This is a genomic window from Chitinophaga sp. YR627, from assembly GCF_900114995.1.
GTDB lineage: Bacteria > Bacteroidota > Bacteroidia > Chitinophagales > Chitinophagaceae > Chitinophaga.
In genome coordinates this window covers 1,326,443-1,441,785 of sequence record NZ_FOUX01000001.1, presented here as the reverse complement: position 1 = coordinate 1,441,785, position 115,343 = coordinate 1,326,443, and the positions used below count along the sequence as shown (strand labels likewise).

At 45.7% G+C, this 115,343-nt stretch carries 82 protein-coding genes (2 of these 82 running past the window's edge); 33 read left to right on the top strand and 49 right to left on the bottom strand.

The features are described 5' to 3' along the window. The 8 genes from BMZ72_RS05220 to BMZ72_RS36495 all read right to left on the bottom strand — a co-directional run. Nucleotides 1–563 carry the 5' portion of a helix-turn-helix domain-containing protein gene (locus BMZ72_RS05220; protein WP_089805932.1) on the bottom strand. It extends 298 nt beyond the left edge of the window, so 563 of the gene's 861 nt are visible here — the first part of the coding sequence; the start codon lies at nt 561–563; the stop codon falls past the left edge of the window. A gap of 257 nt (nt 564–820) precedes the next feature. Then, nucleotides 821–3,223, bottom strand: coding sequence for an ABC transporter permease (locus BMZ72_RS05215; RefSeq protein ID WP_089805930.1), 2,403 nt, complete (start codon nt 3,221–3,223; stop codon nt 821–823). Nucleotides 3,224–3,362: 139 nt separating this feature from the next. After that, nucleotides 3,363–4,232, bottom strand: a complete 870-nt coding sequence (locus tag BMZ72_RS05210; protein WP_089805927.1) for a DUF4249 domain-containing protein — start codon at nt 4,230–4,232, stop codon at nt 3,363–3,365. Nucleotides 4,233–4,234: 2 nt separating this feature from the next. Further along, entirely contained in the window at nt 4,235–6,859 is a 2,625-nt protein-coding gene (locus tag BMZ72_RS05205; protein WP_089807236.1) for a TonB-dependent receptor, read from the bottom strand. A 72-nt stretch (nt 6,860–6,931) separates the two neighbouring features. Then, nucleotides 6,932–7,876, bottom strand: a complete 945-nt coding sequence (locus BMZ72_RS05200) for a FecR family protein (RefSeq protein ID WP_089805925.1) — start codon at nt 7,874–7,876, stop codon at nt 6,932–6,934. A gap of 59 nt (nt 7,877–7,935) precedes the next feature. After that, nucleotides 7,936–8,502, bottom strand: a complete 567-nt coding sequence (locus tag BMZ72_RS05195) for an RNA polymerase sigma factor (protein ID WP_089807233.1) — start codon at nt 8,500–8,502, stop codon at nt 7,936–7,938. Between the two features lie 405 nt (nt 8,503–8,907). Further along, on the bottom strand, nt 8,908–9,195 hold the full coding sequence (locus BMZ72_RS05190; RefSeq protein ID WP_089805923.1) for a hypothetical protein: 288 nt from the start codon (nt 9,193–9,195) through the stop codon (nt 8,908–8,910). A 163-nt stretch (nt 9,196–9,358) separates the two neighbouring features. Continuing rightward, entirely contained in the window at nt 9,359–9,520 is a 162-nt protein-coding gene (locus BMZ72_RS36495) for a hypothetical protein (RefSeq protein ID WP_177222682.1), read from the bottom strand. Between the two features lie 177 nt (nt 9,521–9,697). Here BMZ72_RS36495 and BMZ72_RS05185 point away from each other — a divergent pair, with 177 nt between their 5' ends. Continuing rightward, nucleotides 9,698–10,552, top strand: a complete 855-nt coding sequence (locus BMZ72_RS05185) for a helix-turn-helix domain-containing protein (RefSeq protein WP_089805921.1) — start codon at nt 9,698–9,700, stop codon at nt 10,550–10,552. A 58-nt stretch (nt 10,553–10,610) separates the two neighbouring features. Next, entirely contained in the window at nt 10,611–12,953 is a 2,343-nt protein-coding gene (locus BMZ72_RS05180) for a S41 family peptidase (RefSeq protein WP_089805919.1), read from the top strand. Nucleotides 12,954–13,043: 90 nt separating this feature from the next. Here BMZ72_RS05180 and BMZ72_RS05175 read toward each other — a convergent pair whose 3' ends face one another. Next, entirely contained in the window at nt 13,044–13,655 is a 612-nt protein-coding gene (locus BMZ72_RS05175) for a hypothetical protein (RefSeq protein ID WP_143087607.1), read from the bottom strand. Between the two features lie 73 nt (nt 13,656–13,728). After that, on the bottom strand, nt 13,729–14,574 hold the full coding sequence (locus tag BMZ72_RS05170; RefSeq protein WP_089805915.1) for an AraC family transcriptional regulator: 846 nt from the start codon (nt 14,572–14,574) through the stop codon (nt 13,729–13,731). Nucleotides 14,575–14,714: 140 nt separating this feature from the next. On the opposite strand from BMZ72_RS05170, the gene BMZ72_RS05165 reads away from it, so the two are divergent. Further along, nucleotides 14,715–15,677: a phytanoyl-CoA dioxygenase family protein gene (locus BMZ72_RS05165; RefSeq protein ID WP_089805913.1), complete on the top strand. Its 963-nt coding sequence runs from the start codon at nt 14,715–14,717 to the stop codon at nt 15,675–15,677. A 45-nt stretch (nt 15,678–15,722) separates the two neighbouring features. On the opposite strand, the gene BMZ72_RS05160 is transcribed toward BMZ72_RS05165, so the two are convergent. From BMZ72_RS05160 to BMZ72_RS05145, 4 genes are all read right to left on the bottom strand, one after another. Beyond that, entirely contained in the window at nt 15,723–16,637 is a 915-nt protein-coding gene (locus tag BMZ72_RS05160; protein ID WP_089805911.1) for a helix-turn-helix domain-containing protein, read from the bottom strand. Nucleotides 16,638–16,656: 19 nt separating this feature from the next. Continuing rightward, nucleotides 16,657–17,403: an SDR family oxidoreductase gene (locus tag BMZ72_RS05155; RefSeq protein ID WP_089805909.1), complete on the bottom strand. Its 747-nt coding sequence runs from the start codon at nt 17,401–17,403 to the stop codon at nt 16,657–16,659. A gap of 132 nt (nt 17,404–17,535) precedes the next feature. After that, the gene (locus BMZ72_RS05150; protein WP_143087606.1) at nt 17,536–17,901 is read right to left on the bottom strand and encodes a hypothetical protein; all 366 of its coding nucleotides are present in this window, start codon (nt 17,899–17,901) and stop codon (nt 17,536–17,538) included. A 92-nt stretch (nt 17,902–17,993) separates the two neighbouring features. Further along, nucleotides 17,994–18,407, bottom strand: coding sequence for a DUF3592 domain-containing protein (locus BMZ72_RS05145; RefSeq protein ID WP_177222681.1), 414 nt, complete (start codon nt 18,405–18,407; stop codon nt 17,994–17,996). 389 nt (nt 18,408–18,796) lie between these two features. Between BMZ72_RS05145 and BMZ72_RS36275 the strand changes: the two genes are divergently transcribed. Both BMZ72_RS36275 and BMZ72_RS05140 read left to right on the top strand, forming a co-directional pair. Then, complete coding sequence (locus BMZ72_RS36275; RefSeq protein ID WP_143087605.1) at nt 18,797–19,117, top strand: hypothetical protein; 321 nt, start codon at nt 18,797–18,799, stop codon at nt 19,115–19,117. Nucleotides 19,118–19,206: 89 nt separating this feature from the next. Next, nucleotides 19,207–20,181: a helix-turn-helix domain-containing protein gene (locus BMZ72_RS05140; protein WP_177222680.1), complete on the top strand. Its 975-nt coding sequence runs from the start codon at nt 19,207–19,209 to the stop codon at nt 20,179–20,181. 101 nt (nt 20,182–20,282) lie between these two features. On the opposite strand, the gene BMZ72_RS05135 is transcribed toward BMZ72_RS05140, so the two are convergent. The 3 genes from BMZ72_RS05135 to BMZ72_RS05125 are packed head-to-tail and all read right to left on the bottom strand — an operon-like array spanning nt 20,283 to nt 28,395. Continuing rightward, nucleotides 20,283–23,813, bottom strand: a complete 3,531-nt coding sequence (locus BMZ72_RS05135; protein ID WP_089805901.1) for a DUF6443 domain-containing protein — start codon at nt 23,811–23,813, stop codon at nt 20,283–20,285. 19 nt (nt 23,814–23,832) lie between these two features. Continuing rightward, complete coding sequence (locus BMZ72_RS05130; RefSeq protein ID WP_089805899.1) at nt 23,833–27,009, bottom strand: hypothetical protein; 3,177 nt, start codon at nt 27,007–27,009, stop codon at nt 23,833–23,835. A 33-nt stretch (nt 27,010–27,042) separates the two neighbouring features. Further along, nucleotides 27,043–28,395, bottom strand: a complete 1,353-nt coding sequence (locus BMZ72_RS05125) for a hypothetical protein (RefSeq protein WP_089805897.1) — start codon at nt 28,393–28,395, stop codon at nt 27,043–27,045. Between the two features lie 263 nt (nt 28,396–28,658). Here BMZ72_RS05125 and BMZ72_RS05120 point away from each other — a divergent pair, with 263 nt between their 5' ends. Beyond that, a complete protein-coding gene (locus BMZ72_RS05120; RefSeq protein WP_089805895.1) occupies nt 28,659–30,986 on the top strand; it encodes a TonB-dependent receptor in 2,328 nt (775 codons plus the stop codon). Between the two features lies 1 nt (nt 30,987). Then, nucleotides 30,988–31,767 carry a DUF4249 domain-containing protein gene (locus BMZ72_RS05115; RefSeq protein ID WP_177222679.1) on the top strand — a complete coding sequence of 260 codons (780 nt, stop codon included), beginning with the start codon at nt 30,988–30,990 and terminating at the stop codon, nt 31,765–31,767. Between the two features lie 26 nt (nt 31,768–31,793). On the opposite strand, the gene BMZ72_RS05110 is transcribed toward BMZ72_RS05115, so the two are convergent. After that, nucleotides 31,794–32,465, bottom strand: coding sequence for a hypothetical protein (locus BMZ72_RS05110; RefSeq protein WP_089805892.1), 672 nt, complete (start codon nt 32,463–32,465; stop codon nt 31,794–31,796). Between the two features lie 175 nt (nt 32,466–32,640). Here BMZ72_RS05110 and BMZ72_RS05105 point away from each other — a divergent pair, with 175 nt between their 5' ends. Further along, nucleotides 32,641–33,090, top strand: coding sequence for a carboxypeptidase-like regulatory domain-containing protein (locus tag BMZ72_RS05105; protein ID WP_089805890.1), 450 nt, complete (start codon nt 32,641–32,643; stop codon nt 33,088–33,090). Between the two features lie 51 nt (nt 33,091–33,141). Here BMZ72_RS05105 and BMZ72_RS05100 read toward each other — a convergent pair whose 3' ends face one another. Together BMZ72_RS05100 and BMZ72_RS05095 are read right to left on the bottom strand one after the other, a co-directional pair. Further along, nucleotides 33,142–36,567 (bottom strand): T9SS type B sorting domain-containing protein, encoded by a 3,426-nt coding sequence (locus BMZ72_RS05100; RefSeq protein WP_089805888.1) that lies wholly within the window; start codon nt 36,565–36,567, stop codon nt 33,142–33,144. A 53-nt stretch (nt 36,568–36,620) separates the two neighbouring features. Next, nucleotides 36,621–38,390 (bottom strand): right-handed parallel beta-helix repeat-containing protein, encoded by a 1,770-nt coding sequence (locus tag BMZ72_RS05095; RefSeq protein ID WP_089805887.1) that lies wholly within the window; start codon nt 38,388–38,390, stop codon nt 36,621–36,623. Between the two features lie 164 nt (nt 38,391–38,554). Here BMZ72_RS05095 and BMZ72_RS36490 point away from each other — a divergent pair, with 164 nt between their 5' ends. Continuing rightward, nucleotides 38,555–38,698, top strand: a complete 144-nt coding sequence (locus BMZ72_RS36490) for a hypothetical protein (RefSeq protein WP_218155204.1) — start codon at nt 38,555–38,557, stop codon at nt 38,696–38,698. A 57-nt stretch (nt 38,699–38,755) separates the two neighbouring features. Here BMZ72_RS36490 and BMZ72_RS05090 read toward each other — a convergent pair whose 3' ends face one another. Next, nucleotides 38,756–40,312 carry a hypothetical protein gene (locus BMZ72_RS05090; protein WP_089805885.1) on the bottom strand — a complete coding sequence of 519 codons (1,557 nt, stop codon included), beginning with the start codon at nt 40,310–40,312 and terminating at the stop codon, nt 38,756–38,758. Nucleotides 40,313–40,815: 503 nt separating this feature from the next. Between BMZ72_RS05090 and BMZ72_RS05085 the strand changes: the two genes are divergently transcribed. The 3 genes from BMZ72_RS05085 (at nt 40,816) to BMZ72_RS05075 (ending at nt 47,770) form a co-directional block, all read left to right on the top strand. Further along, nucleotides 40,816–42,087: an epoxide hydrolase family protein gene (locus BMZ72_RS05085; protein ID WP_089805883.1), complete on the top strand. Its 1,272-nt coding sequence runs from the start codon at nt 40,816–40,818 to the stop codon at nt 42,085–42,087. A gap of 33 nt (nt 42,088–42,120) precedes the next feature. After that, a complete protein-coding gene (locus BMZ72_RS05080) occupies nt 42,121–42,543 on the top strand; it encodes an organic hydroperoxide resistance protein (protein ID WP_089805881.1) in 423 nt (140 codons plus the stop codon). Nucleotides 42,544–42,886: 343 nt separating this feature from the next. Then, nucleotides 42,887–47,770: a PKD domain-containing protein gene (locus BMZ72_RS05075; protein ID WP_255373112.1), complete on the top strand. Its 4,884-nt coding sequence runs from the start codon at nt 42,887–42,889 to the stop codon at nt 47,768–47,770. A 142-nt stretch (nt 47,771–47,912) separates the two neighbouring features. On the opposite strand, the gene BMZ72_RS05070 is transcribed toward BMZ72_RS05075, so the two are convergent. The 4 genes from BMZ72_RS05070 to BMZ72_RS05055 all read right to left on the bottom strand — a co-directional run bounded on the left by BMZ72_RS05070 (nt 47,913) and on the right by BMZ72_RS05055 (nt 56,995). Beyond that, a complete protein-coding gene (locus BMZ72_RS05070; protein ID WP_089805877.1) occupies nt 47,913–48,371 on the bottom strand; it encodes a TolB-like translocation protein in 459 nt (152 codons plus the stop codon). 64 nt (nt 48,372–48,435) lie between these two features. Next, entirely contained in the window at nt 48,436–52,953 is a 4,518-nt protein-coding gene (locus tag BMZ72_RS05065) for a ubiquitin carboxyl-terminal hydrolase (RefSeq protein WP_089805876.1), read from the bottom strand. A 189-nt stretch (nt 52,954–53,142) separates the two neighbouring features. After that, nucleotides 53,143–53,532: a hypothetical protein gene (locus BMZ72_RS05060; protein ID WP_143087604.1), complete on the bottom strand. Its 390-nt coding sequence runs from the start codon at nt 53,530–53,532 to the stop codon at nt 53,143–53,145. 34 nt (nt 53,533–53,566) lie between these two features. Further along, nucleotides 53,567–56,995: a ThuA domain-containing protein gene (locus BMZ72_RS05055; protein ID WP_089805872.1), complete on the bottom strand. Its 3,429-nt coding sequence runs from the start codon at nt 56,993–56,995 to the stop codon at nt 53,567–53,569. A 308-nt stretch (nt 56,996–57,303) separates the two neighbouring features. Between BMZ72_RS05055 and BMZ72_RS05050 the strand changes: the two genes are divergently transcribed. Further along, nucleotides 57,304–58,077, top strand: a complete 774-nt coding sequence (locus BMZ72_RS05050; RefSeq protein ID WP_089805870.1) for an NUDIX hydrolase — start codon at nt 57,304–57,306, stop codon at nt 58,075–58,077. Here the strand turns inward: BMZ72_RS05050 and BMZ72_RS05045 are convergent, their stop codons facing one another. The 3 genes from BMZ72_RS05045 to BMZ72_RS05035 form a co-directional block, all read right to left on the bottom strand. Then, nucleotides 58,078–60,264 (bottom strand): SGNH/GDSL hydrolase family protein, encoded by a 2,187-nt coding sequence (locus tag BMZ72_RS05045; protein ID WP_089805868.1) that lies wholly within the window; start codon nt 60,262–60,264, stop codon nt 58,078–58,080. A gap of 766 nt (nt 60,265–61,030) precedes the next feature. Then, on the bottom strand, nt 61,031–62,716 hold the full coding sequence (locus BMZ72_RS05040) for an RluA family pseudouridine synthase (RefSeq protein ID WP_089805866.1): 1,686 nt from the start codon (nt 62,714–62,716) through the stop codon (nt 61,031–61,033). Nucleotides 62,717–62,928: 212 nt separating this feature from the next. Further along, nucleotides 62,929–63,885 (bottom strand): RHS repeat domain-containing protein, encoded by a 957-nt coding sequence (locus BMZ72_RS05035; RefSeq protein WP_143087603.1) that lies wholly within the window; start codon nt 63,883–63,885, stop codon nt 62,929–62,931. 98 nt (nt 63,886–63,983) lie between these two features. On the opposite strand from BMZ72_RS05035, the gene BMZ72_RS05030 reads away from it, so the two are divergent. Next, the gene (locus BMZ72_RS05030) at nt 63,984–65,270 is read left to right on the top strand and encodes a polymer-forming cytoskeletal protein (RefSeq protein WP_089805862.1); all 1,287 of its coding nucleotides are present in this window, start codon (nt 63,984–63,986) and stop codon (nt 65,268–65,270) included. Nucleotides 65,271–65,530: 260 nt separating this feature from the next. After that, entirely contained in the window at nt 65,531–66,946 is a 1,416-nt protein-coding gene (locus BMZ72_RS05025; protein ID WP_089805859.1) for a PQQ-dependent sugar dehydrogenase, read from the top strand. A gap of 64 nt (nt 66,947–67,010) precedes the next feature. Here BMZ72_RS05025 and BMZ72_RS05020 read toward each other — a convergent pair whose 3' ends face one another. The 5 genes from BMZ72_RS05020 to BMZ72_RS05000 all read right to left on the bottom strand — a co-directional run bounded on the left by BMZ72_RS05020 (nt 67,011) and on the right by BMZ72_RS05000 (nt 70,943). Continuing rightward, complete coding sequence (locus BMZ72_RS05020) at nt 67,011–67,520, bottom strand: cupin domain-containing protein (RefSeq protein ID WP_089805857.1); 510 nt, start codon at nt 67,518–67,520, stop codon at nt 67,011–67,013. 92 nt (nt 67,521–67,612) lie between these two features. After that, nucleotides 67,613–68,374, bottom strand: a complete 762-nt coding sequence (gene pstB, locus BMZ72_RS05015) for a phosphate ABC transporter ATP-binding protein PstB (RefSeq protein WP_089805855.1) — start codon at nt 68,372–68,374, stop codon at nt 67,613–67,615. Further along, nucleotides 68,367–69,209, bottom strand: coding sequence for a phosphate ABC transporter permease PstA (gene pstA, locus BMZ72_RS05010; protein WP_089805853.1), 843 nt, complete (start codon nt 69,207–69,209; stop codon nt 68,367–68,369). The genes pstB and pstA overlap by 8 nt, the downstream gene beginning before the upstream one ends. Then, nucleotides 69,209–70,099 carry a phosphate ABC transporter permease subunit PstC gene (pstC, locus tag BMZ72_RS05005; RefSeq protein WP_089805851.1) on the bottom strand — a complete coding sequence of 297 codons (891 nt, stop codon included), beginning with the start codon at nt 70,097–70,099 and terminating at the stop codon, nt 69,209–69,211. The genes pstA and pstC overlap by 1 nt, the downstream gene beginning before the upstream one ends. A 10-nt stretch (nt 70,100–70,109) precedes the next feature. Continuing rightward, nucleotides 70,110–70,943 (bottom strand): substrate-binding domain-containing protein, encoded by an 834-nt coding sequence (locus tag BMZ72_RS05000; RefSeq protein WP_089805849.1) that lies wholly within the window; start codon nt 70,941–70,943, stop codon nt 70,110–70,112. Between the two features lie 196 nt (nt 70,944–71,139). Between BMZ72_RS05000 and BMZ72_RS04995 the strand changes: the two genes are divergently transcribed. The 4 genes from BMZ72_RS04995 to BMZ72_RS04980 all read left to right on the top strand — a co-directional run bounded on the left by BMZ72_RS04995 (nt 71,140) and on the right by BMZ72_RS04980 (nt 80,835). Continuing rightward, nucleotides 71,140–71,415 carry a hypothetical protein gene (locus BMZ72_RS04995; protein ID WP_089805847.1) on the top strand — a complete coding sequence of 92 codons (276 nt, stop codon included), beginning with the start codon at nt 71,140–71,142 and terminating at the stop codon, nt 71,413–71,415. 294 nt (nt 71,416–71,709) lie between these two features. Continuing rightward, nucleotides 71,710–76,578: a PKD domain-containing protein gene (locus BMZ72_RS04990; RefSeq protein ID WP_255373111.1), complete on the top strand. Its 4,869-nt coding sequence runs from the start codon at nt 71,710–71,712 to the stop codon at nt 76,576–76,578. Between the two features lie 187 nt (nt 76,579–76,765). Next, nucleotides 76,766–78,835 carry a CehA/McbA family metallohydrolase domain-containing protein gene (locus BMZ72_RS04985; RefSeq protein ID WP_089805845.1) on the top strand — a complete coding sequence of 690 codons (2,070 nt, stop codon included), beginning with the start codon at nt 76,766–76,768 and terminating at the stop codon, nt 78,833–78,835. 80 nt (nt 78,836–78,915) lie between these two features. Then, nucleotides 78,916–80,835: a TonB-dependent receptor plug domain-containing protein gene (locus BMZ72_RS04980; protein WP_089805844.1), complete on the top strand. Its 1,920-nt coding sequence runs from the start codon at nt 78,916–78,918 to the stop codon at nt 80,833–80,835. 150 nt (nt 80,836–80,985) lie between these two features. Here BMZ72_RS04980 and BMZ72_RS04975 read toward each other — a convergent pair whose 3' ends face one another. Further along, nucleotides 80,986–82,500 carry a DUF6377 domain-containing protein gene (locus BMZ72_RS04975; RefSeq protein WP_255373110.1) on the bottom strand — a complete coding sequence of 505 codons (1,515 nt, stop codon included), beginning with the start codon at nt 82,498–82,500 and terminating at the stop codon, nt 80,986–80,988. Between the two features lie 498 nt (nt 82,501–82,998). On the opposite strand from BMZ72_RS04975, the gene BMZ72_RS04970 reads away from it, so the two are divergent. After that, complete coding sequence (locus BMZ72_RS04970) at nt 82,999–85,989, top strand: SusC/RagA family TonB-linked outer membrane protein (RefSeq protein ID WP_089805839.1); 2,991 nt, start codon at nt 82,999–83,001, stop codon at nt 85,987–85,989. A 19-nt stretch (nt 85,990–86,008) separates the two neighbouring features. Beyond that, on the top strand, nt 86,009–87,745 hold the full coding sequence (locus tag BMZ72_RS04965) for a RagB/SusD family nutrient uptake outer membrane protein (RefSeq protein ID WP_089805837.1): 1,737 nt from the start codon (nt 86,009–86,011) through the stop codon (nt 87,743–87,745). Between the two features lie 144 nt (nt 87,746–87,889). Here the strand turns inward: BMZ72_RS04965 and BMZ72_RS04960 are convergent, their stop codons facing one another. The 5 genes from BMZ72_RS04960 to BMZ72_RS04940 form a co-directional block, all read right to left on the bottom strand. Continuing rightward, nucleotides 87,890–90,442, bottom strand: coding sequence for a PAS domain-containing sensor histidine kinase (locus tag BMZ72_RS04960; protein WP_218155203.1), 2,553 nt, complete (start codon nt 90,440–90,442; stop codon nt 87,890–87,892). A gap of 348 nt (nt 90,443–90,790) precedes the next feature. Continuing rightward, entirely contained in the window at nt 90,791–91,147 is a 357-nt protein-coding gene (locus tag BMZ72_RS04955) for a response regulator (RefSeq protein WP_089805834.1), read from the bottom strand. Further along, on the bottom strand, nt 91,144–94,968 hold the full coding sequence (locus BMZ72_RS04950; protein WP_255373109.1) for a CheR family methyltransferase: 3,825 nt from the start codon (nt 94,966–94,968) through the stop codon (nt 91,144–91,146). The genes BMZ72_RS04955 and BMZ72_RS04950 overlap by 4 nt, the downstream gene beginning before the upstream one ends. Nucleotides 94,969–95,022: 54 nt before the next feature. Continuing rightward, complete coding sequence (locus BMZ72_RS04945; RefSeq protein ID WP_089805829.1) at nt 95,023–96,066, bottom strand: chemotaxis protein CheB; 1,044 nt, start codon at nt 96,064–96,066, stop codon at nt 95,023–95,025. Nucleotides 96,067–96,207: 141 nt separating this feature from the next. Continuing rightward, on the bottom strand, nt 96,208–96,591 hold the full coding sequence (locus tag BMZ72_RS04940) for a response regulator transcription factor (protein ID WP_089805828.1): 384 nt from the start codon (nt 96,589–96,591) through the stop codon (nt 96,208–96,210). Nucleotides 96,592–97,366: 775 nt separating this feature from the next. Here BMZ72_RS04940 and BMZ72_RS04935 point away from each other — a divergent pair. After that, on the top strand, nt 97,367–98,131 hold the full coding sequence (locus tag BMZ72_RS04935) for an RHS repeat protein (protein WP_143087602.1): 765 nt from the start codon (nt 97,367–97,369) through the stop codon (nt 98,129–98,131). A gap of 121 nt (nt 98,132–98,252) precedes the next feature. After that, nucleotides 98,253–98,843 (top strand): hypothetical protein, encoded by a 591-nt coding sequence (locus BMZ72_RS04930; protein ID WP_089805824.1) that lies wholly within the window; start codon nt 98,253–98,255, stop codon nt 98,841–98,843. A gap of 6 nt (nt 98,844–98,849) precedes the next feature. On the opposite strand, the gene BMZ72_RS04925 is transcribed toward BMZ72_RS04930, so the two are convergent. From BMZ72_RS04925 to BMZ72_RS04910, 4 genes are read right to left on the bottom strand one after another with little or no spacing between them, the layout of a single operon-like run. Continuing rightward, the gene (locus BMZ72_RS04925; protein ID WP_089805822.1) at nt 98,850–99,245 is read right to left on the bottom strand and encodes a hypothetical protein; all 396 of its coding nucleotides are present in this window, start codon (nt 99,243–99,245) and stop codon (nt 98,850–98,852) included. Continuing rightward, a complete protein-coding gene (locus BMZ72_RS04920) occupies nt 99,229–99,978 on the bottom strand; it encodes a class I SAM-dependent methyltransferase (RefSeq protein WP_089805820.1) in 750 nt (249 codons plus the stop codon). The genes BMZ72_RS04925 and BMZ72_RS04920 overlap by 17 nt, the downstream gene beginning before the upstream one ends. After that, entirely contained in the window at nt 99,969–100,706 is a 738-nt protein-coding gene (locus tag BMZ72_RS04915; RefSeq protein WP_089805818.1) for a DUF2071 domain-containing protein, read from the bottom strand. The genes BMZ72_RS04920 and BMZ72_RS04915 overlap by 10 nt, the downstream gene beginning before the upstream one ends. An 8-nt stretch (nt 100,707–100,714) precedes the next feature. After that, nucleotides 100,715–101,092, bottom strand: coding sequence for a DoxX-like family protein (locus tag BMZ72_RS04910; RefSeq protein ID WP_089805816.1), 378 nt, complete (start codon nt 101,090–101,092; stop codon nt 100,715–100,717). Nucleotides 101,093–101,273: 181 nt separating this feature from the next. Between BMZ72_RS04910 and BMZ72_RS04905 the strand changes: the two genes are divergently transcribed. Then, nucleotides 101,274–101,729 carry a hypothetical protein gene (locus BMZ72_RS04905; RefSeq protein WP_089805814.1) on the top strand — a complete coding sequence of 152 codons (456 nt, stop codon included), beginning with the start codon at nt 101,274–101,276 and terminating at the stop codon, nt 101,727–101,729. Nucleotides 101,730–101,761: 32 nt separating this feature from the next. Here BMZ72_RS04905 and BMZ72_RS04900 read toward each other — a convergent pair whose 3' ends face one another. The 3 genes from BMZ72_RS04900 to BMZ72_RS04890 all read right to left on the bottom strand — a co-directional run bounded on the left by BMZ72_RS04900 (nt 101,762) and on the right by BMZ72_RS04890 (nt 103,986). Further along, nucleotides 101,762–102,223, bottom strand: coding sequence for a GNAT family N-acetyltransferase (locus tag BMZ72_RS04900; protein WP_089805812.1), 462 nt, complete (start codon nt 102,221–102,223; stop codon nt 101,762–101,764). A 58-nt stretch (nt 102,224–102,281) separates the two neighbouring features. Further along, nucleotides 102,282–103,055 carry a DUF72 domain-containing protein gene (locus BMZ72_RS04895; RefSeq protein ID WP_089805810.1) on the bottom strand — a complete coding sequence of 258 codons (774 nt, stop codon included), beginning with the start codon at nt 103,053–103,055 and terminating at the stop codon, nt 102,282–102,284. Nucleotides 103,056–103,119: 64 nt separating this feature from the next. Continuing rightward, on the bottom strand, nt 103,120–103,986 hold the full coding sequence (locus tag BMZ72_RS04890; protein ID WP_089805808.1) for a LysR family transcriptional regulator: 867 nt from the start codon (nt 103,984–103,986) through the stop codon (nt 103,120–103,122). An 84-nt stretch (nt 103,987–104,070) separates the two neighbouring features. On the opposite strand from BMZ72_RS04890, the gene BMZ72_RS04885 reads away from it, so the two are divergent. From BMZ72_RS04885 to BMZ72_RS04845, 9 genes are all read left to right on the top strand, one after another. Then, the gene (locus tag BMZ72_RS04885) at nt 104,071–105,276 is read left to right on the top strand and encodes an MFS transporter (protein ID WP_089805806.1); all 1,206 of its coding nucleotides are present in this window, start codon (nt 104,071–104,073) and stop codon (nt 105,274–105,276) included. Further along, on the top strand, nt 105,260–105,772 hold the full coding sequence (locus tag BMZ72_RS04880) for a GNAT family N-acetyltransferase (RefSeq protein WP_089805804.1): 513 nt from the start codon (nt 105,260–105,262) through the stop codon (nt 105,770–105,772). The genes BMZ72_RS04885 and BMZ72_RS04880 overlap by 17 nt, the downstream gene beginning before the upstream one ends. Before the next feature lie 119 nt (nt 105,773–105,891). After that, entirely contained in the window at nt 105,892–107,424 is a 1,533-nt protein-coding gene (locus BMZ72_RS04875; RefSeq protein ID WP_089805802.1) for a DEAD/DEAH box helicase, read from the top strand. A gap of 263 nt (nt 107,425–107,687) precedes the next feature. Next, on the top strand, nt 107,688–108,842 hold the full coding sequence (locus BMZ72_RS04870) for a zinc-dependent alcohol dehydrogenase (RefSeq protein WP_089805800.1): 1,155 nt from the start codon (nt 107,688–107,690) through the stop codon (nt 108,840–108,842). An 11-nt stretch (nt 108,843–108,853) separates the two neighbouring features. Further along, on the top strand, nt 108,854–109,345 hold the full coding sequence (locus BMZ72_RS04865) for a hypothetical protein (protein ID WP_089805799.1): 492 nt from the start codon (nt 108,854–108,856) through the stop codon (nt 109,343–109,345). Nucleotides 109,346–109,529: 184 nt separating this feature from the next. Next, nucleotides 109,530–110,285, top strand: coding sequence for a transporter (locus BMZ72_RS04860; RefSeq protein WP_089805797.1), 756 nt, complete (start codon nt 109,530–109,532; stop codon nt 110,283–110,285). Nucleotides 110,286–110,434: 149 nt separating this feature from the next. Next, on the top strand, nt 110,435–111,295 hold the full coding sequence (locus tag BMZ72_RS04855; RefSeq protein ID WP_089805793.1) for a DUF6265 family protein: 861 nt from the start codon (nt 110,435–110,437) through the stop codon (nt 111,293–111,295). Nucleotides 111,296–111,509: 214 nt separating this feature from the next. Continuing rightward, nucleotides 111,510–112,388: a 4,5-DOPA-extradiol-dioxygenase gene (gene ygiD, locus BMZ72_RS04850; protein WP_218155202.1), complete on the top strand. Its 879-nt coding sequence runs from the start codon at nt 111,510–111,512 to the stop codon at nt 112,386–112,388. Nucleotides 112,389–112,440: 52 nt separating this feature from the next. Beyond that, nucleotides 112,441–113,109, top strand: coding sequence for an alpha/beta hydrolase (locus BMZ72_RS04845; RefSeq protein WP_089807228.1), 669 nt, complete (start codon nt 112,441–112,443; stop codon nt 113,107–113,109). A gap of 47 nt (nt 113,110–113,156) precedes the next feature. Here BMZ72_RS04845 and egtB read toward each other — a convergent pair whose 3' ends face one another. The 3 genes in view from egtB to BMZ72_RS04830 are tightly spaced (at most 23 nt apart) and all read right to left on the bottom strand, a layout consistent with a single transcriptional unit that may run on beyond the window. After that, nucleotides 113,157–114,308 carry an ergothioneine biosynthesis protein EgtB gene (gene egtB, locus BMZ72_RS04840; RefSeq protein WP_089805791.1) on the bottom strand — a complete coding sequence of 384 codons (1,152 nt, stop codon included), beginning with the start codon at nt 114,306–114,308 and terminating at the stop codon, nt 113,157–113,159. Between the two features lie 23 nt (nt 114,309–114,331). After that, nucleotides 114,332–115,318, bottom strand: coding sequence for an L-histidine N(alpha)-methyltransferase (gene egtD, locus BMZ72_RS04835; protein WP_255373108.1), 987 nt, complete (start codon nt 115,316–115,318; stop codon nt 114,332–114,334). Between the two features lie 5 nt (nt 115,319–115,323). After that, nucleotides 115,324–115,343 carry the end of a zinc-binding alcohol dehydrogenase family protein gene (locus tag BMZ72_RS04830; RefSeq protein WP_089805787.1) on the bottom strand. It continues 955 nt past the right edge of the window, so the window shows 20 of its 975 coding nt (coding positions 956–975); the start codon falls outside the window, past its right edge; the stop codon is at nt 115,324–115,326.

Sequence of the window (115,343 nt, the reverse complement as noted above, 5' to 3'; positions counted from 1 at the left end):
ACCAGACGGGTAATATCAGGACGGACATTGTCCTTTACAAACAACAGTTGGTCAAAAAAATGCCGGTCATTAGCAGATAAACAGATCAGGAGTTCGATCAGCTTCATTCTGATAAGGCTGGCGGAAAGGCTGGGATGTTGACTAAAATAAAGTTGCAATGAAGACATATACCCTCTTAATAGCTCACTGGTATCACCGGCGAGCAACGGCAAACAGTTACCCTCTCCCTGTGTCTGAAGATTAAGCATGGTAACGAATCCGACAATGATATCATACTTTAGTTCAAATACAATCATGCTTAAGGGGTCAGCGCATGACTCATAGCGAAAGCAGGTGTCTTTCCTTACAAAAACAAATTGTTGCTTTTCTACATGATAAAGCGTATGCCCAAATTGTATGTCTAACTGACCTGCTTCAATAAAAAGAAGCAGATGATCTTTCGCTAAACAGCTTCCTTTATAAAAACGCTCAATACTCCAATGTTGGATACCGGGTCCTGTGAAAATTTCGACCCCATTGTATAGGTCCTGGTTGATGGTATAGATTGTGACTCTGCTTTGCATAACGGTTATTGATCATGAAGTGATACGCGTAGTATTCTCCATAACTATATTTCAAACCGTATACCACACCTTAATTTATTATTATTCAACGATATAGATAGCCACTAAAGATATAAAGCACCGATATATCGGGAATACGATATACTATCTCCCGAAATCACATGAATATGATTCATGAAAACAAAGACTGATTCCCGAAAAGAGACTGGTTGCATGTTCTATCCACCTGGTCGGCGGATAGACATGCACCATATCCATTAATCCGCTTTCAAGCTATTCACCGGGTCCATCATAGCTGCCCTGAGAGCTTGTGAACTCACCGTTAGCAAAGCGATAATAAGAGCCGCTATACCTCCCGCTACAAACACCTCCCAGTTAATATCTACCCGGTTCACGAAATTATTGAGCCAGTTATGCATAAAGTACCATACCAGCGGGGCTGCTATCACAAAAGCGATACCTATCAGCAGCATAAACTCTTTCGAGAAGAGATATACGATATGCGCCGGTGTTGCCCCTAATACTTTGCGGACACCTACTTCCTTTACCCGTTGTACAGCCATGAATGAAGCCAGACCGTATAATCCCAGGCAACTGAGGAAGATCGCGATACCTGCAAAGATCTCGTACAAATGCGCCAGCTGACGTTCTTCTCTGTAATATTCTGCTACTTTTTGATCCAGGAACTGGTATTCAAAGATCTGTTCCGGGAAGTTATCATTCCAGAGTTTTTCAATCGCTTTCATGGAAGCCTGTGCATCGGCCCCTGCTGCCAGTCTGATACCTGCGTTACTGAAACGTCGTTTGATATTACTCATGAATACAGGCGCCATTGCTTCTTTCAGTGTACCAGCGGTAAAATCCCTGACCACTCCTACAATGGGCCCCTTGATCCTTCCATCCCATACATCCATTTCCTTATTGAGCACATCTGCCGGTTTGAGCCCTAATTTCTGTACAAGCGTTTCATTCACGAGGAACTCCCGTACGGAGTCTGTGCGGGTGAGGTTACGACCTGCTACGAGTTTGATATCATATGTGCTGATAAAATTATAATCCACCCAGCGGGTAACAGAAGCGAACTTCACATCTTCTGCCTGATGATCAAATTTGAAGCCTGTCCACCAGTTACCATCACTTGAAGGCGCTGCATCCGAAAAACTCACTTCCTGTATACCTTTGATATGTTCCAGCTGATCCCTGAGATACGGGATCTTTGCGTTGCCTGCACTATCATTACGGAAAGGTACATTCACAATGGCTTCCCGGGTAAAACCCATGGATTGGCTGTGAAAGTAGTTCATCTGTTGCAGGATAATGAGCGTACCGATGATCAGCGCCTGTGTAATAATAAACTGGAATACCACCAGTCCCCTGCGCAGGGAAATACCTCCTGTCTTTCTGCCTGCCGCAATCCTGCTTTTTAGTGCATTGATCGGATTGAATGCTGCCACCACGATAGAAGGATAAAAGCCTGCCAGGAAGGTAACGACCAGGAAGATGGCAAGCAGCAACATATATACGTTTCCGGTTGTCAGCATACCTGCTCCCAGTGGCAGACTCATTACGCTGCTGATGAACGGTAGTATACCTAATGCCAATATCATCGCCAGTTGTAATGAAAGCAACACAAGAATGGCTGTTTCAGACAGAAACTGCGTCTGTAGCTGCCAGCGGTTACTGCCGAGTACTTTACGTACACCAATCTCACGAGCGCGATTCACAGCTTGTGCAGTGGCCAGATTGATGAAGTTCACACAGGCGATCAGCAGGATAAATGCGGCGATCATCCACAGCATCCTTATCCGTTCTGGTGGTACCACTCGACCGATATAGTTCCCTGTACGTTTATCTGAATGCACGCCAGCCAGCGATTGCAGCATGTGCGTAGCCTTGTTTTTCGGGTCTTTGTACTTCTTCGAAAAAGTGACCAGCCGCTCGTCGATCTTCGCCACATCCTGTCCTGGGCGCAACAACACATAACAGCTATGAATGTCGTCTATCGTTACCCAATCCTTTATCTCATTTATTTTCATCATGGCATAAGTCGCCACCATCTCAAATTGAAACTCCGTGTTTTTAGGCGGGTCTTCCAGTATGCCGGTCACAGTCAGATTAAACTGCTGATCCAGCCGGATAACCTTTCCCATCGCTTTATGCCAGTCGCCAAAATACTTCTCCGCAGTGGACCGTGCCAGCACGGTCGCATTGGGATCATTCAGGGCAGTGGCCTTATTGCCGGCTAACCATTTATAATCAAATATGTCAAAGAACGAAGGCTGCAGGAAGTATACCAGTGGTTTGAACTTCTGCTGAATATTGCCCTTCCCGTCTTCCAGCGTCACCAGTCGCTTGCCCATTTGCACAATACCAGTTACCTTTTCGAACTCTGTAAAGTCATTTGGCAATACAGTCGGTATGGGAAAAGGTACAGCCTGTGTATAGTTAGTATTACCCTCTTCCCCCGGCGATACCGTCAGCACTCTATAGATCCGGTCTTTCTTTGTATGGAAGGTATCAAAGCTTTGCTCGTACTGAATGATCACATAGATCACCAGACAAACCGTGATACCCAGGGTAAGACCGGTGATGTTAAGTAATGCATAGCGCTTGTTGCGCCAAAGACTACGGAAAGCGGTTTTGAGATAGTTTTTAAGCATAACTGGACTGGATTATTGGGTATGTATGCATCAAAAACGATACAAAAACGACAATCCACTCATTTTTAACCACTTACAAATACAGCTATTGAATCAAAATGGCCGCTTTTGGCATTGTCATGTCCGGAAGCGGACACATTCACTGCCGCAACTCATACTCCCGTTGCGCCACACCGCCAACAATACCAAATCCTTTTATAATGTTGTTATACACAATCACCTGCTCCGACAGACCATCATCATTTTTCTCGCGTGCCAGGTAAGCGCTGTTCAGATAATTATAGCTATCATAAGTAAGCGAACTAATTTCTACGATCAGACTTTTAAAATTGCTATACAAGTCTGCTTTTAACACAAACACCGGACTACGGCCATTAAACAACGCGTCTGTTGTATAGAATTCACTACGTGAGTCGTCTTCCAGTATAGGCAGACCAGGTTCACCTGTTTCAAAGTATTGCGGGAATTTCAAATGTACAGTATCTCCTATGCCATTTTCATAATCAACCAACTGGTACAATCTTATACGGTAATAGTTTTGTACAGCCGGATCATCGTGTAGCTGAACATTTATAGCGACCTTTTTCCCCCAGGCGTCAGTTTGCGTAACGGTCATCTTCAGTCCTTCAATAGCCACGGTATCAGGAACCTTGTCACTGCCGGAAATCTCTTCATATCCGCGAACAGCCGCCGACACCCGGTATGTCGCACCGGCTTTTGCGAGTGTCTTGCTGCGGTAATAGGTCCGCTCTGACTGAACGTAGGATGTCAGTGTTTCTTTAAAATTACCGTCTTCATAAAGATTAACAACAGCGTCTTTAATCTCCCGTGGCCCCTTGTCATTCAGGCGCGCAGATAAACTAACTCTGGCAATCATTACACTATCTTTATTCATCAGCAGGTTCAGCACCGGCTTATTGGATTCTTCCGGAATAGATACATTAAAAGATCTTTCGCAGGCACTAATGGTGAATACAAATAACAACAGCAACACGACTTTTATCTGCATACTTAAAATTTTAAACTATAAGAAAAGCTTGGTGTAAGTGGCAATAACACGAGGCCGTTAAGTGTGACTTTCGCATTATTATCCGAATAATTTTTCACGTAATAGAAGAATGGATTCATCCTGTTATATGCATTCAATGCACTGATATTCCAGGTCCGTACATTTCCGTTCTTCTTCTGTTTGATAAAATTGACGCCAAGATCAAGACGATGATAGGCGGCAATCCTAACATTATTCCGGTTATTGATATAGTCGACGGTCGGCGGCCAGTTATTCGGATCATTCGGCGACACCGGCCCGGTAGTTCCTTCATAACGCGCCACAGGAACCGTAAAAGGAGATGCTGACTGATAGGTCCAGCTACCAGAAAGCTCGATGTTCTTTCTCAGCTTGTAAATCGTCACCAGGTGGAAATCGTGCCGGCGGTCATATTTATAATAGAACGTATGACCATAATTGACACCTGGAATATTACGATCTGAGACAGCCCAGGTATATCCCAGCCAGCCGGTCAGCCGGCCTGTCTTCTTCTGCAGCAACACTTCCAGTCCGTAAGATCTGCCGGTACCGGAGGCAATCTGTTCCTGCCAGGTATCTCCTTTGCTGGTTGTTAGATATTCTGCACCGTCTTTATACTCTGCTACCTGACGCATTTTCTTGTAATAGACCTCCGCAGAAAATTCGTATCTGTTGCGGAACACATTACGGGCAAGTCCCAGCGCAAACTGGTCTGCCTGCTGTGGGGCGACCTTCTTTGTGGCAGGTACCCAGAGATCTGTAGGCAATGAAATAGAGTTGTTGGCCAACAGATGAATGTACTGTGTCATGCGCGTATAGGAGGCTTTTAAACCCCAGTCTCCCGGCAGCAGGAAGCGCATACTGGCGCGCGGCTGCAGAGAATGATAAAAGTGATCCTGCACACTGAATCCACTCAGGTGGAATCCCGCATTTAGTTTCAGACGAGATGTGATTTCCCAGTCATCTTCTGCATACAGGTCCATTTCACCGGCCGGAATATTACGGTTATTATTCACCGAATCCTGTGTTGTTTCATCCCCTTCCGTCTGCTTCATATGAATGATACCCGGTGTAAACCTGCGATACATATAAGCCGCTCCCATCTTTATAGCGTGTGCTGGCATGGGGCGATAATCTATGTCTGTCTTGATACCATAATCACGTATACCAGAATTTAACTTCAATGTATTGCTGCTGGCATCGGAATCGTATTTATTTTCTGTATGAATACCGGTACTGAATTTATAGCTACTGCCTATCAGCATGGTGTTAGCAAAAAGCTTCGGAGAAATAACATGCGTCCATCGTAAGGTGCCGGTGATGTTTCCCCATTGAATATTGAGATCTGATAAATCATAGTTATCTGTCGGGCCTTCAATATCATCCGAGTACCGGTCCCGGATCCTGAGTTTATCCTTCCCCATGTAAAAGCTCAGGTAAAGTTTGTCCCTTTCAGAAAACTGATGATGGATTTTTGCATTCAGGTCATAGAAAAAAAGGCTGAATTTCTGCAGATCTTCCTGTGAGCTTTTTACCAGCGGACTGGCAATCAGATCAGGGTAAGACCGGCGTCCGGATATCACATAGGATGTTTTCCCCTTTTTCAGTGGCCCTTCCAGCGTTAGTTGTGTAGACAGCAGCCCTACTGAAAACTCTCCATGGTGTTCATACAGATTACCATCTTTGGTGGAGATATCAACCACGGATGACAGTCTGCCGCCATAACGAGCCGGAAACGCCCCTTTATACAGTGTTACATCTTTAAGCACGCTGGTATTGAATGTCGAAAAGATACCCAGCAGGTGCATCGGATGATATAAGGGCGCCCCGTCCAGTAATATCAGGTTCTGATCAGGTGTTCCACCACGGATCAGCAGGGCGCTGGAACCTTCTGTTCCCTGTTTGACACCAGGCATCAGCTGTAAAGCTTTCAGCAGATCCGGTTCTCCCAACAGACGGGGCAGTGAACGTACCTGAGCAGCGGGCAGATTGATACTACTCATCTGTGACGATTCCTGTATCCGTATTGTGCGCGTTCCGCTTACCGTAACAGCTTCCAGTTGCCTGCTACCCGTGTGTAACTTAAAATTAATACGCGGATCACCATTCATACTGATAACAGTATCCAGCCGGCTATATCCGATATAGGATATCTGAAGACGTAATGAATCACCGGGTACGGTAATACTATAAAAACCATAGTTGTTTGTCGTTGTACCTCCCTGCAGCTGCGTCATTATAATTGAAACGCCGATCAGTTTTTCTCCGCTTACCGCATCTTCGATGAAACCGCTCAAAGTGTTAACACTGGCGGGCCGTGCGATGATAAGGATGTTGCCACCTTTCTGTTTATAATCCAGTGGCGTGCCTTTCAGGATATCCGTCAGGATTTTCTCCAGCGGTGTATCTATGTAAAGGTGTGCTTTCACCTGTATCCCTCTTACTCGTGTAAGCTCGTAGGATATGGGCGTCCGGCTTTGCTGTTCCAGCAGCTTCAGCGTAGCTTCCAGAGAACCTGCCGGGATATTGATGCTAAGTTTCTGACCGGCATTCTGTGCATTGACAGTCAGCCAGGCGAATAATAAATAAACAGTTATAAAATGACGCATAGTTACTTTTTGTAGGAACATAGGTTTCCCTGCCGCCATTGCAGCCGTTTGTTAAACAATATGTATCAGGTATTACTGTATGATCACCTTATTTCCGGTGAGTGTGTATGCCAGTCCGCTGATATCTTTCAACATCTCCAACACGTCTGCAGCAGTGTCTTGCCTGTTGATACGGAGCGTAAAGCGGTAGGACGCCACACTGGCCGCATTAAACGTCACCTGCAATCCGTAACGGTTTTCCAGGATACGGGCTATTTCCTGAAAAGATGCGTCACTGACGGACAGATTACCCTCGCGCCAGTCCTCCACGGGCTCTGCCGTCCGGGTAGCGGTATGGCTGGTCAGCAGGTAATGTAGTTGCTGTCCGCCTTTGAATATACCTAATACACCGGTACTATCAGTCACCTGTACGGCACCGGAGTTCACCATTACGGCTACGTCCGCCGACTGTGCATATTTCTTTACAGTGAAACCAGTTCCAAGCACTTTTGCCTGTACACCGCCTGGTATGTTCACTATAAAGGGATATTCCGTTTGTTCCTTTACGGAGAAAAAGGCCATTCCATCTTCCAGCTCCAGTTCGCGGTTCCGTTTACCGAAATCCTTTGGGTAACGAACAACAGTGCCGGGTTCCAGCCACATTTCGGATTGATCCGGCAATTGCAGTCTGACGATGCCTTTACCCGCGGCAGCCGTTACGACTTCATATTCCGGAGCTCTCCTGCTGTATAAAAACGATATAACGGCCAGTGCAGCAATGACTGCCGCCGCCTGCCACCAGATGCGTCGTACGGGCGGTTTTATCGTACGTACGTCTTCAGCAGCGATCGTTTCAAATATCTCAGCTTTCAGCGCATCTTTCATGGCTGTTTTTTCTGTGGTGTCGGCCCATACTTGCTCCTGTTGCGGGAAATCAGCATACCATTTTTCCAGCAATAATCTTTCTTCCGGTGTAAGGATACCAAGAGAATGCTTTTCTAGCAAGGAGTTAATAATATGCTGTCCAGGTTGTTTCATACAGTCAACGTTTAATAGACAATGCTCGAGATGAGTAAGTACTATGCGGGGTAAAAAAATTATTCCATATAAAAATTGCCAAGGGCCTTTCTGAGCTTCTTCAAGGCATTAGACAATTGGTTCTTAACCGTTTGCGGAGAAATAGCCCTTTTTTCGGCTATTTCTTCTATAGATAATCCATGATCACGGCTATCTATAAATACCTCCCGCATCTTGTCAGGCAAACGGGTCAGTTCACGGTGATAGCTGGCCTGTAAATCTGCTTCTGCCATATACTCACTGGTGGTATGCGTAATAACAGGCAAAGACTGGCCAGCCAGTTGTTGATATTTGTCCCTGGCGCTCTCCGCTTTCAGATAATTCAATACCTTAAAGCGTACCGCCGCCCGGAGGTAAGCAACTACGGATTCATAGATCTCTATCTGCGCCTTTTTCTGCCAGCAATACACGAAAACTTCCTGCACGATATCCTTAGCTGCTGCTTTATCATACAGATGCCAGTACGCAGTCTCAAAAAGGGTTTCCCAGTGACGTTCATATAACTCACCATAAGCGGATACATTGCCTTCCCTGACAAGTTGCCAGAGCTCATTTTCCGGAGTATGCTGAAAGTCGGATACAGGCATAATGATGTATAAAAATGGCGGTGAAGGTAGCAAAAATAAACAGAAGGCGTTCCTCTCCCTGTTTAAGGCGCTGTACTGTTTATTGCGATTGCGGATACAATAATAGCCCAATTATGCTAACTAAATTTGCTGATGTGCACAGGACGCAAAATCATGTGCATAGGACGCAAAAACGTGTGCACGGGAAAAGCGGAAAACGACGAAGAATGAACAGATATCTATTTGTGGTTTGTTCTCCATCATTCATCTTTCGTTCCGCGAATGAAGGATTAACGAAGGATAACAAACCTCAAATAAATATCAGACCGAATCATCGTAACATTAAAATGAGCAAACATAAGCGATTAGTAATAGTGATTTTTGGCGAAGTATAACGTGATCATTTCATCACCTTTCGCTTTTCTATCAACACCCCAGGAAGTCTTTAATAGCACTGTGATATACGCTACTGCCGGGACGACGTTTGTAGCTTGCCTTCAGCACAGGATCGTGCACAATGCTTTTTGCATATTTAATTGCTGCTGCAAATCTGGAGCGTTCAGTTTTCTGAGACGCCGAAGGTATTACATTGCTCATGTCCGGGTACTTACAGATAGAAGCAATACCTTTTCGTCTTTTGACGATGAATTGTTTGTCAGATGCGCCACTGGATAGTTTATAGCCAGTGAACAAGGGATTGTTTGTTTTTGCCATAGTGATAGTTTTTTGGGTAAAATTAGCGGAATTAGGGTTGCGGGTTTTACGTAAATTATAGGGGTTATTACAAGCTAATTATTTCACATTTACATGTGTACTAAAATTGAATAATTGTAGAATGCAGCGGCTTGAAAATCACAAAAAACTTATAGTACTTTATCTAAAGCTCATTCTGAGTTTTGATAGAAGCCTGATCATCCCGTTTCTTTTCCTGATCTTCTTTCTCTTTTTTCAACTCCCAATATTTATCAAAAGCCGTTTCAGATTTTTCTTTACATGAAAGCAGCAAACAAAGCGAAATAAAAATGTAAACGTTTTTCATACATGTGCGTCTTTATCCAAATCTAAGACTTGAATCTATTTAACAACAAAATAATGACAGGGGGAAAATCCTGTTTTTGTCTCCCTGTTTGAAAACCTCCTCCAATACACTACATTTGCCTCAGCAGCCAATACCTGCTACAAAAACAAACAATTCCACCATACCAACCTTTCCATTATGAAAGCTGCAGTTATCGATGTTCAGCACCCGCAGCTTGCCTGTCTGATAGAGTCTTTTATCTTCTTCTCGAAGACGGATGCAAGTCCGGTACAGTATACCACTTTCCCAAATACCAATCTATGTCTGGCTATTTACGCCGACAGTTCCATTCATTACACCAGACAAACAACATACAACGTATGCCAGCTCGATAGCGGACAATCTTACTATCAAAGCCGGCTTTACGGCTTCCATGATAAACCCTTCAGGGCCGAACTCAACGCGCCGCTGGACCAGGTATGTATACTATTCCGTCCGGGAGCATTGAAATCATTTACACGGATACCTTATGAAGAGCTGCTACAGACAGACAACGCCTTTGAACAGATCTTCTCCGCGTCAGAGAAATGGGTACTCGAAAAACTATTCGACGAACAGTTTTTCCGGCAAAGGGCGCTGATCCTGGAGGATTTCCTGTTAAAGAAACTATGCGCCTATTCCCGGGACCCCAGGGTGTCTATTGCGATGGAGCTTATGTTTAAGACAGATGATCATCCACACATAGATGCTATCGCCAAAAGCTGTCTTGTGGACCCATCTACACTTTACCGGCTGTTCAAAAAGGAGATCGGACAAAGTCCAAAGGCATTCCTTCAGACCGTGCGTTTCCGGAAAACTTTACAACAGCTATTACGCAACGAAAACAAGGGAAAGCTGACCAGCGTGGCACACGCCAATACCTACTACGATCAGGCACACTTTAACAAAGAGGTAAAACTGTTATCAGGCTTGCGCCCCGCTCAACTACGGACAATGGCCAGCCTTGAACAGGAAAAACTGGTATGGATCAGGGCCAGTCAGGGATTTGCATGATTTTTACAATTTCAGCGGATGCCGGCGCATTACTTTTAGCCAATAATTGTAATGTAACATGTCGTACACCGTAAATTTACGGGCACTGGGGGCCATCATGATAACAATAGCCAACCTATGCTCATTTAAAGTCCACGCACAAACCACGTCGGGAGAAAGCAATCAGCAACTTAACAGGATCGCCGCATTTGGCAAAGTATGGGGAGTCATCAATTACTTCCACCCACAAATGGGAAAAGGGCAGCTTAACAGCGATAGCCTGTTTCTGCAATATGTTCGTCCACTCACTGCAGATCCCTCTGCCGCTAATCTGGAAAAAAGTATTACGGATATACTGGCCGATCTGCATGATCCGCAAAGTGGTCTCATAACGACGGATATCCAGGAGAAAAAGATCAGCAGAAAATCTTACAGCCAACAACTACTACCAGGCGGTGCGCTTTATATCGCTTTACCACAGGATATTTTCAGTAGTCCTGTAAAGATGGATTCCATCCTCAGGAACAATACAGCAACTGATATCATCCTTGACTTACGCTGCGATACGATCAGTTATGAATCTGGTTTGCAGCAATACACCTCATATGTTCAACCGCTGATAGCAGGCATTATTGATACTACGATGATCCTGCCGACAGAACGCTCTTTCTTCTATAAAGGTTTAATGAGACAGGATTTCCAGCACAGCGTCAATCTCATGGCACCGGATAAAGACGGGAACATACCCGGTTACCAGGTGAATATGGGTTTCAGAAATGCCTCACAGGGCAGCTATATTCAAGCTGATCACAGTAAGAAGATATCGGGCAAACGTTACTGCTTTATCATCAACCAGTATGTCAATGTCAATATAGTCAATGCACTAATGGCACTAAGAAACCGGGACCTATGTTATCTGGTAGTAGAGGATAAACTGCCTGACTACGCATACGGGTCCTTCTATAAGATGCAACTCCCTGATGGGCTCACCGCAAAGATCAGGTGCTCGGAAATGATCTATGAAGATGGTACAACCGGCATCCAGCCAGATATTCTGAAGGTGGATCATAACGGGACTTTAATAAATGATGCGGCAAATCTGCTCAAATCATCCATCAAAAAAACTTCTCCAAAGCAGATTGAAAATACTGTTTATATCCGTACGCCTGCCACTATGCACAGCACTGCCGGCACACCGGATGCCAGTCTGCGACTACTGGGACTCTTCAATTTCTGGAATACGATACATTTCTTTAGTCCGAATAAACAACTGATTACTGTTGACTGGGAACAATCATTGCCCCACTTTATCAATATGTTCCTGCAGGCAAACGACGAAGAGAAATACTTCATGGCTTTGATGGAATTGACCGCTGCTATCAACGACGGCCATGCCATATTGTATAATACTAAGAGCGGACGCTCTCCCAAAGGCATCCTTGATGGTAATCTGCCTTTCGTCTGCGATGTGATCGATAGGAAAATTTACGTCACCAGTATCATGCCCGACACTACACAGCGACAAGCCCTGACAGGACTGCAATACGGAGATGAAGTTATAGCCATTGATAATATCCCGGTAGATTCAATTATCAGAAAATGGAAGTCGCTGCTGGTAGCCTCCAACGAATCGGGTTTCAACAGAGAACTATACGCTACCTGGTTTACAGCGGGTAGTATTGGCAGTACCGCTATCGTACGCGTGAGCAGGAATAAGGAATTGCACAACATTACACTTAAAAGGATCGATAGGAATGTTTACTACAATTTATGGGGACAGGTGCCTCGTGAAGCCACTACAACGATCACGAATGCGCCTTATTGTAAGATATTGCCGGGTAATATCGGTTACCTGCGACTGAACAGGGTTTACTCAAAAGACCTCGACAGTATCAGCTCCTTATTAAAACATTGCGAAAAAGTCATTATCGATGCACGTGGTTATCCGAAAGATGCCAGGATTGGTACCAATATTGCGGCCTACATTGCGACAAAAACAGATACAGCTGGTTATGAACTGTTCCCATATGTAACCAGTCCTGATCTATCGAAACGGCAAACTTTGATCGATTACGCCGTTATCGAACCAAACACGAATCCTCATCTGAAAAACAAACAATACTATCTGCTGGTAGATGAAGGGAATCAAAGTCAGGGGGAATGGAATCCAATCGCGATCCAGGGTGCTACAAAAGCGACGACAATTGGCAGGACAACAGCGGGAGCGAATGGTATGGCTGTCACGATCCCCTTACCGGGTGACTATATGACCTTCTATTCCGGTTTTGCAGAGTATTACCCGGACCATACACCTAATCAGCAACTGGGGGTTAAAATCGATGTAATCGTCAATAAAACGCTGAAGGGAGCGATTCGTGGTGAGGATGAAATATTGAATAAGGCACTGGAACTTTGTAAATAAAATAAAGCACTGTGAAAGAACTGAATCCATCATCAGGAATAACCTCAGTTCTTTCACAGTACATTCTCTTCATACAAGGTAGTAACTGTTTTAAGCCTTAAGAAGATTCTCCGCATCCTGCTCCAGCGCTTCTGTTTTATCTGCACGACGTATGAAGTATAATATTCTTATTGAAACGGTTGTATACACGCACACGGCGACCATAAATACGATAAACAACCAGCTAAAAAGCGGCGGGGTAAAAGCCTTTACGCTTGCCAGCGCATCAAAAGAGGTATATGATTGCGGAGGAACCGGATACTCGCCGGCAGGCCGGGCCGCCAGTTCACGTGATGCAAAAAACGCAGCTATGTGAATATAGGCAGCCTCTATCAGACTGTATGCGATTAAGGCAATAAACAGGATCAGCCATATCTTAATCCTCTTTCCGTAATGTTTCTTTTCCGGATATCCATATCCCCATATGAATAATGGGATGGTCAGGACCATTAACAGGCCTATTGAAGCGATGTCGATATCATTCCCTCCCTTTACAACTGCAACATTTTCCCAGATACAAACAGGAAACAACGCATAAAAGAAAACCGGTGGTTTTATGATGGGCGTAACCGCATAAAAACCTAATCCCACAAAAAGCACTCCCGCCAGTAGCTTTGAGTATAGGGATATTTTCTTTCGGAGAATATACGACGATGTATTCATGCTACGCAAGATATAATAAATATCAGCAATAACATTGCAGTCTTGCTCTCCGATAACGCCGCACATGTTCCCCTTACTGGTGCTGATGCATCCTTTTAAATACAGCCGGTGTCTGCCCTGCCAAAGTCTTAAACAGCTTGTTAAAATAAGACGTACTTTCAAACCCTACCTCATAACAAACCTCCGCCGCGCTCTTCCCCTGTAGTAAGAGGTTCTTCGCCTGACTGATACGATACTGATTCAAAAAGTCCGTAAACGTCATATTCGTCTGGCGTTTGAAATACCGGCAGAAAGCAGCAGTACTCAGATGCACTTTTTCCGCTACCACATTTACATCAGGGGCTTTATCGTAGTTTTCACTGACATAATCGTAAATAGTACCCATACGCACCTTATCATTCAACAGCCATTTAACGGTTGTATCGTCCTGATTAAGAACCTCTACCTCCTCGGAATGTGCAAGTATCTGAAAGATATCCAATACGCCCAATAACGAGCTAAAAGCATCTTTCTCCTGTAAGGCCCTAAGTCTGGTCACCACTGCTTCTTTCGTACTGCCATGAAAAGAAAGGCCTTTATAGGAACGCTCCATCAGCGCAGCAATGGCGGCAAATTCAGCTGTAGGATTGACCAGAGAAGGCAGAAAATCAGGCTTCAGTTGTAAAACAATCTGTTTGTAATCAACCTCCAGTCCGTAGTCAAAATTGAGATGAGGTACATTCGGTCCGATCAACACGAGGTCACTCGCCACATAACTGGAAATATGCTGGCCTACATGCCGGATACCACTCAACGCCTCCACATACACCAGCTCTATTTCCGGGTGAAAATGCCAGTAAAAGTGATGCCTTAAACTGGGTGAGAACAGCTTAAAGGAACGACCGGGTGCGATGATGATTTCCTCCAGTTTGATCTTCATATTGCTCCATTTTAGTCTGCAAGCGTATTCAATTTTATAAAAATAGTCAATACAGAGCAATTAGTAGTCATTCCGGAGAAATAGAGATCCGGAGATTATCGCCAATTTTGACTTATCAAATCAAGTAAAACACACGTTATATGGAAAATACATTAATCAGCGTCGCGGGCGAAAATAAAGCCCATAAGGAGATCCCCGGTAATCCTTCCGTCGCTACCAGCAGCAGACATCAACTCAACACCCGTGCAAATGGAGAACCGCTACGGGTACTCAGTGAAGAAGACTGGAAATTCTGGATAGAGAATGGGTATATCGTTATCAGACAGGCCGTACCAAAAGAACAGGTGCAGGTACTGGCAGATTTCCTCTGGGAATATGAAAATAAAGACCCGAAGGATCCTGAAACCTGGTACAAACCCACACTGCCCATGAAAATGACTGAACTCAATAACACCGGTATGGTGGAGATCTATAATCAGCAGTATCTCTGGGATAACCGGCAGTTTCCCAGGGTACATCAGGCTTTTGCTGATATCTGGGGTATGGAGGAATTATGGGTGACGATCGATCGGGCCAACCTGAATTTCCCTATCCGTCCGGGACACGAGTACAAAGGGTTTATTCACTGGGATTATGACCCGGAAACCAAACCACAGAATGTGCAGGGTGTATTGGCACTGGCGGATCAGACAGATGAAAATATGGGTGGATTTCAATGTATACCGGAGCTATTCCGGACCTATGATACCTGGAAACTGACCCAGCCGGAAGACCGCAATCATTTCAAACCGGATACTACCGGTTTTACACCGACCAAGGTAAAGATGGAAGCAGGTGATCTGCTGATCTTTAACAGTCTGCAGCCACACGGTATTCGTGTCAATAACAGTAAAGACAAAGTACGTATTGCGCAATACATCTCCATGATGCCGGCAGAACAGGATAATGAGGAGATGAGACAATGGAGGATCCGTTCCTGGCAGGAAAAGATGGTACCTGAAGGATATGCATTCCCCGGTGATCCTTTACACAGAGAGAAACAGCATCCTATCGCGCAATTAAGTGAACTGGGAGAAAAGCTACTCGGATTGAGAAAATGGTAGTATAAAAAAGAAGGACAGTTATTTCTGTAACTGTCCTTCTTTATATCAGTTAAATTTTGACCGGAATACCGAAGGAGATACCTGCGCCTTCGATTTAAACAGCTTATTGAATGAAGCAGGCTGTTCGAACCCAAGTTCGTACGCAATTTCGCTGATAGACAACTGTGTGGTAGAAAGCATTTCCTTCGCCTTATCTATCAGTTTATCCTGAATATGCTGCTGTGTACTCCTGCCTGTCAGCACCTTTAATAAGCTGCTCAGGTAATTAGGTGTCAGATGCAGTTCGTCAGCTATTTCCTGCACACTGGGGATCCCTTTATGGATCAGGTTCCCGGACTCAAAATAGTTGCTCAGCAAGGTCTCCAGTTTCGACAGGACCTGATGGCTTGAAATACGGCGTGTAATGAATTGCCGCTCATAGTACCGCTCCGTATAATTCAGTAATAATTCAATCTGCGTAATAATGATATTCTGACTAAATCTATCAATATTAGCCTGATACTCGCGCTGGATATTCCTGAATACTTCCACCATTGTCGCTTCTTCTTTCTCCGAGAGAAATAATGCCTCATTCACCGCATAACCAAAAAATTCGTATTTCTTTATTTTGGTAGCTAAAGGCGTATTCCAGAGAAAGTCAGGATGAACCAGCAGCAACCATCCGGAAGGATTGGCCGCTGCCTGGTGATCAATTTCAATATGCACAACCTGTTGAGGCGCTACCAGCGCCAGGATGCCCGCTTCAAAGTCATAAGCTTCCTGTCCGTAGTTAAACTTTTTCCCAACATGTCTTTTCAGTCCGATAGAATAATAGTGCTGTACCAGTCTGATCTCATCATATTCTACCGGATATTGTACCTGGCTATAATCTATTAAACTGACCAGCGGATGTTCAGGCTGGGGCAGGTTACTAAAGTGATGATATTCGCTGATGCTATTAAACTGAAGGTCTATCTTCATTCCCTGATGTTTTGATATCCTACCATTCCTGGTTAGTTGGCAAGATAAACAATTCCGATACATCTACGTGTGCCGGCGCCTCCAGGGCGTACATCATGCTATGGGCGATATCCTGCGGGGACAGGAAAGTCATCTGTTCTCTTAAACCATCCATTCCTTTCTTGTAACCTTCATCGGTGATCTGATCGTATAGACTGGTTTCTACAGCGCCCGGCTGAATACTGGTCACCCGGATATTGTGTTTCTTACCAATCTCCATACGCATGATATCTGAAAAAGCGGACACGAAATGTTTTGTACCACAATAAACCGCGAGGCCTTTGAAGAGTTTACGACCGGCAATAGAAGAAAGATTAATAATGTGCCCTGACGATTGTTTAATTAAAACAGGTAAAACAGCGGCTGTCACATGTAATACACCTTTGATATTAATGTCCACCATGGCTTCCCATTCATCCACTTTAAAGGTATCGATATCTGCCGTAGGCATGATACCTGCATTATTTACCAGAATGTCTATTCTGCCATAATGATCAATCAGCTGTTTTACGCCTGCAGCTACGCTGGATTTGTCGGCTACATTCATTTCCACCACCAGGGCTTCTCCGCCCGCCTGCTGAATCTCATTTGCGACAGCCTCCAGGACTTTTGTTCTCCGTGCAGCCAGACATACTTTTACGCCTTTAGCTGCAAATGTGATAGCTACTCCCTTTCCGATGCCGCTGGATGCGCCGGTAATAAGCGCTACTTTTCCGTTTAGTTCCATGTGATATTGTTTTTGTATCACAAAATTGGAACATGCACAGGGAATGGAATTTGCCAAATCTATGGTTTCATTTGCCAAATCTCAGATGTATATATTTGTCAGGAGAACCGGCTGCCCATATAGCTGTTATTTTCAGAAATACGCTTTCAAAAGGAAATAACCACACCCAACTACAATAAAGTTAACCGCAATGGACAGCAATATCAAGGGGAACCAAAATAGCGTCCAGTAGCGCAACCGTCTTATGTCCGGAATGTCCCCCGGCACATAAATAAACGCTGTTTTCTGTCCTATTTTCCAGGACCGGTGTGTAGAGCCGGTCATCCCCTGATAAGTGATTGTTTCCTTTTCATTAATGGTAATTTCAAAGAGCGGATAATAATAGAGACCATCGTCATCCTTGGTTTCTATAAATTTCACCACTGCCCCTTCCACTCGTTTTCCGTTCTTTACAAATGTTTTTACCTGGCGGAACGTCTTCAGCGCAAATGATAGCAAAAGGGCACCAACTATTATAAATATAAGACAGATAATCATGACAAGTAGTGTGGTTTGATATGGTTAATTGGTCAGCCGAATGGTGATGTATATCAAGTGGTGGTCTGACCCGAAAAATGACGTGCCGGATTCAATAAATAATACCCGCCGCCGATGATCAGTAGTGGCAACCCGATCACCATAGAAACAATAGACCAGCCAAAAAGGTCCTCATAGGTCATTCTTATGACTTCCGATGGCTGTGACCTATCATATAAGAATGCGGCGGTATCTCCCACCGTCCAGCTGGCAGGATTGCTGCCACTGTGATGATGATAGACAACGGCGCCATCGTTTTTTGTCTTAACGGTAAAAACAGGATAATATGCGTCATCACTCACTGTCATTGATGTAACAGTACCAGTCGCCCGTTCAGCATTTCTGACGAAGTCAATACGGGCCTTCAGTTTATATAGTGAAAAGCAAATTAATATAAGACCGGTAATAAAGAATATGGTGTAGCGCATCTGGTTCATTAACCTGGTTGAAATATTCGGTTTTCGAAATATAATTGAAATTTTGCAAAAATGCTAATTACCAGGTACCGGACTATTGCACCCTTTGCTCCCTTAATGACTGTTTCCCGGATAACAAACTGTATAAAGAAAAGGGAACACCAGATCATCTTTTAATATCACCTCATTATAAAATATTTTTTTTTATATGATATATAATAAACCCGGAAAGTAACTTTTCAGGGCCTGTTTGATCCTTCCAAAGCCTTTGTGACAATAAGATTTAAGTAGTGAACTTGTGAAAATTATTCGCAACAAAACTAAAAAAGCTTTTCTCCTCCTTTCTTCAACTTTGCATCCATCTGTTCAGAAAAAAAACAGATTTACAAAAACTAACAGATATGAGCAACCAACCATTGAGGTCCTCCAGGGCTAAAGAAGCCCTGCGCCAGGCCAGAAAGGCATTCAACCAGAACGAGTTACATGTACAACGCTGGTTCCGGTTAAAAATAACCCTTGGTTATGCCACAGTCGTCATACTGGCGGTTATTCTGATATTGTCAGCCGTAATCCTGTTGAATCACCATCGTTTTAACCACAGTACCGTTTTCTGGGCGGGAAGAACGCTATTCCGGGATGTTCCGGGAGTCGTGCTCACTGTATGGAAAATAACGCTGCATCCTCAGTTTGTAGCACTACTGGAGCCGGTGATAAAAAATTAATTAAAAACCCATGTTATATAACCATTAGAAGCGCAACTAAACGTTTAATCACCCAAAATGTTTGCATTGTGCATAGAAAACCGGGATTAATGGAGTTCAAGATCTCCGATCAACACAACCATTTGGTTAAAACTACCTATCATGCAGAGAATGACCCGAATGCGAAGATCAAAGGAGCCTCCCGTACCATCATAAAAGGGGACTTTGGGTCTTTCAGTATGGAAGTATTACAAGGGCAGTCATTTATCATCGGCTGGCTAAACGCAGCTATTACGACAGCAATTGATATTCTCCCCCATACGGATACGCCAATATTGTGCTGGTATACAACGCTTCGGGGTAATGTACCCTGTACATTGTCAGGAAAAGGCCTTGTGCCGCTTACGGAACTGTACCAGGGGCTCTATTATGTACCAGCCAATGGTACTAATGTGGCCAGCTTTCCGGTCGGCAAATATGAGGCAGTATATATATCCGTATCTACCGGCTTCTTTGAGAGTTTTTTCCAAAGAAACCCACAATTTCGCGAGATATATGAGCGCAAGTATAAACGCTCGGAAGAAGGCGCCGTACTACCCTACTTTGAACTCTCCATGAATGCGGCAAGCGTACTGGAACAGATCTTCACTCATCAGGAAACAGGAGACGACCTGGAATCTTTTCTGGATCTGAACATCAGAAAGTTATTCTATTATTATTTTAAAAAACTGGGGCAACCAGGAAACATCGACAGGATCAGTGAGATCAAGAAAGAAATTGACGACAACATCGGCGAGAATATAAAAATAAACACACTGGCCCAGCGTATTGCGTTTAAAGACAGAGGGCGGCTCAGTAGTGAATTCAAAGTAAAGTTTGGTGTGGATATTAAAACGTATATAGGGCGACAGATCTTACACCTGGCAGAACATGCACTGATCCATGAAAAAAGCAGAAAAATCGCAGACATCGCTTCCGATCTTGGATTCACCGGACAAGCCTATTTCACCACTTTCTTTAAAAAGTGGAACGGGGTTACGCCCAGCGAATTCAAAAAACAATCAAAGGAAAACGATATGATCTAACCTGTCATGTTTTGTTTTACAATAGCAAAGCGGTCCGCCTGAGGCGGACCGCTTTGCTATTGTAAAACCGATAATTATCTTAGCGACGACGCCAATTCCCATCAATACCGGTAAGGATTTCCCGCACTCCCCGTAAAAGGCGCTACCGAAATCCACCTACCCGTCTGCACATCATACATCCTGTTATGCTCATTATACCAGTCCAGTCCGGGACCGACTCTCATTTCCCGGTTATGCAGCTCATTCCCTTTATACCGATACCTGTTCTCCAGGTATGACGTACCTTTTAATGCCTTTGAACTGATTCCTTCCATCAACAGTCCCATGGGATAATAATGGGTATCTTCCAGCAAAGATCCTGGCTGATGACGAACCGCAAAATTGTCAAAGTATACATCTGCGGCGGATTCATTACTCAGATAGATATATAGAAAACCAGATCGCTCAGCGATCAACTGTGGCATGACCACATTGACCTGTGCATCGGGAACACCCTGTACCTGTCTGACGCCGCTATTGCTCTGTACCACTTTAAACTGATCATCAAATAACACAAATGACAGATAGGCTTTGGGCCATGTAGGAACATTCTGTGCAGGCTCCTGATTCAGCAGATTCTGATAATCCGTGCTGCTGAAGCTTGTCGCCAGAGGAGAATTCGGCCCGCTTGATATATGCGGCCCCTGCGACACGCCACCACTGCTGAACGCCTGTAACAAAGCAGATAGCATACTGGCGGCTGTATTACTGGAGGTATTGGCAACTGTACTCTTATAAAATGCTTTCGCGACAGCGGAAACCGTATCCCCTTTCATCACACGTAATACCAGCGAGGGACCAATCTTCGCACCATCTACCCCATTCAGTTTGGAGACGTATTCATTCGGGTCTGTGGTATTGTCGGTTGGATAGCCTGTAGGTAAAGGCGCTGCCGTATTATCGATGTTACTGAAGAGGACATTCTCCACACCACTCCTGGCAGACTCCATAGAAGCGAAGTAATCAGCAGTATCGCGGTTAGCACCCAATAAGGCACGCACATTACCCTGATAATCCTTTACAAAAGCTTCAAAGACGTATTTTACCGGTTGACCGGTCTTATAAATGGGGCGGATCCGTCCATCGGCGTGTGTCATCACCTGTATGGTATCGCGCTCCCATACGAAGCCATTTGCGTACTGGATCACTCTTGCGCTACCTTGTTGCGCACTGGTATCGAGGATGATCTTCGTGAGTAGTTCTCCCTCGGAATTGAACTGAAAATAGATCATGCCTTTTTTACAAAAGATAACGGAAGGTTTATTGTTCTGGTCGTAGATAATACTATCGATATCCTTGTTATTATCTTTTCCAAGATTTCCACCGGGATCATAGGTAAAGTCAGGCGTGTCATCATTCACTGATTCTCTGAAATCACCCAGTATGGTTTGCGGATTGTTAGTGTGGTCTGTGATATAGCGCAGGCGGTTACTATTTTCCAGATAACCGTACTCCAGACTATCAATTGTCTGTATCGCCATGCCATTCATGCCCCGCTGTTTCATAGACAGGATATTACCATTGATGTCATATGAAAGGCGGTTGAGCGAGAAGTCGGCTTTATCGGCAGTCCAGCTGGTACTACCGTCGTTCTGCTGATTAAAATCTCCCGCCAGCAGCCTGTTCATCCTATCATAGCTATAGCCATAAGCACGTGCGGTGCCATTGGCGCCACTCTTCCATTTTATACCGGCAACATTTCCATTGTAGTAGCTATTGGAGAAACCAGTCTCATAGGAAATCTCCTGACCAAACCAGTTATCGGTGCTATTAGGTGTATTGACAAATGGCTTATTGATACCTGTTAATTGTCCGCGCAGATCATATTCAAAGGTCTGCGTCTCAACCGGCGTACTACTGCCGCTGGCATACAACTTTTTAGTTTTCATTCTGCCCAGTTCATCGTACTCCATCTCAGCTACCGATAATCGCAATGCAGGATTGTCATTGAATTTTTTGGTGATAGAGTCCAGTCTGCCGGCTGCATCATAATGATAGATCGTGAGCAGTTGCGCCGCAGGAGTAGTCAGCTGATTGGGCTTGGTTTGTGTCAGGTACGTACAGACCAGTTTACCTTCCAGGTCATACATATAAGACGTGATATCCAGGCCATATCTGATATTATCGAATACCGTCTGACTTAAGCGGCCGCTGTTGTTATAAAAATAGCGATTGATCATCAGGCGTTTTAGTCCGGGTATGGTCAATGTCTTTACAGTCAGCAATCTCTGAGGAAGATTCGTATGATAAGGTGGAGGCGGTTCAAAATATATATTACTCCCTCCTTCTACTTTTAAGGGTTCTGTTCCGGAATAAAAAACGTTGTCCACGAACAGATAGTCGTCATATTTATCTTTGGTGATCATCGTATATTCCTTCGTCGTGTCTGCACCCGGATAAGGCTTCGAGGAATCATAAGGACTGGCATTGATCAGCTTTAACAGGGAATCCCGTGATGCCGAATTGACGATCAATCCGGTGGACATTAAACGCGGCTCCATATAATCATAATAGTAGAGCTGCCACATGTTCCTGCTTTTCAACACAGCCGATCGCGAGAGCGTCAGGCGATTACGGATATCATAAATCTTTTCCAGGGAATCAACACCGGGTTCCTTGGTAATGATCTTTCTTCCCCGGCCATCATAGCGGTAAATTGTACATAATTCACCTGCTATGGCATTCGTCAGCACCCAGTCAGCCTGGATAGCCTGTACTGCTTTGGGGTATAAGATCACCCGCAGCCGGCCTATATTATCATAGGTATAATAAGTACAGGCCCAGCCGTTATGTGCGGTCCCCGGTGATTCAAGCGCCTGTTGTTTACGCAGGATCACATGTCCTTCCATATCGGTGTATGCTACCTCCTGTGTACCATTTTCATCAATCGTCGTTTGCTTGTAGAGGGTTCCGGGCGCATATCGCTGGCTGGTGACGGGCAATATATCTGCTCCATTAAAACGCCAGATCTGTACGGAATCACTTGCTGTATTCGACTGATACAATTGTTGTGCGGGCTTGTTTCCCGCCTCTCTTGTATAGGCATTTCCCGGTCGATACGTCTTCTCCACCCTGCCCAAAGGAGATTGCTCATATGTTGTTTCGTGGAAGAAATAGCTTTCATTATTTACGCCGGGGTTGATGGCAGCATCATTGTAGAAAGTCTGCTGATCCTGGAAAGGATCGGACTTAAAACTACCGTCATTTGTATTACCTGTTTGCGACACATAAGGCAGATACTGAAAATGCGACCGGCCATCTGCTTCATACAATACCGGTGTAACGACATCTTTGCCGGCAGGGCTCTTTTGCTTTTCTACCAGCTGCAAACGTCGTCCCAGTCCATCCAGGTATTCGGTTGTTTGCCTGACATACCGGGAGGCGGTGAATGGAGACTTTACAACCGCCGGATCAGTAATGTGTATGTTTGGCTGCCAGGTACGGATATAACTGATCGTGGTACGCTGGTATGGCGGAGGTACCGGTAGTGTGACAGGTGTATAAGGGATAGCTGTAACCGGTACATTCTGGGCGATAGCGCTATGCCATGTACCCAATGCTAACAGTAATATGATAAATTGATATGTACGCATATAGAATGATGTGAAGGGGTTATTCTGTAATAGGTTTCATATACTGGTAATCCATCAGTCTGAGGACCGCGCGATCTCCGTTCTGTACCATTTTCAGCCGTCCGGCTTCATCATAGGAATAGTAAGTGATATTCCCACGGGCATCACACTCGCTTGTCATACCGGTATGCGGCTGATAGCTATATGACTTCATATCTGACCTCAACGGAAATATTCTTACATCATCTATGAAACCAGCAGAAGGGAAAACGATATTCTGTGGAAACTGTCCGGACAGCCAATGAATATGAAACGTCCATCCATTTACTGTTCTACCGCTTGTGGCAGGCTGAAACGGAATTTGCCTTGCAAAGGTAAAAGGTGTAGGACTCTTTGACCAATAGCTAAGTATAGCCGTAGGCAACACAATATTGCCGACACCGAATGTACCGGTTGACAGATCATAACAACGCTCGCCGACTGGTGCAGTAGAATCCACTACAGGCGTACCGGAATAGGACCAGCCACCCCGTTCATCTGTTTCAAAGGATGTATAGAGCACATTTTCTCTGCTTGAAACGGAAACCTCTGCAATCTTGTATAGTTGTTTATATCCGTACACATAACTCATTGGCACACCATCAATACCTCTTTTCTCTGTCACGTTATTGTTGCTGTCGTAAATATTGAACGTCGTGACCTGCTCATAACGGCTGTCTCTTACGAAACTGCCACTGATCCTGCTGGTAGTATAGGCTGACAATGGTATCGGCTCAGGTAAATTCAACTCATAGATCCTGTCAGGAACGGGGCGATCGTTCCGGTAGTTCGTCAATGTAGCACCGACAACATAGTCTACTCCGCCAATGGTACGGATCCGTATTCTTTCGATCGGCACCAGGACATTTAATCTGCCCAGGTTCCGGATGGCTAAAGCATCCCCGCCGGTTGTAGTAGTGGTATCGTAATCCCAGGAATAAATGATCCGCTCTTTGATGGTGTCTCCTTTGCTATCCGGGTAACTGATGCTATTAGGTAAGTTGTGGCGGATGCCACTAATTGTGTAGTCTGTCTGTTTGGTCAGACTTTGGCCTGACAGATAATCTATTTCTTTTGACTGCCGCAGATAAAAGCGGTCTGAAAAGCTGGTTGATAAGGATACATTGTAGTTGTTGTTATCCGTTGTATTCAATGCACAGTATTGCGCGTAGTTAGCGCGTACACCTGTGGTGAGGTATTTTTCATTCAACTCATTGTAAGTGTACCGATATTCTTTTATGAGTTCGTCGGTATTTTCTTTGAGCGCATATATTTTCTTATTGAGCAATGTACCAATATGCCAGGCCGTATTGACAGGCGTGACATACGGAGCAGTATTACTGCCGGTATGATTCTCCGGTAACAGATAACTACTTTCTGTTTTACCTTGTCTCCCTGCGACACTGGAATCAGACATCGTGATGTGGCTGTAAATAACAGGGAGACCATCTAAAGGACGAACACTTTCATCAAAAACAGTCGCCGACTGACCACAGGAAAGACAGGCCCCTGCACTATCCCTGTTGTATTGCATATTCGCGAGGTAGTAAGGAATATTGAGGAAGGCTACCTGTTGCAGACTATCGGCATATTGATACCTCCGGTAGCTGGACGGTGTACCTGTACTATCATTGGTAATAATGGTCTTTATGCGTACACCACCCACTGGATAAGGTACCGGAGTACCACCTGGCACTGTCAGGAAAGGAGAAAGCGTAGTGAGTGTATTGTAGTCATCCACCCTGACCTGATTAGGTTCATATTCAAATGCCGTACTACCACCTGTGGGGTGAATAATGGACTGTAGCATACCATAGCGGGCGGCGGTATCAGCGGCACGATTGCCATAGTTCGCCGCAGGTGTATTCCAACCTGGTATCAGGGAAGAGTACTCTATGTCAGGGAGCATGCCGGTATTGCCAGCAGCATTGTAGTATCCCCAGTGGTCCTGGTCATTAGAATACATCGCCGGAAATACTCCCTGTTCATGGTAATAATGGAACTGCCATAACTTATCCGCCTCAGCACCATTCCATTCCTGCACACCAGATAATTTCAGTCGTTTATTGGTATCGAAATACCCTTGCTGGAAGGAGTAATCTTTTATCTTTTTGTTATTCCCTGCAAAGATGGTCAATCCGGTGATAGAAGGGATGGCCGCTGTATCCTGTATTGTTTTGATGTCTTCGCGGGAGCTGTTGCTAATCCTGAATTTAACATAGCCCATATCGTAGATAATGGAGTCTGGTAAGAGGCAATTGATCTGGACAGTACGTGTATAAAGTGACTGGCCATTATCGGCGCTGCAGGTACCTGCTACCGGGGAGAATGCAACAACGGCTTTCTGTTGCTGTACGGAATAGCTATATTTTCTATATCTGAAAAGAATTGTTCTGTTTTGATTGGTCACTATTCTGGATAAATAGTAGGTAGCGATATCATCAAAAGCAGGTGTGTATCCGTAGGTGGAGGCGTCTGTCACAGTACTCTGCTCAAGTGTACCGAAATAGTAGTTATTATTCTGATTATCGAGGATCCTTATTTCATTGTTCAGGCGGAATACCCGGATATCGTTCTTCGGGACGGTCACTACGTTCATGAGCGTATCGTAGTAGTAAGCGCCGGACTGACCGGGGTAACTATATTGGTACTGGTCAAACTCCCCGTCTGCAGTACCAGTGATCAGTTGATTCAGCCAGGTGTTCTGCTGACTGGTGCTCATATGGCCCCGGAGGAAGGACTTCAGACTAGTCATGGAAGCGGAGCTGATACCACCATCAAAGAGACCTGCGGTTTTAAAATCGTGCAGACCATGCTGCTGAAAACTGATCATACCACCGTAATGCAATGACCAGCCATCCCCCACAGAGGAAGGCACTTCATTTACTTTCAGGCCACTCCTGTTGTAACGCAGTGTGATGGGTAATGCAAAGGAACCGATGTGCAGATCTGCGAGCGGAATACTCACATCTGCGACACCGGTGCTTTCTGACGCAGGGACGCGGGTGGCGTTATTGACAGCAACAGCGTCATGGGAACGAGGGATCAGGCGGGGAAGCGTATGCGGTTGCTGACGAGCCTGGGATGAAAGTGCTGTCAGCAGTAACAGCGATAGTGATAATAAGGTGATAAAACCGGACAGGCGGCCTGTTCCCGGCAGGGATTGATACAACAACATGTAGTGGAGTTATTTAGGTGATAACAATGAGGTTTACTTTGAGTAGCCGAAACGGATCTTCAGAGGTTCGGAGAATGGGGCTTGTTGTCTGGCGAGAAAATCATACAGCACTGTGATATTGCCTTTCAGTTTGGGGCTGGCCTTATAGGTATAGCGCATGCCCAGCAAAGCGCTTCTTTGCCAGCCATTCCAGTTTTTTAGTTGTGCTATATGGGAGAAAGCAGCGTAGTGATTCATTTCCAGGCCACCATTCAGGGAGAATGCGTTTTTGATCCGGTAGTCGGCAAATGAGCGGATACCCACGCCTTTACTGGAGATCGCGATCCTGTCCAGCGAGCCTAAACCGAGTTTATAGGCCAGTCCGATACCGGCGTTACCCTTCTCCGAAAACTTATACGCCGCCTGTAAGGCGATATCTCCCATCGTAGGATACCAGTTACTGGCCCTTTGAAACTGTATATTTCCCCCGAATTCCATCCGTTGGAGGAAGCGCCTGGTCTTCATCTGATTGGGCTTAAAATCGGGCATTTCTGCTGAATTATTAAGCACCGGGAATTTCTCCTTAAAAGCATTGAACTGGTCCCTGGCCTGGTTGACCTGCTCCGTGATGGCCTGTCTGGCGTCGGGATTATTGCCTATACGCTGTTGTATCAGTTGTTCCACCTGACTACGGGTTTGTAGTCCCTCGAGTGCCTGTTCTGCGTTGACGTCATTATTGGTACCGAATAGCTCCGACAGGACGGAGTGTTTCTGAAAAAACGCCCGGAAAGCGGATGATTTCCGCAGGAGCGCCATTGCCTTTTCCTGGGCTTTGTTCCTGTCCTGTAAGATGCTGGTATACTCCCTTACCTGTTCCTGGTAGTAATAAGCTTGTTTACCCAGGCTTTGCAGGTCTTTGGTAAACATCGTGTATTGTGCCAGCTGGTTTTTCAGGGCCCGCTGTCGTTCGTGGATGTAGGCGCTTATTTGTTCTGATTGTCCGATACTGCCCTGTAACTGTCCTACTTTCTGTTGCAGGTCAGCAGAAGCAGGCAGAAATTTCGCGGCTACCTGTAAGGTATCGAGATAGCTGTTATATTGCCGCCCGAGCTTTGCCTTTGCCGGCAGGTTAGCGGCAGCCAGGGATTTAAGTCGTTGCAGACTATCAATAGACCGGTCGAAAATACGGTGGGCTGCTACAGGGTCTGACTTATTGAGTTTTGCCCGCATCAACTGTTCACGGCTAATCAGCCAGTTTAAAGACTTTTGGGTCTTTTTCCGGATGAGGGAATTGACCTTTTGCGTCTTCTCTTCTAGTTGTGCGTAGTATCGACGCGGCATGATACTATCCTGTGCAAAGGAAGGGACTGTTATGATACATAACAGCGGGGTTAAAAATCTTTTCATAAAACGTGGTTCGTCTGATAATAGGTTCTGGTGCTAAAAACTAATGTGCTACAGTGTAGTGCCTGAAAACTGATGACCGATGATTATCTGAGTTATTGTGTTAACACAGGAAAGGTAAATAAAGTTCAAATAATTTTGAGCGCAGTGGACAAAGGAGATAAGAAAAAGTTTAAGGCATATTTAATTTTAACATAACATATACAACCTTAATGTTAAATTGTGCATGGCCAACTATCATATACCTACAAAACGGACCCTTTCTTATGCAGAAAAAATTTGCTGTACTGGCTTTATTCTTTTCCACAATAAGTAGTCTACAAGCCTTTGCCCAGCATAAGTATACAATAAGTGGTATTATACGTGATAAGACAACGGGGGAAACCCTGATAGGCGCATCTATACGTCTGCTGCCGCAATCCAGGTATAACAGCAGCAGTAATAACTTCGGGTTCTATGCGATTGTTGTTCCCGAAGGGTCCTACACATTAGTTGTCAGTTATACAGGATATCAGCCGGATACTATTGCGGTGGCATTAACGAATGACCTTACCCGAAATGTTTCGTTGATGCCTGTCAGCGGACAACTATCCGAAGTCGTGGTTACATCCGAAAGCGCGCATAATACGCTCGCAAAGGCACAGATGGGCTTACAGAAACTCAGCACAGCTGAAATGGCCAATGTACCTGTCTTTCTGGGAGAAAAAGATATTATTAAAACGATACAGTTGTTACCGGGTATTAAGTCTGCAGGTGAAGGAAGCGGTGGATTTTACGTACGGGGAGGTAATATTGATGAGAACCTCCTGTTACTGGACGATGCACCTGTGTATAATGCGACGCATCTAATGGGCTTCTTCTCTACCTTTAATTCCGACGCTATCAAAGACCTTACCCTGTATAAGGGCGCTATGCCAGCCGAATATGGCGGTCGTCTTTCTTCTGTCGTAGATATCAGAACGAAAGACGGGAATAACCAGCAATTCCACGGTAGTGGAGGCCTTGGTATTATCGCCTCGCGTCTCAATCTGGAAGGGCCTATTGTAAAAGATAAGGGATCCTTTATAGTCAGTGGCCGCCGTACCTATGCGGATGTGTTTCTGAGACTATCTGACAATAAGGATGTCAAGAAGTCGAGTCTTTATTTTTATGATATCAATGCAAAAGCTAACTATAACCTGAACGATCATAACAGGATTTACATCTCATATTATAACGGAAAGGACAATCTGAAATTGTCGGATCAACTGGCATTGTATTATGGGAATACGACAGGAACATTCCGCTGGAATCACAATTTCAATAGTCATCTGTTCTCCAATACGACCCTGCTTTACAGCGATTACAACAACAACATAGAGGTAGCAGATAACACGAGTAATATGAAAATCATTTCCAAGATCAGGGATCTTTCATTGAAAGAAGATCTGCAATATTTCATGTCTGGTAATGACAAACTGAACTTCGGTTTTACTACTACACATCATAATCTGAATCCCGGCATCCTTGATGCCAGCGAGTCTGCCAATTATAATTCAGAAACGCTCGATAAGAAATATGCACTTGAAAGTGCAGCTTATATCAACCATGAAAAAAGCATGGGCAAATGGAGCGTGAATTATGGTCTGCGACTGTCTGTGTTTAACGTATTCGGTCCGGGTACGTTTTATACTTATGGTGCGGCAGGAGATATTACTGATTCCACCAGATATACCAGCGGACAACTGGTAAGGACCTATATCAATCTGGAACCAAGGGCTGCTGCAAGTTACCAGCTGGATAGTGTCAGTTCTGTAAAATTTGCCTATGCCCGTAATACGCAGAACGTTCACCTGATCAGCAACTCAGCTACTACGAGTCCGACAGACCTTTGGATACTGAGCAGTCCGAATGTAAAACCGGAAATAGCGGATCAGTTATCTTTCGGCTATTACCGCAATCTCCGGAATGGCCGTTATGAGTTGTCGGGCGAAATATATTACAAACAACTGCAAAACCAGATTGATTTTAAGGATGGCGCAGCACTAACGATCAACAATAATGTCGAGTCGCAGCTGTTGTATGGTAAAGGCAGGGCTTATGGGCTGGAGCTTTTTGCAAAGAAGAAGTCCGGCCGCCTGACCGGATGGGTCAGTTACACCCTATCCCGCACGGAGCGACGGATAAACGCGATCAATAAAGGGGACTGGTATCCGGCGCATCAGGATCAGACACATAATCTGGCTATTGTATCCAGTTATCAGTTAAGCAGGAAAGTGGCCCTTTCTGCCAACTGGGTGTACAATACCGGTAGTGCAGTGACCTTTCCGAGTGGGAAATATGAAATCAACGGCCAGACGGTCTTTCTATATGCAGAGCGGAATGGCTATCGTATGCCAGCCTATCACCGTTTAGATGTAGGCGTCACTATAGATGGCAAAAAGGGAAAAGGCTGGAACAGCAGCTGGAACTTTTCTGTGTATAATGCCTACGGAAAAGAAAATCCATATATCATAGAATTCAAGAATGATCCGGCGAACCCGGCACGTACTATTGCCAGGCAGACGGCGCTTTTCCGCTGGGTACCTTCTATCACCTATAATTTCTCGTTTTAGTATGAAGACTATTTTTACATCCGGTCTGCTGATCACACTACTGGTTGGCTGTACCAAAAATATCGACGTACAACTCAGATCTGCACCTTCGCAGATTGTCATTCAGGGAAACATCACGAATGGCGGAGATCCCTATTATATCAGGATCAACCGGACCGTGCCATTTGATGCAGAGAATACTTATCCGCCGGTGTCGGGTGCGAGCGTCTATGTACTGGACAGCACGGATAATAAGGTATATCGGTTCTTCGAATCTGTTATTGACCAGGGCTTTTATATGTCCGCTTATCTCGTTGGACAGATCGGCCACACCTACAAACTATATGTAAATATCGATGGAGAGGAATACACGGCTACTTCCACGATGCCAGACCTGGTGCCGATGAAGGGTATCTCATTTACGCAAACCAAAATATTAGAGGAAACAAGAAACCTACCACAGGTGAATTTCCAGGACCCTGCTAACGTGAAGAATTACTATGTCTTTTCTTTACTGGTGAATGATGTACCTTACCAGGCATTTTATGCACTGGATGACAGACTGAGTGATGGAAATTTCGTCAGACACCAATTGTATATGGACAGTGCTTATATACAGAAGGAAGATATCGTAAAAATTGTTATGGCAAGTGTGGATAGGAATATCTATAACTATTTCAATGTACTGCAATCAAATGGAGGCTCTTCGGGCACTCCGGCCAATCCGCCATCTAATATATCGAATGGTGCACTGGGGTATTTTGGTGCGTCAAGTGTTGATGTGAAGTCGATACAGTTTTAAGGACAGGGCCCTGTAAGGATCGCCTGTCAGGACTTCGCTATCCTTTCAGCCAATACTTTATCCAGTGCTTCCTTCCGGGACCAGTCAAATTCCAGCGATGGGAGCATATATGCTTTTGCGTGCAGTTTAAACAGATACCATTCGAGATAGTTCTTCATGTCATATTGATAGTAATCCAGCCAGTACTTATAATTTTCAGGGATGGGTTTTGAAGGGCCAAACAAGTGATAATAACGAATTTCTCCACCGAAGTCCCATTTACTGATGTGTGGTTCTTCCGGTAAATTTAGTTCGTCATCATACCTGTCTATGATATACTGTATCCGTTCTTTGCTTTTACTCCACCATTCGAAAATATTGTCTTTATTCCAGTGCTGACTGCCGTCGATAAAATAAGCGCTAAATGGGTCTATTAACCCTGCAATCGTTGTTGCGATCAGTTCTTCTTTTGTCACAGGCTGTTTGAATATGATTTCCCGGTAATCTTCATCCCCTCCCACGTTATGGATGGCTTCAGGCTGGCCGGTGCCGCAGTTGTCGGTAAAGGTCGTGTAAATGGGTCCGGGAGTGTTTAACCAATGTATCTCCTGAAAACCACCACGTGCGAATGCATCCTCATGGCCGGTAAATGCGCTTAGCTCGTTCAAGTCAATGACAGGTTTGAATAGTACATTTTCTATTTCTGGCGAAGGTATCATCGATGTTATATAGTTTTTCCAGGTAGTGTTAGGGATCCATCAAACTTAAGCATAAAAAGGTACTTAAGGAATGATGTTTAAGATATGTTTTCTTTTTTATCATAATCAAAATACATTATTAGATATCTTTATGCGCAATATCAGCATTTACATATGCTATACCCAATACATCTAAATGAATAAAACAAAATATTATCTTCTTTTACTGGCAAGCCTGATAAGTGTTCAACTACATGCACAACATACAATCCGGGGTCATATAACGGATAGCACCGGAGAGCCCCTACCAGGTGCAGGCATACATATCAAAGGCACCCAGCGCGGTGTTGCTACAGATGAAAACGGAGCATTCGTCCTCCCGGTTCCAAATGGAGATACGACGCTCATCTTCTCATACCTGGGTTTTATATCGCAGGAGAGACGTGTCAATAATAAAACTGATAGTCTGCTGGTTGTTTTACTGCCAACCAGATACCATGTGGAGGAACGCATATTACCGATTATACCTCATGGACGGGAGCACAAACCTTTGGGATATCCGGTTACAAAGGAGATGTTGGAAAGAGTTACACCTCCGCATCAGACCACGGATTCAGCCATTGATAAACGGGTAAAAAAGAAGTAGTTTCAATATTAAACAAGAAAAAGCCCGGAGCTAATTACTCCGGGCTTTTTCTTAAGGGATCATCGTAATCGTTCCTTTTATTAACCTTGTCTCTCCCATACAGTCCGTATAGCTCACATAATACACATACGCCCCTGGTAATCTCTTTCCCTTATACTCCCCATTCCAGCCAATATTCGGATCAGTTGTAACGAATACCAGCTCTCCCCAGCGGTTAAACACCCTGAAGGTTTTAAGTGCTATCTTCTTACTGACAATACGGAACACATCATTCAAACCGTCTCCGTTTGGCGAAAATGCAGTAGGCATATAAATGTAGGTATCCTCGCAATAAGTGGCCCGGTCAATGACATTTATAAATATGGAATCTGCTACCATACAGGCGTCAGGGTTACTGGTTCCCTGAAGGTATATCCACGCAGATGCAGTAAGTGTTGCATCGGGATTGTATATCGTCGTGTTATTGAAGGTCACACCCGTTCCTGTCCAGGAGTAAGTCAGTGCATCAGTTGCCTGAAGTTGTATGACTTCTCCGGCGACAATTGTCTGCTGACTGGCGGTGATCTGTATTGTTGGATTCGCGACAGACAGATTCACCGTTACAATACTATCGCAGGTAGCAGTGCTCAGTGTATCTGAATAGGTACCTGCAACTGTGAGGATACTGCCATTAAAATTAAACTGGTCCCCCGGACAGATCGTATGATCGAATGTGCTATGTTTTAGCGGCAGTACAGACAGGTCGAGTATAATAATGCTGTCACAGGTAGCAGTAGGTAATGTATCGCGGTAGATACCTGGTGTCGTCAATAACCTACCATTAAAATCATACTGTGTATGCTCGCATATGCTGATACTGATTGTTTGTTCTTTTAGCGTAACAGACAGTACGAGTGTCGCAATACTATCACAGTTAGCAGTACGCAGTGTATCGCTGTAAATGCCTGCAGCGCCATAGAACTTTCCATTAAAGGGAAACTGCATGCCCGGACAGATGGACCTATATAAGGTATCCCGTTTCAGCGGAAGAACAGTAAGTCGTAAGAACACGATACTATCACATCCACTTACATTTTTCAGTGTGTCGGTATACTCCCCTGTGGTGTTATAGGTATGTGTACCGATCGTAATACTACTGCCGGGGCAGATACTCTCTATGCGTTCATATATATTCGCAGCTACAAGACGATAAGTACTATAGGATGTGTCCCTGCAACCATTAATATCTGTGATCCGCTCAATGTTATATGTACCGATATCAGCGGGCGTAACAGGATTGATATTCAGTGTATCACCGGTGAATACGGTCCCATTCGGAGCCGTCCATCTATAGGTATAAAACGGAGATGAACCGAAAGTTAACTGCTGACTGTTACAGGAGAAAGGCAGCACCCTGATAGGCGGTACTACGATCTGCGTAACGGTGATCTGTGCGGTAGACGCATTGCCACAGATATCATAGATCCTGACAGTATATGTTCCGGGTGTATTAACGGCAAAGAAGTTGCCGGGCTGCATAGGTGCAACGGTTGGTCCGGCAACGATCTCGTATTCATATGGCGGTACGCCTTTCGTACTGTCGGCAATGATCTCCAGGAAGGCGTTTTGCTTACATGATATGTAGTTATGCGCAATGATCGTAGGCGTCTGATAACCTTCTATCACGACACTGTCTGTTATCTGCTGACAAGGTACCGGAATACTGTTTACCGGCCTGTTGGAGGCAAAATAGGGCGAGTAAACAAAGTTTACTTCATAGGTTCCCGATGCCAGGTTCATAACCGAATCATGTATCGGAATATCAAAGTCCTGCGACTGATAATATTTAAATGTTTCGACATTGGTGGTAATATTCCGGATACGCATGTAACCGTCAGCAGCCGTGATCGTATAGTGCAATTCGTTTCTGCCGAGACATCCTTTTTTATAAGTGAAGTCATGGTGGAAGTCCGTTACCTGGGTGGGTAATATGGTGAAACTATCAAACACTTCTGATCCACAGCTATCTATGACTTTGAACTGGTAAGTACCTGCTGACAGGTTATTGATACCAAACGCATAGTTATGGGTGCCGACACCCGTTATCTCTAATGTATCCGGATAGTAATAAGCACTTTCGTATGCATAACCTGGCTTCGTACTTCCCATTCTTGATGGTCCGGATAAGAGCACCAACTGGGGTTGTCGTCTGAAATACTCAACACTGACAGACAGCGCGGCCGTGGAGTCCAGGCATCCGTCTCTGTACAGTTGTTTGCCAATGACGGCAGGCGCCGGAGGATTGGCCTGAGCGGGTACATAGAGTTGCTCAGAAAATGTATGTCCGCAGCTATCGTGAATAACGATGTTATACGTCTTATCCGTGATCAGATCTTTTGTAAAGAAACCGCTTGCCTGGAAATAACCGTTATTGGCGCGGTAGCCTGGTAAGGTATCTGCATCAACCACAGTATTTGTTAATACATCTGTAACGTAGTATCTCACCGGTGGTTTCATACTGGTGAACACTCTATCGGGTACATCACAGCCCCGGTTATTCATATCATAGTTAACAGTGGTTTTAAAGATACAGTCCGAAAAGTGTGAGGTAAATACAGGACAAAAAACAAATGACTTAGCATAATAGGTAGGGGTAGCAACGGTGAAGCCACAATTGTCTGTAATACTTATCTGTAAAGCGTTACCATAGGTAAAATTGGGAATGAGTTGTTCCAGGGTAAAAAAGTTACAACAGTTGGCGGTATCTATCCGGGTGGGCGAAGTGGTCGTAAAAGTACCTGCAGTCGTGACGAATGTCAGCGTAAGCGGGAAACGGTATAAGTCCGCGCGCATATACATGGTTACCATTGCAGAATCGCAACCGACCATATTGATCTGCGGCGGGATCTGAAAAGTCAGATTGCTGGGCGGCGGATCAGCTAGTGTGACGACGATCGTGCGGAAACCTCCACAGGCATCGCTTAGCCGCAAAGTATAATTACCGGCAGGTAGATTACTGAATGTATCAGATGCCTGTGGCGGCGTAGTAACCGGAGATGGCGCCAGAAGCTGCCAGGTATAAGGACCGTTGCCTGTCCCGGCGATCCTGTTTCCGATAATTTGTCCGGTACTGCTACCAATACAATACGGCGGGCTTTTAATCGGATTCATATCTGGTTGCAGATAGTTCCCTCCGATGGTAACGGTCCCGGTGGTACTGTTCGATGCTGCGTCAGTAACGGTCACCGTATAGGTGCCGGGTGGTAGAGAGTTGAATACATGAAGTGTCTGTTCCGGTTGTGTTACGGGGCCTCCTGTTATACTATACAGCATTGGCAGTGCTGTTGCAGATGCATCAACGGTAATACTTCCGTTATTTGAACAGGTACTGGGAGTACTCGTTATTGCATTGATCTGCAACTGTGCAAATGAGATAAGTGGAAACAGTGTAAGGCCCAGCAAAACCAGTAGGTATAGGTGCTGATTAACGCGGGTCATAATGACCCAAAGTATATATAATTATAATATAATAAAAATATAGTCTGTTATCATTATTTCCGCTGAAGTCTGTTACCAGACACGGATACACCGGAACAGTCAACAAATTTCAATACACTGTCTATTGACGATGCATTGTAAACTATGTTACCTGTGATCTTTATGTTGCTGGTACTCTTTGCTTCCAGCAAACGGTTGTCATGTAACCAGAAAGTATTGCCCGATACTTTTATGTTACTGTGCACGGCGGTGTTACCACTGACTGTATTTTCCGGGTGAACACTGATAACTGGCTCTCCGCAATGGTGAAATTCGTTTTTACGGATGGTCAGGTCTTTCACCATACCCGATTCAAACCAGCCGGAAGCATCATCATTGATAAAAATGCCGCTCATACGGGTGTTTTCAAAGCGGTTGTTCTCAATCAATATTTTACGCCGGGTGGTGGTCAGGATACCACGGGTAGGTATCCGGTTGATAGTGGTATGATGTATCCAGACTTCAGGCGTTGCGCTGACGTTTTCTACTGCATCACCAGGTTTCACATCGGAAGATATGGGTCCGGACAGGGTAAGAAGGAACTCTTTGTCATTGATCTTTTCTACTGCCTGTACCTGATTATCCTGTATCTCCAGCAGACTTTCCCGGCCGATGAATGCTATACTGTCATTGGCCGCAAATGCATCAAAACCAAATGTCTGTCCGTGGGCGAATTGTACCTTTATTTTATTACCATGCTGAATGTCAGTGATCTGTAGATGAATACCATGTACATTGATCGCGTCATCATTCGCGGCAGAAAGGTAGGCATTGGCTACCTCGATTTTTCCGCTACAACCTGCAAAGTGCAGGATATCGGCCCAGGCAGCACAGGTACGGCCTGATTGCGCATCAGGTTTCACCACTACCCTGTTCATACGGATATTCTCACAATACTGGCTGACTACGCCCATACCGTGCATAAAATAGAGTCTGATGTTATCGAGTTGAATGTTTTTGCTGTATTGCATAAAAAAGGCGGCACAATCGCGTGTGACGTCACGGTTCTGATAAACGAGTCCTTTTTTAAATCCTGCTTCTTTCTTAAAGTAGATCCGGACTGCCCTGTCTTTCAGTTGTACAAAACGAAGCGCTTCCATCGGCATATTCATACGGGACAGGTCGTCAATCAGCGGGTTTAGTACCTGCCAGTAACCATCCGGCTGATATTGCCAGCCATCTCCTATCCAGGTGATGATACTATCGCTGATGCTGTATTTTGAATCGGGATGAATCAGCGCATCTGCATAACCTTCTCCGACATTGGTGATCTGTAATTCGGATACTGTCGGACGATTATAATCAAAGCTCAATCCGGAAATATTAATATGATCACAATGGTTGACGAAGGTCTCTATCATCTTTCCGTGGAGGATCACTTTTGCGCCGGTACCCTCCACCTGCACATAGCGGCAGCTATCGAAGAGTAAGGCAATCGCCTTGGGCTCATAGGGCCTGTCATTCGTATTGGAAATATGTAATTGTCTTTTCTCAATATGGTCGCTGTAGAAATGATAGTTGCCCGGTGCAAACCTGATCTTTACGGGAGATTGCTGCGTACCATGCGCTTTGATGACCATAGACTGATCAAATGCGCCACCTGCGAGTACTTCTACCGTTGTACCGGGACCGAGTGTTTCCAGGCGTTTAAAACTCTTCCAGGCCTGTGTACTGGCAGTACCCTTGTTCTCATCATTTCCGGTCTCAGGATTGATATAATAAATGCGCTGGCAGTAGCTGCTCAGACTGAAGAGCAGCATTGTAATGGAGATCAGTTTTTTCATACGGGCCACTAAGTTAAGTATTCTGCTGAGTATTACAGCCTTTGTCGTTTGATAAGTTGATAAGCTTCGCTCTTAAATTTTGTATCTTTTACGGCACAAATAGCTCGTTCTTACTCCCTATTCTTTACAACAACCAGGAAGAGCAATCCCGTCTGATCTATTTTGTGATGAAAATATCTCAGGGTAATACGGGTATATACACATGGAAGAAATTCCCGGGAAGCATCAACAGGGAAAAGGTCCGTGAATCAATGGAAATCATTTATGATATCGGGACCATCATTCCCAACTGGGGATGGGTAGGGTGAATATGATATGGGGGAGATATAGTGAGGTGAGTGGATCATCCGCTCACCTCATTATATTTAGTAAATCCTTATTGGCTCTACAGAAAAACTCACGATACCGGTTGTCACTTCATAGGTATTGTAAGCTGGTATTACAATAGGAATAGCTCCTGGCAGTGTGATAGTAGTCAATCCTGTAATAACCGGCGAGCGGAAATCCAGTACGCCTTCGAACAACTCTTCAGAACCAAGCGTGGTTTTAGAGGTATAGGTTTCTGTATGGGTGGTCGTCTGACTTGCACCGAACTTACCTCCTATCTTCACCTTCTCACCCGTGTTAACATTGATCTCAAAGTTATTACTGTAGGTGGTAGTGTGTGTTACAGTTCTTGTGACCTCTTCTGAGGGATCAAATTCTGAGACCACGAATTTCCATACATTGCCATATATTTCCAGGTCCCAGGGTAAGATCTCTATGTTGGGATGATATTCAACGGGCGTCACGCTTTGTATAATATAAAATTGCACGGTACCAAACAGGATGATGTCGTACTTCTCCGCGTGAAACAGTTCTTCTCCACGGACCGTAAAGGCCTTTTTCAATTCCTGTCCTACTGCGTTCTTTGAATTAACAAAGATGCTGATTCTGATCTCGAGGTTACCATCTGTCCATACAGGCTCGTCTCTTCCATGTAAGCCCAGTGTCGTTGTCGGGTCATTTGCATGATCACTTACCAGATTGTAATGTTCCGGTTTCAGGAATTTGAATGAGGTAATAAATTCGCTGTAACGGTTTGTAAACTTTCCTGTATCCACACCCGGTTTAATACCATAATAAACGAAATCTCTTTGCCATTCCGCACCAGATGAGTAGGCCTGTAAATTGATAGGGTCTACTGCAAGCGTTACCCTTCCTGCGTCTGCCGGAGACTTTTTATGTACGCCATCAAAGGCTTCATCTGCAAAGCTGAAAGAATAGTTGCTATTCCTATAATAGCTGGCAGCTTGCTGACGTGCCTGCGGGTCAGCAAAATAATTAGGCGCGTCATTCACCACTACGCGCTCATTGGTTTTCACTACCAGCACGGGGAAGCCAGGAATATACTTTACCGGCACTTTTTGTTCATTCCCTTTGCCATCATAAAAACTCATGTCCGCATTAGCCTGTTGTTTAAGGGCGACCAGTGGTATGTCTGTACCTGTGTTCCAGTTGTCAGCAGAAAAGCCATTCGGTAATGCTGGCATGAAGATCGTCAGCAAGGGCAGCTTCTCACAGGCCGTCTCAAATGCCTCGGGATCATCTGCATATTCCGCTAAGATCTCCCGGATGGTGTGTCCATCGATCCGGGTGTCTTTCACCGCCTGGAACAGAATATCATAATCCCGGTCAAATTGTTTGGTGGCCTCTGCTTTGATAAAATTACGCAGGGCCGGTTCTGCCTGAACTGCTTTGGCCAGTGTCTTTGCAAAAGCAACTCTGTAAGCATCATCAGGGTCAACACGAAGCGCAGGTACTGCTGCGATCTGCTCCGGCGTAGTCTCCTTTTTACAGGCGTTAAAAGGCAAAATGGAACAAAGGGTCAATAGGAAAGTAGCTTGTACTTTCAGTAATTGAGGGTTTACACGCATGTTCATAGAAAGGGTTTTTTAGTGTCTCATATGGGTTAAAAAAAGCTGCGCTAATATAGAAAAATATCATCAATGATATTTACTCATAATAGCAACAGCTATGAACGCAATACTGTACGCACATTCGCATGATACACTCTGTAAACAACAGGGCTGTCGCAATGATAGTTGACGGTCCTACCCGCCTAAAAGAATCACAATTGATATTTAATAGTTCTCTTAAAAAATACTTAACTTACTGTAAGTATTCAACTTACGTCGTATAACACTCTCCTTTCCAGATTTAATGGGGTACTGAGCACCTGACTACATTTAATAAACATACCGGATAACAACCGGTTTTAATCATCTTCCGAAAAAACGACACCTCGTTTGGAGGTCGGATAATTACGCATAGCCACAGGTCATTTTCGCTGGATCTTTCTTAATGATCAACAACTAACCAGTTACACAAGTGTATGATAATTACTTGTTGTGGAATAAGCATTTATGATCATAAAAAACAGACCATGAAAAAGAAAAATCAACTGACCATTGGTGGGATCTTCGCTACCGCCATGCTGTTATTTTCAGTGCCAGGTATTGCCCAGGACACCCAAAAGGGTACTGCCGCCATCCGTCCGTTTCAAGTTAGTTTTCCGGATGCTGATCTGGCTGATCTCCGGCGACGTATTCAGGCTACCCGCTGGCCGGAGCAGGAAACAGTTGCTGATGCGACACAGGGTGTGCAACTGGGCACCATGCGCCAGTTAGCTGCTTACTGGGCAAAAGATTATAACTGGCGTAAAATAGAAGCGAAACTGAACGCGCTTCCGCAATTCATTACAAACATTGACGGTGTAGATATACATTTTATACATGTACGTTCGAAAGTTAAAAATGCACTTCCGGTTATCATTACACATGGATGGCCGGGTTCTGTATTAGAGCAGCTCAAAGTGATTGCACCACTTACCGACCCTGCTGCCTATGGCGGTAAAGAGGAGGACGCTTTTGATGTGGTCATTCCTTCACTGCCGGGTCATGGCTTCTCCGGTAAACCAACCGGCACCGGTTGGGATCCTGTTCGGATTGCACATGCCTGGATCACACTGATGAAACGCCTGGGGTATAACAAATATGTGGCGCAGGGAGGTGACTGGGGTGATGCGGTAACGGAACAAATGGCACTTATAGCACCGCCTGAATTACTGGGTATTCATGTCAACATGCCGGCGACAGTTCCTGCTGATATTGCCAAAGCGCTGAAATTTGGTGATCCTAAACCTGCAGGCCTCTCTGAGGATGAGTCGCATGCCTATGATCAACTCAGTTTCTTTTATGCGCACGGACTGGGTTATGCGATCGAAATGAGCAATCGTCCGCAGACACTTTACGGACTGGAAGATTCACCTGTCGGACTTGCGGCCTGGATGCTGGATCATGATGCTGCCAGTCACGCGCTGATCGCCCGTGTTTTTGACGGTCAGCCGGAAGGATTGACCAAAGATGATATCCTTGATAATATCACCTTATACTGGCTGACTAAAACCGCTATTTCCTCCGCCCGTTTATATTGGGAGAATAAGCTGGTCTTCTTTGATCCGAAAGGGGTCAAAATACCGGCAGCCGTCAGCATATTCCCTGATGAGATCTATGCTGCACCACGCAGCTGGACAGAGAAAGCATACAGCAATCTGAAACACTTCAATAAACTACCCAAAGGCGGTCACTTTGCCGCATGGGAGCAACCCGCATCGCTGACAGCAGAATTGCGGGAATCATTCAGGTCATTGCGCTAATTCTTCTATTTAATCACCATAAGATCACTAACAATGGCAGCAACAAAAAAAGTACTCTACACTGCGAAAGTGCATACGGCAGGTGGACGCGCCAATGGGCTGGCACGCAGCGACGACGGACACCTGGAAGTCCGGCTCTCTACTCCCGGCACCGGTAGTACCGGTACTAATCCTGAGCAACTGTTTGCAGCCGGCTGGTCGGCATGCTTTGAAGGCGCTATGGATATCGTAGCGAATAAAATGAAGATCACACTGCCACCTGACGCTGCAATTGATGCCGAGGTTGATCTCTGTCTGACAGGTGCTGACTTCTCCATCCAGGCCCGTCTGAATGTTCATTTACCTGGTTTAAGCCAGGAAACAGCCCGGCAGCTTGTTGACTTATCACATCACGCCTGCCCCTATTCTAAAGCCATTAAGGGGAATGTGGACGTTACAACGACCATTACGGTGTAGGTCTAATACTTTATCATCACATCAGCAGAAATCATCCACCGGAAGTATCAGAGATATCTTTGATACTTCCTTTTTTTGTATTCTTCCGGCACTGGATATCAGGCAAAAGACAAACATTATTTACCGAAACACAAAAAAATATTGATTAGGACATCTAACAATCAATTAGCATATAATATTTAAACTATCTCTTTGACACACATATTCAATCAACTGACAGAGACAACATGCTCTACTGTTAGACACACCGCGCCAGACCAAACGTAACTCACTCATACTGTAACACTTGTGTGCTATAATTGGGATTTGGAATTTCGTTACTTTCATATCCGAACCATATACTATGTCCTTCAAAACCATGACCATGTCAGGCAATGCCCTCGCATTTGCGCTGCTTTGGAGTGCCATGTCCTTAACCAATTCTGTCCATGCTCAACTAAAGGCGGATTTCACTCCAGGCAAAACAAGTGACTGCGAAAGTCTGATAACCACATTTACTGATAAGTCAACCGGCAATCCGATCTCCTGGCAATGGGATTTTGGCAATGGCTTTACCTCCAACGAGCAAGGTCCGAGCGCAGCCTATACCTCTCCGGGTATTTACAAGGTGATGCTTACCGTAAAAGATGCCGCAGGCAATTCCAGTAACATTACCAAAACGGTTACGGTATGGGAGAAACCCAAACCGGATTTTACCGCCAGTCCTGCTACCGGTTGTATGCCACTCGAGGTAAAGTTTGCGGATAGATCCGATCCTGTAGATGGTAAGATTACTACCTATACCTGGGATTTCGGGGATGGGGCTATCGGTAATGGCAGTAATCCTGTGCATGTCTATAATAATGCATTATCTCCCACTGTCACGCTGACTGTCACCAATAGCAATGGCTGTACCGCTTCCAAACGGATCAGTAAGATCGTAGATGTCTCCGCAGCGCTGAAAGCCGATTTCAAAGTATCTGATAAATTCCTTTGTACAGCGCCCGGTGTACTGACCATTGACAATACCAGTACCGGACCGGGCAATCTTACCTACAAATGGGATTTCGGGGATGGGGCCACCGCGACAGGGAATAACCCTGGTTCGCATCAATACATGAAGAAAGGCGTTTATCGTATTAAGCTCACCGTTACCAGTGATAAAGGATGTATTGACACCAAAACATCTGAAGATATTAATGTAGCCAATTTCCAAACAGATTTCCAGGTGCCTGCAAAAATCTGTGAAAACAGTTCCGCCACCCTGAGCGCCAGTAATACGCCTGTTGCTGATAACATCAGCTGGAGTGTTGATAAAGGCAGCATCATCGGCAATGGTACTACGGCTCAGTATACGCCTGATAGCGCCGGTACTGTGAAGGTGACGATGACAGCTGAATATGGGAAATGTAAAGAAACTATCAGCAAAGTACTGACCATCATTGCCGCACCAAAGCCTGCATTTACAAGTGAGATAAAGCCTATCTGTGATGCGCCTGTTACCGTGAAACTGACAAACAAATCGGAAGGCGCCAATAGCTGGCACTGGGACTTTGGTAACGGAGCAACATCTGCACAGCAACATCCTTCTCCTGTATATAATACCTTAGGTTCTTTTGATATTAAGCTCACTGCCAGCAGTAGCACGGGTTGTGTATCCTCGGTACAACAGACCGTCAATCTGGCTAAAACGGAAGTGTTTACATATGCCAGCAAGCCGGAAGGTTGTGTAGGCTTAACGACCCGTTTCAGCGCCTATATCAGCATCGGTGACAGTATTATCAGCTATGCCTGGGACCTGGCAGATGGTACTCAATCAACAGAAGCAACGCCCACACATACCTATGACAATGAAGGCACTTATCCTGTAACGCTGACCTATCTGTCAAAGAATGGCTGTAAAGGAACTGTCAGCCTCTATTCCATTAATTCCATCAAGGTATATATAAAGCCCAAACCTGATTTCTCCTCTCCGGAAGCACCGGAGATCTGCGGTAACAATACCGTGCATTTTAAGGGTACAACGGACGTGGGTAATGGATGGTCCTGGGACTTTGGAGATAATACCGCTCCTGGTTCGTCTCAGAATACCACCCATAGTTATAAAAAACCGGGAACCTATTCTGTTACGCTGACGGTATCCAACCACAGTTGTACTGAAAAAATAACAAAACCGGCGTATATCACCGCTGTCAATCCGTTCCCCCGTTTCGTGATGCAGTCGGTGGATTGTAACAACCGCACAGAAGGCCGTTTTGAAGATAAATCTATTGGTGATGTTACCAGCTGGAAATGGAGCTGGGGAGATGGAAAGGAAGAAACTTACACGACGAAAACAAGCCTCTTAAAACACGACTTTAAAACAACCGGTACCTATAAAGTGAAGCTTACCGTATCCAACGGCAGCTGTACCAGTTCTGACTCGATGAACGTTACCGTATACGCACCATCACCTATTACCATCACTACAGATAAAACAACGCTATGTGGCAGTGATACCCTGAATGCCAGCGTAACTTCCATCAACAAAAACATCTATGGTTTAAATGTATGGTCTTATGTATGGACGTCTTCAGATGGTACGCCTGCTTACTGGAACAGTGCCGATTATCAGCGCACGGCATTTAGTCATCTGCAACCCGGCGCTGATACCATCCGTTTTGTAGCGTATAATGTACAGGGATGCCCTGATACCAGTAATAAAGTGGTGGTGAAAGTACACGGACCAGTAGCTAAGTTCCTGGTTCCCAGTGTTCCTGAATGCCGGGGTGCAACACTTGCTTTTACTGACAAAACAGATGTTTCAAAGGGCAAGCCAATCACTACCTGGTCATGGAGTTTTGGTGATGGTACAGCGCCAAAAGTATTTACTGCACCTCCTTTTAAATATACCTACGACAAATCGGGTATTTACTATCCGAAGTTGACGGTCACCGATCAGGATGGTTGTACGAGTACGGCCGCCGGTCCTTCCTTACAGGTGAATGGTCCGAATGCTGACTTCACACCCAGCGCATCACTGATACCTCCGGGTGGCAATGTGCAGTTTTTTAATAATACAACGGAGACAGGCGGTACGGCTACCTATCACTGGGATTTCGGAGATCAGGCTACTTCTGCGGAATTCAGTCCGGTTAAGAACTATCCTGATAAAGGCAGATATACCGTTAAACTGCTCGTAAAGGACAATAACGGTTGTACAGACAGCGCACAGAAACAGATCAAGGTATCCAGTGTCGGTGCGGGCTTTACCGTGACAACTGCCTTTGTGAATAACAGTGGCTGTCCACCGGTGATTGCGCGGTTTACCAATACTTCTACCAATTATGTTGATTCCTACTGGGACTTTGGCGATGGCAGTTTCTCTACCATCAGTAATCCTTCGCATACCTATACTTATGCCGGCAGGTATAAGGTCAAACTACGGGCTATCGGTGAGGCGGGCAATGAAGATGACTATGAACAGGAAGTAGAAGTAAAAGGCCCCTACGGGACTATTACCACCTCCTCGCTGGGCGGTTGTCTGACGAAAGATATTGAGTTCAAAGTAACCGCTGTTGCCGCCGTTAATTTTGCATGGGACTTTACAGATGGTATCGTTAATGAAACAACAGATTCTACCATTAAACACACCTTTAAGAATCCCGGTATTTATAAGCCGCGTCTGATCCTGTCGGATCAGGCAGGATGTAAAGGTACTGCCTTCCTGAAGGACCCTATTGTCATAGACAAATTATCCGTGGAAATGACGCCATCGCAGCAGTTTGTATGTGATGAAGGATGGGTCAGCTTTACACCGGTATTTAATAGTTTCTCTATTGACGAACTGAAAAAAGAAGCGAAATATACATGGACCTATGATGCGGGTATTGTAGCAGAAAATGATACGACTGCTACGCCACGTTTCTACCTGAATAAAACCGGGGAATATAACTTTACGCTGAGCACCACAACGGCTTATGGTTGTACGCAGACGGTCAGCAAAAAGATCGCCGTTCATCCTAAACCAGCAATAAGCATTACCGGTCCGGAAAAGGCCTGTGTGGATGTTCCGGTAAGTTTTGGCGGCCATGTAACGACTCCCCAGGATATGACCTGGAACTGGAGCTTTGGTAACGGTAGTATCGGTAATGTTCAGCAACCTGCCGAACAGACCTATCATCAATCCGGTCTTTCGGATGTACAGCTGATTGCTACTACGAAGGATGGTTGTATTGATACGGCTCACCACAGCATCAATATCGTACCTAAACCAGTGGTTACGACCAATGCCGGAAACAATATCCTGTGTCTGGGCAGCAATACCACGATCAGTGCAACTGGTGGCGTTACTTATCAGTGGTCGCCCGCAGCGCAACTGAGTGATTCCAATACAGCGGCTCCCCTTGCGAGTCCGACTGTCAGTACGACTTACCAGGTAACTGTCACAGATGCCAATGGCTGCGTTAATACGGGCGATGTAAGCATTCGTGTGGTACAGCCTTTCGATATGCGTGCGATGCCCGATACGGCTATTTGTCTGGGACAATCGCTGGCATTAAGAGTAGAGGGTGCGGATAGTTATGAGTGGAAAGGACAGGGACTGGATAATACGCACAGTGCATCTCCCAATGTCTCTATCACGGCTCCCGGTAATTATTCCTTCCAGGTAAGCGGTCATGATCTGGCAGGCTGCTTTACACGTGATACATCTGTAGCAGTGACCGTACATGCACCGCCCACTATTGATGCAGGTCCTGATCAGACGGTAATGGCAGGCAAGCCGGTTAAACTGGGCAGAAGTGGTAGTCCGGATATCGTAAAATGGAACTGGACGCCGGCGCAGTACCTGAACTGTGCTACCTGTGCGACACCGGAAGCCATGCCGAATCTTTCTACAACCTATGTCGTAGAAGTGGAAAATAAATACGGTTGTAAGGCGACGGATGATGTATTGGTAAAAGTGACCTGTAATCAGGATGCTATCTTCCTCCCGAATGCCTTTTCACCCAACAGGGATGGCAAAAATGAATGGTTCTATCCCAAAGGACGGGGTGTGAAGGAAGTCGTGAGTATGCGTGTATTTGACAGATGGGGTAGTCTGGTGTTTGAAAGAATGCATTTCCAGATCAATACTGCTACCTCCGGATGGGATGGCACGTGGAAGAATGAAGTAGCGCCGATCGGGACTTATGTATATTCTATTGAGACGATCTGCGAAGAAGGCGGCACCTTTATGTTTAACGGTACGGTGACGATCGTTAGATAAATGTACTGGCTTTCAATATAAAAAAGCAGCAGAAGGATATTATTCCCTGCTGCTTTTACTTTTTTACTGTCTAAATTTGTCTATCACTTTAGCGTCTACCCAGTAGATGTCCTGTCTGCTGGTATAGAATAAATACTTTCCATCAGCGCGGACCTGCATTCATCGGCACTGACCAGCGATCGCCTTTCTTCTTTACATACCAGATATCATAGTCTTTCTTTTTGCTGCTACTATCCAGTGGGCGATCCGAGATAAAGAAGAGTTTACTTTCATCAGGTGACAACATCGGGTCGTTATAACTGTATACCTTATCGGACAGTATTGTTATGGGTGTTATCCATTGTCCGCTAACCAGTTTCGTATATCTTATTTCGGCTTTACCATTGCTGTCAACAGCAAAATAACACTCCTCTCCATTCGCTGAAAATATGGATCCGAATTCATGTTGATCGGGCAATGAGATAAAGTCAGGTGCAAATTTGGCCGGGGCCGTACCAGGCGGCTGTTGTCCCAGGTATTTGCCGGATCGCTTTATTGGTTGTTGCGCAAAGGCAAGAATCTGGGATAATATTGTGAGTGTTAACAGTAGTGATCTTAGCATGTTTTTAACTTTAAAAACAGATTGATGCTGATTAGAAAATGTATCTCCGGTTACTTTATTCTATCTACATGAAGAAATATTCCTGTTGCTCATTAGTATCAGAAACAACTCCTGTAACCGGTGTCTCTTTTTTGTCTTCTTCTTCTTCTTCCATGTGGGCGTCCTGGCTTACAACAGGCTGTATATCCCGGGGAGGCGCCATATGCGTACGAAAATAGGTATAGATATATGCGTTATTAATGTCATGCGTGAATGTTCCTTCTTTGTCAGATTCTCCTAATGTTGAATGTTCAACCTGGGCATCTTCTGCTTTCAGCCAGCTGTCGCCTTGTTTTTTATGCATCCAGTAATGCCCTCCACCGCGGGTATCACCCTGATGATAGACAAATCCCTGCAGTTCATAGAAATGCTCCATTCTTGTCCCCCCATCATCGGAGATCTGGCTAAATTTCAATGGCATCTCAAATGGTCTGCTAATTTTCTGCAGATCATTTCCGAAACGATTTAATGCGATTGTCAATACAGCTGGCAGACGTTTGAATATTACCACTTCTTCCATCTTTGTTACACTATGCCATTGATCATTCATGACAGCCCATTCCATGCCGGGCTGGAATGAATACTGACGTTTCGGATATTGCAGCCAGTCGGAAAGCCCCTGTGCATTGTCAACTGGTACGTATAGTATATTTTCAGGCGCCTGGTCTGTCGTTTTTTCATTATCTACCCACTGCACAACACCTGGATCTATAGGCCAATCATAAGAATGATCAGGAGGTATCTCAGTGATGGTGCGTTTGTAGCTACTCAGGACTTTAAACGTTTCGTCATATTGTTTCCTGTCACCCACCAGCAGCGGTTCAATTTCATCCATCAGTTTACCAAGCAGCTCAGTAGCATCTTCTTGCCCACCCATTGTCTGGACCCGGTTCAATGCAAATAAATACAAGCGTAACTCTCTGACATCTACTCTTCTGATCCTCTCTGGTTTACCGATTTTATTTATAAAATCCCGTACATCGAAATCCAGTGCCAGAGTCTGATAAGCGGGTAGGGTCAAGAGCTGACATAATGAATTCAGGAAACAATCATTCCCCCTGTTAGGTATTCCTCCAAAGAGCGCAAGCTCCCGGGGAGTATCTTTCAGATCTTCCTCATAAACATCACCAGAAAAATTCCTGTCATGCTTTGTGCGTACCTTATGCGTCGTGCCGGTATTACCTGCAAGTTCCACGAACAAGTTATAATTACTCCTGATATTTACCTGTTTCTTCCCCTTATCCGTTGACTCGTCCTCCATCATTGCATTCACATATACCCCCATCTGCTCCAACAGACCTTGTAACAAAACCGTTGTCAATTCGGATTTTAATCTTAGAAATTCCTCCATCACCATATGACGGTCTATCAGTAGAGGGTCTATCAGCACTTCAAAGGTTTCATCTATTTTATCCAAAGAAGATTTTTGTACATATTTTCCCAGGACCTCTCTGGCCTCCTTTGAGGCCTCATTCCCCATACCCTCGCCTCTGGTATTGAGTGCATTTATTTTTTCCTCTTTGAGGATCATCCGTACGTCCTGAATATGTTCCAGGAGCTTATTATCGTGCTCCTCACGGATTGAATAGATATCCGACCATATCTGATAAAGCGCAGTCGTGATATATGCTTCTCTTGCCTGATAGACTTCAAACATTTCCGTGGAGATATCCATTCTTTTCTTTTTGCCAGCTATTACTTTATCTATGTTTATCATCAGCTGGTTCATAAATATCTGGGCGTTTTCCGGAATCACTCCTAGTTTCCTTACTTGCTGCACTTCAGCAAAACGTGCCTCGAGGTAATCAACCTGCATTTTGGGGTATAAAGTTATGTCTTCCCGGATCCTGGCCATCCCATTAGATATCTGAAGATATCTCAGGTCAAAGAGATTCAGATTGGAGGGATCGTTATTAAAATACCCTTTATTGCCCGCAAACGCGTTACCGACAGATTTGGCATTCTCTTTCGGAGATACGACGAGCATAACTGGTACGTGATCACTAAAAGCGAACCAGGCATCTGACATTTCCCGGTTATCGCTTTCCATATAAAACGGTATACCGGTAACTGGGTCTATGATCCCGGTCTGATAGGTTTTGGATGAAGACTTATCAACGATAAAGTAATCTGCGCTTTGCAGTCCCAGGCTATTTTCATTCGTACCAGTCATTGAGCGCACATCTTTCATCTTTTCCTTACTAAGTGTATCCTTAAAATTATACGGCTCGTCTGTTAAGGGATGTACCATGTTCCTGATCTCGTTCATTTTTCCCGTTACATAAGGCTCTTCTTCTTCCTCTTTCTTTTTCTCTGTCGCTGTATCTTTCTTTACGTCCATCTCAGGTTTTGCATTAGTTACCACTCCAGTTTCATTATCTGTCTTTGCCACTGTCTCAGGCTGCATCTCAGTGTCTACATTAGTTAATTCACCACTTTGCATCTCAGTCTTTGAATCTGTTCCTGTACCCGGTTTCATGCCCACCTTTCTGGTCGTTTCAACCCTACCGGATTTACCCACATTCCTGCCGACTGTCAGCCCCGGCCGTTTATTGAGCTCCGATCTCTCCATTTTGAAGCCATTTTCATCCTGGTAGTTATTACCCTCATATTGCAATGTAGGCGGACTCGTGATCAATGCTTCCTCTGCGATGTAATAATCACCACCAATAACCAATTGTGCATTGTTACCAGCGGCCTGGTCCCTCAGTGCTGGTATGGATTCGCTCAGTTGATTCACATAAATCTCTCTTCTGTCAAACTCGTCGCCATGCGGACTTGTATGAACCATTCCAAACCACACGTCCTTCCCGGCGGGCGCGTTATTTCCTTCCGACATGCCCATGATAATATCAGTGCCTTCTTCCTCCTTTTTTTCTGTTTTTAGCGCGAATTTGTGTACGACAATAGGTCTGAACATGTAATATCCACCCAGCCCGGGATTTTTAGTCCATACTATGTCCTCCCCGTCCTCCACCGGAACAATTTCCGTTCCACTGACGATCATGGCTCCTTTATATTCAAATACGCCGCTATTAAAAGCAACAGGATAATACTCTATCTGTCCATTGCGCAGGTAGTCGGTCTTTGGACCTAATCGCGTATACGCCTCAGAGTGATCCCAGCGATCCGCTACGCTATACCGATCCTTTTTCTCCACCAGGTATTCAGGTATCCGATCTTTCTTTTCCGCGAACATGTTATGTACACTGACCGCATCTATAAGGAGTGGTACGCTTATCGAAATAGACTGGAGACGTGGCCCTTTTTCTACCTGTATGCCGCTGCCTTTAGGTTCTTCTTTTGTCTTCCCTTCCAGCTTTTGCTTCATTGTATCAACCCCTTCGCCTACTTCGTTGAAGCCCATAATGAGGGAGGGATGCTGTTTTAACAGACTTCTGGAATGCGCCAGTATGTAATGTTTTTTCAGGGAACCGGCAATCTCTTCGATGATAGTATATTTTCCTCCATAATACTTGTTAGACTTACCGACCCTTTCCAATATATACTTCAGGTTACCGATAGCATCCATCAGGAGACTGACCTCCGTAATATTGGTGAAAAGTGGCAGTTTTCCAGTATACCTGGCGAGTACATTCAGAAATTCTTCGATCATCCCGGAAGTACGATCATACATTATATATTCTTTCATGTCCCTTACGCCACCGTTTGGTGCGAATTCCCTTATTTTAGCTATTATTTCTTTCTCACTAAGGTTTTTGCCCTCCCCAAAATGGTTCAGGTTCCAGGCGACAAATTTCAGCGGTTCATCCGGACCGATAGGTTTTACTTCCTGCTCAACAGTTGTAAGGTCTTTTACCTGCGCATCATTTTCTTTCACTTCTTCCAGCGCCTCATATGCTTCTTTCTCCTTAAGATCCCTCATCACCTTGTCTTTTTTCTTTGGCCGTTTTACGTCCCTTACAGGTGATGCTTCCCGTTTACGCTTCTTGCTTCGTGTCCTGGGTTTGGCATTCTTCTGGTCGGTAAGCACCCCAAGCAGCATTTTCAGTTCATTGAAAACTTTACCATCTACGTCCATGGCATTCATCGCTTTTTGCACAGCGGCAATCACATTATCGATCGGAACATATTTAGGGGGCTTCCCTCCGATACTAATGGTCATTCTACCATTAGCGGGACGCCTCACTCTGGGAGGCTTGATAACTTTTATCAACTCATCATGCTCCATCGATATCACGACATCGTTTTTCCTGCCTCTGCCGGGTGCTGTAATCAGTAGCTTTTTAAGCTGAACCACCGGGCCAGCGGCCATTGCGGTGTTACCTGACCTGAGTTGGAATGGCTGTACGCCGGGAAATGCAGCGGGTTCGTTGTTATTGTCTGCCGGCAAGGAGAATTTAGCAGGAATAGCGGCATCCTCTGCCAGTTCTTCCATACCTGCTTCTTCCCCTTGTTTATCTTCCGACATTTTTTGAATAGCAGGTACTGCCGGTCTCGAAACGGCCGGATTATTCGAATGATGTGCCACTGCACGGTCCTTGTTATGGACAGTCTTTTCGCTACTATGTTCGAGGGGCATAAGGTTTTATGGACAATTTTATTAATGCTAATTTACCAAAAAACGGGCTTATTACCGTAAGTATCAGGCAACTGATAATATAGTCCTTATAGTCAGAAAGGCTATCTTCTTCGTTGATCTTTCGTTCATAAACGAAGGACTAACGAAGAAGATAGCCTTTCTGACTACTTTCTACTACTAAGATACGGCTTATTTAGCCACCTTTACCCTGTCTGCCAGGGCATCAAACATTCCTAACAAACCACCAGTGGCATGGTCTTCGTCTTTCTTCTTCAGATTCATATAAACATCGTAGCCGCTTGCATTAAAATAAACGGTTACCTCTTCACCAGCCAGGGCAACGGAATCTAATTTAGAGATCTGATTGCCGGTGGTATCCAGTACGACTCCGGCCAGTTTTCCTTCTTTATCTTCCAGGTGCAGCACCATTTTTGCATCGCCCTGTGGTGTTCCTTTCACCAGTACGTTCCATTTACCAAGAAAATAATCAGCACCACTTTTAGATTGTGCATTGACGCATGCCGACATTGTGATGAACAATGTGCTTAGCAGAAAAATTGATTTTACAGTCTTCATCATATGGAAATTTAGGTTTAATAAGGGTGAACGGTATTTAATCAGCCATTCTGAAAGTAGTATTCAGCACAATCATCAGGGATGATCCGGGCGCGGCGTCCTTGTTTTTGAATACCAGATAGATATCATGGAAACCATCTGTAGGTGTAACGGACAACTGTGTTGGCTTGCCACCGAACATAGCGCCTCCCGGTGCATCACCAATAAACGGTGTCTGTCCGAGTAATTTCCCATCCGGTGTATCTATATGCAATTCAATAATACCTCCGGCTGCATTGATCTGCGCCTTTGGCGCCATCGCCATGAAATCTATCGCGGTGATACCTGTCAGGTCGATGTGATTTAAACCGATATAACTACCTGATTGCACCGGGATAATAAAGCTGTTGCCGCTAAAGCTCATCTTCGTTGCATCCTTTACGATATCGTATTTTGTGGGATTGATACTTGGATTGCGTAAGGCGATGGAATCTACGGAGGTAATGCCGGGCAGACCATTGCTGCCTTTGTCTGTATAGGTCGCATTAAAGACAAACAGACCAGTGCCCTTCTCTCCTGCCGGCAGCTTTGCTGCGTAAGTGCCTGTTACCGGTAATGATTTAACAGCGGGTTTTGGTTTGGACAGATCGAGAATGTATCTGATCATTTCAGCGGCATCATCTGCGGACAACTGCGGATGCGCCGGCATCGCTACATCTCCCCATACACCTTTGCCACCTGAGAGGGTCTTTTTTACGAGTTTTTCGAGGATACCGGTATTTCCCTGGTATTTCTTCGAAACCGCGAAATATGCCGGTCCTATGGACTTTTTATAATCAGTATGACAGGCCCTGCAATCACTGGCATTGAGCAGCTTCAGTCCTTTTGTATTTACAGTCGCAACCGGAGCCGCTTTATGGCCCGTCGGAGGTGCAGGATTGTCCTGTCCGGGCATCACATAATCAATGTTGACTGCTATATCCGCAGGTTTGATCTTTCCGCCGGATAAAGAGCCGTCTTCCTTGTCCTTTACATCGACTTTATAGGCATATGTCTTATCAACTGTAAAGAAACTTTTATTATTGCTACCAAAATCGATCCTGACATCAGGCGCTTCGTTACCTGCTGTCAGTTCGATGGATTGCACCGATGTGCCGCCTTTCCCGTCTGATACGGTCAGACTGGCCTTATAAAGGCCCGCTTTGGCAAAAGTGATCGCTGCATCCTGTCCGGTGATGGTCTTCGCATATCCGTTCTTTGAAGTGACCTTCCATACATACTTCAGGGTATCGCCATCCGGATCACTGGTACCTGCGGCAGAAAGATTCACCGTTAAAGGAATAGCGCCACCTGCTTTATCAGTTGACATACGGATCATCGGTTGTCTGTTACCACTGTTGTATTCAATACGGATCAACCTCGCATCATCATTCGCAGAAAACCAGCCAGAACCGTACTCCAGCATATACAGGTCGCCGTTGCCGGCAAATTCCATATCCATCGGATTGCTGAATTTGTAGCTGGGCATTACTCTTTCCATTGATACATAGCTCCCTTCCTTATCGAGTGTTACGGCCATGATCCAACCCCTCATCCATTCGTAGATCAGCAGTTTGCCGTCATAATAGTTTGGGAAAGCACGTTGTGCCTTTTTGAAATCATCGCTATAGAAAACAGGTCCCGCCATGGCGCTCCTGCCACCGCTTCCCAGTAGTGGGAACTCTTTCGATACCCCATAAGGATACCAGATGAAGGCTTTTTGTGCAGGCGGTAACTCATTAAGACCTGTATTATTGGGAGAATTATTGATCGGTTTTGAAGGATCAAATTTGCCACCCACCTGCTCATTTGTAAAATCGACTTTTGGATAGGCGATGTTATCTCCGACAAAATAGGGCCATCCGAAGTTACCCGGTTTTCTTGCCTGGTTGATCTCATCATGTCCTGCTGGTCCTTTCAGTGAATCATCGCTGGCGTCAGGACCTATTTCGCCCCAGTATAAGAAGCCGGACCTTTTATCTACCGCTAATCTGAAAGGATTTCTGTCACCCATGACATAGATCTCCGGACGGGTCTTCGCTGTACCTTTAGGGAACAGATTCCCTTCCGGAATCGTATAAGAGCCATCCGGCTGCGGTTTGATACGAATGATCTTACCCCTTAAATCATTGGTATTGGCAGAAGATTTCTGGGCATCCCAGGGCGATCTTGCTGTACGTTCATCAATGGGTGCGTAGGTCGTTGCCCGCGGACTTGTATTATCTCCTGTAGATAAATACAGGTTGCCTTGTCTGTCCCAGTCAATCGAGCCTCCTGTATGACAACACTGTTCACGTTGCGTCGGTATTTCCAGCAATACCTTTTTTGATCTGAGATCCAGTACATCACCGTTTAATGTATACCTGGTGAGGATATTCTGTGATTTAGCAGGATCAGAATAATACAGATAGATCCAGTGATTCGTCGCAAAATCCGGGTCCTTATTCAGTCCCAGTAATCCGTCCTCTGCTTCCGATTCTTTGCCTTCTTTATCTTTATATTTCGTGCTTACAGGAATTGTGGCAATGGTCTTTAACTGTTTGGTCTTCGTATTATACAACTTCACTGCGCCATGCCGTTCGATAAACATGATGCGGCCGTCATTCAGCACAGCTATTTCCATTGGTTCATTCAGCTTTTCTGCCAATACAACTTTGGTAAACCTGTTTTCTTCGGGTTTCGCTTTTGAATAATCTAATGCAACTGGTGCATTGGCGCTCATAGCATATTGCAAACCAGCGTACAGATGTTTTAAAAACAGTTCTTCTTTGAATGTTTCATCTGTATGTCCCATGTTGGTGTAGAAGGAACGGCCACCATCAAAATCATGGTACCAGCTCATCGGATGGTCATCCCCGTTCTTACCGCCGACATAGCTTTTCTCGTCAATCTTTACCAGGGGATGAATACCAGGGTCGATCTGTTTAAAGCTGTAAAATTCATCCATGCGTTGAAAGGTGTCAGGCATTTCCTTTGTGGCAAAGCTATTCTTAGCCGTCACGTAGAATTTACCTTTCTGGACGTTGTTGGGCATAGGATGATCGAGGAACCAGGCGCCTACGAGACGACCGTACCATGGCCAGTCGTATTCACAATCTGTGGCGGCATGTATACCTACAAAGCCTCCACCGGCCTGTATGTATCGTTCAAACTCCTGTTGCTGCGCATCATTCAACACATCGCCTGTGGTGTTGAGGAAAACGACGGCATTGTATCTTTTCAGATTCGCGGTGTTGAAGAACAGGGCGTCTTCGGTGAAGTCGACCGCAAAGTTCTTTTCCGCAGCCATTTTCGAAAAAGCTGCCTTTCCTGGTTCAATAGAAGAATGCCGGAAGCCCTCTGTTCTGGAAAACACAAGCACACGTAGTGACTGTGCATTGGCATAGATCGTTCCGAAAGTTCCAATAACTGATAACAGCATAAAAGTCCATAGATCTCTCCTGACCATGATTTTGATATTTTGTCGTGATGGTTAAACGTGGATACTAAGGTTGTCATCAACAGGGTTAAGCTCCGATTACATAGCAGACAGCAGGATTGAAACAGCACAAGCATCCGCTTACTGTTCAATCCTGTGTGATTGAGCAAGCACTTTCATAACGTATAAATGACGGAATAAATCTAAGTGGAGTTTATCAATCAGCAAAATTTATTTCGTCAAAATGACAGAATATATAACTTTGGGAAAGGGACAATAAGCTAAATAGCTGACACTGAACCAGGTAAAGTAACACATTTACCGCACAACTGTTGATTATGGGTACAAACGATTTAGACACTGCTTATTTTGATGAACAGCTGTATGTCAGAAATGTGGCTGTCGACAATGTGATCTTTGGTTATCATGACCGGGAGCTGAAGGTTTTACTGCAAAAACCTAAGCTACTGGATAAATGGACCGTAGCGGGTGGTTATATCCTCAAAACGGAGTCCGTTGAAGAAGCGGCGCATAACATTGCCTTTATGCGGACGGGCCTGAAAGATCTTTTCCTGGAGCAATTTAAAACGTTTGGTAGTCCGACGAGAATAAAAGACGAATGGCTGGACATAGAGAAGGTTTTTGCAAATGCGGGTTTAAATCCGCCGACAGAAGCCTGGATCCGGGATTATAGCGTATCTATCGCCTTTTACACACTTACGGAGTTCTCCTTAGTGACCGTACAGAAAGCCTCTTTTGATGAGGCGATTGAATGGTGGCCGGTCGCGCAGCTACCTAAGATGATGTTTGATCACGCACTGATCATTGAAGAAGCCTTAAAGGCCCTTCAACGGGACATCTATCACTACCCTATCGGATATGAACTCCTGCCCCGGAAGTTTACGCTGCCGGAAATTCATAGTCTGTATGAGACTATTCTGGGTAAAACACTGGACAATCGCAACTTCACTCGGAAGTTGCTTTCAACCGGCATTATCAAAAAGCTGGACGAAACCAGAAACATTGGTGCACACCGCTCCCCTTTCCTCTACAAATTTGAGAAGAAGCGGTATGATGCTGCGTTGAAGGATGGCATCTTTTTAGGCTTTTAATTATTGCTTCAACAGCTTCAGGTGATGCCTGCCTTCATCGATGATGATAATATACAGTCCCCGTGCCCACAGACTGGCATCAATACTTTTGCCTGTCTGGAACTGCGGATTACAATAGATCATTCTTCCTGCCGCATCGAATATCCGTATATCGTGGTTATCGGATGTTAATCCGAGTAACCAGGCATTTTCCCTTACCGGATTCGGTGCGATGCGCACTGATCCTGTCTCATTCGTATAGTATGTATCAAAGCGTTGGCTGCGGGCTATACTGAGCGTGCCCGGGAAAGTGATCTTTACTACACTGCTAAAGAATCGTCTGTTATCGTGTGTCAGCATATTCAGCCGGTAGGAAACGGCGCCAGTCTGTGTTACCGGGTCCTGGAAGGTATACGACCTTGCTGTTGTTGCATTACCAGCGGCATTAACGGTACCTATTGCCGTCCAGACAGCCGCATCCGGACTACGCTCTACTGTGAAACTCTTTGTATTCTTTTCTGCGCTGGTCGTCCACCGGAGTTGTGCCTTTGTTTGCTGTAAAACAACACTGAAGCTCGCTATTCTGAAAGGTTGCGTGTACATGGTGTCAGGCATGCCTTTTATCACCGTACTGAAGAAATGAAGGCCTGTTGTTGTCTCCATATTCAATCTGTAGTATTGCAGCCGGTTGTAAATATTGGGATCGGTAAAGTTATAGAAGCGTGATCCCGGATAATTGCCTGCAGCAGCTAATGTGCCGACCGCATTCCAGTTCGCCGAGTCTGGGCTGCGCTCGATGATAAACTGCTTTGTACTTTTCTCGTTATTACTGTACCACAACAACTGCAGTTTATTCTGATTGGACTGTACCTGAAAACTGGTAATATTAAAGTAAGTATTGGCGCCGGAAGCCGTATCAGGGATGCCCCGTACGATACTACTGTAGATGTAGTGTGTATCAGCGACAATTACATTCAGTCTGTAGAACTGTTTCGTTTTATGTAAGGTCGTATCCAGATAAGTATATGATTTACCCGTGCTTTCATTACCTGTTGCGGTAACATTACCCAACACTGCAAACCGAAGCGAATCACTGCTCCGTTCTACTGCAAATCGTGTTACATTTCTTTCATATCCGGTCGTCCAGTTGACCTGTAGCTTATTGGTATTATTGCTGACGGTCAGTGCTGTTAATGTGACCGGTATCTGCGGTTGTGCTGGAATTCCTCTAACAATACCAGTATAAATATAGTGTGTATCTGCTACTATCACATTCAGCCGATAGAACTGCTTTGCCGTTTGCAAAGCAGTATCCAGATAAGTATATGATTTACCTGTGCTGTCATTGCCTGTTGCGCTGACATTACCAAGCACCGCAAACCGGAGCGAGTCACTACTGCGTTCTACTACAAACCTGCTGACGTTTTTCTCATATGCCGTCGTCCAGTTTAACCGGAACCTGTTGGCGGTATTCATCAGTGTAAAAGTCGTCAGCACCACAGGGATCTGCGGCTGTGATGGTCCTCCATTACAAAGCACATCCGGGATTCCTCTTGCCACAACTCTTGTGTATAATACATAGTGTCCTGCGTCATTCAAATGAATCCCGTCACCGTAGCTGTAAGCTCTTTTGATGGAATCATTTGGTTCGTTCATACCTGTCCAGAAATCAATAGACCTGTCTCCGAAATAAGAAAATGTCCAGTCACGCATGGCCTTCAAATTCGCTACCATTTGCGCGGAATAGTCATTTCTCGGTTGTGTCGTAGCGACCCATACCTTTACGCCGCGGGCATTTGCGGCGGTTATTACCCGTTGGTAATTCGCCTGTTGTTCTGCTAATGTATAACCTCTGCCGACGTCGTTCGTTGGCAAATTGATGATGATTGCGTGCGGCTGTAGTGATAAGGCTTTTGTGATGTTGTGTGCGGTGTCTGGCGATGGCCGCGATGCTGGTGGTACGTAGCCGGTCGGATTAATGTCGTAGGTTGTGTAATTGCCGACGGCGAGGTTGAATACCTGGTAGTTGGTGTTGATCGTTTTCAGATATTGTGTGTAGAGCGCGACCCAGCCGTGGTTGGGAGTTGCGCCCATGCCGGCGGCGGTTGATGAGCCGAGGATGACGATGCGGTAAGGAGTAGTGCAGGTCTGGGCGTAGCTGTGGGTGCTGTCAATGGCTAGCAACAGCAGTAGTAGTACTGTTCGCATATTGAGGTTTTGACAGGTGAGGAATTGTTGTGTCTTTGATGCAGGGGTGTTCGGAAAGGAAAATAGTTTGGGGGTGTATTAGCAATAACAGCGGGGTGAAATGAATTGTTGTGTTAATTTGCTTGTTGGGCGGGGATTCATATGATGATATGAGTTTGTTGTGTTGTTGTTTATTGCTTTGTCGTTTGTTGATTTGGGTGGTTGCTGCGGGTTGAAGGTGGGACGCCGGGCTGACGCCCTTTTTCGAGGCGGGTTATTGGGCGGTGGAGGTCGTGTTGGGCGGTAGGTTGGTGGATTGAACCCCTGACAGGCGGGGCAGGCTCGAAAAGGGCTAAGGCCCTTTGTCTCCACCTCAACCCGTCCGCGGATAATGCATGCTGTTTAAGTTACAGTCATTAGATATTAATAGGCTTACACTGGTTGATTAACTTAAAGGATACAATTTTGCTTTGTTACTCATTCATTCATTTATTCATTCATTTCTTCATCAGTCTGTCATCCATTCATTCTGCATATCAGCTTTCTGGTTCACTTTCTTTTATTACTGTGTGCTATTGCTTATATCTTTTCCTTATTACTTTTCGCCTCTGATTGTTACGTTCAGCTATCTTATCCCGGTTATTTCATACCTGTTGCATACCTGGTTGGGTATTAGAAGGTGACGGCTGCATCGAAACTCATCCTTTGATTGCCTTTCGTTTCTGGTTGTTACGTTCAGCTATCATGTGCTGTTTATTTTCATACCTGTTGCATACCTGGTTGAGTATTAGAAGGTGACGGCTGCATCAAAACTCATCCTTTGTTTGCTGAGGGGGTGAGTGAATTCAAGATGAGCGGCGTGCAGGTACATTCTTTCTGCGGCTGTGCCATAGAGGTCGTCACCGACGATGGGGGCGTTTAGTCCGAGTTCGTGGGCGGAATGCATCCTTAGTTGGTGGGTTCTTCCCGTGAGTGGCCAGAAGTCGATCTTTGTCATTGCGTCGTAGCGGGCAACTACCTTCCAGCGGGTGACACTCTTCTTTCCGGAGGTAAAACAGACCAGTTGTCTGGGACGGTTGAAGAGATCGGGGGCTAATGGGAGGTCTATCTCTCCTTCAGCGCCATCGATCACTTTGGAGAGTAGGGCGGTGTAACGTTTGCTGACGGTACGTTGCAGAAACTGACGCTGGATGTGTTTGTGCGCTGCCTGGGTTTTAGCGACCACCAGCAAGCCGGAGGTGTCCATATCCAGCCGATGAACCATCAGTGGTTCTATGTCTCCTAACTGGTGTTTCAGACGGGTGTAGACGGAGTCCTGGATAGTGACACCGGGAACGGAACGCAGACCGGCAGGTTTATTTACTATGACGAAAGCATCGTCCTGGTAAATGATGTCCAGTTCGCCGACTTTCTCCGGACTGCGTAATAAAGGATCTTCGTCTACAAGCATGCCCTCCAGCATATGGGCAAGGATTGGTTTGCACTTGCCTGTACAGGCCGGATAGAAATGTTTGTGTTTTCGGATCTCTGATTTCGGTGCGGCCCCCCACCAGAACTCAGCCATAGCGATGGGTGTGAACTGATTTACAAATGCGTATTGCAATAATTTGGGCATCGCACATTCACCTGCTGCGGAAGGTGGCTTGCCGAAAGGGGTAGCACTAAAGATGTCCTGCAGACTTTTGCTTTTACCTTCTTTATTCAGGAATACGTATTGTCTGAAGAGCTGTTGCTGTAAGGCGGCTGATCGTTCCTTGCGCTCATTCTTTAATGCTTCTATATCAGCTTCAAATTGCTCCAGGCGAATACGCATCTCCCCCAGCTGGTGTTCCCATCTGTTTGTGAGCGCTTTTAGCTCGTGTTTATCACGTAAGCTCTGTTTAACCAGGTCCGCTTCCGCAAGGGCATAATCCTCCTGATTCAGGGTAGTTGCCCATGCTTCGCGTAGCTTCTTCCGGTCGTCCTTATTGTCTTTTAATTGCTTTTTAAAGGCGGATATTTCGATGGAGGATTGAGCGGATAACTGCTCAATTTCCAGCTTCAGGCGTTCGTAATTTTCGTCTGTGCTGATTTCCGTGATACGGTTGTTGATATTGTTGATGACCTCCTGTTCTTTCAGGAAAAAGCTGTTTTCAACCAGCATATCAAAAACAGGTGGGACAAATTTCTGGTAATCATTGGTGCCTGCCAGTTTACCGGAGAAGGCGGACAAATAACCAAGCTTTCCTGCGTTGTCCTGTACGACCAGCACGCCAAACATTTTACCGATCACATTCCCTTCCATATCGGGGCTTAACCCGAAGTTATGATCAAGATCGGTCTGCGTTTCCAGGTAATGCTGGAGTTCGGTAGCGGCGATTCTTGTCAGGGGATGCGGTTCGTAATAGAAGGGAAAGGTAAAGCGTTCCGGTAGCGCGATCTCGTTGATTGACGTGTCCAGAAAATATGAAATCCTGCTTTGATGATAGTCCACCGGGTGTTTTTGCTTTATTTAGGCTGCAAATTTATTACTTCTGGCGCAATTGGCTAAAAAATTGACATTGTTGATTTTATGGGATCAGTGCAAGTGGCAACAAGCGCCGTAAAACACTGATTACAAACAGATAGTGGATAATTATCAGAAAAACAGGTTTGGGCACAGAGCGATGGGTGTACACCGCCCGTAGGAAATGACGCCGGCGGATTTTAATAATAAATGATCTTTCTGATAGTGGTGATCACTACCTCCTTACTATCGTTATACGTGATGCATTTTGTCCAGTTGCCCTGCGCGTCCCATTCGTAGCTGAATGTCCATTGCGGTACCCACACGGCCGTTTTAGGGTCTTTTTGCCCCTGACTGATCTCATGTCCGGCAGAATCGTAACGGAACCACTGTATGTTGTCATTATAGCCTTTTTTGATGATGCTCATGCTGTCAGGGAGATGAAATTTGTTAAAGGCGGTGGTAGTCTTTGACAATAAAGATCCGTCTGCTGCGTACTCGACCTTTTCTATAATATGTCCTACACTGTCGTATTTCCAGGTAGTGGTTGCCGAATGTCTTCCTTTTTCAAATGCCTGCCGGCTTATCAGCAGACCAGCTTTATCATAAGTGTTTTTGAAATCTGTTACCAGTCCGGCGATAGTCGTCTTAATAACATCTCCGGATTGATCATATACTGATACGAGTTTATTGGAAGTGCTGCCATCTGCATAACGTTCTCCTTCTTCAATCAGCCATCCATTCTTGTCAAAGATGTTGTAATTAGTATAGTCAGTGACACCATCTTCGCTCTCACAGGACATTTCCGTCCATTTGTTGTCTTTATTGTATTTGTAACCGGTATGGCTCTGAGCGGTGCCTTCCCTTTGAGTGGTTTGTGCGATCAGGTTGCCGGTGATGGCAAAATGAAAAGACGCTCTCGTGTCAACATCAGGATCTGTTGTATCTGTTGCCGGGCCATTATAGGAAAACTCCACGATGGTCTTTACTTTACCATGGAGGCGTTCAGTACGCCAGTTTTTCCTGTATTTATCGGCTGTTTCATTGCTGGCGAAAGCCTTTTGCGCAGATGCACTACCGGTGTTTGTGTGTAACTGGCCGCAGGCATGACTGATCATGCTGATGATCAATAGGATGGTACAGGTATATTTTAACATAGGGTTGCAGATGGACTGCAATTTATGCATTCTTCTGAAAAGATGGACGATTGTTGGTTTGTCACATAGGCGTAGGGGTTGGAAAAAAGCGATAAATAATGAATCTTGCAGGTATGAATACGGCTTTTGATATTATCTCAGTGGCAGATGCCATCGCAAATTATGGTATCGATACACATCTTTACGAAAGCAGGGAGATGCTGGAGGACTTTGTTACTGCGGATGATTCCTTCTACCTGTATAAGGGTAATCTTATATTAGAAGAACCCTTCCTGCTGGATACAGATAAACTGGAGAAAGGAATACAGGGTTTTATCATTGATGGTGATCTGCGGGTGAATGGTAGCATTATCAACGAAGAAGGCGACTACGGGCCTGCACTGTACGTAAAAGGCGATGTGCAATGCCGTAGTATGCTGATAGGTGGATCGCCTGTGTATATAGGTGGTAATGTTACGGCGGAGGAAGTGATCATGTTACATTATAATCATGGCTGGATGAAGTGTTCCGGTTTGTTTACAGCGCCTGTCATGATCGTGGAAGACTATCATTTTGTACCCGATCAGATGGATATCGGTGCATTCTATTATAACGATAATGATCCTGCGAGTCCGGAGGAGAATGACTGTTTTGAAGATGAGGAGGAAGAACAGCATATATCGCTTCGTTTGCAGGCATTGCTGGATAATAAGCTCACTACTACGTTTGAAGAATTGCGGGATGATCTGGCGGCAGGTGAATATGTGCTGCGTCCTGTTGAACGGGATGCTGACTATTGGCAGAAAAAGGTCCGTCAAAACTATCGTAATCTGAAGAGAGTACCACCAGCGTTGCGTACGCGGGACCTGTGTATGCAGGCACTCAGGAAGTCTGTCTCTTCCATTGCCGATTTCCCTGAAGAACTGATCACGCCGGAACTGGCGGAGCAGGCGGTTAATATCAGTGGTATCGCCCTGCGTTATCTTCCGGAAGCACTCATTACAAAAGAGATCTGCTATCTGGCAGCTACAAAGGGTGCGATTATCGGGCTGGATATACCTGAACGTTTTTATGAAGAGGAGTTATTGCAGCTGTTGATCCGCCATAGCGATTTCCAGATGGAGCGTATCCCGACAGCATATATGACAGAAGCGATGCTGGTGACCTATGTAAAGACCGGACGAGGCGCATGGCTGGATAAGTACTGTAATGCAGCAGGTGTACCGAAAGAACGCGTATTGAAAAGCGTGATCGATGATGGTGTGCAACACCTCGAGAATATCTTTGGCTGGCACTTTTCTGCGGATACTTATGCCTATGCAAGGTCTGTTTATGACAATGAGCAGCATCGTGAAGCGTGGACAGCTATCACCCGGAAATACGAGCGAAAACTGGAGCGGCTGTAATTTGAAAGTACAAATAAAAATCTATGCCTGTGGCTGCTTTAATGGCAATCACAGGCATAGATTTTTTTTAACGGTAAGGCAACCCTTTTTATTTATCTCCGTATTAATATAGTAACGCGCCATATCTTTTCTTTACCCCTTTTGTATCCATGAGCCTGAACAACAGCACCCACCGGTAAAGAAAATCATCATACCGCCCCGATTGCCTATCATAAGCTTGATCAATTGATGATTTCTTAACAATCTTAAATCGATTATTTATGAAGATCAATTCCACTAAAGCCAACTGCATGCTGAGCCGCATTACTGGCCCTATTTCAGTTGCCCTGTTGACTGTACTGTTTGCATTTCCAGGATGTAAAAAAGATGACGACAAACCACCTACAGCTGTAGACACAAAAGTAATTGCAGAAAACCTCGTGTCCCCTCTTGGACTGGTAGAAGCACCGGATCGTAGTCACCGCTTATTTATTCATGACCAGGTAGGAAAAATCTGGATCGTGGATGAGGATGGTACACAACTACCTACTCCCTTTCTGGATGTGACCGGCAAAATGGTTGGTCTCAATCCGGGTTATGACGAACGCGGTCTGCTGGGATTTGCTTTTCATCCCAATTTCCGCAATAACCGCAAGTTCTACATTTATTACACGTTGCCTCCTCGTCCGGGTGGTCCCAGCGGCGGCGGTAACTGGAATAACCTGAGCCGTATTTCTGAGTTCAGTGCTTCTGCTGCTAATCCCAATATAGCTGATCTCAGTACTGAAAAAGTGATCCTTGAACTGGATGATCCGCAGAGTAACCACAATGGCGGGGCTATTGGTTTTGGAGAAGACGGTTATCTCTATATTGCTATTGGCGATGGCGGCGCTGCAAATGATGTGGCTCCTGGTCATGTGGAAGACTGGTATGCGACCAATCAGGGCGGCAACGGTCAGGATATCGAAGCTAACCTCTTTGGGAATATCCTGCGGATAGATGTCAATAGTGGCAATCCGTACAGCATTCCGGCCAGCAATCCTTTTGTAGGTAAACCCGGAAAAGATGAAATCTGGGCATATGGTTTCCGTAATCCCTACCGCTTCTCCTTTGATATGGGTGGTTCGCACTGGCTATATGTAGGTGACGCCGGACAGGCCCTTTACGAGGAAATAGATGTGGTGACCAAAGGAGGTAACTATGGCTGGAATGTGAAAGAAGGTACACATTGTTTTGATGCTGCGAATAATACGGTCGAACTACCAGGCTGTCCCGTACAGGATACGATGGGTAAACAACTGATAGATCCGGTGATTGAAATGAATAATGCCAGTAATCCTAAAGGCGGCAAGGCAACGACGATTATCGGGGGAAATGTATATCGTGGAAATGATCTTCCGCAACTGAGAGGTAAATACATCTTTGGCATCTTCTCGCAACCCGGTGGCACACCTAATGCAGAACTCTATATGAGCAGTCCGGCGGGCAGCGGTTTGTGGTCTTTTGAAGAACTGATCTTAAAAGACCGGCCTAATGATATTGGCTATTATCTGAAAGGTTTCGGACAGGACCTGGATGGAGAAGTATATCTGACAGTCTCCGGAGTGGCTGGTCCGACTGGCAATACAGGTAAAGTGCTTAAGCTCATTCCTGAAAAGAAAGACAACAGTGGCCATGGCCATGGTGGGAAATATTAGGGATTGATTGTTGATCCGCTGTCGGGAAGTACTTCCTGGCAGCGGATATTATAACGATGCATTCTTAGTGCTTCTCTTCCCAGTAATCCGGCGGATAAATCTCCTGGCCATATTTCTCTGCAATATGCTCCAGCCGGGAGATATCTTCTTTTGTCAGCGGTGCAGGCGGCAGGAAAGTACCAAAAGTTCCCGGTGTACCCACTTCTTCAAAAAACTGATCGAGCCCTGCGGGTACGACTGTACACCAGAGACGCGCAATTTTATCTGACTTATTTTTGAAATTATGTACGGCTCCTCCTTTGGGTATCAAGATAGTAGTACCCGCAGTAGCGTGTACAGGACCATTTTCTGTCATGAACTCCACCTCGCCATCCATCACGTAAAAAGACTCATGAATGTCTTTGTGTGCATGCGGATTAGGACCACCGCCCGGAGGGACCAGCATATCTATCACAGCGAATTCATTTTGCGTAGCTGCACCTGAGATGACGATGCGATAGGAATCTCCCATCATTGAAACGGCCTTACCTGCGTCAGGTACGATGACCTGGACGGATTGCTTTTCAAGAGACATGTGCTTTTTTATGTAGAATACGAAAAATTCAGGGTAATGCCAAACATGGCATCACCGGAAGATCAGCGAATACGATACGCTTCCGGCAACTATCAACCAAAATGCCCCCTGACATAATTGGCCGTCAGTTCCTGTTGTGGATGATCAAAAATATCCTTTGTATTACCTGCTTCTACCACTTCTCCCAGGTACATGAATACTGTTTTATCCGCTACACGCTGTGCCTGTTGCATATTATGCGTAACGATCACAATAGTATACTGCTGCTGTAATTTTTTGATGAGGTCTTCAATTTTTCCCGTGCTGATAGGGTCCAGTGCGGAACAGGGTTCATCCATCAGGATCACTTCCGGACGCAATGCAACTGTTCTTGCGATACATAATCTTTGTTGCTGACCACCTGATAAGCGGGTAGCGGGCTTTTTCAGATCATCTTTTACCTCTTCCCACAGAAAGCTCTCTTTCAGCGCACTCTCTATGATGCCCAGTCTTTCACTGGCTGGTATATCGTTTAGTTTAAGACCGTAATTGATGTTTTCATAGATACTTTTCGGGAAGGGATTTGCTTTCTGAAATACCATACCTACCCTTCGGCGCACCTGCGTAACAGAGATATCGCGGTTGTACAGGTCCTGTTTACCCAACAGGAATTGTCCTTCTATTTTTGCATCCGGAGAGAGGTCATGCATCCGGTTAAAACAACGCAGCAGGGTACTCTTTCCACATCCGGAAGGACCGATCAGCGCTGTCACTTTATTCTCGGGGAAGCTGACACCTATCTGCTTCAATACCTGTTTATTGCCAAACCAGAGGTTCACGCCTGCTGCTGACAGCTTAATCTTCTCTTCACTCATTATTACTATGCTTATAACGAATATAAAATGCTGTTAAGTTGAGCAGGAATACGACTATTATCAATACCAGCGCTGTACCATATGCCAGGGGCCGAACCTCCACTATTGACTGATGCTGCGTAGATAGCATGTACAAATGATAAGGCAGGGCCATAAATTCCTGGTTCAGGAAACCGGATGAACCGGTAATATAAAATGCGACACCTGTAAACAGGATCGGTGCTGTTTCTCCTGCTGCCCTGGACAATGTCAGCACGACGCCTGTCAATATACCTGGTAAGGCGGAAGGCAACACGACATCCCGGATTGACTCAAACTGCGTAGCACCGATACCTAATGCTGCTTCACGCGTACTGGCCGGAATACGCCGTAATGCTTCTTCCGTGGTGGAGATGATATAAGGGAGCGATAATAGTCCGAGGGTGAGCCCGGCAGCAATGACCGATGTGCCCATATGCATGCCTTTTACAAAGAGCGCCAGACCAAACAAACCATAGATAATGGATGGTACGCCTGACAGGTTACGGATAGAGGCCCTGATAAGGCGTGTTACCCAGTTGTCCGGTGCATATTCATTGAGGTAGATGGCACAGCTGATTCCCAGCGGAACAGCCACTACAGCTGTCAGTAGGGTCAGTATTACAGTCCCGGTGATGGCTGGTAAAATGCCTCCTTTTGTCATCCCGTTTGAAGGCAGGGCTGACACAAACTTCCAGGACAAAGCTGGCATTCCGCTGCTGATCAGATCATACAAGATGATGACCAGGAATGCGAGTACGGTACCTGTACAAAACAGGAGTGTGAACCACTCTATAATTGGCGACAGTTTTTTCATTACGCGGCCTGATATTTTCTGTAACGGTTGACGAAATACTCTCCTACGAGATTCACCAGCAGTGTTACCAGGAATAACACGGCGGCAATGGCAAACAAGGCATAGTAGTGGGTGGTCTGATACGGCACCTCTCCCATCTCAATGGCGATGGTCGCTGTAATGGTACGTACGGAGTGAAAAAAGCCCTTAGGGAAAGCAGCCGCATTACCAGTAGCCATTAATACGGTCATTGTTTCCCCGATCGCCCTTCCCACACCCAGCATGACCGCCGCAATAATACCCGGAGCAGCGGCTGGTATCACCACTTTACGTACTGTTTGCCACCTGCTGGCGCCGACGCCGTAACTGGCCTCTCTGTAGGTTTGCGGTAATGCCTGTAAGGCGTCTTCTGTGACTGTTATGATAGTTGGCAATGCCATGATGGCGAGTAATATGGCTCCGTTCAGCGCATTTAAGCCGTTTGCCTGATTCGCCATACTGGCGATCTGCGGACCGACAAACACAATCCCCAGAAAGCCGATGGCTACAGAAGGGACTGCTGCCAGGCATTCGATCAGGGGTTTTAAGATACTCCGGAGTCGTTTACCGGCATATTCGGAGATAAATGCAGCGGTACCGATCCCCAGGGGAATCGCAATGATCATGGCGCCCAGGGTCACCAGGGCGGTGCTGGTCAGTAATGGTAAAAGGCCATAACGTGCGTTGCCGGAAGTCGGATTCCATTGGGTACCTGTGATAAAATCGAGCGGTTTGACTTTCAGGAAAAAGGAGCAGGTATTCCATACCAGCATCAGCAGAATGCCTCCCAGTATCATGATCACCAGTAAACCCGTGGCACGGAAGAGCAATTTCACAAGGCGGTCTGTTCTTTCTCTGGCAGCTAGTTTCATATAGCAAGATTTAGTCAATGATATAATAGCCGGAATTCCGGATGATCTCCTGTCCTTCCTTACTCTTCTCAAAGTCGATAAATGGCGCTGCCTTTGGCCAGGAGCTGCTAAGTATAAACTGATACAGGGGGCGCTGAAAGAAATACCGGTGTGCGGCGATGGCTGCGGCATCTAATGGAGAAATGGCTTTCTTCCCGGGGCTATCTGTGATCCGCAGGACCTTTACGCCCTGTTCTCCTGCACTATCATGCATGATATATCCTGCGCCGACATAGCCTATACCTGATTCATCTGTTTTAATACCCTCTATGATCTGGGCATTTCCATTCATCTCCTTTGCATCTGAACTGAACTGAATACCCAGCTTCTTCTGTACAAAGGAATAGGTACCGGAGTTATTCTGTCTGCCGTAAATATTTACAGCTGTTGCCTGCCCCGTTACCTGTTGCCAGGTCCTGGATTTACCACTTAGCAGATCAGCCAGTGCCCGCACATTAATAGAATCGACCGGAAAATCTTTATGTACGATGAAAGCGGTAGCATCTTCTGCAAACACAACCGTTTTGAGTGTAATACCCCGTTTACCGAATAAGTCTTTTTCTTCCTGTGTCAATGGCCGGCTGGAATTGGCCATATCTGCCTGTCCGTTCAGCAGGGATGCGATACCCAATCCTGAGCCTCCCCCGGAAATAGCCAGGCTGCGATGGGTGTTCTTTTTATAGAAATGCTCTGCTAATACAACGGCCAGGTTAACTTCTGTATCAGAGCCTTTTATTTTAACTGCATTTTGCCTGTTGCTACAGGCAAGCAGGAAGATGAGAAAAAAACAGGTGCTATATCTCATACGACACAAGTGCTAGATTTACAATATACACTTCGAATGTTAACTGAATGTTGCCTTTTGCGTCACATGGTGCTATCCTGTGTATAAACATCCACTATTTTGAAAAAAACAGGCTATTGCCATCCAACCCCTCCTCTTGTTCCTTTAATCTGTCAGTACTGGCACAATTATGTGGTGTTGATTTAAAACATTTATTATGACTGAAAAACTAAGTATTAACGGAGAGGATGTGTGGGTAGTCGTTGAGGCAGTGGATGCACAGGAAGGGAATCCTAATATTTTGCCTGCTGAATATTTTATTGCCTATTATAGCTCTCAGGAGCCTCCTGTTGAAGCGAGTTCACATGAACCAGGGAAAATGCCAGGGAAAGTGTTTAAAGGGGAAGATAATACTCCTAAACGATTTCTGTCACCTGTAGAAGCGATTGAATACGCTGCAGAAAAATTACCTGTCTTATTAGATGAAGAATAATCTTCTCTGAAAATACGCTTATAAACTTTGTCCGTAGTAAAACAAATAGGCGGCAACGTAACCTTTATTGCCTGTTTTGATAGATCATAATGCCTCTTTTTTCCTCATTGGCAATTAATTCCTCATTGATATATACGAAAAACGTTACCCATTAAAACAACATTCACAAAGACAAGTGTTCATTATTCACTGCTGCCCTATCGTGATTTACAAAACGTTAACGAGCGCACATATGATTCATTGCCAATAATTTAGGACTTTTGCCTTACTTTTCATGTGCTGAACTTTAGAGTTATGTCCCTTCATACCAGGGCGACGCTGCGCGTTGCCATTACCTGTGCTGTACTTTGTATAATGCTTTTGCTGAGCGTTCCACTGTGCGCGCAAATAAATGCGGACTTTACTCCAAGTAAAAACAGTGATTGCGAAAGTCTCATTACGAAGTTCAATGATAACTCCAGCGGTAATCCTGTGTCCTGGCAATGGAACCTGGGCAATGGTTTTACTTCTTCGGAGCAGAGCCCCGGTGCGTCTTATACAACGCCTGGCACCTATCAGGTAACACTTACGGTGAAGAATGCTGCGGGCAATACCAGCTCTGTTACGAAGAGTGTCACCGTATGGGCCAAACCGGTGCCTGATTTTACGGTTAGTCCGGCGAAAGGATGTATACCGCTCGACGTTACTTTCACCGATAAATCCAATCCTGTAAATGGTACCATCACTGCTTACACCTGGGATTTCGGTGATGGCGCCACCGGTTCCGGCAATAAGCCGGTACATACCTACAACAACGTACTATCACCTACGGTTACGCTGAGTATTACTACCAGTAATGGTTGTACTGCGTCTAAACAGATCAGTAATGTTGTCAATGTATCTGATGCGCTGAAAGCCAGCTTCAGCGTGTCTGACAAATTCCTTTGTACGGCTCCCGGCGCGGTGACAATTACCAATAGTTCCACCGGACCAGGCAACCTGACCTATAAATGGGACTTTGGCGATGGCGGCACTGCTGCCGGTGCCAATCCCGGTACGCATAACTATACCACAAAGGGCAATTATAAGGTCAAACTGACCGTCACCAGTGATAAAGGTTGTACCAGTACCCAAACCTCTGAAGAGATCAATGTAGCCAACTTTAAAACGGATTTCACACTACCCGCCAGTATCTGTGATAATAATACCGCGACTTTCACCGCCAACACTGTTCCGCAGACTAACAGCATCACCTGGAGTGTTGATAAAGGAAATATCTATGATTATGATGCAACGGCTAATTATTATCCTGCGGGTGCGGGTACTGTAAAGGTGACGATGACGGCGGACTACGATAAATGTCATCAAACCATTACTAAAGATTATGTTGTAAAAGCAGCGCCTAAAGCAGAATTTGTAACGGGCCAGGCGGCGATCTGTGATGTACCTGCTACTGTTAAACTGACGAATCAATCCACAGATGCGACCAGCTGGGCCTGGGACTTTGGTAACGGACAAACATCTACCCTGCAAAATCCAAATGTCATTTATAACACCCTGGGATATTTTAATATAAAACTTACTGCCAGCAACGCCAATGGGTGTGCCAGTACTGTCGCCCACCAGATAAATGTGGTTAAACCTGAGGTCGTGGTATATACGAGTGTACCGCATGGTTGTGTGGGATTAACCCCTGCATTCAGTGCGGCTATCAGTACGGGTGACGCCATTGTCAGTTATGAATGGGATTTTGGAGATGGGAGTCCGAAATCAACAGATCCGACGCCTTCACATACCTACACCAGGGAAGGCTCTTTTCCTGTTATGCTGACCTATGTCACCAGCAATGGTTGTAAAGGTACCGTGCCCTTAACCTCGTATCTGGTAATTAATATCTATAAAAAGCCAACGCCTGATTTTTCCTCTCCGGAAGCACCACAGATCTGTGGTAATAACTGGGTACATTTTAACGGAACAAGCGACGTTGCCAGCACCTGGACCTGGAATTTCGGCGATGGCACTATCGATGAACATAGTACGCAGAACGTATCGCACAGCTACAGAGAGCCAGGTACTTATACTGTGAGTCTGACAGTGTCTAATAACGGGTGTTATGAAACAATCACCAAAACGGCCTATATCAAAGCCGTTAATCCTTTCCCCCGTTTCAGCAGACAAAACATCGATTGTGAGAACCGTACAATGGCCACCTTCGATGAACAGTCACTGGGTACCATTAGCAGCTGGAAATGGAACTGGGGAGATGGTAAGGAGAATACCTATACGACAAAGACAAGCCCGGTCAAACACCAATATAATAAAACGGGCGATTACCTCGTCAAACTGACCGTTACAGATGGTAGCTGTACCAGTACAGATTCTATGATGGCTACTATACTGGCGCCTTCGCCGATCACTATTACAGCGGATAAATCAACCTTGTGTACAAACGAATCATTGATGGCAAGTGTCAGTTCTATTGATACCAAATTATATGAGTTAAATTACACCTGGCTTTCCTCTGATGGCAAGTCGTACTATGGCAGTTTTAATACAAGTTTCTCAAATCTGGCCCCTGGTAAGGATACCATCCGTTTCATTGCCTACAACCGGCAATACTGTATTGACACCAGTAACAGCCTGGTTGTAAATGTACACGGACCAGTTGCAAAATTCCGTTCCCCCACTACACCGGAATGTCGTGGTGCGGAGCTGACCTTTACAGACCAGACGGATACTTCCAAAGGGAAAGCGATCAAAACATGGAGCTGGGATTTCGGAGATGGTAATCCATCAAAATTGTACACTGCTCCTCCTTTCAAATATACTTACAATAAGTCCGGCTACTTCTTCCCCCGGATGACGGTGACCGATGCGGATGGCTGTAGCAGTACCTTCACCGGCGACTATGTACAGGTAAACGGGCCAAATGCCGACTTTGTACCCAGTGCAACCCTGATCCCTCCGGGAGGCGATATCTATTTCTATAACTATACAACTGAGACAGGCGGTAATGCCAGTTATCAATGGGATTTCGGAGATAACAGCGGGTCCACCGAAGCCAGTCCGTCCAGGAACTATCCGAACAAAGGGCTATACACTGTCACCCTGCTGGTGAAAGACAATAATGGTTGCAGTGACAGTGCGCAAAAGCAGATCAAAGTATCCAGTGTGAGTGCCAGCTTTACGGCGAAGACCACCTTTGTCAATAATAGTGGTTGTCCGCCGGTGATTGCCAGTTTTACGAATACTTCTGTGAATTACGTTAGTTCCTATTGGGATTTTGGTGATGGCAGTTTCTCAACGATAGCGAATCCTTCGCATACCTACACCTATGCGGGCATATATAAAGTGAAGCTGAAAGTGATGGGAGATTCGGGAACTGAAGATGAATATGAGCATGAAGTAGAGGTAAAAGGACCTTATGCAGCGATTGCAACATCCTCTAATGGTGGTTGTCTTACGAAGGAGATCGAGTTCAGTGTATCGGCAACAGCAGCGGTAAACTTCGCCTGGGACTTTACGGATGGTTTTGTCATGGAAACAACGGATTCTATCATCAAACATACCTTTAAAGAACCTGGTATTTATAAGCCCCGGCTGATCCTTTCTGACCAGTCGGGCTGTAAGGGTACCGCCTTCCTGGATGAGCCGATCGTCATAGATAACCTGCAAACAGACCTGGCAGCTGAGCCGGCCTTTGTATGTGATGAAGGATGGATTTCCTTTACGCCTAAGTTCAACAGCTACTCTATTGACACGTTACAAAAAGAAGCGAAATATAAATGGACGTATGATGGTAGTCTGCGGTCAGAAAAAGACACCACTGCCACTCCCCGCTTCTACCTGGATAAAACACAGGGATATGACTTCACGCTGACCACCACTACGGCTTATGGCTGCGTGCAGACGGTCACCAAAACCGTACATGCTTATCCTAAGCCGGTATTGGCCATCAGTGGTCCTCTGCAGGGCTGTCAGGATGCGCCGGTAACCTTCAGCGGTAGCGTCACAAAGGTGAATGATGTAAGCTGGAAATGGTCGTTTGGCAATGGGAACAGCAGCGAAGTAAAAGCGCCGGCTGACCAGACATACAGTAAGACCGGCACAGCGGAAGTGGTGGTTACGGTTATGAGTCCGGATGGCTGTAGTGATACGGCGCGTCAGGCTATCAATATATTGCCAAAACCAGGCGTTAGCACGACGGCTACTTCAACAGTCGTTTGTCTGGGAAGTACCAGTACTTTAACCGCTACCGGCGGTGTCAGGTATCAATGGTCGCCAGCCGGAGAACTGAGCGATCCGCAATCAGCATCACCGGTTGCAACGCCGACACAAAGTACGGACTATCAGGTGACAGTTACGGATGCGAATAACTGCAGTAATACCGGTGATGTCAGCATCCGTGTTGTGTTGCCATTTACAATACAGGCAACGCCGGATACGGCGATCTGTCTGGGACACGTATTGCCTTTATGGGTTGGCGGCGCTGATCATTATGTATGGCAGGGAGAAGGATTAGATAATGTGAACAGCGGGTCACCACGCGCCACTTTAACGACATTGGGTGACTATACGTACAAAGTGACCGGTTATGATGCGGATGGCTGCTTTACACATGATACTTCGCTGGTGGTGAGCGTACACCCGACCCCTACCATCAATGCCGGCGCCGATCGTATTGTAATGGCGGGTACGCCTGTGACACTGAGTGGCCAGGGTAGCGCTGATATTGTGCAATGGAACTGGTCCCCGCCGGAGTACCTGAATTGTACTACCTGTGCGACTACGGAAGCCCTGCCAAATCTCTCCACCAGATATACCGTGGAGGTAGAGAACAACTTTGGCTGTAAAGCGACGGATGATGTATTTGTGAAGATCACCTGTGACCAGGGCGCCATCTTCCTGCCGAATGCTTTTACACCTAACAGGGATGGTAAAAATGAATGGTTCTATCCGAAAGGACGAGGCGTAAAAGAGGTAGTATGGATGCGGATCTATGACAGATGGGGTAGCCTGGTATTTGAAAGAAATCATTTCCCGATCAATAGCACTACTGCGGGATGGGATGGAACATGGAAGAATCAGATAGCGCCGATAGGCACTTATGTATATGCATTGGAGACGATGTGTGAAGATGGTACTACATTCCTGTTTAGGGGTGTAGTGACGGTGGTCAGGTAACATTGCTTGCCGTTACCTGGCGACTGGACCGAAGCCGGAGATCATATCTCCGGCTTTTATTTTGACAACGATGATATGATGACTTTATCATTGATCACGTCCAGGTCGACATGAAAACTGTTACAATGACACTAAGGGTTTGCATGTAAAGTGCTTATGACTTATATTGAGCGGATAAACCCAATGCATGAAGTTCCACATTTTACTCGTAGTTCCATTATTCGTTACCGTTTTTGCCCATGCGCAGGCAAAAGCAGATCTGAAAAATTTTAAGAAAACGAACGGAGCAGTAGTGTCTCAAAAAGGTGCTTCCCTGGAAGTCAGCTGGCCGGCTGGCGAGTCCATCAAAGGGAAGATCGTTCTGGACCTCACTCCTGGTAAACCACTTTTCAAAAGCATTTCGCTGGGACAAAAGGAGATCACCCACAATGTAGATCCTGCCTTTGTAGTCACAATAGGTAAGAGAGATCTCCTGTCGCAGAATGGCTGGAATATCTTCTTTGACAAGGTACCGAACAAGCCTTATCAGAGTTATCCGCTGAACATGCAGAAAACAGCTGTTGCTGTAAGAAGCGAAGGCAGCCGTACGATTGCCAGCATCGGACCGATATCCGTTGAAAAGTTTTCCGGTACGCTGGAGCTGACTTTTTATAATGGTAGTCCGCTGTTCAACGTAGCTGCTGTGATCAGTACAGCGGCCGACGCTAAAGCTGTCGTATTTGATGCGGGTATGGTCAGCGCACAACCCGACTGGCAGCATGTGTCCTGGATGAATACAGGGGATAGTCTGCAACAGACGACCGTTGCCGCCAATGATACCGCCCGCCATCAGGCAGTAAAATACAGGGCGATTGCGGCATCCGGTAAACAGGGTACTTTAGCGGTATTCCCTCCTCCGCATCAATACTTCTATCCATTGGATGAAGCATTCAATCTTGATTTCACCTGGTATGGTAATCAGTACCGGAAGATGGTAGCTGGCTATGGTATTGGCATCCGGCAGGAATTGCAGGGTGACAAACGTTTCGTACCCTGGTTCAATGCACCTCCCGGCACACAGCAGCGACTGAATTTCTTTTGTCTGCTCAACCAGGATGACGATGCGGCTGCATTTTCCGGTGTGAAGGCATTTACGCGTAATGACCACTATGCGGCATTACCAGGATTCAAGACCATGTCCAGTCACTTTCATAATGAATTTGTGATGAATGTGATCATGTCCGGCAAGCCTGTACCAGCACATCCTGAGTTTGTCGGTGTGTTTAAAGACCTGGGCGTGGATATCGTCCATCTGGCGGAATTCCATTATACCGCCGATCCCCGCGGACCAGATGAGAAGCGTCTGCCACAGCTGAAAGCCCTTTTTGATCTGTGTGAGAAGCAGTCGGACGATACCTTCCTGCTCCTGCCTGGTGAAGAACCCAATGAGTTCTTTGGCGGACACTGGCTGGATATCTTCCCTAAACCGATATACTGGGTGATGTCCCGGAAACCCGGACAACCTTACGTGAGCGAACAGCCTGGTTATGGCAAAGTCTATCACGTCGGCAATAAAGAAGAAATGCTGCAATTGCTCAAAGATGAAAAGGGACTGGCATGGACGGCGCATCCGCGGACGAAGGGCTCTGTCAATACACCTGATGTCTATAACCATGAGGATTTCTTTTTGTCTGACAGATTTATGGGCGCCGCGTGGAAAGCGATGCCGGCCGATCTTTCACAGCCCCGTCTTGGCAAAAGGGTGCTCGATCTGATGGACGATATGAATAACTGGGGTACGAAGAAGACGGTTATCAGTGAAGCGGACCTGTTCACCATCACCCACCAGAATGAGATGTATGCCCATATGAATGTCAACTATCTCATGCTGGATAAACGTCCTGCCTATAAGGAGAGCTGGCAGCCGATCCTGGATGCGATGCAGTACGGACGCTTCTTTAGCAGTACCGGAGAGGTACTGATGCCGCTGCTAAAGGTAAATGGTCATATTTCAGGAGATAGTTTACAGTTGCCAGCCAATGGTACCGCTACCATCGACCTGCAACTCCAGTGGACCTTCCCTATGAATTTCGTGGAAATCATCTCCGGAGATGGTGACAAGGTATACAGGGAAAAGATATCCCTGAAAGATACAGAAGCCTTTGGGGAGAAGACCTTCCGCTTTAGCAGTCAGCTGAAAGGCAGGAAATGGGTACGTGTGGAAGCCTGGGATATTGCTGCTAACGGGGCCTTTAGTCAGACGTTTTGGTTGTTGTAACATACGTTCTGCATCCAGACACACCGCAGCAGTGATGCTTTTTTCCTGTACCTTTGCCGGCCAATATCAAACCAAACAGCATGTTTTCGAAATTAACTTTGCCGGTGGCCGCCAGTTTACTCTGTACGCTGACACTGAAGGCCCAGGAAAAGATAAGTGATCTGGATGCAGTCACCGTTACCGCTACTGTCAATCCAGTGGTAAGCTCCAAAACCGGTCGTAACCTCTATGTTATCAAAGGCGAGGATATCGCCAGAATGCCTGTTCACTCCGTGGACGAGGTACTGCGTTACCTTCCTGGTGTGGAAGTGCAGGCAAAGGGCCCAATGGGCGCCGGTAGTGATATTGTGATTAGGGGTGGTACTTTTCAGCAGGTACTGGTAATACTTGACGGAATACGCGTAAATGACCCCAATACGGGCCATTTCAGCAGCTATATACCGGTTAATCCGGCAGAAATTGACCATATTGAGGTCCTGAAAGGTGCTTCTTCGGCCATCTATGGATCTGATGCGGTAGGCGGTGTGATCCACATCATCACCAAAACATTTGCCCGTACGGGTACGCCTACGCCGACCAGAAAGATCACGGCAGGTGTAACCGGTGGTGAATATGGGCTGTTCAACGCTAACGCCAATGCTTATTACAGTACGGAAAAACTGGCGGTGAATATCGGCGGACAAACCAACAATGCTGACGGTCAGCCGCAAAGAGGCATCGATGGTTATTTCCACCTGCATACCGTTTCCGGTTCTGCCAGTTACCGTTTCAACGAAAATTGGAAACTGTCTTACCGTTTAAGTTATGACAGCCGCAAATTTGCTGCGCAGAACTTCTACACCACTTTCGCTTCTGATACTGCCAGTGAGAAGCTGTCCACCTGGTGGCAACAGCTGAATCTCCAGTATCGTAAGGGTAAAGATGCTTTCAATCTGATGGCCGGCTACAAGAACATGAAGGATCACTATGTGTACAATTCTGTGTCTTTAGCCAATGACAACCGTAGCAAATTATTCCAGTCCCTGGCGATCTACGAGCATGCCTTCAGCAATGATCTCAACCTCGTAGCAGGTGGACAGTTCCAGCAGAAAAACATCGTTTCCAACGACAGAGGGAATCATACTGTGAATCAGGCAGCTGGTTTTGTGTCTATGACCGCTACCCTGTTTGATGCGCTGACATTGAGTCCGGCGGTACGCCTGGACTGGGATGAGCGCAGTGGTGCAGAACTGGTGCCTCAGCTGAATGCCAGTTACCGTACCGGAAAGTTCCAGGTAAGAGGTAGTGCGGGTAAGACCATCCGTAATGCCGACTTTACCGAGCGTTACAACAATAATAACAAGCCGATCGTCACCAGTGGTAAGATCGGCAATCCCGACCTGAAAGCGGAACGTTCCTTCAGTTATGAGGCAGGTGCTGACTACTTTGGTAAAACCCTCCGTGTGTCTTCAACCGTGTTTCAGCGCCGGTATAACGACCTGATTGACTGGGCGACTACGCCATATGCGAATATGCCGTATAAACACAACCTGTCACCTACCGGTACTTATTCACTGGCAACCAATATTTCTAAAATGGTGACCAGCGGACTGGAAACAGATATCCAGTGGACGAAGACCTATAAAGAAAAACATACGGTTTCTGCGACCGCCGGTACAACCTGGTTGTATTCGGATATCCAGGAAGGACAGTCTTCTTTCTATATCTCTTCCCATGCGCGTTTCCTGTTGAATGGTATGTTGCAGTATCGCAATTCATTGTTCTCCATCAGCGCGAATGGTTTGTATAAAGTACGCGATCCTCAGTCTGCAGCGAATATTGCGGGTGTAGTGACAAAAGAGTACTTTATCGCCAGTGTGAAAGCAGATGTATTTGTGATCAAGAATATGCTCAGCTTATCTGTTGAAGCGGACAACGTCTTCAATAAGACATATGCTGATCTGACAGGTGCGCAAATGCCGGGCAGATGGTTGATGGGTGGTGTGAGACTGACTTTGTAATAACAGACAAGGTCTTACCTGACCGGTGCACACAGGCCAGGCAGATGGTTGATGGGCGGTGTGAACCCGACTTTGTAATCATCCTGAACGACATAAAAAAAGTGATACCTTCTCAAAAGGGTATCACTTTTTTATTTGGTACAGTTGTGGTCAATGATCGTAACTGTCGATGAATTTGATCTCCATTATTTTCTGCTCAAAGTCTCCGGCTGGCACCACGGAGCGGGATTTCACCCGCATCTTATAGGTGTAGACGGTACTGACACTGTAACCCAATATTTTAGCAATAGCTTCCTGTTCGTTGATACCCAGGCGTATGAGTGCAAAGATGCGAAGTGTGGCATTGAGCGTGTCGCCTGATTTTGGCCAGATCTGATCTTCCTTCTTCAGCAATGCGTTAAAAGCGGTAATGAAATTGGGGAACATGGTCAGGAACACGGTATCCAGCATGGTGTACAGATTCTCCTTTTCCTCGTCTACCTGTACATCTTCCAGGAACTGGGTCACATCTTTATATTTCCCCAGTTTGATATTGTGCAGCGTACGTTGTTTGATTCTGTCCAGGGTTTCAATATAAGAGGAACAGGTTTTGAAAAACAGTCCGATGAGTTCTTCTTTTATCCTGGAGGATTCCCAGAGTCGTCCATTTACGTTTTGCAGTTCACTGTTCTTTTCTTTGATCATCCGTTCGTTCTCTTTGATCCGCAGCATCTGTTTGCGATAGATGACCAGCAGGAAGAACAATACTACTGCGACGATCAGGAAAAGCAACAGACCTATTAATAGTCTGTCTTTTTCGTGTTGTTTCTGATCGATCACTTTACCAGCTATCAGTGGCAACATGGTTTCGATCTGTACGGCGCGGTTCCTGGTGCCGTAGAACCTCGCATTGTTGGATGCTTCCTGCATGAACAGGTAGGCGTCGTTTGTCCTTCCCAGCTTATACAATTCCTGTCCGAGCAGGAATATGGCGAGCGTTTCTTTGGTAGAAGAACGGATATCACTGATAGCGGCCAATGCCAGGAACATGATCCGGTCGTAGCCTGTATAGGCATAGCTGATCCTGGTGGAGACCATGGCTACGCCGTGATAGGTCAGTTGATGGTGAATAATGGTGTTAAAGAAAAAGTCAGGTGTCAGGTGTTGCTGTCTTACCGAATCCGGTATAAAGGCCAGATTGATGGTCTGTTCAAATGCGTTGGATGGGGTAACTGTTTCGGCGGTTTTAAAGTCGGCCGCCGACTGCTGGTAATACTGTCCGGAAAAGTAGGCATCATTATTATACTCTGCAATGCCGGCATTGAGCCTGGCACGCAGGATCAGGTAATCTGTCCTGAGCGTATCGGACAGTCCGCTGCTATCTATGTCATCAGCGACATCGAATGCTTCCTTATAAAAACCTGTGTTCAGCAAAATTGTTCCCAGGAGTATTTTGCTATGGACCAGATCGTCTGTCTTATGAAACTGTGCAGCGAGATCGATCATCTTTCTGACGTAGACAAATGCTGAATCAAATTTGAAGGAATGGTATTCCTCAAAGATCTTCTCACATACCTTAAACTGTGCGTGGATGTTCCTGGTATCAGTATGACCTAGCTGGGTGCGCAGCTGGTTGATATGTGTTTGTTTTGCCTGGTCGTAAAGGCTGATACTGCCCAATTCCATTTTCAGAACGTTTAGCAAACTGTCAGATTTACCGGTTTGCGCATATCCATTAAATCCAGTAAGCAGTAAAAACCAAACAACTAATAATTTATCCATATGGACGTGAGATCCTTCTTTTAAGTAGTACGTAATTTTTCCCTTCTTCAGATGACAAGCTGAAAGCTATAAACAATTCCGGTATTGTTCTGCCGGCTGATCCGGAGATCACCGGGAGGTTGGAAAATCCTCTTTTTCTCCCCTTAATCCCTTGAAAACCTGTCGGATAGGTTTAGATTTTTCTATACAAACCCTGGACTAAGATATTGATTATCAGATAGAAATTCTAAAAAATGGTTAGATTTTTCTGTTGGAGGGTCCGGCTCCGGCTGCATGCGCCTGATTCGTGACTTAATTTGGTCAGCCAGTTCAAATGCCATGACCGGCACTGGAACCAACACTCATCAGCTGCAGCGATGAACTATGAAATTTCGCGTTTATGAACCAATTAAGTAGACTGTTATGTTTTTAAAAATTCTACGATTACTGAGCTGCTTTGCCCTGATCTTAGTCCACGTTTACCCGGTACTTGCCCAAAACAGGGTCATAGAAGGTAAAGTTATTGACTCGTCCAGCAACAGTCCATTACCAGGGGTGACTGTCAGAATTGCAGGTACCAAAACCGGTACTGCAACTGACGTGAACGGCGTTTTCAGGCTGACGCTCACAGCCGGTGCCAGGGAACTTATTTTTTCCTCTATTGATTATGCAACCCAAACAGTTGCTATTGCCAACCAAAGTACTTTATCTATAAAACTGGCGCCATTGAGCCGTGATCTGAAAGGGGTTGAAGTAGTAAGTGTGGGTTACGGTACGATAAACAGACGGGAAGTCTCCAGTGCTATCACGCATGTGCGGGCGGAGGACCTGAAGTCTGTCGCCGCCAACAACCCACTGATGTCCTTACAGGGAAAGGTTGCCGGATTAACGGTATCCAATACATCCACGGCTGATCCTAACTCCTCTCCCAGCATACAGCTGAGAGGCGTATCCTCCCGTAGTGCGGGTCTTGGACCTTTGTACGTCATCAATGGCGTACCAGGCGGTAATATCGACAACATCAATCAGAACGATATCGAATCCATCGACGTACTGAAAGGCGGTGCGGCTTCGGCTATTTATGGTACGAGGGGTAGTAACGGTGTGATCATCATCACGACCAGGAAAGGTAGCGGCGATTCCAGAATGGTGTACAGCGGATATGTAAGTATGGACCGTCTGACCATGAAGCCGGATGTACTCACTGCTGAAGAGTTCCGTAAGTACCGTGTTGGCGCTACACCGGCACAGGGTATTGACTATGGCGGTAATACGGACTGGATGAAATCGGTGACCCGTGAACCGGCGTATGCGCAGAAACATACCCTGCAGATTTCCGGAGGAACGGCCAGAGATAACTATTTTGCTTCGGCCGATTACAGAAATGCAAACGGGATTGACCTGCGTGCTTCCAAAAAGGAATATGGCGCACGTCTGAACCTGAATCACACCTCCAAAGAGGATGTCTATACTGTTTCCTTCAATGTGGCGCCCAGGTATATGAAAACCAGCAATGCAGACCAGGGAAATTTCAATAATGCACTTACGCTGAATCCGACGCTGCCTATTTACGACAGCACCGGCTATCGTTATATCAATACCGGCTTCTTCTCGAATAACCCGGTGGAGAACGCAAGGCTGATCAAGAGTCAGGCAGAGATCAAACAACTGGACATGAGTGGTTCCTTCCGGGTGAATATCACCAGGAACCTGAATTCCATGGTAACGATCTCTAATATCCGGTCATCCTACAAGAACCTGTTCTTCTCACCTTCTACCCTGACGACCATTGTGCATGCAGGACAGGTGACAAAGACGAACTATGCTTCACAGGAGCAGCAGGATAACGACCAGCGTAACCTGGAATGGACGATCAACTATGCGCTGAACCTGAACAGGAATCACTTTAAGTTCCTGGGCGGTTATTCCTATAGTTACTTCAACTACCAGCAATTCGCAGCCAACAACTACGATTTTCCATTCGATACTTTCCTGTGGAACAATCTGGGTTCCGGTACCTGGAATGGCGGTGATAAAGGCAACGGACAGAGCGCAGTGTCTTCCACGCAGAATGACTCCAGACTGGCAGCATTCTTTGGCAGGATCAACTATGATTATGATAATAAGTACATCCTGACGGTGAGTCTGCGTCATGAAGGTTCTTCCAAATTCGGCAGAAACAACAAATGGGGTAGTTTCCCGGCCGTATCTGCCGCATGGCGGATCTCAGACGAGGATTTCCTGAAGGATAAGATCAGCTGGCTGAATGACCTGAAACTGAGAGCCGATTACGGTGTGACCGGCAACCAGGATTTTGGTAACTATCTGTCATTGCTGTTGTATGGTGGTTACGGTTATTTCCCTTTCAATGGTACGACTTACCAGGTGTATGGGCCTTCACAGAATATCAACCCGAACCTGGGCTGGGAAAAGTCAATCAACTTCAACGTAGGTCTTGACTTTGATCTGCTGAACAGTCGTCTATCCGGTTCGGTGAACTACTATGTACGTACCAACAAGGACCTGCTGGGTTACTACAATGTGCCTTTGCCACCTAATCCGCAATCACAGACCTTCACCAATGTGGGTACGATGAAGAATACGGGGCTGGAGATCCAGCTGAATGGCGCTGTGGTAAGGTCTAATGACTTCACTTACAATGTGTCTTTAGCCGGGGCTTTAAACAATAACAAATTCGTCTCTTTCTCCAATAAGCTGTACCAGGGAGCTCCGTTCCAGGATGTGGCAGGATTGCCTTCTCCGGGTAGTCCTGGTAATATCCAACGTTTACAGGAAGGTCATCGTATCGGGGACTTTTACATGCTGAAATCAGCCGGTGTAAACGAGAATGGCGCACTGCTGGCTTACAAAAAAGACGGTACAATCGTACCGGCTAACCAGACCAATGCAGATGATAAACAGTTTGTAGGGAATGGTCTGCCAAAATTCACCGGCTCACTGGGAAACACTTTCCGTTATAAAAACTGGGACCTGAATATCTTCTTCAGGGGCAACTTTGGTTATAAGCTGTTCAATATGCAGGCTTTCTACGTTGGTACGCCGGCTACACAATCCGATGCCAATACGCTGAAATCCGCCTACGATCCGAAGAGCAAGTATGCTAAGCTGACCAGTTCTTCTACTACTTCCCTCGCTTCCGACTACTTCCTGGAATCGGGTTCATTTGTGAAGATCGACAACGTATCGCTGGGTTATGGCCGTGAAGTAAATTCCAAATACCTGCATGCATTCAGGGTGTATGCATCGGCGAGCAACCTGCATACCTTCACCAGCTTTAAGGGAGGTGATCCTGATCTGTACCCTGTTAACGGCTTAACGCCTGGTGTACAGGGTAATCTGAACTTCTACCCCGCAACGATCCAGTTACTGGGTGGCTTACAGGTAACATTCTAAACAATTAACTGGTACAGAGATGAAAAAGAACTATAGAAAATATATAATGAATGCTGCGTTGATCACTGCAATGACAATGGGCAGCTGTACAAAACTGGAGGAGAGTGTGTATGACAGGGTCGACGAGTCGCAGTTCCTGACCAGACGCGATGATGTGATCAGGGACTTCTTACGCCCTTTTGAGCATGCTTACTGGAGTATCCAGGGAAATGACGTTTATGCGGTAGGTGAAAACAGCACGGACGAAATAGGCACTTTTAACCGGCAGGGTGACTGGCAGGATGGTGGTTATTATCAGCGTATGCATTATCATACCTGGACGAATCAGGACGGCTTTACCAATGGCGCCTGGACGGCATTCTATCAGGGTATTGTACTGGCGACGAACTCTCTGCAGGACATGGAGGGAATCGCGGATCCGACGAGACTGAACGTCACACCGACAGAGCTGGCTGATTTTAAAGCGGAACTGAGAACGCTGCGTGCCTGGTTTTACATCAGGGCGTTTGACTTCTACCGCAATATTGTGATCGTTGACGATGTAAAAAATACGACGGTGAGTGGTCCGCAGGTGGCGCCTGCCGACATGTTCAAATATATAGAGGAAGAACTGAAAGCGGCGTTGCCTGATCTGCCTAAACGTGAGACACTGGGAGAAAAAGGTATTGGCAGATGGACACAGGCCGGAGCGGCGGCATTGCTTGTAAGGTTGTACCTCAATGCGCAGGCATACATCAAACAGGACAGGTATGCGGATTGTGCGGCGGTATGTCAGGATATCATCGATGGTAAATATGGTAGTTATCAGCTGGATACCCGCTGGGATGCTCCTTTTGATTATACCAATACATCGCTGAATTCGGAAACTATCTATGGCTTTCCTTCCAGTCTGTCCCGTACACACTGGCAGTATGATGGCGGTATGTATTTCTGGGCGATGACCTATGATGCGGCGCCGTTGTATTGTGGCTTTACGGACTTTGGAAGGTCTAATCCAAGGTTTGCATTGCAACCCGGCAGGAATGTAGACAGTGTTGAATACAATTTCCAGCTGGGTAAGCCTTTTGTGAAGTTTCAGCATTATCCGGATGACCTGCGGCTGAAGCTTTACAAGAATCTTGGCAACAGTAAACGTGAAGGCATGTTCCTGTATGGTTACCTGCCTTTCCAGCGTAATGTGAATGGCAATCCTGTGCCGGATACCGTGCGTGGCAACAAGGGAGATTATCCACTGTTCATCCGCGATCAGGTGGGTTGGTTTCTGGGCACGAAGCCTGGTCAGCCGGTAGCAGACAAAGAATCCAATATGAACCATGCTGACCATAACTCAGGTGTGTTCTTCGCCAAATATCCGGTGTATCCGACGCCTGATCCTAACCGTATCACCTCGGCTTATGCGGAGGTCCGTTTGTCAGAAATATACTATTCACTGGCAGAATGTAAGTATCGTTCAGGTGATAAGGCTGGCGCAGCTGCGTTACTGAATGCAGTGCGTGTGCGTAACTATCCGGAAGGGTCTACAAGTCTGTATAAACCGGATGGTAGTCAGCTGAATGACCAGGAGATACTGGATGAATGGGGACGTGAGTTTTTGGGTGAAAATCGCAGACGTACGGATCTGGTGCGCTGGGGCGTATTTAATACGGGTACCTGGTGGGATAAGCAACCGGATGCAGATGATCATACCGCGATATTTCCTATAGGAAGAGATATTCTGGGGGCGAACCCGCAGTTTAAACAGAACCCCGGCTATTAGTTGTTACAGGTTTTAGATGAAAAGCCCGCAGGATGAAGGGAAAGCGCTTCAGACTGCAGGGCTTTTTTAAATTAAGAATTATGAATTATGAATTAAGAATTTGGAATGCAGCGGAGATCTTTGTTGTATTTTAATTCTTAATTCCTAATTCATATCTGGCAGGAAAATGCTAAAGACAGCGCCTTCGTTTTCTTTGCCACTGGCAGTTATATATCCCTGATGCCGTTCTACGATCTTTTTACACAGTGCCAGTCCGAGACCAGTTCCCTCGAATTTATCCTTTGAGTTGAGACGGGTAAAGCTGTTAAATATCTTTTGTGCCTGTGTTTGTTCGAAGCCGATACCATTATCTTTTACATCGATCTGCATATACGGTATACCCAGCTTTGACGTCTGTTGCGCCGTAATGGTAATGAGCGGCGGCGTATCCGGACTGGTAAATTTCAGTGAGTTGTTGATAAGGTTATAGAACAACTGATAAATCAATAAAGGAGCGCCTTTCACTGTTGGCAGGTTTTCATACACAATATGTGCTTTCTTCTGATTCATCAGTATCTCCAGGTCCAGTTCTATGCTGTTTAATGTCTCATTGAGACTGATGCTGGAGAATGGCTGCTCTGCGTTATCAATGGAGGAATAGTTCAATACTCCCTCGATCATGTCGTACATACGGTTGGCAGCCGTATTGATCTTATTTAAATAGCTCTGTCCCTTTTCAGATAATTTCGTTCCCTTATCCTGCTCAAGACGATCGACAAAAGTTTTGATCTTACGCACAGGCTCTTTCAGGTCATGCGAGGCGACGTGCGCGAATTGCTCCAGATCGTCATTAGAGCGCTGTAATGCCCCCGTCCTTTCATTCACTAACCGTTCCAGCTTCTCTTCCACTGCTTTTTGTTCTTCAATGTTGGTCAGGGCAGACACCCATTTCAGTATTTCCCCTTCTTCATCTTTGATGGGATTTCCTACTATATAGAACCACTGGTATTTTCCATCTCCTGCTTTCAACTGAAATTCGAAAGCCAGTGAGTCGCCACTTTTCAGACTTTTCTCCCATTTCTCATATAATTCCGCACGATGATGAGGATGTATGTATGAGAACCAGCCCTTGCCTGCTGCATCTTCCGGCTGACTACCAGTATAGTCATACCATTGCTGGTTAAAAAAATCGGAGCATCCATTTATATCAGCCGTCCAGATCAATTGGGGCAATGATTGTGTAAGGGTGCGGAACTGCTCTTCACTATGTTTCAGGGCAATTTCAGCAACTTTGAGATCGGAGATATCGCGGGTAGTGCCTGCGATCGCTTCTACTTCACCATATTCGTTCAACACAGGTGCAAAAATATAGTCGTACATCCGGTAGCCCATGACAGCGTGGGGGAATGCCACCTCTCCCCTGATCATCTTTTTGGTAACTATTACCTGATCGATCTCGCGTTCGTGCATTTCTGCATGCCAGGGTTCGTAGCCCAGGGCAAGCAGGCCCTGACCAGCAGATTGTTGCCATGTGCGCCCCCACATGTTGAGGAGTGCCTGGTTAGCATATATAAATTTATAATTAAGATCAAAGACATAGATCAGATCGGGTGTACTGGACGTTACGGCTTCATGCAGTCTTTTGCTGGAACGTAATTCGTCGCGGGTAGCTTCTAATTCCTGTTCAAATTTCTTACGCTGCGTAATATCACTTGCGGCACCGAACCATTCGATGATTTTACCTGTCTCGTTCTTAATAGGTATCGCACGGGAGAAGGTCCAGCCGATACTACCGTCCACCTTAAATACCTGGTGTTCCAATTCAAAAATGCGCTGTGTTTCCACCGCTTTATTGACCAGGAGCTGGACCTTAACCTGATCATCCGGATGAATGTATTTTTCAATCCAGTTCTGCATAGGTGACACGGTATCCGACAAAAAGCCTCGTCCTACCAGCTGCTGCATTTCCGTCCAGTCCGGATTCATACGATAAACGACGTCAGAGGTAGCTGTTACCAGTGCTCTGAACCGCAACTCGCTTTCCTCCAGCCTTTTCCTGTCTATTACCTGTCCGGTCACGTCATGTGCAATGACCAGTACGCCGCTTACCGTTCCATTTGTTTCTTTATAGGGTTGATATGTAAAGTTTAAATACACTGTATCAACCGAGCCATCCGTCCGGTGAAAGGTGACAGGTTTCTCCTTTCCAGTTATGATGTTTTTGTTGCGGTAAACATCCAGCAGGAGTTCCATGAAGTCCTGACCTTTCAATTCAGGCAGCGTTTCCAGCATGGGCCTGCCGATAGCGTTCCTGTCTACTCCCCACATACTGAGCAAGGGTTCATTGGCCATAGCCAGCACCATATTTTCACCTTTCAGCACAAATATCGGATTAGGCGCCTGTTCGACAATCCCCCGAAAGTCCTGTGCATTTTCTATCGGTTCTCTGACGGGCGCATTTTCCGTTGGAACAATAGTCAGGAGTACCCCTGACACCGCGCCGCTTTCATCGTAAACGGGGCTATAATAATGTCTGTTGGAAGCAATGCCGTCGTTACTATAGAGAGCAAATGCGTCACTATCATCTGAGGTTCCTTCTCCACTCTCACGTACCAGATCTATTGTTGCCTTTATCAAAGGCCAGATTTCCGGCCATCCTTCTATACCTGCTTTACCGATGGTAGCTACAGCCTTTACTTCTTCCCGCAGTCGGCGCATAAAGGCATCATTATAAAAGCAATATGCATTTTTATCCCAGAAAAGGACCATAGGAAGTCCGGAGTGCAGTAGCATGTTTAACGAAAAATGCAATGTAAGCGGCCATGATTCCAAAAGACCGAGAGGTGTGGAAGACCAATCATAGGTGTGGATCAATTTCCCCGCTTCACTGCCTTTTTTTGTATATGTGGCTGTGAATGGTATCGCGTTTTCCATTGAACGATATGGATTTGATTATTAAAGAGCCTGGTTTATCGGCAATCGACAAGATGACGAACAAAGAACAAGCCAGCTCTTTCGTATCGGACAAAACTATGCCAATGATCGGAGCAGGTTGACTGAACCTGATTACTTAGTGATATGTAGGGCAATGATATCACGCAATGCCTTTAAGGTGAAGGGTTTGGAAATTGCATCATCTGCGCCGGCAGCCGTTGCGACTTCCTTGATATTGGCACTTGCAGAAAGAATAATGACAGGCGTACGATTGTACACCTCACTTGCTTTAATAAAACGACAAAGCGCCAGCCCGTCGGTCCCGGCGATATTTTTATCGAGCATGAAAAGATCTGGCACTGCCAGCCGGTTTTCCAGTATAACACTGCCGGTTTCGAAAGTTGAGACTTCATATTTACCGGGATCGAGCGCTAAAAAAAACACATCACGTATAGCTTCATCATCCTCTATCAAAATTATCGTTTTCATACTTGTGACCTTTTGTAAGGTAGTGTAAAGGAAAATGTAGATCCCTTTCCGGCCTGGCTATCTACCTCTATACTTCCCTGATGCCCCCGAATGATTTGCGCTGATATATATAACCCCAGACCCATGCCAGGGAAAGTGTCTAAATTATCAGTTGTTATGCGATAAAACTTTTCAAATATTTTATGCTGGTGTTCCTTAGGAATGCCATAACCTTCATCCTTGACAATTACCCTGATAAAATCTTTTTCCGGCAGTGTTTTTATCAGGATGCTGGTATCTGCCGGTGAATATTTAATTGCGTTTGACAGTAAGTTGGTTATTACCTGTCCTATGCGTTCGGCATCTATACTGAGCATAGGCAGTTCCCCTATTTCCACTTCAAACCGATGATGACTGGCCTGTTTTATGTCATTCAGTTTTTCTGTAACAAGTTTGTTAATATCAGTCTCGTTCAGTGTGAGCTTTAACTGCCCTTCTGATAACCTTGTAGCATCCAACAGCAGGTTGATCAATGTTGTGAGCCGGTCTATCTGACCATTAAGACGACCAAGCAGTTCTCCATCCTCATAATTCCCTCTTTCGATCATTCTTTCTTCAACGATCTCCGCATAGGCTTTCATACTGGTGATAGGTGTCTTCAGTTCGTGACTGGCAACACTTATAAAATCTTCACGGATCCTCAGCAGACTTGTCAACCTTTGTTCACTTAAGCGCAATGCTTCTTCTGCCTGTGCACGTTCCATTGACTCAACATGTCTGGAAATGATGATTGAAGCCGCATGCGCCACCAGACCAGACAATTCCAGTTCTCTCACCTGAGGAATTCTGGGGTTTGTAAAATACATCGCAAATGTGCCCAATACCGGCCCTCCCACCATGCGTACCGGGAATGACCAACAGCTGCGGTAATTGTATTTGCGGGCTATAGGTCGCCAGTTTACCCAGCGGGGATCTTCTTCTATATCGTGTGCAATTACCGGCTCACCTGTATGCATTGCAAGACCACAAGTCATTGACTCCGGACTGATATCCGACCCATTGATCTCCCGGGCGTACTCTTCCGACATACCTGCTACCAGATGTAATTTATCCTGCCCGGTTGAGCATATATAAAAGGCGGCCCGTACTTCCCCGTCATTCTGATCAACAACCGTCCTGACGAGCGGTGCGAGTGAATTTTCTAAAGGCTGCCCGTTCATGGCTGCCTGAAATGCTTCTTTCTGACCATTCATCCACGTCTCATTTTCACGCAGGACGATTTCAGCAAGTTTATGCTGGGTCATATCTATCAATGTGATCACTACTCCGTTAATACGGTCTTCCTCAGTACGATAAGGAAGAAAACGCATCAGGTAACTGCGTCCATCTATTGCGGTCACTTCCCGCTCGATCGTCTGTAACTTCTCTAACACCGCTTCCGCGTCTGACAGGATACCCTCGTAATTCAGTTTGTTGGTGATATCTGACAAAGGCCGTCCTATGTCATTAGCTATAAGGTTGAAAACATTACGGGCTGGTGGTGTGAACAGGGCTACCCTGAAACTCCGGTCAAGGAAAATCGTAGCTATTTCGGCAGAATTAATCAGATTCTGCAGGTTATTACCTGCAATCGTCGTTTCATCTACTTTGACTTTCAACTCCTGGTTGAGTGTACGTAATTCCTCATTAATAGACTGCAGTTCCTCTTTGCTGGTCTCAAGTTCTTCGGCAGCTGAGCGTAACTCTTCATTCATCGCCTGTAATTCTTCATTAGACGCTTTCAGTTCTTCCTGCTGAAACTCATGTTGTTCTATCGATGCGCGCAATTGCGCCTTCAGACGTATTAGTTCTTCTTCAAGCTGACGGGCTACCGGTTCATCGGATGACTGGATCACCTGAAGATCTCCGGTCTCTTCTACGCGCTGTTCGAAGATAACCAACATCAACCCGTTGGCTACATCCTCACGCCTGAACACAGGTCGAATATGAACATTGACGTTCTCCAGCTGGCCATCAATCGTTAATTTCAGTCCGCGTGCTTCTACTGCGCTTTGTCGCTGAACGGCCTGGTAAAGAGCGGAACGCAGTTCGAGCCGCAATTCCTGACGCACGAGTTTTAGCAGGTTCTGAGAAGGCTCTCCACCTGCAATCTGGAGATATCTGCCTGCCCGTTCTGACAAATGCAGGATATCATATTCCTCATTTATCACCATTGAAGGCGGTGCATATTCTTCCAGCAGGCGCTGATGAAGATCATTCATCATGACTCTTTCCCTAACCCGGTTTTCCTGGGCTGCGATTGTTGGTGAAATAATAGGTTCTGTTAATTTATAAAGGGGCATTGGTTCGGGTAAAGGATAATTACTTTGTGCAATACGCCTTGACTGAAAGATGTGAAATTCCCTGTTAAATACGGCATAAAGATCACTCGCACTTTCTGCCGATTCAGACAGTCCCAACACGAGGAATCCTGCCGGTTTGAGTGCAAAGTGAAAAGTTTCCATTACTCGTTCCTGAGCGCTTTGATTGAGATAGATCAATACGTTCCGGCATGACACAAGATCCAGATGCGAGAACGGAGGATCTTTCAGAAAGTTATGACTGGCAAAAAGAATTGTTTCCCGTACTTCCCTTTTTATACGATAACCGTCTCCTTCCCTGTTGAAAAAACGCATCAGCCTTTCAGGAGAAACGTCTGCGGCATCGTTAATGCTATAGTATCCTTCACGTGCTACAGCGATAGCTGCTTCATCGATGTCAGTCGCAAAGATCTGCACCCTCAGATCATCTATCGATCCCATCGCCTGTTCCGAGAATAACATAGCCAGTGAATAGGCTTCTTCACCGGTAGCACAACCCGCGATCCAGATCCTTATATGATTATCACCTTGTCTGTTTTGCAGTATCGATGGTACAACTTCCTGTTCCAGCATTTCAAAGGCTTTCTTGTCCCGGAAGAAATTGGTGACAGAGATAAGCAGATCTTTCAATAATGCGGTCACCTCATCAGGATTATGTTGTAAATAGGCCGCGTAAGCTTTTAGGCTGTTAAGATTTCTTATATTGATCCTTCGTTCTATACGACGTAATAGTGTAGCGCGCTTATAATTCGAAAAATCGTGGCCCGTACGAAGCCTTAAATGCGAAAACACCTCCCGTAATGCATGTTGTTCGTCTTCCGCCCGCTTTTCGCTATCTACAGGAATTTCAACGGAGCCAAGCCGTAGTTTATAAGATAATATTTTTTCAGGTATTTCTGATACCGGCAGGATGTCATCCACCAGTGCTGTAGCAATAGCATTTCTTGGCATTTCATTGTATTCTGCCTCCCGGGGATTCTGCACGAAAGCTGCACCTCCGCATTCTTTTATACGCCGCAGGCCCATCGAGCCATTGGCGCCTGTTCCTGAAAGAATGACACATACGGCCCTGGGACCAAAAGAATTTGCCAATGTACGAAAGAAAATATCCACCGGGGCGATCCGCTCTTCCATTCCAGCATTCTTCGATACAAGAATATGATTATCAGACATCATAAGGTGCTGATCCTGTGGAACCACGTAAACATGGTTCATCTGTATCCTGGTTTTCTCCGTTATCATGGTAACTTTAAGCGGCGTCACCTGCTGCAGCAGTTCCGACAGCTTGCTCTCATAGAGCGGCGACAAGTGCAGGATGACAACATACGCCATACCGGGGTTATCGGGAACATGTGCGAAAAAGGACTGTAAAGCCCGTATTCCTCCGGCAGAAGCCCCAATGCCCACCACTAACAGATCATCTCTATCGGGGCGGCCGGCGAGGATGTTGTCTTTATCATAACTGGTATCAAATTCTTTCATAATAGTGCACAAACATAAGGTTTTACTTCTATAGATAGGGGCATTAGTAAATTCTCAGGAAAAGGACTCCATATCTGCCTGGTCTTTTACACTGTCCATATTTAGCTGCTCGTGATCGAGGAGGGCTCTTCTTACCAACGCCGCGCGTAGCATCGCTTCTTTTGCCTTCGTAAAATATACAGCTGCTATTTTTGCTTCGTTAGCCTCAGCAAAGTGATCACCAATGTGATTCAACAACAGCGTACTTTCCTGTATATTACGTATCGCGGCCCATAACTTTTTTTCAATATCTGTAGTAATGGAAGTCAGCAGACTATCTGCTGAAAATGCATGTCCGGTATGACATCGGAATCGGATGCGCTGTTCCTCCAATAAGGCAGTGAGTACACCATGACATTCCGGACAGGTATAAGGTGTCAGACGCCCCTGTCTGAAAAGTTCCCGGCTGGTATCCTCGTCTTTCATTGCGATAAGTACCTCCATCCGGGCTTTTATGGCGAAGTCTGACTCCGGCGCATCATTTGGAGCTGCGTGTTCGTTTACGAGCTGGCTAAGTAAAGCTCCCATTTCTTTTACAGGGACTATATAATCTACTTTTACGGCATTGATCACATTGACAGGCATAGAAGGCACCTGTGCATCGGCAGGCTCCTGTACTACAGCAAGCCCTCCCTGCTGCTTTATTGCCCACATGCCTGCTGTTCCATCGTCCAGTGCGCCCGACAATACTACTCCAATCACCCGCGCCCCATAAGCAACGGCTGCTGAACGGAATAGCGGATCTACAGCAGGACGGAACAGGTTTTCTTTTGGCCCGTGTGTGACCCTCACCCGGCCGGTTTCCACCAGCAGATGCCTGTCAGGAGGCGCAACATAAATCCGTCCACTGACGATGGTTTCACCATCTGTCGCATGAGCCGCTGTCAACGTGCCTAACATATTTAACACCCGCGGCAGTATTCCTCTTACGTCTGCTGCCATATGCCAGACAATAAAGATTGCCGCATCAAGATCAACTGGCAGATCAGTGACTATCTGCTTGATAGCCTCAAAACCTCCGGCTGAGGCCCCTATCACAATAATATCTCTCCTGTCCATCGATCAGCTGGTTTTTACAGTCCGGCTGGCGTTCTGCAGATATATGAATGAGTACACTTGATAAATGGCTAATATTATGCCCCGAATACATTTCACTTCCTGACAACATAAAAACAGCCATCTTTGTAGATAATTGATGGTTCAACGATCTGTATCGACCGCTGTTACAGTCTCCGGACTATATTTTGTTACCGTTTCCCGTAAGGTACGTAGTGAAAATGGCTTAGGTATCGCATCGTCTGCACCTGCCTCCCTGGCCTGAGCAACAATGTCTACATCCGCTGAAATGATAATTACCGGCACGTTTCCAAATTTATCACTGCTTTTGACAAAGCGGCAAATGTCAAGTCCATTGACACCGGCAATCTGTTTATCAAGGATAAAAAGATCAGGTGCATCCAATTCTTCATTGATGATCTTTTCACCACTTTCTAAACTGATCAGATGGTAATTATCAGACTTAAAGGCAACCTGAAAGATGAATCTTATCGGTTCGTCGTCTTCTACCAGTACAATATGCTTCATGTCTCAAACTTGACAAAGTAAATAATAAGGACTAATTACCCTCTTCCTCTCTGGCGTAGATATACAAGCTAATATTCTGGGATAAATAAAACATGTCGTCCGGGCAGACATCCCGGATAAAGAACCAGGATACATTATATACCATTTCTATACCCTATGGGTGGTATATGCAATAACCTGCAGCAAATAATTTGATACAATTGAGGATGGTCCAAAGTAATGACCAGACACGCACTGGCTTATAGTCATCGAAACAATACCGATTATGCTTAACATGCTTTCTAAGGGGAAAAGCGTCTTATAAGAAAATCCCTTAATGGCTTAAAAAACGATATACATTATCTAACGCGGGTTACAGCTGAATGTAAGAGGCATTATCACATTTATCTAAAAGTAACTAATGCCAATAATGATACCAAATATATTTATTAGGTGTTCTACCACATGTCTAATATCCTCCAATGCTATAAAGTGTCTTCAAAACGTCAGGAAAGTACTCATAAATAGGATAAATAGATCTTCGGCGACTATTTATTACCTTATTGATAAGCTTAAAGTATACGAAACCTTAATGGGATATGATAATCAGATTTTCATATCGCTTACAGGACAAATCACCTCCTTCACCAATTTATTATCTACCCCTGTCACTTTTTCCATTAACATTGCAACACCAGAATAACCACGTTCCCTTTGACCCCATACACCTCCTTTTCACCACACCGTAAGATTGGTTTTTATACGGTCTCATTTTTCATCACTTTAAATTCTACTTATGAAAGCATTGCTATCAACCTTCATGCGTTGCATCCTTGTTATTGCCTGTCTCTCCTATTCCGCCTGCATCAAAGACCCAGAAAATCCCTCTGCTATTCCTGAATGTCGCGTTGATCAGATCATGGGGGAGCTCAACTATCCCGGTGACACAATCACCATCCGGTATAACAGTAAAGGGAACCCGATTGCCATCGACAAAAACTATGTCACTACCGGTAGTCCACGCTATGTCTTCAAATATGATAAAAATGACCGTTTGATTGAATTGGCAGGCATGTACAACCATCCGACAAACTATGAAATCTTATTCCGTTACTCCTATGATTACAAAAATCGCATCAAAGCCGATACGCAATATACATTCGGCTTTATTGGTCAGCCAGCCATGCCTGAATATATTCATGAGTATGAGTATGACAGTAAAGACAGGATGACCCGGTACAAACACAGAAGTCTGTATTCGTCGTACCGCTGGGAGCTGAATTTCCATTACAATGCACAAGGTAACCTGTCAAAGGTGACAAATGAAAATGGCACAGAAACCGGCTCTTTTAGTTACGACTATGATGACAAGGTCAATATCAACAGTCTGCATCCTATCTGGCAGTTCCTGAGTATGGATTACAGCCGTAACAATCATTCTCCTGCCCGATCCTATAACAATAAAGGACTGCCTACAGCACTGGATTTCAGCAACAAAAATCCGGGAAACTTTGGCATTCTTCCGCTCACAAATGTAGAGATCACTTATCAGTGCCGCTAGGCGGTACGGCCTTTCATCTGTTGTTTGTCCCCTGTCCTTGTCAGCAGTCTCGCACGTCGCTGTAATGCAGAATATTTCCTTACATTTAATAAAAGATCTCCTATACCACAGCGACCCACATATGAAGCGAATATTCACCGCATTCACCCTCCTTACACTGGCATTGTCCGGCACCGCTCAGCAACGTATTTCATGTACTTATACCGCTATCAAAAAGGTACAGGCAGCCTCCTGTAGTGACCCCGCAATATTTGTCAAAAATAGTCAGGTCAGGAAGCAGGCCGGCAGACTGACAATTCCCATTGCAGGAAAGCCGGTGAAGGTATTCAGGGATGATCATGCGGACGAACGTCTGCGTGAATATGCATATCTGGGAGATGTAAAAAGCACCAGCTTTTCACTGGTAACGGAAACAGGTTATAATGATGAAACGTTCCTGCTTGTCAGCCGTTCGACAGGCGCCGTGCATAAACTGATCGGGCCTCCGGTATTTGCTTTAAATATGCAAGGTCTTGCCTGTGTCAATAATCCCGGCACGGATAAAAAGCAGGAAGTGCAGGTTTGTGAGATCAAAAACGGGGTTGTCAGCACCCGTATTTATCTGAACGCGAAAGAAGGTGTTTTTCTTACTGATATCGTCTGCGTGTATGATAATGCTATCCTGGCAAAAGACAGTGGTGGTAAATACTGGCGCTTAGATTTTCTGCAGTGAGTTGTATCAATAAAAATAAGCCCACAGAAAAACAACGCTCATATAGGTAAATAAAAGAGAGAACAGGATATGTACGGTTGTTTCGAATTTCCTGCCTTTCCAGAGTTCGGGTGAATATCCAACAAACTGGATCACCAGCCGGGTACCCCAGAAAACACCCATTCCCAGTGAGATCTTTCTTCCGAGGGCAGTCTCTACCAGTTCGCCGGCAGCACTCAGACACAATAGTCCCAGCAGAAATACGGTCAATGCGATGAAGAAAGTATGGATCGTCATGATCTGGCGGTTGATCAGGCTCAATGGCTTCAGTTCTTCATTCCATCTGAAGTATCTTGGGAACACCACATGGCTCATCGCCAGTACCAGCAGCAGCGCGCCTATTATCCTAAAGTGCAGTATCATTCTTCGCGATTATAAAAGTCGATATAAAAGGAGTCAGTTTTATTTCTCTTTCCAGTTGCAGACCGGTATCTTCAAAAAGCCGCAGCCAATCCTGTTTCGGATAAAAGTGAAAGAAACCGATATTATAAGCCAGAAAATTGGGCAGGTCCCGCAGATGTTCGGTGATATAAATCCGGCCTTCGGTATGCATGCTTCTTGCCAGTTCTTTCATAAACAGCTTTCTTTCTTCCCAGTCTCTTATTTCATGTGCAGAGAAGATGACGAAGATCTTATCTGCTGCGGCATCTGCCAATGGCAAATGATGCGTTTCAGCAGTGACCGTTTGTGGTAGTCCGGGATAACGGTTTCTTGCCCGTTTAATGGAGATCTCCGTGTGCTTTTCAGGATCATAGAAATCAATGATCTGTACTGCTGCATCCGGGTATTTATCCTGTAGTAATGTACTTGTCTCATCAAATCCTGCATGGATATTGACAATCAGCTTTTCTCCGCTGGCGGCAGCGATCCAGTTCAGTGTATATAGTCCGGAGAGATCATAAATATACATGGACACCAGTAATGACAGCAGACATGCGATAAATGCAAGTCCGGTCAGCGGCGCCAGAACCGGTATCTGCATATAATAAGCTAAGCCTCCTCCTGCTGACATCAGCAGCAAAGCGATCACGTAAAAATGCCAGTTAAAACGAACAATATTCATCACTCCCTGAAAGGGTTTTCTTCCTACTGCCATATCTCTGTTTTACCCTTTTTCCATTGGTAGGGAATGTTATTGATAATAAAGGCATTGGCCAAAGCCGCTCCTTCGATATCCAGTGTTTGCAGGAAGGCGAAGTTGTAGTCCGTTACATGCAATGGCCGGGGAATCCAGTTTTCGCGTTGTCCTTCAATGATCAGGACTTCTTTTGTCTTTGCATCGTACCGGAAGGTAAAAGGCAAAGGACCGGCAAACCGGCGTGCTTCTTTCCAGTCAGCGAAGGGTGATCGTGGCGGCAGCCCCACATTCTCTTCTGCCAGGTCGATGGCCACGCTGAAGGCTGATTTTACGGATGCATAGGTAAGGATGTTGCCCGCGCGGGTACGGCTGATATCGGTTGTTGTATAGCTATAGTGGGTGAAGATATTGCCCAGGAACTCCATTTTCTTCCTGTCGGTTTCTGAGCGCAGGATATAAAGACCCCGCAGGTTTTTGCCTGCATTGTTTTTATACCGGACAAAGATCCTGTAACCGATCAGGAAGAAGTCATTCCCCATGAAAGCGGGGAATCCTTTGGGACGCAGGTCTTTTGTCTGCACCATGGCTACCGCAACAAAGGCATATTTATCATTAAATGTATCCAGTGACAGGCATTCGGGAATCATGGATTCCAGCTGTTCTTTTGGCACAGCGAAGGTCAGTACGACTGAACTCTGAAAGAATGCTTCAACAGGAAAGGGATGATTTTTAAGGGCGGAAAACATAGTATTGGTTAAGTCTGTTGGGGGTTGGTTTTGAATTCCGTGTAGTAGATCAGCAACATGAACAAGGCGGCAAATACGGCATTTAACCTGCCCCATAACAGCAGATCTGGTACCAGCATAAACTCCAGTATGTTCATTGTTCCCACGATAATGATCTGTAAGATGGCATTCAGCTTTGATTTAAATCCGCTTACGATCCATATCGCCATGGCGATCTCTGAGAGTCCGATCAGCATAGTGAGTGGTCCGGCGTATTTTACTCCCAGTATACGGGCAACGATCTCCTGATGCCGCGGTACCAGGTGCAGGACCTTACACAGCAAACCATTGATCAGCCAGACGAGAGCGATAAGATAAGTCAGGGCCTTATGTGTATTCAATTTCATAGTGGGATTAGCTATAGCTGACGTGAAGATACGGCGCACTCCTGATACTTGCACGGCACAGTTCGCATTTTAGTAAAAAAGGCCGCTATATGAGGAGACAAGACAACAAATCTACTTCCTCGTCATACAACTGGCACCAGTAGGCCTGCTTTTTGTCCCTGTACCAACAAAAAGCAGCATTATGAAAACGATCGCATCAATGACAAGTGGGTTGGTAAGTTCTGTAGCGCTGACCGTTCTTCATCAGACCCTGAAGAATAACGTATCCCATGCTCCGCGGATGGATAAACTGGGCATGGAAGCGCTCGGAAAGACACTGGACAATGCCGGGATTGCAGTACCTAAGAAGAAGACGCTTTACTATTCTGCGATGGTCGGGGATATTGCAGGTAATGCCGGATATTATTCCCTGGTAGGGATGAACCCTAAGAACAGTATTGCTACGGGTGCTGCGCTTGGATTGATGGCCGGTATAGGCGCTATTGCCCTTCCCGGCAAATTAGGTCTTAAAAAGCGATACAGCAATGAAAGCGGTAAGACGCAATTGCTGACACTTGGGTTGTATGTGGCCGCCGGACTCCTGGCAGGCGCCGTACACAAGCTGATGGATAGAAAAAGACCGAACCGGTCCGTTTAAGGATATGGAGACCCTCATGGGAGGGTCCTCCTTTAATCCAGGCCACAGCGCATCGTCGCAAGCAGTTTGCTAAAACCGGCCTTTTCGTAGGCCTTAATAGCGCCTGCATTTTCTTCATATACTTCCAGGCGCATTTCCCGGATACCTTTCGATATCGCCCATTGTTTGAGGGCTGTGATCAGTTGCTGGTTCAGTCCCATGCCCCGGTATTCCGGCAGTACGAACATAAATCCCAGATGTGCGTATTGTTCATATACCAGGTATGCGCGAGCCTTCATGATCTTTGCATAACCACATCCCACCAGGGAGCCTTCCTTTTCCAGCACCAGTAGTTCCGCTTCGTCGCTTTCTATCAGTTCTCTCAGGTCATAATAAATGATCCTGCCCCGCTGTAAGGTGACGTCAAAGGGCCTTTCTGCCTCGACCAACATTTGTAGAAATTCAGAGAGTGCGGGTAAGTCCGCCGCTGTTGCACTTCTTGTTATTACTTCCATAGTTCGTTTTATTCAGCGCTTAAAGATACTCAAGATCAACTCGGAACGGAGCATCTATCTATGTCCTGACAAGGTCAGTGAGGGTCTGAAGGTCTTTGAGGGCATCTCCGATAGTATTATTGAAATAGGTATAGACCCGTTTGCCTTCCTTTAACCAGATGTTGATACGATCAGCATGTTTCTTCAATGTTGCTGCCGTATAGCCTCCTTTGTAATCACCGGCGGGACCATGAAAGCGCAGGTATTCAAAGCCGACAGCAGATTGCAGTTCCGGTGGTTTGGATTTGGGCATGTCATGACGCACCATGGTGGCATGGTATTCAGATAACACCTCGTATGTCTCTGCCATGTACCAGGAGGAATGTCTGAACTCTACGCATACGTCCCATTTTTCCTGTGGGTCACATTGCCGGATCACCCTTAGCAGGTGTTCGAATTGTGCAAAGCTGTCGAAACGGGTGCCGCCCGGAAACTGGACCAATAAAGCGCCCTTCTTCTCTCCTGCCGCATCGATGATTTCCATGAACCTTTCTACCTCGCTATCCTCGAAAGCGAGGGTTTTGTTATGGGTAACACCGCGGTGGAGTTTGAACGTAAACCGGAAGTTTTCCGGGACTTCTGTTGCCCACCGTTTTACGGTAACGGCCATGGGAACTTTATAGAAGGAGCTATTGACCTCCAGGCTGTTGAAGAGGGAGGCGTAATAAGTCAGCCGGCTTTTGTCTTTGAATGCCACCGGAAATGCCTGTTTATTAGGGACGGGTAATACCAGTCCGCTGGTACCTGCGTAGAAATGACCCTTTATTTTCTGATGATGTTGGAGATTGCTCACCTAAGAGCGATGTCAAATATTGCACCAGTGTATTATATACATCAAACGGCAATATTTAAATAAATCAGCTCTTCACTTCTTTCAGCATCGTACGCAGCTGCTTTATCGCATTCTTTTCATAGGCATCCTTTAATGAAATCATCGTAGCTGTCCGGATCACATTTTTATCGGCTATGGGGATGGCGACAAAGTCTTTCTCCGAAATGATCGTTTCGATATGCACTGTATGCCAGTTACCAGTCCTTACCAGATCCAGCATGGTCAGGATATCATTTACTTCGATAGAGAATTCCGGGTTCAGGCCTTTGAACATCTGTCCAACAAAATGGCTGGTATTGTACCCCTGTGTAGCCAATACCAATGGCAGATCTGCGATCTCCCGCAGGGTAATGGAAGCCTTACGGGCTAAAGCCGATCTTGCCGCTGTGATCAGTCTCATGGGGGTATTGAACAGTTCTTCTGATTTGAACTGCGACGCTGGTGTAAAGTCTTTAAAGATCAGGATCATATCCAGTTCGAAGTGATCCAGCATCTCTATCAGGTGATCGGATACACCATAAATGACCCGGACTTTCAGTTGAGGGAACTTCGTAGTAAAGCGTACCAATGCCTGTGTAAAGATATTCCGCAGTCCATAGCTCACGCCTACGGAGATCGTTCCTGTGCTGAGGGCATTCAGGTCCTGTATCAGGGCTATTCCGTCGTTGGCTTTTTTTATACTCAGCGCCGCATAATCTGCAAACAAGGCGCCCGCTTCCGTCAGTACGATCCTGTTTCCGATACGGTTAAACAGCGGCGTATCCAGTTCCTCCTCCAGTTGCTTGATCTGCTGCGACAGGGTACTCTGGCTGATATGCAGACTATGGGCAGCCTCTGTGAAGTTCATCAGTTCCCTGGCTTTCAGAAAATATCTCAGTTGTCTCAGCTCCATACACAATCGGTTTTATCGATGACCCGCATCGAAAAATAACGTTTTGCCAATGTAGACATTTCCGCAAACTTTGCGTCAGGAATTATGGAAAGTGCTATCATGCCATCGGAAATTGCAAAGCCATCCTATACCAATAATGCGGCTTTGGGAATTGCGCAGATCCTGCTCTGGGGCGGATCTTATTTTATACTATCGGTCCTGTCCAAACCTATCATGCAGGAAACCTGCTGGTCTTATCAGATGGTATACAGTGCGCTGTCGCTGGCCCTGCTGATCTCCGGACTGGTATTACCCCGGATAGGGCGAATCATCGACGCTTATGACAGGAATTACATCTTACAGTATGCGGGGGTGGTCATGGCCTGCGGATTGATACTCATGGGTTTGTCCCGGCACTTTGTACTCTACCTCATAAGCTGGACCATCATCGGCATTGCGATGGGCATGGGCCTATATGATGCGTTGTTTGCCTCTCTTGGCAAAAAGTATGGTCCTGGTACGGGGAAGGTTATTGTACAGGTGACCCTGATCGCTTCGCTGGCGCCGTCTATTTCCTGGTATCTGCAATCGCTGATGCTGGATACCTATAGCTGGCGAACCGTCTGTTTTATCTATGCGGCAATATTACTGCTGACGATATTCCCGCTGTACAACTTTGTCTTCCGGCAACCGGGAACTACGCATACCAAACGGACAGTCTCCAAAGAGACCACTACCTCTTTGGGGGAGCTGAAAGGACAGCTGTATTATCTGCTGCTGGTCCATTTTACTATAGGGGCCGTGGTGACGACGGGGATCATTATACATCTGATTGATATCCTGTCAGATAAAAGCATGTCTATGACAGCGGTGATTGGTACAGTAACATTTCTCGGTCCCAGTCAGGCAGGTGTCAGGGTATTGGAGCTGCTGATCTCCCGGAAATCGTCCCTGTTGTCGGCAGTTGTCTCAGGTATAGCGATCATGGCAGGTATACTATTATTGTCTACAGCGCCGATCGTTGCCACAGCCGGTGTGATCATCCTGGGTATGGGTAATGGGATGCGTTCTATTTTACGGGGCACGCTTCCGCTGGAGATCTTCGGACAGGAAAAGTATGCACTTATCATTTCCAAACTGGCGCGCATGCCCCTGATCGCACAGGCGCTGACGCCCATCATAACAGGTTGGCTGATCCAGCAGTTCAGCGTATCGGTATTTCTTTATATCTTTTGCGCGCTGGCTTTTATCAATATAATTTTGTGTTGTATTATCATTAAACAGACTAAGAAAAATGGCATACGCATTTAGAAGAGCCCTTCCCACAGATCAGTCCCGGATATGGGACATCCTGCAACAGGCGATCATCCGCAGAAAAGAAGACGGCAGTAAACAATGGCAGGATGGATATCCTAATCCGGATGTTGTGCAGAAGGACATTGAAACCGGCATTGGTTTCGTATTAACAGAAGATGATACAGTTGTCGGCTATACTGCCGTTTTGATCAACGATGAACCAGCCTATGCAGGTATTGAAGGGAAATGGCTGACAAATGAAGATTTTGTAGTGGTACACAGGGTGGCGATTTCACAGGAACACCTGGGGAAAGGTTTGTCCGGAAAAATAATGGCGTTTGTGGAAGATTATGCCATTGCGCACCAGGTATATAGTGTGAAAGCAGATACTAATTTTGATAATCCTGCGATGATGAAGATCTTTGAGAAACGCGGGTATATCTATTGTGGGGAAGTGTATTTCAGGGGATCGCCAAGAAGAGCGTATGAGAAAGTATTGACAAAAGCATAATGCATAGCAGGCTGCTCACATAGCAGGCACCTGTCTCATCGTTGGCCCCAGGTTTGATAAAGAAGTTATGATAGCCTCCACGTAAAAGGAGGCTGAACAATAACAAAGCGGGAAGACTTATGGAACAAGATGCACATGTGAGCAAGCCTGGTAACCTATACCCTTACCAGGAACGCGACCTCAATATACTTTTTGAAAAACTAAAACATGCACCTGCCGGTCGGAGAATACTCTACCAATTACCTACCGGTGGAGGAAAAACAAGGATATTTTCTGAGATTGCCCAATGGTATATCACGCACCATCATCAAAAAGTGATCGTGCTGACCCATCGTATTGAATTATGTAGTCAGACGGCGACAACGTTAAAGACGATGCAGATCCGTAACAAGATCATCAACAGCACGGTCAGACGTATTCGTGATAAGTCAGCACATGACTGCTATGTGGCCATGGTGGAAACATTGCGCAACCGTCTTAAACAAGGGCTCTTCGATCCTTCCTCTATTGGCCTTGTCATTATTGATGAGGCACATCATAATGCCTTTCAGAAACTGCTCAGTAAATTCCCGAATGCTGTCGTAATTGGTGTAACTGCTACGCCATTAAGTTCGAATGCTGAGCTTCCCATGAATAAAAGCTATCACGAACTGGTGATCGGGGAAAGCATTAGTAGTCTGATCAGGCAGCGTTATCTGGCAAAACCCGCCAGCTGGCGTTATGATGTAGAACTGAATTCTTTAAAGACGGGCAATCAGGGTGACTTCACTATCAGTACTTCTGATGAACTATATTCTTCGAAAGCGATGCTCGAATTGCTCCTGCATGCTTATGAGACACATTCTAAAAATAAAAAGACACTCATTTTTAATAACGGCATCTTCACATCCAGGAATGTCTGTAAACTATTTCAGGATGCAGGTTATCCTGCAAGACATCTCGATAATCGCCAATCTGCGGCAGAAAGGGAGGAAATCCTGAAATGGTTTAAAAAGACCAAAGGAGCGGTCCTGAGTTCGGTGTCCATCCTCACAACAGGTTTTGACGAACCTTCTGTACAGACGATCATACTAAACCGCGCCACTACTTCGCTGACGCTTTATCACCAGATGATCGGAAGAGGCTCCAGGAGTTTGCCTAAAAAGAAGAATTTTACGATCATTGACCTGGGCAATAATATCGACCGTTTTGGTGAATGGGATGCCCCGGTGGACTGGCAGCTCGTGTTTGACCAACCTGAGTTGTATACTGAGCGTGTACAAAATCAGTCCGCAGGTGAAGGCCATGTCATCTCTTCTGATATCCGCTCAAAGTTCCCCAACACTTTACAGTTCTCATTTGATATTCAGGCCGCGCACCAGCAGGCAGTAGCCGATGGTCTGAAGCCAATGGTGGTCATAAGAGATGCTATCCGGCAACAGGCCCTGATGTGTATCGAAAACAGTGAAACTATTCCTCAGGCACTGGAATTAGCCGATGAGCTGGACCAGGAAATTCAGTGGCGCGTGAAGCAATATGGGAAATGCCTGGGTAAAGTCACGAAGAATTATACGGACTGGTTGGTGTCCGATTACAAGTCAAGGTTGAAAACGCTTATACAAAAGATCATGCAAAGAGATCTGATAAAAAAAAGTAAGCGCAGGGCGGCATAGCCAATCTCCTTTCCGGGTCTCCCGAATGGCTTCTTCATCCTCCTGAGGGTCAGGCATATCAGTGCCTGTTGTTAAATGTTTAATAATGTAGCTGATAATAAACGGCTATCTATCCTTCCTGTGACCTAAAACCTCACTTTATTACCTCCTGCATAGCAAATACGGGCTATCGCATCCCGGCATACTTTTCGGCCTCTTTTAATACTGCCTGCTGCATCCGGTAGCTAAGCAGCAGCGACCATTACTCACATTAAAAGATACTTATGCTGGCAATGAATTACAGAGGACCATTCCGGGTCCGTGCAGAGCAGAAACCGGAACCAGAGATAGAGCATCCGGAGGATGCAATTGTGCGTGTATTGCGGTCCTGTATATGTGGATCAGACCTTCACCTGTATCACGGGCTGGTACCTGATACGCGTGTCGGGTCTACTTTCGGACACGAATTTATCGGCATTGTGGAGGCTGTTGGTCCCGGTGTGCAAAAACTAAAGGTGGGAGATAAAGTACTGGTACCTTTTAACATCGCCTGCGGAAAGTGTGCCTTCTGTAAACAGGAGTTGTATGGCAACTGTCATGAATCCAATCCGGAAGCAACCGCAGTAGGCGGCATCTTTGGTTATTCTCATACAGCAGGAGGTTTTGACGGCGGACAGGCAGAATATGTGCGTGTACCCTATGCGGACGTCGGCCCACTTGTTATCCCGGAAGATATGCACCCTGATGACGCTGTATTACTGACAGATGTCGTGCCTACCGGTTACCAGGCAGCGGAGATGGGAGGCATTAAGAAAGGTGACACTGTGGTGGTATTTGGCGCTGGTCCGGTTGGCATTATGGCTGCAAAATGTGCATGGTTGTTTGGGGCTGGCAGAGTCATTGTCATCGATCATATTGAATACCGGCTGGACTTTGTCCGTAACTATGCGCAATGCGAAGCCTATAACTTCCGGTCGATGACAGATCCTGTCGTATTCCTGAAAAAGATCACAGACTGGTTCGGCGCAGATGTTTGCATTGATGCGGTAGGCAGCGACGCAGCCGGAAATGCCATGCAAACTATTACAGGCAGAAAGATGATGTTACAGGCAGGCTCCGCTACAGCGCTACACTGGGCAATCAACTCCGTTAAAAAAGGAGGCATTGTATCTATTGTAGGTGTTTATGGTCCGACGGACAATCTGGTCCCTATCGGCAATGTGGTTAACAAAGGAATTACCATACGCGCTAATCAGGCATCTGTGAAACGCCTGCTGCCCCGTTTAATAGAACATGTAAGATCAGGCTATATTGACCCTAAAGCGATCGTCTCACACCGTATTCCACTGGAGGAAGTGGCAGATGCCTATCATATTTTCTCTGCTAAACTGGACAACTGTATCAAACCGATTCTTATTCCACCGTCTGCAAGACAATAAATCATTCAATTATGGATTTAGAAAAGAAATTCTCACATATCAAAGGCTGGGGCGTTGATGCGGACCCTGATAATGAGCCTACTTACCCGATGAAAAAATATACCGGGGATGATCATCAGCGGCTGAACTGGGACAGACCTGTACAACAAACTCTTACAGCAGAAGTGCTGCATTCCAACGAACGTCCGGAAGTGAGTGCTGTTTTTGGTACTACCTGTCCCCCGTCGGGATGGAGTGGCAAAATTCGCAGGTATGCGTTCAAACATAGCGAATCCAGCTATCTCCACTGGCTTCCTTTATTACTGGCAGACCGCGTCAATGTTGTAGAAGGGATCGCGGATGACCTCAGGAAAGGACACATCCCCAACATCTTTGCAGAGAAAGGCTGGAAAGCTGAATGGAAGTACAATCGTACAGGTTTAATAAAGAAGGTGACAGTTGCCGCGCTTGTTACAACAGCTGCGGTACTGATAACAAAAAAGTTAACTGCTAAAAAACGCTGAAACAACTGAGCAGGATACCGGCATCAATGTCTGGTATCTTGTCTTCATTAGTGATAGCACTGGCACTCCTGCAGTCACACCAATAATACTGACGGACGTCTTTTGCCTGGCCCTGTTGTTTATAGCAGGGCCAGGCACGGTATATGTATTGCCTAGACATAAAAGACAATAGACCAGACTGTATATGACGAACAAACTTCTCGCAGGCTTACTGTTAACCGGAGGTATGCTTTTTTCTACTGTAACACAGGCACAGGACAAGATCAATACGGACCGGCCGGACCAGACGGATGGCGCCAGCGTTGTTGAGCAAAAGACCCTGCAACTGGAAACAGAATTTTACTATAATAAGTTAAGCACCTCCGGCAAAACAGCCCTGATTTCATCATCCCTGATACGATACGGATTGTTTAAGAACATTGAAGCCAGATTACTGGTTGAACAGGGCCAGGAAAGAGACCTTTTTATTTCGGAAACCACGCAGGGACAATATCCGCTGGCGCTAAGCACAAAGATCTCGTTAGTGAAAGATAAAAAACGGCTTCCCGATATCGCGTTGATATCGTATCTGCACATCCCTGTCACATCCCACAGCGGCAATTATGGATACTGGTCTCCTCAGGTCACGCTTGTACTGGAAAAAGAGCTGGATAAACTAACCGTGACGGCTAATGGCTCATATAAACAGGAAGCCTTTGAGAAAAGGTGGATATGGCAGGTCAGCGGAGACCTGAAATATGAACTAACTGACAGGTTTACTGTTTTTGGAGAATACTTTGCACAATATGCGCCGGGAGATTCCCCAATACACAATGCAGATGGCGGGGTCCTGTACCATATCACATCCGACCTGCTTGTACATCTGGCTTTTGGTCACACGATCTTTACAGCCGAACGTAACTATTTCGGAAATGCCGGTCTGGCATTCCGTATGCACTAATTTTCTGCCCGTATATCCGCCATGAAATGTATGCAATGCAAACAGGCTGGTTACAGTACCCGCTACTTTTTCCTAATTTAGCTGTCAGGCAAACTGTCCTATCCGGACAGTTATAAGTATTGAGACATGTTACCACAAAAATATCAACCATGAAATACATCCTGACCAGTTTTCTCCTCCTCCTGGTACACGCCACTTTTTCCCAATCCACCTTTCCTTCCTTTCTGAAAGGCACCTGGAAACAGGAAAACACCTCCCTGTACGAACACTGGGATAGTCTCAATCCGCAAACACTGAAGGGCTTCTCCTATATATTAAAGGACGGGAACATGAAGGTCTCCGAATACCTGGACCTGAGCAGCAAAAAAAATCTGCTGACCTACACCGCTACCGTAGTGAGACAAAACGGTGGTAAAAGTGTTTCGTTTAAGCAAAGTAAAGCGGGTGCCGATCTTGTTTTTGAGAATCCGGTGCATGATTTTCCAAAGAAACTGGTATATAAAAGAATAAGTGATAGTGAAATACAGGTGGAAGTATCCGATGGTAAAGGCAAAGGAGAAACATTTAAGATGTTCAAACAGGGAATTGACGGTGTCAAAGATACCGGTACAGCCAATCCCAAATATGACAAGGAACTCGCCCTGAAGCTCGGTTCAGACGATTATGGCATGAAGAGCTACATCCTTGCCATCCTGAAAACAGGTACCAACCCGACAACAGATAAAAACGAACTCCAGGAACTTTTCCGTGGACATATGAATAACATCAACCGCCTGGTGGAAGAAGGTAAACTGGTAGTTGCCGGTCCGCTGGGAAAAAATGACAAGACCTATCGCGGGATCTTCATTCTGAAAGATGTAGGGACAATCGATGCGGCAAAAGAGCTGTTGCAGACTGACCCGGCTGTGAAAGCGGGTGTTTTTGAACTGGAACTGTATAATTGGTATGGATCAGCGGCGCTGCCGGAGTATCTACCGGCGTCTGATAAGATCTGGAAAGTGAAGCATTAAACTCATGAAAATAAGCCAGGTTATAACCCATCATATGGTATAAGGGCTTCGTTACTCATTACGGGGAACGAAGCACCCCTCCGATTTCTTGCTCCAAAGCAACGAATAAGCTCCTGTTTCCGGTTAACTTTGTATATCCAATCAGTCGGACAGGGCGCCCATGAGAACATATACATGATTTCCAGCTCCCTCCGGCTACAAACGACTGTTTCAGATGGAAAGGAAAAATTTTATTAAATCGATAGCAGTAGGAGCTTTAAGTATGACAACATTATCCGCATTTAAGAACTTCACAGATAACTTACAGGAAGAAGAACATATGATGCCTGTGCTCTTCATAGGGCACGGATCACCCATGAACGGTATCGAGGATACTGAATTCAGCCGCCGCTGGACACAAATGGCCAGGGAAATTCCTACACCCAAAGCGGTGCTGGTCGTTTCCGCACACTGGCTGAGCAGAGGGACTAAGATCACAGCGATGGACTTCCCAAAGACCATCCATGACTTTGGTGGTTTTCCAAAAGAACTCTTTGCTGTGCAATATCCCGCACCCGGCGATCCATTACTGGCAAAAGAGACCGCCAAACTGATCCACTCCACACAGGTAGAACTGGACCACGACTGGGGACTGGACCATGGTACCTGGACCGTCGTGCGCCATATGTACCCACAGGCGAATATCCCGGTATTACAACTCAGTATCGATTACACCAAACATCCTCAGTATCATTACGATCTGGCAAAAGAACTGCTGGCCCTCCGCAAAAAGGGCGTACTGATCATTGGCAGTGGTAATATGGTTCATAACCTGAGAATGGCTGCCTGGGACAGACTGAATGAACAGTTTGCCTATGACTGGGCAGGTAAGATCAATGACCAGTTCAAAGACCTCATCCGGCAGGGTGACCATAAAGCACTGATCAACTACGACAAACTGGGTAAGGAAGCGATGCTGGCTATCCCGACACCGGATCACTATCTCCCGCTGATCTATACGCTGGGATTAAAAAGCGGTAAAGACGACCTCTCTTTCTTCAATGACAAAGCGGTGGCAGGTTCATTGACCATGACTTCGCTGAAGATAGGTTGACGGACATAAAATACCCGCTATGCTTTTACTGCTGACTTTCTTAAACTTATTTATGAGCACGCATCTTTCAGATACGCTGACGACGGACAAACCTGTTCTGCACTACCTGGTGCGGGAGCCTAAAACGACGTCCGCAAAGAAAAAAGCCATCATCCTTTTACATGGTGTTGGCAGTAATGAACAGGACCTCTTCGGACTGGCAGAACATCTGCCAGCTGATTACTATATCATCTCTGCCCGCGGACCATATACTATCGGCCCCGGCAGATATGCCTGGTATAATGTCGATTTTTCTACCGGCAAGCCCGTTTTTGATATCAAACAGGAGGCTTCCAGCAGAGCTGTCATCCTGCAGTTCATCCAACAGATGAAACAGCAATACCATTTTGACGAAGTTTACCTCGGTGGATTCAGTCAGGGTGCTATTATGAGTTTTACCATCGGACTGACTCATCCCGGTGAAGTAAAGGGAATTATCGCGTTGAGCGGCAGGATATTAGAGGAGATCAGACCAGGCGTGATGAAAAATGAAGCACTGGGACACCTGAAAGTCTTCATTTCTCATGGCGTACAGGATGGGACTTTACCAATCCATTATGCCAGGGAAGCCAACACCTACCTGCAGCCACTGGGGGTACAATTAAGTTATCACGAATACAATAATATAGGGCATCAGATCAATGCAGAGGTACTGAAGGACTTACATGAATGGCTTAGATAGTAGAAAGGCCCGCTGTATGGCGGGCCTTTTTTATAAGATTAATATGACTATTCTGCGAGACGTATACCGGTAAACTGCCACTGATGCTGTGGATGAAAGAAGTTCCGGTAGGTATGACGGCTATGCCCCTCCGGCGTCACCACCGATGCACCCCGTAATACCATCTGGTTCACCATAAACTTACCATTGTACTCTCCCACGGCTCCCGGTGCTTTGGTAAATCCGGGATAAGGCAGGTAAGCACTATTGGTCCATTCCCATCTTGCGCCCCATGCAAATTGACGGGATGCGATTTCCCATTCCGCCTCAGTTGGCAAACGTTGTCCTTTCCAGGCAGCATACGCGGCTGCCTCATAATAATTGATGTGACATACCGGAGCAGCCAGGTCCAGTTCCTGTAAACCGGCGTAAGTATAAGCCATTCGCTTACCGTTCACCAGATGCCAGTACAAAGGAGCAGTGATATCATTCTTCTTTACCCAATCCCAACCTTCCGCATGCCAGTATCTGAAATCCTGGTAAGCACCGGCTTTTATAAAGTCCAGGTATTCGCCATTAGTCACCAGCTGATCGGCTATCTTATATTCTCCCAGGTATACCTTATGTCTTCCCAGTTCATTGTCAAAACAGAAGTCCGCCCCCTGATAACCAATCTCATAAATACCGGCAGGAATTGTCAGGAAAGAGCTGCCTGCTGATGCCGGTCCATCATCAACCAGTGTCTTGCTGTATGCAGGGAATAATGGATTATGCCCCAGGATGTATTTAATATCAGTATATAATAATTCCTGGTGCTGTTGCTCATGATGCAAACCTAAAGTAATGATACCTGCAAGTTCGGCTGTTAATGGTCCGGCAAGCAATGTGCGCATCGCATCATCTACATAACTACGATAAGCATAAATATCATCTACAGAAGGACGGCTCAGGTTACCACGGTCTGTTCTGATCACCCTGGCTCCGATCGTTTCGTAATAACTATTGAAGACAAAATTATACTGTGGATCGAACTCCGTGTAGGCAGTTAAGTGAGGTTTTAGTACGAAAGTTTCGAAGAACCAGGTGCTATGTCCAAGATGCCATTTCGGCGGACTCACATCTGCTACTGGTTGTACCACATAATCTTCTTTTGCTAAAGGCGCACATATATTTTGGCTGTGTTGTCTTATAGTATTGTATTGAACAAGTAGTTCTTTCATATTTAAAATCAGATTGTTATGACTCACACTACTTCCCAGCATACATCTGCAAACCAGCGTCTGGTATCGTAGGTATTTTGTACAGACCGGAAGCCAGTTTTGTCTGCCAATGTGGTAATTTCCTCAATTGCGTACTTCTGGGAAACCTCCATATAGATGACTTCATCTCTGCGAAAATTGAAATGGTTTTTGCAGATCGTCACCTGCTGATCACACAAACTGACGAGGTAACTTTTACAGGCACCGGTCATCGGATCGTAGCTCTGATAATGTTCAAACTGTTCGGTTACGAAATTCCCGTTCAGTTCCCGATTGATCCTTTTCAGTAAATTCAGATTGAACTTCGCCGTAATTCCTGCACTATCATCATAGGCATTCCGGATGATCCGTGGATGCTTTTTCAGATCAAAACCGATCAGTACCAGATCACCTGGTTGTAACCGTTCCCGGAGACTGCGGCAAAATGCCACTGCCTCCCGGGGTTCCATGTTGCCGATATTGGCGCCCAGGAATAAGACGATTTTCCTGCGGGAGGATAAAGCCGTCGCTTTGTCGAGCATCTCCAGGTAATCACCTTCCAGGCAGTGCAAAGAGAGATCGGGCATTACTGTTTCCAGGCGATTTTGTAGTTCGGAGAGGATATTCCCTGAGATATCGATCGGCATATATGTAAAAGCCGTATGACGATCTACCAGGTATTGCAGGAGGTATTGTGACTTGGTTGCATCACCTGCACCTAACTCTATCAGGTCGAATGCTTCGCCTGTTATCATCGCATTTGCCAGTTCAGCGGTCTTATCACGAAAGATCTCCAGTTCGCAGCGGGTTGGGTAATATTCCGGACAAGCCATGATCTCCTGGAACAGCTTGTCGCCTTCTTTATCATAGAAGTATTTGGCATGCAGTCTTTTAGGTAACTGACTTAATCCATTCAGTACATCAGCCCCGAAGGTATCGGCTACCGTGTCTGTTGTTATATGACAGGATAATACATTTGCATTCATCGTCATTCGCGTTAGTGTTGTGGAAGTACTA

Bases quoted from the DNA above. Each gene is read 5' to 3' on its own strand.
- BMZ72_RS04935 (WP_143087602.1), top strand. From the start codon at position 97,367: ATGAAAGCATTGCTATCAACCTTCATGCGTTGCATCCTTGTTATTGCC.
- BMZ72_RS36275 (WP_143087605.1), top strand. From the start codon at position 18,797: ATGAGCAACCAACCATTGAGGTCCTCCAGGGCTAAAGAAGCCCTGCGC.
- BMZ72_RS05100 (WP_089805888.1), bottom strand. From the start codon at position 36,567: ATGACCCGCGTTAATCAGCACCTATACCTACTGGTTTTGCTGGGCCTT.
- BMZ72_RS04905 (WP_089805814.1), top strand. From the start codon at position 101,274: ATGAAAACGATCGCATCAATGACAAGTGGGTTGGTAAGTTCTGTAGCG.
- BMZ72_RS05195 (WP_089807233.1), bottom strand. From the start codon at position 8,502: ATGCCTGTATCCGACTTTCAGCATACTCCGGAAAATGAGCTCTGGCAA.
- BMZ72_RS05130 (WP_089805899.1), bottom strand. From the start codon at position 27,009: ATGTTGTTGTATCAATCCCTGCCGGGAACAGGCCGCCTGTCCGGTTTT.
- BMZ72_RS05045 (WP_089805868.1), bottom strand. From the start codon at position 60,264: ATGCGAACAGTACTACTACTGCTGTTGCTAGCCATTGACAGCACCCAC.
- BMZ72_RS05115 (WP_177222679.1), top strand. From the start codon at position 30,988: ATGAAGACTATTTTTACATCCGGTCTGCTGATCACACTACTGGTTGGC.
- BMZ72_RS05095 (WP_089805887.1), bottom strand. From the start codon at position 38,390: ATGAAAAAACTGATCTCCATTACAATGCTGCTCTTCAGTCTGAGCAGC.
- BMZ72_RS04955 (WP_089805834.1), bottom strand. From the start codon at position 91,147: ATGAAAACGATAATTTTGATAGAGGATGATGAAGCTATACGTGATGTG.
- BMZ72_RS05075 (WP_255373112.1), top strand. From the start codon at position 42,887: ATGTCCTTCAAAACCATGACCATGTCAGGCAATGCCCTCGCATTTGCG.
- BMZ72_RS04945 (WP_089805829.1), bottom strand. From the start codon at position 96,066: ATGGACAGGAGAGATATTATTGTGATAGGGGCCTCAGCCGGAGGTTTT.
- BMZ72_RS05035 (WP_143087603.1), bottom strand. From the start codon at position 63,885: ATGTTAAAATATACCTGTACCATCCTATTGATCATCAGCATGATCAGT.
- BMZ72_RS04965 (WP_089805837.1), top strand. From the start codon at position 86,009: ATGAAAAAGAACTATAGAAAATATATAATGAATGCTGCGTTGATCACT.
- BMZ72_RS05140 (WP_177222680.1), top strand. From the start codon at position 19,207: ATGGAGTTCAAGATCTCCGATCAACACAACCATTTGGTTAAAACTACC.
- BMZ72_RS05110 (WP_089805892.1), bottom strand. From the start codon at position 32,465: ATGATACCTTCGCCAGAAATAGAAAATGTACTATTCAAACCTGTCATT.
- BMZ72_RS05085 (WP_089805883.1), top strand. From the start codon at position 40,816: ATGAAAAAGAAAAATCAACTGACCATTGGTGGGATCTTCGCTACCGCC.
- BMZ72_RS04870 (WP_089805800.1), top strand. From the start codon at position 107,688: ATGCTGGCAATGAATTACAGAGGACCATTCCGGGTCCGTGCAGAGCAG.
- BMZ72_RS36495 (WP_177222682.1), bottom strand. From the start codon at position 9,520: ATGAAAAACGTTTACATTTTTATTTCGCTTTGTTTGCTGCTTTCATGT.
- BMZ72_RS05190 (WP_089805923.1), bottom strand. From the start codon at position 9,195: ATGGCAAAAACAAACAATCCCTTGTTCACTGGCTATAAACTATCCAGT.
- BMZ72_RS05210 (WP_089805927.1), bottom strand. From the start codon at position 4,232: ATGCAGATAAAAGTCGTGTTGCTGTTGTTATTTGTATTCACCATTAGT.
- BMZ72_RS04880 (WP_089805804.1), top strand. From the start codon at position 105,260: ATGGCATACGCATTTAGAAGAGCCCTTCCCACAGATCAGTCCCGGATA.
- BMZ72_RS05215 (WP_089805930.1), bottom strand. From the start codon at position 3,223: ATGCTTAAAAACTATCTCAAAACCGCTTTCCGTAGTCTTTGGCGCAAC.
- BMZ72_RS05200 (WP_089805925.1), bottom strand. From the start codon at position 7,876: ATGAAACAACCTGGACAGCATATTATTAACTCCTTGCTAGAAAAGCAT.
- BMZ72_RS04915 (WP_089805818.1), bottom strand. From the start codon at position 100,706: ATGTTTTCCGCCCTTAAAAATCATCCCTTTCCTGTTGAAGCATTCTTT.
- pstA (WP_089805853.1), bottom strand. From the start codon at position 69,209: ATGAAAAAACTGTCGCCAATTATAGAGTGGTTCACACTCCTGTTTTGT.
- BMZ72_RS05155 (WP_089805909.1), bottom strand. From the start codon at position 17,403: ATGGAACTAAACGGAAAAGTAGCGCTTATTACCGGCGCATCCAGCGGC.
- BMZ72_RS04890 (WP_089805808.1), bottom strand. From the start codon at position 103,986: ATGGAGCTGAGACAACTGAGATATTTTCTGAAAGCCAGGGAACTGATG.
- BMZ72_RS05055 (WP_089805872.1), bottom strand. From the start codon at position 56,995: ATGGTCAGGAGAGATCTATGGACTTTTATGCTGTTATCAGTTATTGGA.
- BMZ72_RS05125 (WP_089805897.1), bottom strand. From the start codon at position 28,395: ATGAAAAGATTTTTAACCCCGCTGTTATGTATCATAACAGTCCCTTCC.
- BMZ72_RS04910 (WP_089805816.1), bottom strand. From the start codon at position 101,092: ATGAAATTGAATACACATAAGGCCCTGACTTATCTTATCGCTCTCGTC.
- BMZ72_RS04995 (WP_089805847.1), top strand. From the start codon at position 71,140: ATGACTGAAAAACTAAGTATTAACGGAGAGGATGTGTGGGTAGTCGTT.
- BMZ72_RS04855 (WP_089805793.1), top strand. From the start codon at position 110,435: ATGAAATACATCCTGACCAGTTTTCTCCTCCTCCTGGTACACGCCACT.
- BMZ72_RS04980 (WP_089805844.1), top strand. From the start codon at position 78,916: ATGTTTTCGAAATTAACTTTGCCGGTGGCCGCCAGTTTACTCTGTACG.
- pstC (WP_089805851.1), bottom strand. From the start codon at position 70,099: ATGAAACTAGCTGCCAGAGAAAGAACAGACCGCCTTGTGAAATTGCTC.
- pstB (WP_089805855.1), bottom strand. From the start codon at position 68,374: ATGAGTGAAGAGAAGATTAAGCTGTCAGCAGCAGGCGTGAACCTCTGG.
- egtD (WP_255373108.1), bottom strand. From the start codon at position 115,318: ATGACGATGAATGCAAATGTATTATCCTGTCATATAACAACAGACACG.
- BMZ72_RS05185 (WP_089805921.1), top strand. From the start codon at position 9,698: ATGAAAGCTGCAGTTATCGATGTTCAGCACCCGCAGCTTGCCTGTCTG.
- BMZ72_RS05060 (WP_143087604.1), bottom strand. From the start codon at position 53,532: ATGATGAAGACTGTAAAATCAATTTTTCTGCTAAGCACATTGTTCATC.
- BMZ72_RS04930 (WP_089805824.1), top strand. From the start codon at position 98,253: ATGAAGCGAATATTCACCGCATTCACCCTCCTTACACTGGCATTGTCC.
- BMZ72_RS04860 (WP_089805797.1), top strand. From the start codon at position 109,530: ATGACGAACAAACTTCTCGCAGGCTTACTGTTAACCGGAGGTATGCTT.
- BMZ72_RS04885 (WP_089805806.1), top strand. From the start codon at position 104,071: ATGGAAAGTGCTATCATGCCATCGGAAATTGCAAAGCCATCCTATACC.
- BMZ72_RS05105 (WP_089805890.1), top strand. From the start codon at position 32,641: ATGAATAAAACAAAATATTATCTTCTTTTACTGGCAAGCCTGATAAGT.
- BMZ72_RS04865 (WP_089805799.1), top strand. From the start codon at position 108,854: ATGGATTTAGAAAAGAAATTCTCACATATCAAAGGCTGGGGCGTTGAT.
- BMZ72_RS05180 (WP_089805919.1), top strand. From the start codon at position 10,611: ATGTCGTACACCGTAAATTTACGGGCACTGGGGGCCATCATGATAACA.
- ygiD (WP_218155202.1), top strand. From the start codon at position 111,510: ATGGAAAGGAAAAATTTTATTAAATCGATAGCAGTAGGAGCTTTAAGT.
- BMZ72_RS04940 (WP_089805828.1), bottom strand. From the start codon at position 96,591: ATGAAGCATATTGTACTGGTAGAAGACGACGAACCGATAAGATTCATC.
- BMZ72_RS05020 (WP_089805857.1), bottom strand. From the start codon at position 67,520: ATGTCTCTTGAAAAGCAATCCGTCCAGGTCATCGTACCTGACGCAGGT.
- BMZ72_RS05135 (WP_089805901.1), bottom strand. From the start codon at position 23,813: ATGCGTACATATCAATTTATCATATTACTGTTAGCATTGGGTACATGG.
- BMZ72_RS05205 (WP_089807236.1), bottom strand. From the start codon at position 6,859: ATGCGTCATTTTATAACTGTTTATTTATTATTCGCCTGGCTGACTGTC.
- BMZ72_RS04845 (WP_089807228.1), top strand. From the start codon at position 112,441: ATGAGCACGCATCTTTCAGATACGCTGACGACGGACAAACCTGTTCTG.
- BMZ72_RS05160 (WP_089805911.1), bottom strand. From the start codon at position 16,637: ATGAAGATAGACCTTCAGTTTAATAGCATCAGCGAATATCATCACTTT.
- BMZ72_RS05175 (WP_143087607.1), bottom strand. From the start codon at position 13,655: ATGAATACATCGTCGTATATTCTCCGAAAGAAAATATCCCTATACTCA.
- BMZ72_RS05065 (WP_089805876.1), bottom strand. From the start codon at position 52,953: ATGCCCCTCGAACATAGTAGCGAAAAGACTGTCCATAACAAGGACCGT.
- BMZ72_RS05090 (WP_089805885.1), bottom strand. From the start codon at position 40,312: ATGAACATGCGTGTAAACCCTCAATTACTGAAAGTACAAGCTACTTTC.
- BMZ72_RS04985 (WP_089805845.1), top strand. From the start codon at position 76,766: ATGAAGTTCCACATTTTACTCGTAGTTCCATTATTCGTTACCGTTTTT.
- BMZ72_RS05030 (WP_089805862.1), top strand. From the start codon at position 63,984: ATGAATCTTGCAGGTATGAATACGGCTTTTGATATTATCTCAGTGGCA.
- BMZ72_RS05145 (WP_177222681.1), bottom strand. From the start codon at position 18,407: ATGCGCTACACCATATTCTTTATTACCGGTCTTATATTAATTTGCTTT.
- BMZ72_RS04960 (WP_218155203.1), bottom strand. From the start codon at position 90,442: ATGCGCCGACTGCGGGAAGAAGTAAAGGCTGTAGCTACCATCGGTAAA.
- egtB (WP_089805791.1), bottom strand. From the start codon at position 114,308: ATGAAAGAACTACTTGTTCAATACAATACTATAAGACAACACAGCCAA.
- BMZ72_RS05025 (WP_089805859.1), top strand. From the start codon at position 65,531: ATGAAGATCAATTCCACTAAAGCCAACTGCATGCTGAGCCGCATTACT.
- BMZ72_RS04970 (WP_089805839.1), top strand. From the start codon at position 82,999: ATGTTTTTAAAAATTCTACGATTACTGAGCTGCTTTGCCCTGATCTTA.
- BMZ72_RS05165 (WP_089805913.1), top strand. From the start codon at position 14,715: ATGGAAAATACATTAATCAGCGTCGCGGGCGAAAATAAAGCCCATAAG.
- BMZ72_RS05050 (WP_089805870.1), top strand. From the start codon at position 57,304: ATGGGTACAAACGATTTAGACACTGCTTATTTTGATGAACAGCTGTAT.
- BMZ72_RS04875 (WP_089805802.1), top strand. From the start codon at position 105,892: ATGGAACAAGATGCACATGTGAGCAAGCCTGGTAACCTATACCCTTAC.
- BMZ72_RS05080 (WP_089805881.1), top strand. From the start codon at position 42,121: ATGGCAGCAACAAAAAAAGTACTCTACACTGCGAAAGTGCATACGGCA.
- BMZ72_RS04925 (WP_089805822.1), bottom strand. From the start codon at position 99,245: ATGATACTGCACTTTAGGATAATAGGCGCGCTGCTGCTGGTACTGGCG.
- BMZ72_RS05000 (WP_089805849.1), bottom strand. From the start codon at position 70,943: ATGAGATATAGCACCTGTTTTTTTCTCATCTTCCTGCTTGCCTGTAGC.
- BMZ72_RS04990 (WP_255373111.1), top strand. From the start codon at position 71,710: ATGTCCCTTCATACCAGGGCGACGCTGCGCGTTGCCATTACCTGTGCT.
- BMZ72_RS04900 (WP_089805812.1), bottom strand. From the start codon at position 102,223: ATGGAAGTAATAACAAGAAGTGCAACAGCGGCGGACTTACCCGCACTC.
- BMZ72_RS05070 (WP_089805877.1), bottom strand. From the start codon at position 48,371: ATGCTAAGATCACTACTGTTAACACTCACAATATTATCCCAGATTCTT.
- BMZ72_RS05120 (WP_089805895.1), top strand. From the start codon at position 28,659: ATGCAGAAAAAATTTGCTGTACTGGCTTTATTCTTTTCCACAATAAGT.
- BMZ72_RS04950 (WP_255373109.1), bottom strand. From the start codon at position 94,968: ATGAAAGAATTTGATACCAGTTATGATAAAGACAACATCCTCGCCGGC.
- BMZ72_RS04920 (WP_089805820.1), bottom strand. From the start codon at position 99,978: ATGGCAGTAGGAAGAAAACCCTTTCAGGGAGTGATGAATATTGTTCGT.
- BMZ72_RS05170 (WP_089805915.1), bottom strand. From the start codon at position 14,574: ATGAAGATCAAACTGGAGGAAATCATCATCGCACCCGGTCGTTCCTTT.
- BMZ72_RS04975 (WP_255373110.1), bottom strand. From the start codon at position 82,500: ATGGAATTGGGCAGTATCAGCCTTTACGACCAGGCAAAACAAACACAT.